The sequence below is a fragment of the Leucobacter sp. gxy201 genome (assembly GCF_051043335.1).
Lineage (GTDB): Bacteria > Actinomycetota > Actinomycetes > Actinomycetales > Microbacteriaceae > Leucobacter.
Genome location: NZ_JAMXWS010000001.1, coordinates 226,436 through 341,778 on the forward strand (window position 1 = coordinate 226,436; position 115,343 = coordinate 341,778).

General features: G+C 66.3%; 105 protein-coding genes, 1 tRNA gene and 1 pseudogene (2 of these 107 running past the window's edge). 72 read left to right on the forward strand and 35 right to left on the reverse strand.

Translation table 11 applies throughout. The features are described from left to right. The 3 genes in view from phoU to rlmB are tightly spaced (at most 36 nt apart) and all read left to right on the forward strand, a layout consistent with a single transcriptional unit that may run on beyond the window. Positions 1-343, forward strand: partial view of a phosphate signaling complex protein PhoU gene (gene phoU / locus NHL51_RS01005; protein WP_434141105.1) — the 3' portion only. It extends 299 nt beyond the left edge of the window; 343 of the gene's 642 nt are visible here — the last part of the coding sequence; its start codon lies off the left edge, out of view; it ends in the stop codon at positions 341-343. 36 nt (positions 344-379) lie between these two features. Then, on the forward strand, positions 380-1,807 hold the full coding sequence (cysS, locus tag NHL51_RS01010) for a cysteine--tRNA ligase (RefSeq protein ID WP_434141107.1): 1,428 nt from the start codon (positions 380-382) through the stop codon (positions 1,805-1,807). Next, positions 1,804-2,820: a 23S rRNA (guanosine(2251)-2'-O)-methyltransferase RlmB gene (gene rlmB, locus NHL51_RS01015; protein ID WP_434141108.1), complete on the forward strand. Its 1,017-nt coding sequence runs from the start codon at positions 1,804-1,806 to the stop codon at positions 2,818-2,820. The genes cysS and rlmB overlap by 4 nt, the downstream gene beginning before the upstream one ends. 24 nt (positions 2,821-2,844) lie before the next feature. Here the strand turns inward: rlmB and NHL51_RS01020 are convergent, their stop codons facing one another. Then, entirely contained in the window at positions 2,845-3,360 is a 516-nt protein-coding gene (locus NHL51_RS01020) for an Rv3235 family protein (protein ID WP_434141109.1), read from the reverse strand. 185 nt (positions 3,361-3,545) lie between these two features. On the opposite strand from NHL51_RS01020, the gene NHL51_RS01025 reads away from it, so the two are divergent. From NHL51_RS01025 to cls, 6 genes are all read left to right on the forward strand, one after another. Beyond that, the gene (locus NHL51_RS01025) at positions 3,546-4,070 is read left to right on the forward strand and encodes a PH domain-containing protein (protein ID WP_434141110.1); all 525 of its coding nucleotides are present in this window, start codon (positions 3,546-3,548) and stop codon (positions 4,068-4,070) included. Next, positions 4,067-5,755, forward strand: coding sequence for a PH domain-containing protein (locus NHL51_RS01030; protein ID WP_434141111.1), 1,689 nt, complete (start codon positions 4,067-4,069; stop codon positions 5,753-5,755). Before NHL51_RS01025 ends, NHL51_RS01030 begins: the two co-directional genes overlap by 4 nt. After that, positions 5,752-6,471 carry a Rossmann-like and DUF2520 domain-containing protein gene (locus tag NHL51_RS01035; protein ID WP_434141113.1) on the forward strand — a complete coding sequence of 240 codons (720 nt, stop codon included), beginning with the start codon at positions 5,752-5,754 and terminating at the stop codon, positions 6,469-6,471. The genes NHL51_RS01030 and NHL51_RS01035 overlap by 4 nt, the downstream gene beginning before the upstream one ends. 128 nt (positions 6,472-6,599) lie before the next feature. Beyond that, the gene (gene lysS, locus NHL51_RS01040; protein ID WP_434141114.1) at positions 6,600-8,171 is read left to right on the forward strand and encodes a lysine--tRNA ligase; all 1,572 of its coding nucleotides are present in this window, start codon (positions 6,600-6,602) and stop codon (positions 8,169-8,171) included. A 202-nt stretch (positions 8,172-8,373) separates the two neighbouring features. Continuing rightward, positions 8,374-8,547 (forward strand): hypothetical protein, encoded by a 174-nt coding sequence (locus tag NHL51_RS01045; protein WP_434141115.1) that lies wholly within the window; start codon positions 8,374-8,376, stop codon positions 8,545-8,547. Between the two features lie 114 nt (positions 8,548-8,661). Beyond that, the gene (gene cls, locus NHL51_RS01050) at positions 8,662-10,143 is read left to right on the forward strand and encodes a cardiolipin synthase (protein WP_434141117.1); all 1,482 of its coding nucleotides are present in this window, start codon (positions 8,662-8,664) and stop codon (positions 10,141-10,143) included. Between the two features lie 22 nt (positions 10,144-10,165). Here cls and NHL51_RS01055 read toward each other — a convergent pair whose 3' ends face one another. Next, positions 10,166-11,401, reverse strand: a complete 1,236-nt coding sequence (locus NHL51_RS01055; RefSeq protein ID WP_434141118.1) for a CapA family protein — start codon at positions 11,399-11,401, stop codon at positions 10,166-10,168. A 204-nt stretch (positions 11,402-11,605) separates the two neighbouring features. Between NHL51_RS01055 and pstS the strand changes: the two genes are divergently transcribed. The 6 genes from pstS to NHL51_RS01085 all read left to right on the forward strand — a co-directional run bounded on the left by pstS (position 11,606) and on the right by NHL51_RS01085 (position 18,216). Continuing rightward, on the forward strand, positions 11,606-12,697 hold the full coding sequence (gene pstS / locus NHL51_RS01060) for a phosphate ABC transporter substrate-binding protein PstS (protein WP_434141120.1): 1,092 nt from the start codon (positions 11,606-11,608) through the stop codon (positions 12,695-12,697). 142 nt (positions 12,698-12,839) lie between these two features. Beyond that, complete coding sequence (pstC, locus tag NHL51_RS01065) at positions 12,840-13,778, forward strand: phosphate ABC transporter permease subunit PstC (protein ID WP_434141122.1); 939 nt, start codon at positions 12,840-12,842, stop codon at positions 13,776-13,778. Next, positions 13,778-14,896 carry a phosphate ABC transporter permease PstA gene (gene pstA / locus NHL51_RS01070; RefSeq protein WP_434141124.1) on the forward strand — a complete coding sequence of 373 codons (1,119 nt, stop codon included), beginning with the start codon at positions 13,778-13,780 and terminating at the stop codon, positions 14,894-14,896. The genes pstC and pstA overlap by 1 nt, the downstream gene beginning before the upstream one ends. A gap of 63 nt (positions 14,897-14,959) precedes the next feature. Next, positions 14,960-15,739 carry a phosphate ABC transporter ATP-binding protein PstB gene (gene pstB / locus NHL51_RS01075; protein ID WP_434141126.1) on the forward strand — a complete coding sequence of 260 codons (780 nt, stop codon included), beginning with the start codon at positions 14,960-14,962 and terminating at the stop codon, positions 15,737-15,739. Between the two features lie 447 nt (positions 15,740-16,186). After that, positions 16,187-18,079, forward strand: a complete 1,893-nt coding sequence (locus tag NHL51_RS01080) for an amino acid transporter (RefSeq protein ID WP_434141670.1) — start codon at positions 16,187-16,189, stop codon at positions 18,077-18,079. Positions 18,080-18,144: 65 nt separating this feature from the next. Then, a tRNA-Lys gene (locus tag NHL51_RS01085) sits at positions 18,145-18,216 on the forward strand. 62 nt (positions 18,217-18,278) lie between these two features. Here the strand turns inward: NHL51_RS01085 and NHL51_RS01090 are convergent. Next, positions 18,279-18,524 (reverse strand): annotated as a pseudogene (locus tag NHL51_RS01090) (helix-turn-helix domain-containing protein); the annotation flags it as partial. Positions 18,525-18,622: 98 nt separating this feature from the next. Here NHL51_RS01090 and NHL51_RS01095 point away from each other — a divergent pair. The 7 genes from NHL51_RS01095 (at position 18,623) to NHL51_RS01125 (ending at position 27,694) form a co-directional block, all read left to right on the forward strand. Beyond that, complete coding sequence (locus NHL51_RS01095) at positions 18,623-18,880, forward strand: helix-turn-helix domain-containing protein (protein WP_434141671.1); 258 nt, start codon at positions 18,623-18,625, stop codon at positions 18,878-18,880. Positions 18,881-19,232: 352 nt separating this feature from the next. Then, positions 19,233-20,312: a hypothetical protein gene (locus NHL51_RS01100; protein WP_434141128.1), complete on the forward strand. Its 1,080-nt coding sequence runs from the start codon at positions 19,233-19,235 to the stop codon at positions 20,310-20,312. A gap of 364 nt (positions 20,313-20,676) precedes the next feature. Further along, entirely contained in the window at positions 20,677-21,687 is a 1,011-nt protein-coding gene (locus NHL51_RS01105; protein ID WP_434141129.1) for a ParB N-terminal domain-containing protein, read from the forward strand. Next, positions 21,680-22,462, forward strand: a complete 783-nt coding sequence (locus NHL51_RS01110) for a hypothetical protein (protein ID WP_434141130.1) — start codon at positions 21,680-21,682, stop codon at positions 22,460-22,462. Before NHL51_RS01105 ends, NHL51_RS01110 begins: the two co-directional genes overlap by 8 nt. Beyond that, on the forward strand, positions 22,455-23,255 hold the full coding sequence (locus NHL51_RS01115) for a hypothetical protein (RefSeq protein ID WP_434141132.1): 801 nt from the start codon (positions 22,455-22,457) through the stop codon (positions 23,253-23,255). The genes NHL51_RS01110 and NHL51_RS01115 overlap by 8 nt, the downstream gene beginning before the upstream one ends. Positions 23,256-23,417: 162 nt before the next feature. Then, positions 23,418-24,743 carry a hypothetical protein gene (locus NHL51_RS01120; RefSeq protein ID WP_434141133.1) on the forward strand — a complete coding sequence of 442 codons (1,326 nt, stop codon included), beginning with the start codon at positions 23,418-23,420 and terminating at the stop codon, positions 24,741-24,743. Between the two features lie 260 nt (positions 24,744-25,003). Further along, a complete protein-coding gene (locus NHL51_RS01125) occupies positions 25,004-27,694 on the forward strand; it encodes a hypothetical protein (RefSeq protein WP_434141135.1) in 2,691 nt (896 codons plus the stop codon). Positions 27,695-27,789: 95 nt separating this feature from the next. On the opposite strand, the gene NHL51_RS01130 is transcribed toward NHL51_RS01125, so the two are convergent. The 6 genes from NHL51_RS01130 to NHL51_RS01155 all read right to left on the reverse strand — a co-directional run bounded on the left by NHL51_RS01130 (position 27,790) and on the right by NHL51_RS01155 (position 31,879). Beyond that, complete coding sequence (locus NHL51_RS01130; protein WP_434141137.1) at positions 27,790-28,350, reverse strand: SOS response-associated peptidase family protein; 561 nt, start codon at positions 28,348-28,350, stop codon at positions 27,790-27,792. A 96-nt stretch (positions 28,351-28,446) separates the two neighbouring features. After that, entirely contained in the window at positions 28,447-29,709 is a 1,263-nt protein-coding gene (locus tag NHL51_RS01135) for a Y-family DNA polymerase (RefSeq protein ID WP_434141138.1), read from the reverse strand. A gap of 4 nt (positions 29,710-29,713) precedes the next feature. Then, positions 29,714-30,154, reverse strand: coding sequence for a LexA family protein (locus NHL51_RS01140; protein WP_434141140.1), 441 nt, complete (start codon positions 30,152-30,154; stop codon positions 29,714-29,716). Positions 30,155-30,371: 217 nt separating this feature from the next. Next, positions 30,372-30,557: a hypothetical protein gene (locus NHL51_RS01145; RefSeq protein WP_434141141.1), complete on the reverse strand. Its 186-nt coding sequence runs from the start codon at positions 30,555-30,557 to the stop codon at positions 30,372-30,374. 397 nt (positions 30,558-30,954) lie between these two features. Further along, positions 30,955-31,602, reverse strand: coding sequence for a DUF6349 family protein (locus NHL51_RS01150; RefSeq protein WP_434141142.1), 648 nt, complete (start codon positions 31,600-31,602; stop codon positions 30,955-30,957). Between the two features lie 16 nt (positions 31,603-31,618). After that, a complete protein-coding gene (locus NHL51_RS01155) occupies positions 31,619-31,879 on the reverse strand; it encodes a hypothetical protein (protein ID WP_434141143.1) in 261 nt (86 codons plus the stop codon). A 438-nt stretch (positions 31,880-32,317) separates the two neighbouring features. On the opposite strand from NHL51_RS01155, the gene NHL51_RS01160 reads away from it, so the two are divergent. The 14 genes from NHL51_RS01160 (at position 32,318) to NHL51_RS01225 (ending at position 50,567) form a co-directional block, all read left to right on the forward strand. Then, positions 32,318-32,902, forward strand: a complete 585-nt coding sequence (locus NHL51_RS01160; protein WP_434141145.1) for a hypothetical protein — start codon at positions 32,318-32,320, stop codon at positions 32,900-32,902. After that, the gene (locus NHL51_RS01165) at positions 32,892-33,407 is read left to right on the forward strand and encodes a hypothetical protein (protein WP_434141146.1); all 516 of its coding nucleotides are present in this window, start codon (positions 32,892-32,894) and stop codon (positions 33,405-33,407) included. Before NHL51_RS01160 ends, NHL51_RS01165 begins: the two co-directional genes overlap by 11 nt. Beyond that, positions 33,404-34,291, forward strand: coding sequence for a hypothetical protein (locus NHL51_RS01170; protein ID WP_434141148.1), 888 nt, complete (start codon positions 33,404-33,406; stop codon positions 34,289-34,291). The genes NHL51_RS01165 and NHL51_RS01170 overlap by 4 nt, the downstream gene beginning before the upstream one ends. Before the next feature lie 215 nt (positions 34,292-34,506). Continuing rightward, positions 34,507-34,923 (forward strand): M23 family metallopeptidase, encoded by a 417-nt coding sequence (locus NHL51_RS01175; protein WP_434141149.1) that lies wholly within the window; start codon positions 34,507-34,509, stop codon positions 34,921-34,923. A gap of 117 nt (positions 34,924-35,040) precedes the next feature. Then, on the forward strand, positions 35,041-35,307 hold the full coding sequence (locus tag NHL51_RS01180) for a hypothetical protein (protein WP_434141150.1): 267 nt from the start codon (positions 35,041-35,043) through the stop codon (positions 35,305-35,307). After that, the gene (locus tag NHL51_RS01185; protein ID WP_434141151.1) at positions 35,308-36,507 is read left to right on the forward strand and encodes a hypothetical protein; all 1,200 of its coding nucleotides are present in this window, start codon (positions 35,308-35,310) and stop codon (positions 36,505-36,507) included. After that, complete coding sequence (locus tag NHL51_RS01190) at positions 36,504-37,997, forward strand: SCO6880 family protein (protein ID WP_434141152.1); 1,494 nt, start codon at positions 36,504-36,506, stop codon at positions 37,995-37,997. Before NHL51_RS01185 ends, NHL51_RS01190 begins: the two co-directional genes overlap by 4 nt. 11 nt (positions 37,998-38,008) lie before the next feature. Beyond that, complete coding sequence (locus NHL51_RS01195) at positions 38,009-39,481, forward strand: hypothetical protein (RefSeq protein WP_434141153.1); 1,473 nt, start codon at positions 38,009-38,011, stop codon at positions 39,479-39,481. Continuing rightward, on the forward strand, positions 39,478-39,960 hold the full coding sequence (locus tag NHL51_RS01200) for a hypothetical protein (RefSeq protein WP_434141154.1): 483 nt from the start codon (positions 39,478-39,480) through the stop codon (positions 39,958-39,960). The genes NHL51_RS01195 and NHL51_RS01200 overlap by 4 nt, the downstream gene beginning before the upstream one ends. Before the next feature lie 13 nt (positions 39,961-39,973). Further along, entirely contained in the window at positions 39,974-41,770 is a 1,797-nt protein-coding gene (locus tag NHL51_RS01205) for a type IV secretory system conjugative DNA transfer family protein (RefSeq protein ID WP_434141156.1), read from the forward strand. A gap of 587 nt (positions 41,771-42,357) precedes the next feature. Beyond that, on the forward strand, positions 42,358-42,945 hold the full coding sequence (locus NHL51_RS01210) for a hypothetical protein (protein ID WP_434141158.1): 588 nt from the start codon (positions 42,358-42,360) through the stop codon (positions 42,943-42,945). Then, positions 42,873-47,804, forward strand: coding sequence for a helicase (locus NHL51_RS01215; protein WP_434141160.1), 4,932 nt, complete (start codon positions 42,873-42,875; stop codon positions 47,802-47,804). The genes NHL51_RS01210 and NHL51_RS01215 overlap by 73 nt, the downstream gene beginning before the upstream one ends. Before the next feature lie 96 nt (positions 47,805-47,900). Next, positions 47,901-48,344 (forward strand): hypothetical protein, encoded by a 444-nt coding sequence (locus tag NHL51_RS01220; protein WP_434141162.1) that lies wholly within the window; start codon positions 47,901-47,903, stop codon positions 48,342-48,344. Positions 48,345-49,190: 846 nt separating this feature from the next. Beyond that, positions 49,191-50,567, forward strand: a complete 1,377-nt coding sequence (locus NHL51_RS01225) for a Fic family protein (protein ID WP_434141164.1) — start codon at positions 49,191-49,193, stop codon at positions 50,565-50,567. Positions 50,568-50,571: 4 nt separating this feature from the next. On the opposite strand, the gene mobF is transcribed toward NHL51_RS01225, so the two are convergent. Then, on the reverse strand, positions 50,572-54,240 hold the full coding sequence (gene mobF / locus NHL51_RS01230) for a MobF family relaxase (protein WP_434141166.1): 3,669 nt from the start codon (positions 54,238-54,240) through the stop codon (positions 50,572-50,574). 152 nt (positions 54,241-54,392) lie between these two features. Between mobF and NHL51_RS01235 the strand changes: the two genes are divergently transcribed. Next, entirely contained in the window at positions 54,393-54,536 is a 144-nt protein-coding gene (locus tag NHL51_RS01235) for a hypothetical protein (protein ID WP_434141168.1), read from the forward strand. Between the two features lie 454 nt (positions 54,537-54,990). Here NHL51_RS01235 and NHL51_RS01240 read toward each other — a convergent pair whose 3' ends face one another. Together NHL51_RS01240 and NHL51_RS01245 are read right to left on the reverse strand one after the other, a co-directional pair. Continuing rightward, a complete protein-coding gene (locus tag NHL51_RS01240; protein ID WP_434141170.1) occupies positions 54,991-55,353 on the reverse strand; it encodes a hypothetical protein in 363 nt (120 codons plus the stop codon). A 33-nt stretch (positions 55,354-55,386) separates the two neighbouring features. Further along, the gene (locus tag NHL51_RS01245; RefSeq protein WP_434141172.1) at positions 55,387-56,025 is read right to left on the reverse strand and encodes a hypothetical protein; all 639 of its coding nucleotides are present in this window, start codon (positions 56,023-56,025) and stop codon (positions 55,387-55,389) included. A 308-nt stretch (positions 56,026-56,333) separates the two neighbouring features. On the opposite strand from NHL51_RS01245, the gene NHL51_RS01250 reads away from it, so the two are divergent. Beyond that, on the forward strand, positions 56,334-57,170 hold the full coding sequence (locus NHL51_RS01250; RefSeq protein WP_434141174.1) for an FHA domain-containing protein: 837 nt from the start codon (positions 56,334-56,336) through the stop codon (positions 57,168-57,170). 165 nt (positions 57,171-57,335) lie between these two features. Then, positions 57,336-57,830, forward strand: a complete 495-nt coding sequence (locus NHL51_RS01255) for a hypothetical protein (RefSeq protein ID WP_434141176.1) — start codon at positions 57,336-57,338, stop codon at positions 57,828-57,830. A gap of 60 nt (positions 57,831-57,890) precedes the next feature. On the opposite strand, the gene NHL51_RS01260 is transcribed toward NHL51_RS01255, so the two are convergent. From NHL51_RS01260 to NHL51_RS01285, 6 genes are all read right to left on the reverse strand, one after another. After that, entirely contained in the window at positions 57,891-58,577 is a 687-nt protein-coding gene (locus tag NHL51_RS01260) for a hypothetical protein (protein ID WP_434141178.1), read from the reverse strand. Between the two features lie 35 nt (positions 58,578-58,612). Continuing rightward, on the reverse strand, positions 58,613-58,972 hold the full coding sequence (locus tag NHL51_RS01265; protein WP_434141179.1) for a hypothetical protein: 360 nt from the start codon (positions 58,970-58,972) through the stop codon (positions 58,613-58,615). 170 nt (positions 58,973-59,142) lie between these two features. Next, complete coding sequence (locus tag NHL51_RS01270; protein ID WP_434141181.1) at positions 59,143-59,664, reverse strand: thermonuclease family protein; 522 nt, start codon at positions 59,662-59,664, stop codon at positions 59,143-59,145. 3 nt (positions 59,665-59,667) lie between these two features. After that, positions 59,668-59,925: a hypothetical protein gene (locus tag NHL51_RS01275; RefSeq protein WP_434141182.1), complete on the reverse strand. Its 258-nt coding sequence runs from the start codon at positions 59,923-59,925 to the stop codon at positions 59,668-59,670. Between the two features lie 9 nt (positions 59,926-59,934). Then, a complete protein-coding gene (gene nrdH / locus NHL51_RS01280; RefSeq protein ID WP_434141184.1) occupies positions 59,935-60,162 on the reverse strand; it encodes a glutaredoxin-like protein NrdH in 228 nt (75 codons plus the stop codon). Between the two features lie 293 nt (positions 60,163-60,455). Continuing rightward, entirely contained in the window at positions 60,456-61,298 is an 843-nt protein-coding gene (locus NHL51_RS01285; RefSeq protein ID WP_434141185.1) for a tyrosine-type recombinase/integrase, read from the reverse strand. A 646-nt stretch (positions 61,299-61,944) separates the two neighbouring features. On the opposite strand from NHL51_RS01285, the gene NHL51_RS01290 reads away from it, so the two are divergent. Then, positions 61,945-62,805 (forward strand): alpha/beta fold hydrolase, encoded by an 861-nt coding sequence (locus NHL51_RS01290; protein WP_434141187.1) that lies wholly within the window; start codon positions 61,945-61,947, stop codon positions 62,803-62,805. A gap of 420 nt (positions 62,806-63,225) precedes the next feature. Continuing rightward, entirely contained in the window at positions 63,226-63,855 is a 630-nt protein-coding gene (locus NHL51_RS01295) for a hypothetical protein (protein WP_434141189.1), read from the forward strand. A gap of 326 nt (positions 63,856-64,181) precedes the next feature. Here NHL51_RS01295 and NHL51_RS01300 read toward each other — a convergent pair whose 3' ends face one another. The 4 genes from NHL51_RS01300 to NHL51_RS01315 all read right to left on the reverse strand — a co-directional run bounded on the left by NHL51_RS01300 (position 64,182) and on the right by NHL51_RS01315 (position 69,060). Continuing rightward, entirely contained in the window at positions 64,182-65,135 is a 954-nt protein-coding gene (locus tag NHL51_RS01300) for an NUDIX hydrolase (RefSeq protein WP_434141190.1), read from the reverse strand. Further along, positions 65,132-67,273: an RNA degradosome polyphosphate kinase gene (locus NHL51_RS01305; protein ID WP_434141192.1), complete on the reverse strand. Its 2,142-nt coding sequence runs from the start codon at positions 67,271-67,273 to the stop codon at positions 65,132-65,134. The genes NHL51_RS01300 and NHL51_RS01305 overlap by 4 nt, the downstream gene beginning before the upstream one ends. Positions 67,274-67,360: 87 nt before the next feature. Next, positions 67,361-68,350, reverse strand: coding sequence for a mycothiol synthase (mshD, locus tag NHL51_RS01310; RefSeq protein WP_434141193.1), 990 nt, complete (start codon positions 68,348-68,350; stop codon positions 67,361-67,363). Positions 68,351-68,352: 2 nt separating this feature from the next. Then, a complete protein-coding gene (locus tag NHL51_RS01315) occupies positions 68,353-69,060 on the reverse strand; it encodes a winged helix-turn-helix domain-containing protein (RefSeq protein ID WP_434141672.1) in 708 nt (235 codons plus the stop codon). 185 nt (positions 69,061-69,245) lie between these two features. Between NHL51_RS01315 and NHL51_RS01320 the strand changes: the two genes are divergently transcribed. Both NHL51_RS01320 and NHL51_RS01325 read left to right on the forward strand, forming a co-directional pair. Next, entirely contained in the window at positions 69,246-70,583 is a 1,338-nt protein-coding gene (locus NHL51_RS01320) for a PhoH family protein (RefSeq protein WP_434141195.1), read from the forward strand. A gap of 344 nt (positions 70,584-70,927) precedes the next feature. Continuing rightward, positions 70,928-73,678 carry a fibronectin type III domain-containing protein gene (locus NHL51_RS01325; RefSeq protein WP_434141197.1) on the forward strand — a complete coding sequence of 917 codons (2,751 nt, stop codon included), beginning with the start codon at positions 70,928-70,930 and terminating at the stop codon, positions 73,676-73,678. Between the two features lie 159 nt (positions 73,679-73,837). Here NHL51_RS01325 and NHL51_RS01330 read toward each other — a convergent pair whose 3' ends face one another. From NHL51_RS01330 to NHL51_RS01360, 7 genes are all read right to left on the reverse strand, one after another. Further along, positions 73,838-74,686 (reverse strand): SGNH/GDSL hydrolase family protein, encoded by an 849-nt coding sequence (locus NHL51_RS01330; protein WP_434141199.1) that lies wholly within the window; start codon positions 74,684-74,686, stop codon positions 73,838-73,840. Between the two features lie 109 nt (positions 74,687-74,795). Next, positions 74,796-76,337: a VaFE repeat-containing surface-anchored protein gene (locus NHL51_RS01335; RefSeq protein ID WP_434141201.1), complete on the reverse strand. Its 1,542-nt coding sequence runs from the start codon at positions 76,335-76,337 to the stop codon at positions 74,796-74,798. Positions 76,338-76,475: 138 nt separating this feature from the next. Further along, positions 76,476-78,362 (reverse strand): sigma-70 family RNA polymerase sigma factor, encoded by a 1,887-nt coding sequence (locus tag NHL51_RS01340; protein ID WP_434141203.1) that lies wholly within the window; start codon positions 78,360-78,362, stop codon positions 76,476-76,478. Positions 78,363-78,809: 447 nt separating this feature from the next. After that, entirely contained in the window at positions 78,810-80,219 is a 1,410-nt protein-coding gene (locus NHL51_RS01345; protein ID WP_434141205.1) for a class II fumarate hydratase, read from the reverse strand. Between the two features lie 68 nt (positions 80,220-80,287). Further along, positions 80,288-80,962, reverse strand: coding sequence for a carbonic anhydrase (locus tag NHL51_RS01350; RefSeq protein ID WP_434141207.1), 675 nt, complete (start codon positions 80,960-80,962; stop codon positions 80,288-80,290). Between the two features lie 19 nt (positions 80,963-80,981). Further along, positions 80,982-81,647 (reverse strand): DUF4245 family protein, encoded by a 666-nt coding sequence (locus NHL51_RS01355; RefSeq protein WP_434141209.1) that lies wholly within the window; start codon positions 81,645-81,647, stop codon positions 80,982-80,984. A 1-nt stretch (position 81,648) separates the two neighbouring features. Then, positions 81,649-81,906, reverse strand: coding sequence for an exodeoxyribonuclease VII small subunit (locus NHL51_RS01360; RefSeq protein ID WP_434141211.1), 258 nt, complete (start codon positions 81,904-81,906; stop codon positions 81,649-81,651). Positions 81,907-81,962: 56 nt separating this feature from the next. Between NHL51_RS01360 and NHL51_RS01365 the strand changes: the two genes are divergently transcribed. Together NHL51_RS01365 and NHL51_RS01370 are read left to right on the forward strand one after the other, a co-directional pair. After that, positions 81,963-83,147, forward strand: coding sequence for a hypothetical protein (locus NHL51_RS01365; protein WP_434141212.1), 1,185 nt, complete (start codon positions 81,963-81,965; stop codon positions 83,145-83,147). A gap of 366 nt (positions 83,148-83,513) precedes the next feature. Then, positions 83,514-84,950, forward strand: coding sequence for an HNH endonuclease signature motif containing protein (locus tag NHL51_RS01370; RefSeq protein ID WP_434141214.1), 1,437 nt, complete (start codon positions 83,514-83,516; stop codon positions 84,948-84,950). Here the strand turns inward: NHL51_RS01370 and xseA are convergent. Beyond that, on the reverse strand, positions 84,947-86,179 hold the full coding sequence (xseA, locus tag NHL51_RS01375) for an exodeoxyribonuclease VII large subunit (RefSeq protein ID WP_434141216.1): 1,233 nt from the start codon (positions 86,177-86,179) through the stop codon (positions 84,947-84,949). The two genes, NHL51_RS01370 and xseA, sit on opposite strands and share 4 nt — an antisense overlap. 142 nt (positions 86,180-86,321) lie before the next feature. On the opposite strand from xseA, the gene NHL51_RS01380 reads away from it, so the two are divergent. Together NHL51_RS01380 and NHL51_RS01385 are read left to right on the forward strand one after the other, a co-directional pair. Beyond that, positions 86,322-87,245, forward strand: a complete 924-nt coding sequence (locus NHL51_RS01380; protein WP_434141218.1) for an HAD-IIB family hydrolase — start codon at positions 86,322-86,324, stop codon at positions 87,243-87,245. A 59-nt stretch (positions 87,246-87,304) separates the two neighbouring features. Next, positions 87,305-88,339, forward strand: a complete 1,035-nt coding sequence (locus tag NHL51_RS01385; protein ID WP_434141673.1) for a 4-hydroxy-3-methylbut-2-enyl diphosphate reductase — start codon at positions 87,305-87,307, stop codon at positions 88,337-88,339. A 30-nt stretch (positions 88,340-88,369) separates the two neighbouring features. Here NHL51_RS01385 and NHL51_RS01390 read toward each other — a convergent pair whose 3' ends face one another. Beyond that, positions 88,370-89,140, reverse strand: a complete 771-nt coding sequence (locus NHL51_RS01390) for a DUF6264 family protein (RefSeq protein WP_434141220.1) — start codon at positions 89,138-89,140, stop codon at positions 88,370-88,372. Continuing rightward, positions 89,140-90,168 (reverse strand): class II fructose-bisphosphate aldolase, encoded by a 1,029-nt coding sequence (fbaA, locus tag NHL51_RS01395; RefSeq protein WP_434141222.1) that lies wholly within the window; start codon positions 90,166-90,168, stop codon positions 89,140-89,142. Before fbaA ends, NHL51_RS01390 begins: the two co-directional genes overlap by 1 nt. An 83-nt stretch (positions 90,169-90,251) precedes the next feature. On the opposite strand from fbaA, the gene glpX reads away from it, so the two are divergent. Further along, entirely contained in the window at positions 90,252-91,238 is a 987-nt protein-coding gene (gene glpX, locus NHL51_RS01400; protein ID WP_434141224.1) for a class II fructose-bisphosphatase, read from the forward strand. 8 nt (positions 91,239-91,246) lie between these two features. Here glpX and NHL51_RS01405 read toward each other — a convergent pair whose 3' ends face one another. Beyond that, positions 91,247-92,659: a DNA recombination protein RmuC gene (locus tag NHL51_RS01405; RefSeq protein WP_434141226.1), complete on the reverse strand. Its 1,413-nt coding sequence runs from the start codon at positions 92,657-92,659 to the stop codon at positions 91,247-91,249. A gap of 84 nt (positions 92,660-92,743) precedes the next feature. Further along, the gene (locus NHL51_RS01410) at positions 92,744-93,328 is read right to left on the reverse strand and encodes a 3'-5' exonuclease (protein WP_434141228.1); all 585 of its coding nucleotides are present in this window, start codon (positions 93,326-93,328) and stop codon (positions 92,744-92,746) included. A gap of 79 nt (positions 93,329-93,407) precedes the next feature. Between NHL51_RS01410 and ychF the strand changes: the two genes are divergently transcribed. From ychF to NHL51_RS01480, 14 genes are all read left to right on the forward strand, one after another. Then, positions 93,408-94,499 carry a redox-regulated ATPase YchF gene (gene ychF / locus NHL51_RS01415; RefSeq protein ID WP_434141230.1) on the forward strand — a complete coding sequence of 364 codons (1,092 nt, stop codon included), beginning with the start codon at positions 93,408-93,410 and terminating at the stop codon, positions 94,497-94,499. A gap of 193 nt (positions 94,500-94,692) precedes the next feature. Further along, on the forward strand, positions 94,693-96,411 hold the full coding sequence (locus NHL51_RS01420) for an AIPR family protein (RefSeq protein WP_434141232.1): 1,719 nt from the start codon (positions 94,693-94,695) through the stop codon (positions 96,409-96,411). A 303-nt stretch (positions 96,412-96,714) separates the two neighbouring features. Next, positions 96,715-97,065, forward strand: coding sequence for a type II toxin-antitoxin system RelE/ParE family toxin (locus tag NHL51_RS01425; RefSeq protein WP_434141234.1), 351 nt, complete (start codon positions 96,715-96,717; stop codon positions 97,063-97,065). A 5-nt stretch (positions 97,066-97,070) separates the two neighbouring features. Beyond that, positions 97,071-97,376, forward strand: a complete 306-nt coding sequence (locus NHL51_RS01430) for a helix-turn-helix domain-containing protein (protein WP_434141674.1) — start codon at positions 97,071-97,073, stop codon at positions 97,374-97,376. Positions 97,377-97,445: 69 nt separating this feature from the next. Then, positions 97,446-98,084 (forward strand): class I SAM-dependent DNA methyltransferase, encoded by a 639-nt coding sequence (locus NHL51_RS01435; RefSeq protein WP_434141236.1) that lies wholly within the window; start codon positions 97,446-97,448, stop codon positions 98,082-98,084. Further along, entirely contained in the window at positions 98,081-99,751 is a 1,671-nt protein-coding gene (locus NHL51_RS01440) for an ABC-F family ATP-binding cassette domain-containing protein (RefSeq protein WP_434141238.1), read from the forward strand. Before NHL51_RS01435 ends, NHL51_RS01440 begins: the two co-directional genes overlap by 4 nt. A 60-nt stretch (positions 99,752-99,811) precedes the next feature. Beyond that, entirely contained in the window at positions 99,812-100,909 is a 1,098-nt protein-coding gene (locus NHL51_RS01445; RefSeq protein WP_434141240.1) for a tellurite resistance/C4-dicarboxylate transporter family protein, read from the forward strand. A gap of 55 nt (positions 100,910-100,964) precedes the next feature. Continuing rightward, the gene (locus NHL51_RS01450; RefSeq protein ID WP_434141242.1) at positions 100,965-101,777 is read left to right on the forward strand and encodes an alpha/beta fold hydrolase; all 813 of its coding nucleotides are present in this window, start codon (positions 100,965-100,967) and stop codon (positions 101,775-101,777) included. A 292-nt stretch (positions 101,778-102,069) separates the two neighbouring features. Beyond that, the gene (gene rpsL, locus NHL51_RS01455; RefSeq protein WP_434141244.1) at positions 102,070-102,441 is read left to right on the forward strand and encodes a 30S ribosomal protein S12; all 372 of its coding nucleotides are present in this window, start codon (positions 102,070-102,072) and stop codon (positions 102,439-102,441) included. Then, positions 102,441-102,911 (forward strand): 30S ribosomal protein S7, encoded by a 471-nt coding sequence (gene rpsG, locus NHL51_RS01460; RefSeq protein WP_434141245.1) that lies wholly within the window; start codon positions 102,441-102,443, stop codon positions 102,909-102,911. The genes rpsL and rpsG overlap by 1 nt, the downstream gene beginning before the upstream one ends. Positions 102,912-103,044: 133 nt before the next feature. Continuing rightward, positions 103,045-105,165, forward strand: a complete 2,121-nt coding sequence (gene fusA / locus NHL51_RS01465) for an elongation factor G (RefSeq protein WP_434141247.1) — start codon at positions 103,045-103,047, stop codon at positions 105,163-105,165. A gap of 164 nt (positions 105,166-105,329) precedes the next feature. After that, on the forward strand, positions 105,330-106,523 hold the full coding sequence (gene tuf, locus NHL51_RS01470) for an elongation factor Tu (protein ID WP_434141249.1): 1,194 nt from the start codon (positions 105,330-105,332) through the stop codon (positions 106,521-106,523). Between the two features lie 215 nt (positions 106,524-106,738). Then, on the forward strand, positions 106,739-108,538 hold the full coding sequence (locus NHL51_RS01475; RefSeq protein WP_434141251.1) for a polysaccharide biosynthesis protein: 1,800 nt from the start codon (positions 106,739-106,741) through the stop codon (positions 108,536-108,538). Further along, the gene (locus NHL51_RS01480; protein WP_434141675.1) at positions 108,538-109,644 is read left to right on the forward strand and encodes a UDP-phosphate alpha-N-acetyl-D-fucosaminephosphotransferase; all 1,107 of its coding nucleotides are present in this window, start codon (positions 108,538-108,540) and stop codon (positions 109,642-109,644) included. Before NHL51_RS01475 ends, NHL51_RS01480 begins: the two co-directional genes overlap by 1 nt. 13 nt (positions 109,645-109,657) lie before the next feature. Here NHL51_RS01480 and NHL51_RS01485 read toward each other — a convergent pair whose 3' ends face one another. Beyond that, positions 109,658-109,906: a hypothetical protein gene (locus tag NHL51_RS01485; RefSeq protein WP_434141253.1), complete on the reverse strand. Its 249-nt coding sequence runs from the start codon at positions 109,904-109,906 to the stop codon at positions 109,658-109,660. 51 nt (positions 109,907-109,957) lie between these two features. Here NHL51_RS01485 and NHL51_RS01490 point away from each other — a divergent pair, with 51 nt between their 5' ends. The 10 genes from NHL51_RS01490 to rplP form a co-directional block, all read left to right on the forward strand. Continuing rightward, positions 109,958-110,404: a MarR family winged helix-turn-helix transcriptional regulator gene (locus NHL51_RS01490; protein WP_434141254.1), complete on the forward strand. Its 447-nt coding sequence runs from the start codon at positions 109,958-109,960 to the stop codon at positions 110,402-110,404. 625 nt (positions 110,405-111,029) lie between these two features. Further along, positions 111,030-111,338: a 30S ribosomal protein S10 gene (gene rpsJ / locus NHL51_RS01495; protein ID WP_025133701.1), complete on the forward strand. Its 309-nt coding sequence runs from the start codon at positions 111,030-111,032 to the stop codon at positions 111,336-111,338. Between the two features lie 14 nt (positions 111,339-111,352). Then, positions 111,353-112,006 carry a 50S ribosomal protein L3 gene (rplC, locus tag NHL51_RS01500; RefSeq protein WP_434141256.1) on the forward strand — a complete coding sequence of 218 codons (654 nt, stop codon included), beginning with the start codon at positions 111,353-111,355 and terminating at the stop codon, positions 112,004-112,006. A 3-nt stretch (positions 112,007-112,009) separates the two neighbouring features. Continuing rightward, complete coding sequence (rplD, locus tag NHL51_RS01505; protein ID WP_434141258.1) at positions 112,010-112,663, forward strand: 50S ribosomal protein L4; 654 nt, start codon at positions 112,010-112,012, stop codon at positions 112,661-112,663. Then, positions 112,660-112,959, forward strand: coding sequence for a 50S ribosomal protein L23 (gene rplW / locus NHL51_RS01510; RefSeq protein ID WP_434141260.1), 300 nt, complete (start codon positions 112,660-112,662; stop codon positions 112,957-112,959). The genes rplD and rplW overlap by 4 nt, the downstream gene beginning before the upstream one ends. Before the next feature lie 20 nt (positions 112,960-112,979). Further along, complete coding sequence (gene rplB, locus NHL51_RS01515) at positions 112,980-113,816, forward strand: 50S ribosomal protein L2 (protein ID WP_434141262.1); 837 nt, start codon at positions 112,980-112,982, stop codon at positions 113,814-113,816. A 24-nt stretch (positions 113,817-113,840) separates the two neighbouring features. Further along, entirely contained in the window at positions 113,841-114,122 is a 282-nt protein-coding gene (gene rpsS, locus NHL51_RS01520; RefSeq protein WP_434141264.1) for a 30S ribosomal protein S19, read from the forward strand. A gap of 26 nt (positions 114,123-114,148) precedes the next feature. Continuing rightward, the gene (rplV, locus tag NHL51_RS01525; protein ID WP_223044592.1) at positions 114,149-114,529 is read left to right on the forward strand and encodes a 50S ribosomal protein L22; all 381 of its coding nucleotides are present in this window, start codon (positions 114,149-114,151) and stop codon (positions 114,527-114,529) included. 4 nt (positions 114,530-114,533) lie between these two features. Then, positions 114,534-115,292, forward strand: a complete 759-nt coding sequence (gene rpsC, locus NHL51_RS01530; RefSeq protein WP_434141266.1) for a 30S ribosomal protein S3 — start codon at positions 114,534-114,536, stop codon at positions 115,290-115,292. A gap of 2 nt (positions 115,293-115,294) precedes the next feature. Beyond that, positions 115,295-115,343, forward strand: the 5' end (the start) of a protein-coding gene (gene rplP, locus NHL51_RS01535; RefSeq protein WP_434141268.1) for a 50S ribosomal protein L16. 371 nt of this gene lie beyond the right edge of the window; 49 of the gene's 420 nt are visible here — the first part of the coding sequence; the start codon lies at positions 115,295-115,297; its stop codon lies off the right edge, out of view.

Below are 115,343 nucleotides of genomic sequence, written 5' to 3' on the forward strand. Positions count from 1 at the left end.
CGCCCAGCTGGCGCGCTACCGGTACCCCGAGAGCGCCATCCCGAAGGGGTTGAAGAAGACCTTCGTGCGCATGGGCGCGCTCGACGTCGAGATGGCGCAGAAGATCGTCGAGCTGCTGCGCACACAGGAGGAGCACGTGATCGACGAGGTGCGCGACCTCGACGACAGCCTCGACGAGCTGCATGCGAAGGTGTTCGAGAAGGTGCTGAGCGACAAGGTGATCGACAACCCGACCGGTGCCGTCGATGCGACGCTCGCGAGCCGCTACCACGAGCGCTTCGGCGATCACGCGGTCAGCGTCGCGAAGCAGATGAAGTACTTCCTCCGCGGTTCGATCGACTGACCGCCCACCCGACCGCTGCAACGGTAGGGTTGTAGCGTGAAACAACGCATCTACGATTCGCGACTGCGAGAGGTCGTCGACCTGCAGCCGCGCGAGGCGGGTCGCATCGGCATGTACGTGTGCGGCCCGACCGTGCAGTCGGCCCCGCACATCGGCCATCTGCGCAGCGCCCTCGTCTACGACCAGATGCGCCGCTGGTTCGCGGCCCAGGGGCTCGACGTCTCGCTGATCCGCAACGTCACCGATATCGACGACAAGATCCTCGATAACGCCCGCATCGCGCAGGGCGAGGGATCGACCGAGGAGTGGTGGGCCCTCGCCTACCGCGTCGAGCAGCTGTTCGCCGGGGCGTACACCGCCATCGGCGTGCTGCCGCCTACGTACGAGCCGCGAGCCACGGCGAACATCGCCGAGATGATCGCGCTCATCGAACGGCTCATCGAGCGCGGCCACGCCTACCAGGCGGCCGACGGGTCGGCGAGCGTGTACTTCGACACGGCCTCCTGGCCCGACTACGGCGCACTCACGCACCAGAGCCGCGACCAGATGGAGGACGCGGCGGATTCGGAGCCGGTCGGCAAGCGCGACCCGCGCGACTTCGCGCTGTGGAAGGCGCACCGCGATCACGAGCCGTTCTCTGCATCGTGGCCGTCGCCGTGGGGCCGGGGGCGCCCGGGCTGGCACATCGAGTGCTCGGCCATGGCCACCCGCTACCTCGGCGAGGAGTTCGACATCCACGGCGGCGGGCTCGACCTGCGCTTCCCGCACCACGAGAACGAGCTCGCCCAGTCGAGCGCGGCGGGTCACGTCTTCGCCCGGCACTGGATCCACAACGGCCTCGTGAACACCGGCGGCCAGAAGATGTCGAAGTCGCTCGGCAACTCGCTGTTCGCAGCCGATCTGCTCGCCGCCGCCCGCCCCATCGTGCTCCGCTACTTCCTGGGTTCGGCCCACTACCGCTCGGTGCTCGAGTTCTCGGAGAACTCGCTCGCCGAAGCCGCGAGCGCTTTCGAACGCCTCGAGGGCTTCCTCGCGCGGGCGGCGGAGCACACCGCAGCGGCGGACGACGCATCCCGAAAGCTTCCGGAAGCGTTCGTCGCAGCGATGCTCGACGATTTCGGCATCCCGCAGGCCCTCGCCGTGCTGCACGACACCGTGCGCGCCGGCAACACCGCCCTCGATGCCGGCGACGCGGCTGCCGTAACCGATTGCGCGGGCCGGGTCATCGCGATGCTCGATGTGCTCGGACTCAACCCGAACGACGGCGCCTGGCAGCAGGGCGCCGCGACCGACGCCGCCGGCAGCACGGCGCTCGACTCGCTGGTGCAGGCGCTCATCGCGGATCGCCGCGACGCCCGCGCGAACAAGGACTTCGCCACGAGCGACGCGATCCGCGACCGCCTGCACGCCGCGGGCATCGCACTCGAAGACACCCCGAACGGAACCCGCTGGAGCCTGACATGACCAATAAGAAGAGCCGCACCGGAGCCGTGCGCAAGAAGGGTCTCGGCAAGGCCGTCGGGTCGGGCGGCCAGGGCCGCCAGGCGCTCGAGGGCCGCGGGCCGACTCCGAAGGCTGAGGACCGCGAGTACCACGCGGCCTACAAAGCGAAGAAGGCGCGCGAGCGCCACGAGGCGGCGCGCACCCGCCACGGCCTCGATCCGCGCGGGCGCGGCGACGGCTCGCGCTCCTCGCGCCCCGCGAAGAAGAGCGACGACAGCGAGCTCGTCACCGGCCGCAACGCGGTGCTCGAGGCGCTGCGCACCAAGATCCCGGCGACGGCGCTGTACGTCGCCGCGCGCATCGAGGTCGACGACCGCGTACGCGAGATCCTGCGTCTCGCGACGAATCGCGGCGTCGCCGTGCTCGAGGTCATGCGCCCCGAAATGGATCGCATGACGGAGCGTGACACCGTGCATCAGGGCGTCGTGCTGAAGGTGCCTCCGATGGAGTACGCGCACCCGATGGAGATGCTCGACGGCATTATCGACAGCGACCGTACGCCGCTGATCGTCGCGCTCGACGGCGTCACCGATCCGCGCAATCTCGGCGCGATCATCCGTTCGGTCGCGGCGTTCGGCGGTCAGGGAGTCGTGATTCCGCAGCGCCGCTCCGCCGGCCTCAACTCGGCGGCGTGGAAGACCTCCGCGGGCGCCGCGGCGCGTATTCCAGTCGCCATGGCGTCGAACCTGACGCAGACGATCAAGGAATTCAAGAAGCAGGGCGTCTTCGTCGTCGGCCTCGACGGCGGCGGCGATGTCGAGCTGCCCGGCCTCGAGCTCGCGGATCGGCCGCTCGTGCTCGTGATCGGCAGCGAGGGCAAGGGCCTCTCGCGGCTCGTCACCGAGACCTGCGACGCGATCGTCTCGATCCCGATCTCCGCTGCGACCGAGTCGCTGAACGCGGGCATCGCGGCGAGCGTCGCGCTGTACGAGGTGTCGAAGCTGCGGGCGGAGGGCTCGGCCGCCGCCGAGTGACCCCGGCGCGCGGCTGCGGCGCCGTCACAGCACGGTCAACTGCGTCGCCTGCCAGCGCTCCGCCGTCCATTCGAACCGGAACGCCACGGCGATCGACCGCGGCACCGCCCGGAGCACCACGACGCCGTCGACGACCCGGTCGGCGGTGCGGCTGAGGTGCGCGGGCCCGGGCGTCGGCACGATGCGGCGCGTATCGCCGTGAAGGCTGCGCTGCTCGGTGCGCGCTCGGCGCTGCAGACGCAGTTCGGCGATGACCTCGGGCGAGATGAGGCGCCCGAGCCCCGCGATCGCGCGAGAGCCCTCGACTGCCTCGAACGCGAACAGGGCGAGCCTCTGCACTGCGGCCTCGGCCGGCGGCGGCATCTCGGCGTCCGTGCCGGGTGGCGGGACCGGGCGGCTCGCCGCTTCCACGGCGTGCAGGTGCCGCGGGCGCCCGGAGCGCGCTGCGCTGCGTGCTCGCGGCGGAGCCTGCGGCTCCGGCAGCGGCGGTACCGGTACGAGGACGGGTGCGAGTCCCGGGTTGCGGGCCGTGAGCGGCATGGCGATATCCAATCGTCTTCCGGTCGAATCCCCAAGCGCCTAGTATGGCATTGCGCCCGGACCGGTCGACGTTCGCGATGCCTGGCCGATCAGCCTACGAATAGCGGCCTATGCGCTGTCAATGGATGCAAAGCTCAGAGCTTTCTTGGCGCCTCCTGAAAATGCGAACCTCATATGATTGAACGGTGGATGAGCAGCGACAGACGCAGACCGATCGGCCGGCCGTGCCGCATGCCGAGGGGCCCTGGCAGCGGGTGTCCCCGAAGTACGCCTGGGCTGACCTCGCGGGCAATCTGCTGTGGGTGCTCATCGTCGTCGCCGGGCTCGTCGTCCTGCTGACCGTGCCGGCACCGGGCGCGGTGCCCCTCATCGTGCTCATCGCGGTGGCAGCGGTCGCCGCGATCAGCCTGGTCAGCGCGCTCCTCGCCTTCCGGCGGGTGCGGGCCATCGGCTACATCCTCAGAGAGGACGACCTCCTCTTCCGCCGAGGCATCATGTTCGAGCGCGTCGTGGCGGTGCCCTACGGCCGACTGCAGCTCGTCGACGTGACGCGAGGCCCCGTGCTGCGCGCGCTCGGCCTCGCGACGCTCAAGTTCGTCACGGCCTCTGCGGCCACGGGCGTGCAGCTGCCCGGTCTCGCACTGGAGGACGCGGAGGAGCTGCGCGATCGCCTCGTGCACCTCGCCGAATCGCGCAGGTCGGGCCTGTGACGCCCGAAGACCTGCCGCACGACGGGGGAGCGCAGACCGGCGCGCTGCTCCCCGGCACCGCCGATGCCGACGGCTGGCGCCGCCTGCACCCGCTGTCTCCGCTCTTGCGCGGCGGCATCGTGCTCGTCGTTGTCATCGGTATCGTGGTCGCGAATTTCCGCGACCGCTTCGTCGAGCTCTTCGTCACCGACCGGGTGCTCGGCGACCGGGCCGGGTCGGGCGAACGCGGCGGCGATATCCTCGCACTGATCGAATTCCTCGTCGACCGGGGTCTGCTCCTCGCAGTGATCGGCGGCCTCGTCGCGCTGCTCGCCGTCATCGTGCTGCTCGCCTGGCTCTCGTGGCGCTTCGCGACCTACCGCGTGACCGACGACGCGGTCGAGGCGCGCAGCGGCGTGGTCTTCCGCAACCACCGTCGCGCTCCGCTCGAACGCATCCAGAGCGTCAACCTGCAGCGCTCGCTGCCCGCCCGCGTGCTCGGGCTCACCAAGATCGAGGTGGTCACGGCCGGTCAGGGAGGCAAGGTCGCGCTTGCCTACCTCGGGCACCGCGACGCGAAGACCGTGCGCGAGCAGATCATCAGGCGCGCCGCGATCATGCGCGGCGACGTCTCTCCGGCGATCCGCAGCGCTGGGGGAGGCGCCGCCGCGCCGCAGCCCGCGGGCGTCCCGCAAGACCCTGCGACCGCGGGTGCCTCCGCGGTGCAGCGGCTCGACGAGCGCGTGACCGACTTCATCGACGAAGACGTCGACCCCGCCGCGCTCGCCGAGCGCACCCTCGTGCGCGTGCCGGTCGGCCGCCTCACCGCCAGCATCGCGCTCGCGTGGGAGGGCGTCATCGCGGTGCTCGGCATCCTGCTCGTCGTGGTCTTCGCCGCGAGCGGAGCGATCGGGCTGCTGCTCGACGGCCCCGACTTCGTCGCGGCGATGAGCGCGGCCGTGCTCTTCAGCGCCGTGCCGCTCGTGCTCGTGCTCGTCGGCGTGATGATCTCGCAGTTCAACAAGGGCTTCCGCTTCACCCTGTCGCGCGACGGCGAAGCCGTGCGCATCGGGGCGGGCCTCACCGCCACGGCGACCGAGACCATCCCCTTCGGCCGCATTCACGCGGTCGAGGCGCGGCAGCCGCTCCTGTGGCGGCCGCTCGGCTGGTGGCGCGTGCGCATCACCGTCGCGGGCCACTCCGCCGCCGAGGCCGGGCAGAACCAGTCGCAGAACGTGGTGCTGCCCGTGGGGCGCGAAGACGACGTGCTGCGCGTCATCGAGACCCTGCTGCCGGGAGCCGCGGGCGGCATCTCCGCGGGGCTCGCGGGCGACGGCGCCGACTACCTCGGGGCCGGCCGCCGCTCCGCCTGGGTGCTGCTCTGGGGCAGACGACGTGCAGGGATCGCGCTCGTCGACCGCGGTGCACCGCATTCGACGCTCCGCGTGCGGCGGGGCGCCCTGACGCGATCCCTGTCGATCATGCCCGTCGTGCGCGCCCAATCGGTGCAGCTGCGCCGTCCGCTCGTGCACCGCATGCTCGGGCTCGCCTCGGTGCAGGCGCACACCGTGCTCGGGCCGGTGCGCATGGAGATGCGGGGCCTCGACCTCGCCGCCGGCCGCGCGACCTTCGACGCGCTCGCCGCCGAGGTGCTCGCCGTGCAGGGCGCCGATGTCGCTCGAGCCCGGCAGCGGCGGGGCGCATGATCGGGGCGGAGGCATCGCGCCTCGGCATCGGCATCATCGGAGCCGGCCGCGTCGGCCCCGTGCTCGGCCGCGCGCTCGCGGGAGCCGGCCACGCCATCACCGGCATCAGCGCGATCAGCGAAGCCAGTCGCGAACGAGCCGATGCCATGCTGCCCGACGTTCCCGTGCTCGAGGTGCCCGACATCGTGCGGCGCTCGGAGCTCGTGCTCTTCGCGGTGCCCGGCGACCAGCTGCCCGAGCTCATCGCCGGTCTCACCGCGACCGGTGCCTGGCAGCCGGGCCAGCTCGTCATCCATACCTCGCCCGCCCACGGCTACGGCGTGTTCGCCCCCGCGCTCGCCGCGGGCGTGATCCCGCTCGCGCTGCACCCCGCGCTCGTGTTCACCGGCACGAGCCTCGACCTGACGCGGCTCGCCGAGGCCACCGTCGCCGTCACCGCCCCCGCCCCGGTGCTGCCCATCGGCCAGGCGCTCGCCGTCGAGATGGGCGCCGAACCCGTCGTCGTCGCAGAAGCCGACCGCCCGGCGTACGCCGAAGCCGTCGAAGCCGCCGCCGAGTTCTCGGCCGCGGTCGTGCGGAGCGCCGTCGCGGGCCTCGTCCCGCTCGGCATCGACGACCCGGCCCGGCTGATCGGCGGCATCGTGCGCGCCGCGGTCGACGAGCAGCTGCGCCGGGCCGAGACTCCGGGGGATCCGCCCAGCGCGTCGGTGCTCTGAGCGTTTCGTGGAGCCGCATGCACCACCCGGGCTTGCGCAGTGGTGCGTACGACTCCACGGCGCATCTCGCGATGCACGGCCGGGTAGACTTGCCCGGTACGTCGAAACACACGGAGGAACCCGCCGCGATGAGTGAGCAGCCTGCAGCCGCACCCGCCGAGAACACTGCCGACCACGAAGCAGAGCGCCTCGAACAGGCGGAGATCTTCGAGCAGAAGCAGGTGCGGCTCGACAAGCGCGCCCGGCTGAACGAGCTCGCCGCCGGTGACCTCGCGGCGGGCGCCTACCCGGTCGCCGTGCCCGTCACCGCCACCATCGGCGAGGTCCGCGCGCAGTGGGGCCACCTCGAAGAGACCCCCGACTCCGCCTCGGGCGAGACCGTCGGCGTCGCCGGCCGCATCGTCTTCCAGCGCAACACGGGCAAGCTCTGCTTCGCCTCGCTGCAGGCGGGCGACGGCACCCGTATCCAGGCCATGGTGAGCCTCGCCGGCGTCGGCGAGGAGTCGCTCGCCGCGTACAAGGAGCTCACCGACCTCGGCGACCACCTCTTCGTGAGCGGCGAGGTCATCTCGAGCCGCCGCGGCGAGCTCTCCATCATGGTGAGCGAGTGGTCGATCGCGGCCAAGGCCCTGATGCCCCTGCCGAACATGTATGCCGAGCTGAACGAGGAGACGCGCGTGCGCCAGCGCTATCTCGACCTCATCCAGCGCGAGCAGGCCCGCATCAACGTGGTCACCCGCGCCCGCACCATGGCGAGCCTGCGGCAGACGTTCGCCGAGCGCGGCTTCATCGAGGTCGAGACCCCGATGCTGCAGACCATGCACGGCGGCGCTTCGGCCCGTCCCTTCGAGACGCACTCGAACGCCTTCGACACCGAGCTCTTCCTGCGCATCGCACCCGAGCTCTACCTCAAGCGCGCCGCCGTCGGCGGGCTCGAGCGCGTCTTCGAGATCAACCGCAACTTCCGCAACGAGGGCGCCGACTCGACCCACAGCCCCGAATTCGCGATGCTCGAGTCGTACCAGGCCTACACCGACTACCACGGCATCGCCGACCTGACGCAGGACCTCATCCAGCATGCCGCGATCGCCGTCAACGCCGGCACCGAGCGCGCCGGCACCGCCGTCGTGCAGTGGGCCGACGGCACGCTCTTCGACCTCGGCGGCGACTGGGACCGCATCTCGATGTACGGCACCCTCTCGGAGGCGGCGGGCCGCGAGATCGCCCCGGAGACCGGCGTCGCCGAGCTCCAGGCCATCGCCGACGCCGAAGGCGTCGAGGTGCACCTGCCGAACCACGGCAAGCTCGTCGAGGAATTGTGGGAGCACTTCGTGAAGGGCGGCCTCACCCGCCCGACCTTCGTCATGGACTTCCCGGTCGAGACGAGCCCGCTCACCCGTCACCACCGCAGCATTCCCGGCGTGGTCGAGAAATGGGATCTCTACGTGCGCGGCTTCGAGCTCGCCACGGGGTACTCCGAGCTCATCGACCCCGTCGTGCAGCGCGAGCGCTTCGTGCAGCAGGCCGCCGAAGGCGCCCGCGGCGACGACGAGGCGATGCCGATCGACGAGGAGTTCCTGCGCGCCCTCGAGCACGGCATGCCCCCGACCGGCGGTATGGGCATGGGCATGGACCGGCTCCTCATGGCGCTGACGGGACTGGGCATCCGCGAGACGATCCTCTTCCCGCTCGTCAAGTAGAAGGTGCGCGGCGGGGTGCCGAGCCCGCCCGGGACTAGGGCAAGGGATCCCGGCGCTGTCGTGCCTTCGGCACGCCACGCCAACCTTGATGCGTCCCGGTCGGGCCCGGCACCCCGCTACTCGGCTCTGCCTCCGGGCGGGACGGGGCCCGTCCCGCGGAGGCCCAGGATCCCTGCGGGAACGGGCGATAGAATCGGGCATTATGGATAACTGGTGGCTCAACGCGGTCTGGTCGCTCACGCCGACCGTGCTGATCGGTCTCTTCTTCTTCTTCGTGCTGCGCTGGATTCTGCGCGCCGACCGCACCGAACGCCGCGTATCGCAGCAGATCGAGAACGAGGAGCGGGCGAAGGCGGGCCTGCCCCCGCGCGAGTAGATCTCGCCGCGAGCGCTGCAGGCCTCGCAGAGGCCACGGGCGATTCTCGCGGGGTCGTGCTCCCGATACAGTAGAGCGAACCGCTGTGCGGTCCGATACTGCAATGGAGGTGCGATGACCATCGAATGGACCGGTTTCAGCTGGGCCTATGCCTGGACCATCACGGTCCTCGTCGTCGACAACCTGATCCGCATCACCGCCCTCTTCGTCGTACCGCGCAACCGCCGCCCGACCTCGGGCATGGCCTGGCTGATGCTCATCATCCTGGTGCCCGTGCCCGGCATGCTGCTCTTCCTCATCATCGGCTCGAAGCGTCTGCCGAAGGAGCGCGAGCGCAAGCAGGAGGGCATCAACCAGATCGTCGCCGACCTCGCCTCGCGCGAGGAGGAGAGCCTCGTCGCCGACGTCGAAGAACTCTCGTCCGGCGTCGAGAACGCGGTGCGCCTCGGCCGCTCGCTCGGCGCGCAGCCCCTGCTGATGGGCAACACCGCCCGCATCTGCATCGAGTACGAGGAGTCGTTCGCGCAGATGGCGGCCGCCATCGACCGCGCCGAGCAGTACGTGCACGTCGAGTTCTACATCCTCGTGCACGACTCGACCACCGACATCGTCTTCCGCGCCATGCGGGCCGCCGTCGCGCGCGGCGTCAAGGTGCGCGTGCTGCTCGATCACATCTCGGCCGTGCGCAACCCCGGGGCGAAACGCACGCGCAAGAGCCTCACCGATCTCGGCGCCGAATGGGACTACATGCTGCCCGTGCGCCCCTGGCGCGGCGAATACCAGCGCCCCGACCTGCGCAATCACCGCAAGCTGCTCGTCGTCGACGGCCGCGTCGGTTTCATGGGCTCGCAGAACCTCATCGACTCCAACTACAACAAGCGGTCGAACATCCGCCGCGGCCTCCACTGGCGCGACCTCATGGTGCGCGTCGAGGGGCCGATCGTGCTCGGACTCGAAGCCGTCTTCCAGGGCGACTGGTTCCTCGAGACCGGCGAATATCTCGACCACCTCGCCGAGGGCGACTTCGCCGCGTCGAAACCCGGCGTGCTGGATTGCCAGATCGTGCCGAGCGGCCCCGGATACGCGGGCGAGAACAACCTCCAGGTATTCGTCGCGCTGCTCTACGCGGCCCGGCACCGCATCAGCATCACCAGCCCCTACTTCGTGCCCGACGGGTCGATCATGAACGCGCTGCGCGCCGCGACGGCCCGCGGCGTCGCGGTCGAGCTCTTCGTCTCCGAGATCGGCGACCAGGCCGTCGTCTACCATGCCCAGCGCTCGTACTACGAGGAGCTGCTGCGCGCCGGGGTGCGCATCTGGATGTTCCGGCCGCCCTACATCCTGCACTCCAAGCACTTCACCATCGACGACTCCGTCGCCGTCGTCGGCTCGTCGAACATGGACCAGCGCTCGTTCGGCCTCAACATGGAGATCTCGATGGTCGTGCACGGCGAGAGCTTCGTGAACGACCTCGACGGGGTGAACGACTACTACCGTGCGAACTCGCGCGAGCTCACCATGGAGGAGTGGCAGCAGCAGCCGCTGCGCTGGCAGCTGCTCGACGGGCTCGCGAGGCTCACTTCGGCGCTGCAGTAGCGGCAGGGATCGCAGCGCGGGGCTACTCCTGCGTGATCAGCCACTCGTGGGCGCCGGCGGTCGCAGCCGCCATCGAGTCGACGGTGGCTCGGGTGCGCTCGCGCACGTCGGCGTCGAAGCCCTCCGACTGGCACACGCCCTGCGGCATGTCCGAGGCGACCGAGCACCACTTGTAGCCGCCGTTCTGCATGTTCGTCGCCGCTGTCCACGCGACGTCGTTCGTCGTCCAGCTGCCGTCTGGCTGCTTCGCGAACTGCACGCGGCTGAGCAGGAACTCGTTGTTCACGCGGTTCTCGGGCGGGGCGCTCTCGCTGATGAAGTTGCCGGTGCTGTAGAGGATCCACTTGCCGTTGTAGTTCTCGAGCGGCTGGATGGCGTGCGGGTGGTGGCCGTACACGAAGTCGAACTGACCGCTGTCGACGAGCTGATGCGCCAGTTCGACCTGGCCGCCCGTCGGCTGGCTCCAGTACTCCTCGCCGATGTGCTGCACGCCGATGACGAGCTCGGCCCCCATCTCGCGCGCCTTCTGCGCCTTCGCGATCGCGCGCTCCGGGTCGGTGCGCGGCTCCTCCTCGCGGTAGTCGACCTGCCACCAGAACTCGTTGAAGTTGCCGTTCACCGAGAAGGTGTTCGTGATGATCGCGATCTTCACGCCGTTCGCCTCCACGATCAGCGGCACATCGCGCTCGCCCTCGGCCCGGTACGTGCCGGTGTGCGCGAGACCCGCGGCATCGAGCGTGTCGAGCGTGCGCACGAGGCCCTCCGTGCCCATGTCGACGCTGTGGTTCGAAGCGGTCGTGCACACATCGAAGCCGACGGCCTTCGCCGCATCCGCGACCTCGGGCGGCGTATTGAAGTTCGGGTAGCCCTGGTACGGGCCGCCGGGGGCCGAGAGCGGCGTCTCCATCTGGCAGACGGCGAGATCGCTGCGATCGAGGTAGGGCTTCGCTCCCTCGAAGAGCGGCACGAAGTCGAAGTTCTTGCCCGCCTCGTTGGTCGGGATCGCGAACGGGGTCCAGAGGCCCTCGTGGAAGAGCAGATCGCCCGCGACCGCCACCGATACGCAGTGCTCGGTCGGGCAGGCGGGGCCCACGCCCGGCTGCGGTTCCGGGGTCGGTTCGGGCGTCGGCGTCTCAGTCGCCACCGGCTTCTCGGGGGCCGGGGCGGGCTCCTCGGGCGCGCAGCCCGCGAAGCCCAGAACGAGCAGTAGAGCCGCTCCGGTCGCCGTTGCCGTGTGGAGTACGCGCCGCTTCGTCATACGGATCATCCTATAAGCGCCCCGGGCGCCAGCCGCGGAGGAGGAGGGGCGATCCCTGCAGGGCGGCGAGAGACCGTTGGTCTTCGTTCACCTTCCGTTCACCACCGCGCAGACCGCCGGTTACCCGGGGTCCGTAGCGTAGCTGCATGTCGGGCCTCGCATGCTCGGCCCCCGGATCACATCGAGAAATGGATACGACCAGAAGTGAAGTTCTCCCCCGTGCTCAAGACCGCCGCTATCGGCGGTATCGCCATCCTCGCCCTCACCTCCTGCGCCGCGAATGAAGCAGCGACCGAGGGTGCCGCCGCCTCGAGCGGCCTCTCGGGCGAGCTCTCCGGCTCGGGCGCCTCTTCGCAGGGTGCAGCCCAGGAGGCATGGATCGCCGGTTTCCAGACCGCCAACGCCGATGTCACCATCAACTACGACCCCACCGGTTCGGGTGCGGGTCGCGAGACCTTCCAGCAGGGCGCCGCCGCATTCGCCGGCTCGGACCGCGCATTCAAGACCGACGAGATCGCGGCCGGCCCCTTCGACGGCTGCGCCACCGGCGACGTCGTCGAGATTCCTGCATACATCTCGCCGATCGCCATCGTCTTCAACGTCGACGGCGTCGACAGCCTGAACATGGATGCCGCGACCGTCGCCGGCATCTTCTCGGGCAAGATCACCACCTGGAACGACCCCGCGATCGCCGCGCTCAACCCCGACGCGACCCTCCCGGACACCGCGATCTCGGCCGTGCACCGCTCCGACAAGTCGGGCACCACCGGCAACTTCACCGAGTACCTCGAGGCCGCAGCTCCCGAGGCGTGGACCTCGGGTGCGATCGAGGAGTGGCCGACCGAGCTCGGCGGCGAGGGCGCGCAGGGCACCTCGGGCGTCGTCGAGGCCGTCAGCAACGGCGTCGGCACCATCGGCTACGCCGACGCCTCGAAGGCCGGCGACCTCGGCACCGTCAAGATCAAGGTCGGCGAGGAGTTCGTCGAGTACACTCCCGAGGCCGCATCGGCGATCGTCGACGCGTCGACCCTCGAGGCCGACCGCACCGAGCACGACCTCGCGATCGAGCTCGACCGCACCTCGACCGAGGCCGGCGTCTACCCGATCGTGCTCGTCAGCTACCTCGTCGGCTGCGAGGAGTACACCGATGCCGCGAGCGCCGAGCTCGTCAAAGAGTACTTCGGCTACATCGTGAGCGCCGAGGGCCAGGACGTCGCCGCAGAGGCAGCGGGCAGCGCCCCGATCTCGGACGATCTGCGCGCACAGGCGCAGGTCGCGATCGACGCGATCAAGTAACCGCACCGGAGCGGGGTATCGTCGCAGAACAGGGTCAGCCCCTGATTCGGCGCGGTGCCCCGCTCCTGCCGGTCGCCCGGCCCGCCGCCGTGCGCCCCGCACCACTCCGTTCGACGCCCCTAGTCTGTAAGGAACGCACCTCGTGACTTCACCCGCGACCACGCCGAAGCCCGTGCTGAGCATCGGCGATCGTGTGTTCTCCCGCTCGGCGACCTTCGCCGGCAGCATGATCCTCGTCACCCTCGCCGCCGTCGCGATCTTCCTCATCGTCCGCAGCATGCCGGCGTTCACCGCGACCGGCGAGAACGCGTCACTGCTCACCACGAACTTCTGGGCCTACGTCGGCCCCCTCGTCTTCGGCACGGTCTGGGCCGCGGCCCTCGCCCTGCTCTTCGCGCTGCCGCTGTCGATCGGCATCGCCCTCTTCATCTCGCACTACGCGCCCCGCAAGCTCGCCAGCATGCTCGGCTACGTCGTCGACCTGCTCGCGGCCGTGCCCAGCGTGGTCTACGGCCTCTGGGGCATCGGCGTGCTCGCCCCGGCCGCGCAGCCGGTGTACGCCTGGCTCAACGCGAACCTCGGGTGGATCCCGCTCTTCAGCGGCGTCGTCTCGGGCACCGGCCGCACCATCCTCACCGCCGCCCTCGTGCTCGCCGTGATGATCCTCCCGATCATGACCGCGATCTGCCGCGAGATCTTCCTGCAGGCCCCGCCGCTGCACGAGGAGGCCGCGCTCGCCCTCGGCGCGACGCGGTGGGAAATGATCCGGATGGCCGTGCTCCCGTTCGGGCGCCCGGGCATCATCTCGGCCGCGATGCTCGGCCTCGGCCGCGCGCTCGGCGAGACCATGGCCGTCGCCATGGTGCTCTCGGCGACGGGCATCGTCAGCTTCAAGCTGCTCGCCGCCGAGAACCCCTCGACCATCGCCGCGAACATCGCGCTCTCGTTCCCCGAGGCCTACGGCGAGAACATCAACGTGCTCATCGCAACCGGTCTCATCCTGTTCATCGTGACCTTCCTCGTGAACGCGCTCGCCCGCTGGATCATCAGCCGTCGCGCCGAGTTCTCAGGGGCGAACTGATGCTGCAGCAGACGCAACGCACAGAAAAGGGAAGTCGCCCAGTGGCCCTCACCATCCGCCCGGTCAGCGCCGGCTCCACGCTCGCAGGCAACCGGCTCTCGCGCCGTATTCCGTGGGTCGTGCTCGCGGCGAGCTTCGCCGCCTCGATCGCGCTCTTCGCCCTGCTCGCACTAGCGTCGGGCGGCGAGTTCTCGCTCGTCGGCGCCGTGCTCATCGGCGCCATCGGCTACCTCGTCGTCATCACGGTGCTCTCCTTCTCGGTCGAGGGCAGCCGTCAGGCGCTCGACCGCTTCGTCACCGGTCTCGTGGCGGGCGCCTTCCTGCTCGCCATGGTGCCGCTCATCTCGGTCGCCATCACGGTGATCGGCAACGGCGCTGCCCGCTTCGACGCCGAATTCTTCAACTCGTCGATGCGCAACGTCACCGGCGAGGGCGGCGGCGCGCTCCACGCCATGGTCGGTACGCTGCTCATCACCCTCGCCGCCACCATCATCTCGGTGCCGCTCGGTCTCATGACCTCGATCTATCTGGTCGAGTACGGCCGCGGGCGCCTCGCGAAGACCATCACATTCCTCGTCGACGTCATGACCGGCATCCCGTCGATCGTCGCGGGCCTCTTCGCCTACGCCGTCTTCGCCGTGTTCCTCGGGCCCGGCGTGCGCATGGGCATCGTCGGCGCGGTGTCGCTCTCGGTGCTGATGATCCCTGTCGTCGTGCGCTCGAGCGAAGAGATGCTGCGGCTCGTGCCGAACGAACTGCGCGAGGCGTCGTACGCGCTCGGCGTGCCGAAGTGGCGCACCATCATGAAGATCGTGCTGCCCACCTCGATCGCCGGCATCACGACCGGCATCATGCTCGCCATCGCCCGCGTCATCGGCGAGACCGCGCCGCTGCTCATCACCGCCGGGTTCACCGCGTCGATGAACTACAACCTGTTCGCCGACCGCATGCAGTCGCTGCCCGTGTACGTGTACACGCAGTTCGCGAACCAAGGCAACCCCGCCTTCGCGTTCCTCGAGCGCGCCTGGGCCGCGGCCCTGCTCCTCATTCTCATCGTGATGGCTCTCAACCTGGTCGCGCGCATCGTGGCCCGGGTGTTCGCCCCGAAGACCCGGTAGTCGCGGCAGGCCCCGCCCGCCGTCTCCGCACGATCTCCCAGACTCCACAGAAAGAATCACTGCATGTCGAAGCGCATCGAGGTTTCCGACCTCAACGTCTACTACTCGAAGTTCCTCGCCGTCGAAGGCGTCTCGATCGACATCGAGCCGCGCAGCGTCACCGCCTTCATTGGCCCCTCGGGCTGCGGCAAGTCGACCTTCCTGCGCACGCTGAACCGGATGCACGAGGCCATCCCCGGCGCCTACGTCGAAGGCGAAGTGCTGCTCGACGGCGAAGACCTCTACGGCACCGGCGTCGACCCGGTGCTCGTGCGCCGCCAGGTCGGCATGGTGTTCCAGCGGCCGAACCCCTTCCCGACGATGTCGATCCGCGAGAACGTGCTCGCCGGTGTGCGCCTCAACAACCGCCGCATCTCGAAGGGCGACGCCGACGACCTCGTCGAGCGCTCGCTGCAGGGTGCGAACCTCTGGAACGAGGTCAAGGACCGCCTCGACAAGCCCGGCGCAGGCCTCTCCGGCGGCCAGCAGCAGCGACTCTGCATCGCCCGCGCGATCGCCGTGTCGCCCGAGGTGCTGCTGATGGACGAGCCGTGCTCGGCCCTCGACCCGATCTCGACTCTCGCGATCGAGGATCTCATCGACGAGCTGAAGCAGCAGTACACGATCGTCATCGTGACCCACAACATGCAGCAGGCCTCGCGCGTCTCCGACCGCACCGCTTTCTTCAACATCGCCGGCACCGGCAAGCCCGGCAAGCTCATCGAGTACGACGACACCAAGAAGATCTTCTCGGCCCCGGCCGTGCAGGCGACCGAGGACTATGTCTCCGGTCGCTTCGGATAGGCGACGGAGACCCGCGACCGAGACGGTCGCGGCGCCCTCGCACGGCAGCCAGAAATGTCTGCCGTCGCCGAGCGAGCGCGCTGGTCGCTTCGGATAGGCGACGGAGACCCGCCTTAGCCCCGCGTCACCGCGCGTTCGGCGTTGTCGATCCCTGTCCCTGCTGCTTCGTGGGGGCAGGGATCGATGCCGTCCGCGGCAGACAGCTCGGGTTCACAAGCAACTCCCAGGCCCGCCGCTCGCGCCCGGGCGTAGTGTGGCGCCGTGAACAGCAGTGCTGATTCGGGCTCATCGCTCGAAGCCGTCGCGGCAGAACCGGTAGCGGGGCGGGGTCGCCTGCGCCCCGGGCTCGCGCGATGGCTGCTCGCCGAGACCACCGAGGCCCCGGGGCGCCACCCCGGCCCCCACGGGCGGCCCGAATCGCAGAGCCGCCAGCACTGGCTGCGCGTCATGTGCCTCACCGGCCTCGACTACTTCTCGACTCTCGGCTACCAGCCCGCCATTGCGGCGCTCGCCGCGGGCGCCATCGCCCCGCTCGCGACCGTCGTGCTCGTGCTCGTCACCCTCGCCGCGGCGCTTCCCGTGTACCGCCGGGTCGCCGAGGAGAGCCCGCACGGCACCGGCTCCATCTCGATGCTCGCCGAGCATCTGCCGCGCTGGAGCGGCAAGCTCGCCATCCTCGTGCTGCTCGGCTTCGCCGCGACCGACTTCATGATCACGATGACGCTGTCGGCCGCCGACGCGACGGCGCACCTCGTCGAGAACCCTTTCGCCCCGGCCGCGCTGCACGGGCAGGAGGTCGTCATCACGATCGCGCTGCTCGCCGGCCTCGGCATCGTGTTCCTGCGGGGCTTCCGCGAGGCCATCCGGATCGCGACCGTGCTCGTCGCCGGCTTCCTCGCCGTGAACCTCGTCGTCGTGGCGGTCGCCCTGGCGCAGCTCGCTCTGCACCCCGTCGTGCTCGGCGAGTGGTGGAGGGTGCTCACCACGCAGCACGGAAACCCGATCTTCGCCGTCGCTATCGCCCTGATCGTGTTCCCGAAGCTCGCGCTCGGCCTCTCGGGCTTCGAGACCGGCGTCGCGGTCATGCCGCAGATACGCGGCGAGGCCGACGACACCGAGCAGCATCCGGCCGGGCGCATCCGCGGTGCGAAGCGGCTGCTCACCACGTCGGCGCTCATCATGAGCGGCTTCCTCATCGCCTCCTCCATCACCACGATCGCGCTCATCCCTGCGCAGGAGTTCGAGCCCGACGGCGCCGCGAACGGGCGCGCGCTCGCCTATCTCGCCCACGAGTACCTCGGCAATGGATTCGGCACCGTCTACGATCTGCTCACGATCGCGATCCTCTGGTTCGCGGGCGCCTCGGCCATGGCCGGTCTGCTCAACCTCGTACCTCGGTACCTGCCGCACTACGGCATGGCGCCGTCATGGGCGCGGGCGACCCGGCCGCTCGCGCTCGTCTTCACCGCGATCGCGTTCTTCATCACCGTCGTGTTCGGCGCGAGCGTCGACGCACAGGGCAGCGCATATGCGACCGGCGTGCTCGTGCTCATCACCTCGGCGGCGATCGCCGTCACGCTCTCCGCGCGCAGCCGCCGCCAGCGGCCCGCCACGATCGGGTTCGGCATCGTCAGCGCCGTCTTCCTCTACACGACCGTCGCGAACATCATCGAACGGCCCGACGGCATCAAGATCGCGGCCTGGTTCATCGCCGGCATCGTCGCCGTGAGCTTCGTGTCGCGCATCGCCCGAGCGACCGAGCTGCGGGCGACCGCGGTGCACCTCGACGAAGCCGCGGTCGAGTACGTCGATGCGTGCGCCGCGGCGAGTGCGGGGACGGGTGCCGGGGCGGGTGCGAGTGCCGGTGCCGAGCCCGGCGGCACGGTGCGGCTCATCGCCCACGAGCCGAGCGACCTCACCGCCGAGAAGTATGCGCGCAAGCTGCGCCATGCGCGCGTCGCCCACGGCCTGCGTGCGCTGGGGGAGCGGGGCGCCGTGAACGGGCCCGATACCTCCGTGCTCTTCATCGAGGTCGAGATCTCGGACAGCTCGGACTTCGAGGACGATCTGCAGGTGCACGGCACCACGCGCCACGGGTATCGCGTGCTCACCGTGCGCGGCAGCACGGTGCCGAACGCGCTCGCCGCAGTGGCGCTGCATCTGCGCCGGGAGTACGGTTGCACGCCGCACGTGTACTTCCGGTGGACCGAGGGCAGCCCCGTGAAGCACCTGCTGCGGTTCCTGCTCTTCGGCGAGGGGGAGATCGCGCCGACCACGCGCGAGGTGCTGCGCGAGGCCGAGCCCGACCCGGCGCTGCGGCCCTGGGTGCACGTCGCGTAGCGACTCGGACGGTGCGGCGGGCTTGGCGCTCCGGGAGGCCGGCATGCTCTAAGCTGGAGGGCGTTGCCCCTATAGCTCAGCGGTAGAGCTACGGACTTTTAATCCGCAGGTCGTAGGTTCGATCCCTACTGGGGGCACTGTCATTCTCTGCCTCAACCCCCGCCTCGGCGGGGGTTGTTGCGTTATCGGGAGTGGAGTCGGTATCTACTTCGCCGAGCAAGAAACCCACTGAGGTGCCCAGTAATTTGGCCGCTGCACGCATCTCGTTAAGAGTCCACTCCGTATGGCCTTTGAGTCTCCGGGAGACTCCTGACGCCGAAACGCCAATCTCCTCGGCGAGGCGCGACTTGGAGACGCCGCGGCGCAGTAGAAGTGCCAAAAGGCGGCCATTCAATACGTCGTCCACTTGCGGGCCGAGTCCTTGTTCTGGCATGAGCATTGTCATGTTCCAATTCTCACAAATGATTGCAACCTCCGCAAGAATTTTCAATCGATATTTGCAATCATCGCAAATATGATTCTAGAATTGCACTGAGCGAAAGAATGAGAGGTGATCGCAAGGTGCCGAACTCGGACGAAGATGCAGCCAGAGAGCTGACGGCTCTGCGAAAGGATCGTGGGGTCACGGCAAGAGACGTTGCTGCGGCGATTGGAGTGACGGAGTCCTGGTTGAGCAGGAGGCTTGCCGGGGTGATCGATATGAGGGTGAGCGAGTATCACTTGATCAAGAACGCGATCCTATCTATTGCGATCGCTCAAAACGACCGAACCCCTGGGGTTGCAGCCCCAGGGGTTCAGTGACATCCCGAAAGGAACATCTAAACGTGTCTCACTACTATGACACGGTCTCGCGCGCAGTGGCAAAGCCTGGAAGCGAACCCACAGCCCACGAGACCATCAATTCTCCCACACCCGACTCCTTCGACTTCCTGGCCGCTTTGGTGCGTCAGATGCGTTCGGCTGAGGCCGAGGGTGACCGCTCGAGGTTCGCATCCCTAGTAGCTACGGCACAGCAAGAGCTGCATCACTTGATGCTCGGCCGCCCGGAGCGGGATACGCACTGTGCGTTCATTACGCGTCAGAACGGGCGTCTTCAGCCGATCGACGCGAGGCTCGCAGATGAGCTCTCCGAAGTTCTCCGGGAGCGTGCTTCATGAGTGAACCGATGATCGTCCGCCCCAGGCTCAGCTTCGAGGAGCAGTTCGGGCAGCACCGAAACTGGTGGGTGAGGGACCAGCGTCTCGCGGGCAATCCGTTGTCGATCCTGCTCTTCCTGCTCTCGCATGATCCCGCGAAGATGCCAACGCAGACTGACTCGCAGAGAATGCTCGGTCTGGGGAAGGATGCCTGGCAGTCGGCGAAGAGAACGCTGATCGAGTGCGGCTTCATCGTCGAAGTGCGCGACCGTTTTCCGCACAATCACGTCGACCGTGACGGCCGGCACCGCGGCGGACAGCGCCGGTTTCGGCTGTTCCTCCAGGACCCTGAACCGGACTTCTCGGTACGGCTGGAAGACGCGGTAATTGAGCTGGATGAGCCGTACGAGGACTACCTGGCAGCGGTCGAAGATCCCGTATGCGGAAAATCCGCAGTGGTTTCTAAAACCCCAGATCAGCCGGACTGCGGAAAATCCGCAGTGGACGAGATTCCGTGTGCGGATAATCCGCACACGGCGGAAAATCCGCAGTCCTTTAAGGAAGAGAAAAGGATGGGATTGGATGGGATTAATAAATCCAATCCTTCCCATCCCTCCAGCACCGAGCGTGCGCGCGAAGATGCGCCGGCCACAGTCGGCATCGACGTTGCGGAACTCGACGCGGGACTCGCAGAGATTCACCCCTCGCTTTCGGTAGCGGCGCTTGCTCGCGAGCTTCGGGGACGAGTGCCAATCGAGAGCCTCGACCTGGTGCGGGCTTGCCGTGAGATCCTCGGCGCGAACCGGCAAGCCGGCGGAGTGAAGTACCCGCCGGCGTACTGCGCGAAGTCGATCGTGCAGGCGCCGGAACGCTGGCAGGCCGCCCTCGAGCCATACCTGGCGCCTCGCCCACGACAGGGCGGTGAGGAGACTCGGTCAACGGCCGACGACTGCCAGGTCGGGAACCACTGGTGGGGCCCCGAATCGTGGGGCGAGATCGCCAGATCGCATTGCGTCAACTGCGGGGTGCCGCGCCGCACAGTCGACGCCGTGTACAGCGAGCTCGAGACCGAACTGTCGTTTGGAGGTGGACGCTGATGGGCCGCGTAGTGAAGCGAGAAATCGTCGGCATCCGCTGCGAGCTTGCGACGCCGAAAGGGCGCTGGAAGCCGAGCTGCTGGGCCGTCGAAACCGTATGGCCTGTGCCTGCTGATGCGGGGTGGGAAGACCAGGTCCGAGAGCTTGCGCGTTTGGTGGAGAGCGGCTGGGCGCTGGTGCTGTTGCCGATGCTGCGGAGCTACTGCCCTGATCATGCTGAGCGTGCTTCGTTGTGCAGCTGCCGGACAAACCCGCAGCGGCAGCACCTGTGCGCCGTGCACAGCGAAGCGAAAGACCTCATCTGGACGCGAGACAGAGTGCCTGCAGAGGTAAGCCGCGAACTTGACCGAAATGGAGTGAAAGCATGACCGAGGGATTGATCCGTGGCGATGTTCGCCAGGATTGGAAGCCAGTGCCCGTCGTTGATGTGGTTGTTCGTGAGCGTCAGCGCAAACTCAACGACGCGCACGTGAAGGCGGTTCGGGAGTCGTTCGATTCGCTCGGTGGCCAGCTGCAACTGCAGCCCATCGTGGTCGACGCAGACCTGGTACTCATCGATGGCCGGCATCGCCTCGAAGCGGCACGTCAGGCCGGGTGGGAGCATATCTCCGCCCTCATCCTCCAAGACGTCACGCCGGAGGACCGGGCGTTGCTCGAAGCCGAAGCGAACCGCGTCCGCCTCCAGCTGACACCTCTCGAAATTGAAGAAGCGTGGACCAAGATATACGAGCCGGCATTCAAATCGCGGGCCAAGGCGAAACAAGCCCAGACTCAGGTGCGAGGGCACGAGATCCCGGTTATTGGAAATTCCAATAACCGGGAAAATGCGGAAGTTCTTTCCCTTCCGCAGTCGGCGAAGCAGGTGACGGGGATCTCGCTGGACACGATCAACAAGATCACCGACATCCGACAGGTGGCTCAGTCCGAGTCCGCTCCGGAGGAGCTCCGGGAAGCTGCCGAGAAGGGGCTGAAGAAGCTGCAGCGGCCTGGCGCGTCGGTGGATGCGGTGCACAAGTCGCTGCTGCAACTGCAGGAGCGCGCATCGCGGTCGCAGCAGGATCCTGCCGAGACGCAGCGGCTGCTGCTGGAGAAGCGGCTCGACAAGACTTTGTCGGAGACCACGTTGCTGCAGGAGCGGCTGGGCGGGGAACTCGGGCAGGACCTGATGTCGGCCGCGCGAGGTAACCAAGTCGCGGGCGAGCAGCTGCGCGCGATTCGTATCGCGCTCACACACGGCCTTTCCCGTGTAGTCGCCATCGAATGTCGACTCGGGGGCGACCCGTCCCAGAACCTGGCGCGGCTCGGCGGAGAGGTCACCCGCATGCTGTCCGAAGAAACCATCCGAGACCTGGAACTGGAGGCCGAAAATGGCTAGCGTGGAACGCTTTGACCTGTGGCGTCAACGAGCAACCCTCACTGAGCTCGCCGATCAGGGCGGACAGTTTCTCAACACTGCTGAGGGTCTTGCGTTCATTGAGCAGTTGACTGAGTTCTTTGCTCCCGGCCTGAAGGGTGCGGCACGCGGTTGGGGATATGACCTCGAACGCGACGAGGTCGTGAACATGATCGTCGAGCAGTTGCTCGCAACTCGGCAAGACGGTGAGGCTGGGCCGGCACGGTACGCGGCGACCGCGGAGAATCCGTGGGCATACCTGTGGGCGTGCGCTGTCCGTTGGGGGCAGGAGCAGTGGGGGACCCGCGGCGTGCCGATCGAGGCTGCCGAAATGATCCCGATGCCGATCGAGGACGACGAGTCGCCGCACACACCGATCCAGGAAGTAGTTGACTTGACGTTCGCGCTGGTCGCGCAGGTGACGCCTGAGAAGCATCATGTAGCGATTCGGGAACTGCTTATGTGGACTGCGGTCAACCCTCCTCAGCGGCTCTCGTATGAGACGGACGAGCGCCGTGCGGCGCACAGGATGTGCCCGACTCTGACGCTCGAGCAAGTCATCGCGGTCATGAAGATTGCGCGCGGTTCGCGGCCTCGAGCTGCGTCCACGAGCTTGATGGGCCAGTTCCTGCTCGATCCTGATTTCCGGGTATCAAGCTCTGCATCGCATGCACGCGCACTCACGCACTTCAAGAACGAGTTCCGAGCCGGTGAAACCGGGTCGCGGATGCTGTCGGATTGGATAACTCATGGCTAAGAAACCCACACGCACTTGGGCCATGGTCGCCTCGCTCGGGATCCCTCTGGCGATCGTGGGCGTCTCGGCAATGGCGATCTCGTACGCGACTCTCATTGATGTTGCCCGCGTGAACGGACTGCCGCTTCCTGAACTGTTCCCAGTACTTGTGGACGTGGGGACGGTGGCAACGATGATCGCTGCTGCTCAGTTCAGGATGCGCGGTGTGAGCGGACGCTGGCTTGCTTACACTACGTTCATTCTGCTCTCAGGGGTTTCAATCGTGGCAAACGCTACGCATGCGTGGCGTGCGGCAGACATGACCGTGACCAGCCCGTGGGCTGCAGCGATTCTCGCGTCGACGCCGCCCGCGGCGCTGCTGGCGATCACGCATCTCGTGATGATGCTGATCCCTGACGAGAAGGAACGCGCGAAACTGCAGGCGCTGCGAGACCGAGCTGAGTTCGCGCCCCGCCGCCAAGCTCCGGCACCCGAGCCGCCGAATAAGGTCTCGACCCCAAGCGCTGCTGCGTACAGTGCCGAACCAGTCCGGGAGGAGCCGACGGCGCCGGCTCCCTTGCGTCTGGTGAACCCGGACCTTATTGAGGCCGGTGACGACGAAGTGCGTGAGCTTGTACTCGACTACGTCGTTCGTGAGGGGAAGCGGCCTACAGGCAAGGTCGTAGGGGACTGGCTTGGCGGGAAAACTCCGAAAACAGGGCAGAGGTTCCTGAAACGAATGGAAGACGAGGGGCTGCTCGAGCAGGGTGATACGTCAGAACCAGCCGGGGTTTCGGCGGTGGCGAATGTGTGAGTCCGAACAGTGCGGAATGCACGGCTCTTAATAAGCCAGTTGTACCTGCCACTCGCCGTCGCAGTAGGCATCCCTATCCCTTAGTTCGAGTTCTCGAACGTCAGTGGTCTCCTCTACCCTCAATGTCGGGGGTGACGAAGGGGACCGAAACGAAAGGCAATCATGGAAAACGTGACTGATGATGACGGCGCTGCAGGCGCCACCCGGACCCCGACGAGAAAGCCCAAGCGGAAGGTGCTGCTGATCGGCGGCGCGATATTGGTCGCAGCGCTAGCAGCGACGGGCACCACGGTTGGCGCGCTGGTCCATCAGGAGCAGCAGCGCGCCGAGTACGCGGCCGTCGTTGACGAGGTGAACGAGCAGCGGACAGTGGCTGCAGAACTTCAGCTGGGTGCCGACCTCGCATCTGTGTTGAGCGTTAAAGAGCTCGCAGAAGCGAAGGGGGTGGCCGATCGCCTCAAGCAGCTCGGCGAAACGGCCGATCCGATATTCACCGCGGAGCAAGCGAAGGCACTGAAGACTGCAGGGGAGTCGATTGCTGAAAAGCTGCCAAAAGATGCAGTGTCAGAAGAGGACCAGGCGCTCGCAGATCAGGCGACTAAGACTCTGAAATCTGCCGGGGTGAAAGTGTCGCAGTGGACGGGCATTGACGCGGTCGCGCTCGGTGAAGTGGTGACGTGGGAAGCTGCGGACGTCGAACCTATGAAGGTCGGGGAGTACTCGTCTGAGCGACTCGAAGCAGCAAAGCAGGAACTCAAAGTGGCCAAGCAGGCGACCGCGGCCGCGCAAGCCGAGCTGCTGCGCGATGACCGCCGCGGGATTGTCGCGGATGCGGTGGCCGGTGCATTGGAATCGGTGCGGGACGCGAGCGCGAATGCTCCGAAGCAGGTCGCCGCAGTGACCGCGGTGACTCAGTCGGTGCCCGATACGCATGCTGCTGTGACGAGCGCGGCGAAAGCTGCGGCCGACACGGCAAAGATCACGGAGATCTCGCCTGATGCGCTGATCCTCACCGCCAGCACGAACACGAAGAAGCCCGTAGAGATTTCAGATGCGGCGCTCGTGACGATGTTGTCGGTCAAGCTCAAGTCGTACGCCGATGCGGTGGCGGCAGCGACGGCTGCTGAAACCGAGGCGGTGGCGCAGGCTGCCGCAGCGGAGGCAGCGGCGGCGGCTGCCGCGGCAGGTGCCGGCGGCTACGTCGATCCAGGCACGGGTGGCTGGGTCGACACGGGCTGGGCTGGCGGCGGCGGTGGCTGGGTCGACACAGGCTGGGCCGGCGGTGGCGGTGGGGGAGGATACGTGCCTCCTGCCGGTGGCGGAGGCACCGCGCCGCCGGCGGGCGGTGGCGGTGGCTACGATCCCGGCTACGTCCCCGGCGGCGGTGGATGCCTCCCGCCCCCTCCGGGTTGGTACCCGACTGGGGGCTCCGGAAACGGTTGCCCCACCTACGCACCTCCCGGATCTGGCGGAGAGGACGAGTGGTGAGATAAGCCCTGGCTTCACGAAAACTTTGTGAAGCCGGGGCTTCTCCCTTCCTGTGCCTATTGCGAACTGCGCGTGAGGTTGCTTCTTGCCGGTGGATGGCGAACCTATCGCATCTACGACAAGAAAGGCCTTTCATGTCATTGAAAGAAACGCAGCGTCTGAATCGGCGCGAAAGAAGAAAGCGCGGTATCAGACGCGCAAGCGGGGCACTGCTCGTAGCGGGCCTCCTGCTCGGCACTGGCAGCGCATTCGGCACCTCCATGCTTACCGCTGCACCCGCATCGGCAGTCAGTTTGGGGGCGGGTGTCTGGTTCGGTGGTGATACCGGAGCCGGTAACTTCCTGCACGCTGACGGCTACATCGTCTACTGCGCGGAGCTCGGCAAGGCGACCGTCATGGGGAACAACCCGGCGCTCGGAGCAACATCCGCGCTCCCGGCATACTCGGTCGGCTCGTACATGGTGAACGGTCAGACCTTCACCGGTATTTCTGCTCCTGAACTCTCGGGCGACATGCTGAAGTACTACAACTACGTGCTCAGCCATTATGGCGCGACGGCTGACAACCATCAGGCCGCCGCGGTGCAGATCGCGCTCTGGCAGCTGCGCTCCGGTGGCGCATCCGCCGGCTACCAGCAGGCCCTCGCCTACATGCAGGCCGGCGTCGGCCCCGACGTCGTCGCCTTCGCGGACGCGATGATCGGCGAGGCCGTAAACGCGGGTGCCGCGATCGGGGCGCCGAGCGATCCTCGCATCACTCATACCGGCCCCTACGCGGGCTACGTGACGGCGGACCCGGGGACGACTGAGCTGACGATCGAGAACGCGATCTTCACTCAGACCGGTACGAATCGGATCGAGTTCCCCGGTGGCACGACGGGCGTGCTCGACATCCCTTTTGTCGGTCAAGCTCCCTATGACGACGCGGGGTGGGACCGGTACTACACGATCACGGTCACCGGCAAGTATCAGTACAACGTCGAAAGCTCCGAGGTCTACTACGGCACCCCGGGTGGTCTCGGACAGGGCCTCGTCGCAGGTGGCGGCGTTACTCCAGTGTCTGGCGACTACAACGCCGTCTATATCGACCCGGACACCATCTGGTCGCCCTCCCTCACCACGGAGACACCGTCGAAGTTCGTCCAGGAAGGCGAGAGCTTCTCGGACACTGTGACCTTCGATGTTGCTGACGGCTCCAACCCGTGGCGCATCGGTGTCCGTGACGGTGCGACGATCTTCGCTCCGATCACGGCGAAAGGGACGCTGTACGGCCCGTTCCTGAGCGATCCGGCAGATAACCCATCAGCGGAACCGCCGAAGAACGCACCGATCGCTGCGACTGCCGAGATCACGACGGACACAGTGACGGGGCCTGGCACGTACGCGCCCACGGTTGAGGGCGTGTCGAAGGAAGCAGGCTATTACTCGTGGGTCTGGACCATCGAATACGAAGAGCAGCTTTCGTCGATCACGAATCCTCCTGGCGGGCACCCGTCGCTTCCGGAGAACTACTACTTCACGGACGGGTTCGGCAAGGTCTCCGAGGGGCAGATCACCCCGTCGGACATCAGCTTCACGACTCAGCTGTCCACGGACTCGGTCACGATCGGTGGCACCTTCACCGATGATGTCTCCGTATACCTGAACAAGGGCGGATGGCTGCAGACCGACGGCGGACGTACCCCGTTCACGCTCCGCGGTACCGTGTACACGCTCGATGAGAAGCCGGAGCAGCAGGCCACGGCTCCGGCCGACGCCGAAGTGCTCACCACCACGATGATGAACATCGACAGTCCCGACGAGACGTTCACGTCGGAGGCAGTGCAGATTCCGTACACGAGCGACGACAAGTACGTCACCGTGCAGTGGTGCCTCCTCGACGAGGACCAAGCCGAGAACGCCGCGGGCAAGGCGAAGGAATACTGCGACGACTTCGGTGTACCGTCCGAGACCGCCGAGATTACTCGCCCCGAGGTCTCGACTCAGGCTCAGCCGGACGGCGCCTACAAGGGCGACATCCATGACACCGCGCTCGTAGAAGGCTCGATCGTCGACAACGCGAAGAACGAGATCGACTTCACCTACTATCTCCAGCCGAAGGCCGGCGAGCCGAAGTACGACTCGAACTGGGAGAAGGTGCTCGACGAAGCCGGCGAGCCCGTCCTCTGGACCGAGGAAGAACTCACGGACCCCGCTGCTGTCTGCCTCGCGCAGCCGGTAGCGACCACGGATCGTGTGGAGGTCACCCAGACCGGGAATGTCGATTCGCCTGCCGTGCTCGCGAACAGCGTCGGCACCGGTTACTGGGTCGAGCGCTATTACGTCACTCCGCCCGAGGGCGAGGAAGTGCTCGTCCACGAGGGCAAGTGCGGTATCGAAAACGAGAAGACCGTCGTCGACTACCCCAAGGTGAAAACTGAAGCGCAGTCGAGCGTTGTCGTCGGTGACGACATTTGGGACACCGCCATCGTGGAGGGCCCCATCTCGGAGCGCGTCGAGTACGAGGTCACGTTCAAGGCGTACGAGCGCGAGGGCGACAAGCTCGTGTGCTCGCCCGAAACTGAGATCAAGGACTTCGAGGACGCTACTGGAGTGAAGGTCGACAAGCCTGGCCGGTACGAGTCGAAGAAGGTCACCACGACGGAGAAGCACGTCGGCCTCGGCGGCTACGTCGAGACCCTGTGGCTGATCGAGGACGGCGAGAAGACCGCCGTTCATGTCGGCAAGTGCGGTGAGCCGTCGGAGAATTTCGAGGTGAAGGAGAAGCCCTTCATCCCGGTGCCGCCGGTCATTGAGAAGCTCGCCACCACGGGTGGACCGAGTCTCGCAATGTTCGGCCTGGCCGGCGCAGCCCTGCTCGCGGGCGGTGCGACAGCTACGGTGTACGCAATGCGTCGCCGGAAGCTCGCGGGTGCCGACGAGGTGAACATCGACGAGGCTTCGTCGCTCTAGCCTCAGCGCTACAGATGTGAGGCCCTTCTCGGAGTTTTCGACTCCGGGAAGGGCCTTCCTGCGGTTAGCCCGTGGCTGCTGATGGGAGCGGTGACCTACTTCGCCGTGAGATCTCTCGAGATCTCTTCACTTGCATGCTGAACTTGGGCGACCAACTCGGCGTCGCCGGGCCGCTCGGTATCGAGCCATTCGTCGTGCATGTCGCGTGGGAGCACGAGGGGCATGCGTCCCCAATATTCTGCGGCTTCACTGCCTGGAGGAGCGTCGCGGGTGACCATTGAATATGTGACCAGCTCGCTGCCGTCGTCGCGAGTGATCGTCGATGTGAGCGCCGCGATCCCGAATACCTCGTCGTCCGGGAGGTGGAAGCGCCCCTTCTTCTCGACGTACCAGGTTGCCGGCAGGAGTGCGCGATGCTGGAACGGTCTCTTCCAGGATCGCAGTAAACGGTCGTCGCGGCTGTTGAATGCGCTGAACTTTGCGGGTCCACTGCTGTCGAGCCAGAGCCACCACCAGGCAAGCAGTATCTCGCGACCGCCGCCGCCGGCGCGGATGATCGGATTGAGATTGAGAGCATTTCGCCCGGTGATTTTCGCCGACCCCTTCCGTTGTTCCATCCACTCCGAGAGGAGCGTCTGCGAAGTCTGCTCGCTCATCGGTTCAAGCTCCGCCGGGTATGCGCCTGCGAGGCCGCCGCCGAGTCCATATGATGCGCACATGGCGAACAGGCTACGCTGCACGATGCGGACTGGCTAGGCCGTTGCCTCGCAAATCTCATCCCAGTGAGTTGTCGCACGTTTCGACAGCATCTCTCGGCGCATGTTCCATACCGGCGCGCCTCGCATTCCGCCAAGTCCGACACCGATCGCTCGCGGCCCAAGCTTCTGTGTGATGCCATCCAGCGTTTCTCCAATCCGGCGGCCCTCGAACTCTGGTTCGAACAGCGACAACGGAGACGCGCTGGTTTTTGGGCGTAGTCCTGTGAGTACTACGCCGGCGCGCGTATAGCGGGTGCCGTGGAGGATGCGCGGTGCAAGCATCTGCGCGGCCTTCGAGAGCATGATCGGCTCGTCCGTCTCTGTCGGCAAGCCAACCGAAACATGGGCGCTATGGCGCCCCTCGGTGACATAGTGGCCGGTCATTGCCCAGGCTGAGACAACGCCGGCTACTTGCCCCTGCGTCCGCAGCCTTGACGAAACCTTTTGCGCATAGATGGAGAGGACCTGCCGCATCTCGGCCGCGGTCTCGACCGGGCGAGAGAAGCTGCGCGAGAAGATCAACTGGTCTTTGTATGGGCGAGGTGCCTCGAGGGGGAGGCAGGGGAGGCCGCGAAGTTCCATCACTGTGCGCTCGAGCACGACGGAAAACCGTTTGCGGATCTGTTTCGGGTCAGCGTCCCGAAGGTCTTTCGCCGTGTGGATGCTCATGCCGGCGAGCTTCTTCCCGGTGCGTCCGGCGACGCCCCATAGGTCCGTCACGTCAGTACCGGCCATGATGCGATCGAGCCGATCGGGGGAGTAGGAACCGAGGTGGCAGACGCCGCCGAGCGAGAGGTCGGCCTTCGCTCCGCGCGAGGCGAGCTTCGCCAAGGTCTTCGTGCGCCCGATGCCGACCCGTACCGGGATGCCCGTAGATTGCAGCACTTCGGCGCGGATCTGATGGCCGATTCGGGTGAGTTCGTCCACGGTGCCGTGCATGCCGATGAAGCTTTCGTCGATCGAGTACACCTCCTGCCATGCCGCATAGCGGCCTATGATCTCCATGACCCGAGTCGAGAGAGACCCGTACAGTTCGTAGTTGCTCGAGCGGGCGACGACGCCCGCGGCTTGCGCGTACCCCTTGAGCTGAAACCACGGGACGCCCATGGGAATGTCGAGTGCTTTCGCTTCGCGCGACATGGCGACCACGCATCCATCGTTGTTCGACAGCACCACGACGGGGCGCCCGTCGAGGCGTGGATCGAAGACTCGCTCGCAGGATGCGTAGAAAGATTCGCAGTCGACGAGGGCGATCATGCGTTCAGGAACGGAGGACACGGTGCAGGCTCCGAGTGACCACGCCCCACACACGGAGTTCTGAAAGCTCCTCGAGCACGATGTCTGGGTGACGGGGGTTTTCTGCTGAGAGGACTACGCCGCCTGTCTCGGTGAAGCGCAGCCGTTTGACGGTCATTTCCCCGTCGACCACGGCAACGACGACGTGCCCGTCATCGGCACGGATGGAGCGATCGACGATGAGCTCGTCACCGTCGTATATGCCGGCTCGCACCATTGAGTGCCCGCGAGCGCGGATGAGGAAGGTCGAGACGCGATTGGGCATCAGATGCTCGTTCAGATCGATCTCGCTCGTCAGGTAGTCCTGCGATGGTGACGGGAACCCGCACGCGGCTTCGACCTCAGCGGCCTCGATCAGCGCCGGTGCCGCGTCGACCGGCAGTGAGTGAATCGCAGCGACGAACACTGCCCCTCCTCTATTCGAATCTTTGTTCGATAGAGGATACGCCTTCGCCTCCGACAATTACACTTCGGGCTCCCACGGCAGTCGGTCCGGGAGCGCCGGAAGAATACGCACGACGCCGCATGTGCTGTCTAGGCAGACGACGGTGCCTCGGGTTTGGATGGCGGGGCCGCCACAAGCGGTACAGGTCCACATACTCTCCGAGTATCGGCCAGTTGGGTCAGATTGGCCACTGTGCTGCGCCGAGCACGACGGCGCCCTCTGGGATCTGCACCGCGGCGCGTGCCTCGTCCCACGTCTCGCCTTCGCCCGTGAGCGTGGCCTGCTCGAGCGCGGATATGTCGCGCTTGTGGACCTCTTCGGGCGCGGTGGTGGCGGCGAGGGCGACACGTACGTAGGCAATCATGCCGTCAGGCTACTCCGGGATAGGGAACGTCTTCTATTCCGTGGCGTTCAAGGGCTCTGGGGAGGAGACTTGAGCAAGCGTAAGGCCATCACGCCTCCTGGGTTAGAAAAATCGCTCCAACCCGGATAGGTTGAGCGATACAAGCGGACTTGTTCGTGATGAGAGGTGGAACGGCATGGCAAACGGAGACCGACTTTTGGGCGAACGATACGGTACCTGCGAGAACGTGGAGTGCCTCAAATCCTCATATCGCGTGCCAGTTCCAGACCGACACACTGACAAGACGACTGTTTGGCAATACGTTGAATGCGGCCATTTCCAAGAGACAATTGCCCTATTCGAGACGAACCAAGCAGAAGCCACTCATTTCATGTGACGTATCGCCCTACCCACTGGGTCACTGGAGAGCGGTGTAGGAGAGGTCGTATCCGCCCCAGGGTGAGCGCCCGGGGACGTGGCGGGTACCGAAGTCGGTTCGTTCCGTGATGATCGGGTGGCCGGTGATTTGGGCGTCGAGTGGATAGTGTTCGTTGATCCAGTCGACGAAGCGCTGTTTGCCGTTCTTTGCGTCTCGGTCTTGGACGAGTTTGAGCGGCACGACGGGGAGTGCGCGCCAGCCGGTGATCGCGTGGTCGTGCCAGGCTTCGACGGCTTCGGATTCGCTTCTGCTGATGTGGTTCCAGTTGCAGGGCTCGCAGATGATCTGCGTCATCATGCCGCCGGGGAGTTCCCCGGTGGCATGGGAGTGGCTGCGATTGGAAGCGTAGCGGCCGCTGCACCTTGCTTCTGCGGTGAAGAGTGCGCACTGATGGCCGCGGGCATTCGGCTTCGGTTCGAATTCGACGCCGCGACGGTGGCTATCGCGGTGCCACATGTGACTGTATGGTATGCAGCCGAAGCTTCCGTTCTCGAGGATCCATCGGTCGAATGCGGCGTCGAGTTCTGCGGGGGAGTAGTAGGTCTCGTGGTAGCGCAGCGGCGCCCCGTCCCACTGGGGCGCTGCTGCTACGTCTGCTTCACGGATCAGGTCGTCGATCGCGAACATCTGCTGGCTCATGGGTTCACTTTCCCTGGAGGCGGGCGAGGGTTGCGTGGGCGTAGGCGATCCAGGCGGCCGCGGTGCCCGTGTGGACGCTGCCGGTGCCGTATGCTGCTGCGAGATCTCGGAGGTTCGTGATGAGCTGCCCGACGGTGATGGTGCCGGAGTACCTGCCGGGGGCTTCGCGCATGCTGCCGGCGACCTGGTCGCTGTTGAATTGCTGCGTGTATTGCTCGGCGAGTGCCGTGAGTTCCTGGACTTGAGGCTGGGTGATGCCGCTCATGAGTTGGTGTCCTTTCTGCGGGGTGCGATCCAGAGGCGGTAGCCGGCGATGAGCCAGAGCGCGCCGATGAGGACGGCTGCTGCTCCGGGTTCGATCTGGTCTTGCATCGTGGTTCTCCAATCCCTCCCCTCACGTTTTCTTGCCGTGAAGGCACGTAGTGCCTGTCGTTGCGGGTGCCGTGGAGCACAATCCGCAGCGGGATGCCTGCACGGCGCAGCATTGCTGCGACGGGCGAGCATCCCGTGTCAAGCGCGCCCCAGCATGGGGTGTGCGGGCGGTTGTGTGGAGCGGTGGCCGCCGTAGACTGCCGCAGGCTTCACGGCAAGAAAAACGGGGCGTAGCCCGAAAATGGGCCCGGCACTTGTGCCGGGTTCGTCCCGGCGTGCATGAGCACGCTTTCCCGCGAAGCGGTCTGCGCGGGTCGCTGGTTCGTTGGGCATGAGGATGAATTCGGCATATCGGCAGATTGAGCGGTCGCTCCAGCGCCGTGAGGAGCAGCGCAGCCGTGAGGAACGACTGGAGCGGGAACAGAAGAAGACGGCTGACGCGCAGCGGCATGCCGAATATTTGAACGAGCAGTTAGAGGTGCTAGATGGAGCGTTTCGCGCCAGGCGGGCAACGCTCCGAGTGAGATCGACGAGGACCGACCACGTTCTCGAACTGCGCTGGGACACGGGCGTGGGAGTGCCGGCAGTACTTGGGTGGGTGGCCGCAACAGTCGTTGTGATCGTCGGGATAGTCGTGGTCCGAGATGCAGTCTTCTCGGCGATCTCCTTGTTCTCCCTCGCTGCACTTCTGGCTTTGGCAGTCCTCTGGGTTGTGGAAGCTCCGAAGATGTCGGAACTCCATATCAGTGCTGACGACGTTCTGGTTGAGGAACTTCTCGAGTCGATGCGCACAGGGGATAGCGCGGAGGTGTCGTTGCGGGTGCGGGCGCTTCTGCGACGCCAACCGGGGACGAAAGTGACGAAGGGAACGTCATTGCTTCGTCAGTGGCGGTCCGGGGTACGCCGTGGTGCGTGAACGCGGGGCACGGCCGGAGGAACCAGTGGCGCCGGCATCTGCTGTTCCATCGCCGCCGGCGTTGCCGATCAACTGGTGGCGGTTGGACATCGAGGAGCAGGCGGAGACGCTGGAAGTGCTCGTTGAGTGGGTGCCAGAATTGGTGCGCCGGTACGGGCTTTCGGACGCGTATGTTCCGCCGTGCTGGTACGAGCACGAGGCGCTCGTGCAGGAGCTCCTGGCGCTGTTCCAGTACCGGAACCAGCAGCAGTTCAATGAAGCGTTAGGCCCGCCGCCGTCGGCGCCGCTGGACTATCACTATCAGCAGCAGCTGGCATTGACGCGTCTCAGGTTTTGGGCAGCGATGACGGGTTGCAACTCTGCCGAGCACTTTCCCGCCCAGGTGCAGTCCTGGGCAGATCTCAGCAGCGTGCGTGCAGCCATGTGGGAAACCACAGTGTCCGACGCTATCGATACGTTGCGTCAGACACATTCGAACGGAACCGAAGAGGAAGGAAGCTCGTGATGACTTGGTGGAGGTCGCAGCCGGCAGGTCGCCGCGCAAAGTTCATGATCCTGATGGTCGTGCTGGCGCTGATTGTGCTCGCCGCTGTATTTGGACTGGGCCGAATGCTGTTCGCAAAGGGTGATTCCGGCATCGTCGCAGAAGGTACGGCTCCTGTGCAGCAGTCCGAGGAGGAAAGCTCGGACCCTGGCGCGGATGAGAACGGGACGAAGGCGTTCGGGATCGAATATGACGGGAACGGGATGGCGGTGATGCCGGTCACGACGGATCCGCGCGAGGCCGCTGCAGGGGCTGCGGCAGTGGCATTCTCTGTTGATTTCTCGAAGCTGTCGCGGCAAGAGTTCGTGGACGAGGCGATTGCGCGGATGACGCATCCTTCGCCTGACTACATCGGCGCGGAGGGTCAGATTCACACCGTCGTGGAGTCGGCTCCGTTCGAGGAAACGAAGCGTTATTACTGGGCTCCCGACACGGCGCTGCTAGCACTGACGGATCAGATGGCTACGCTTGACAATCCGGAGCGTTATCCGTGGTGGGAACTTGCGAGTGGTTCTTTCTATGACAACATGGCGCTGCTTCCTGACCATTTCTGGAAGGCGCATCCGGAAATCGTTCTTGGCGAGGACGAGATAGCCGAGATTGATCCCGATCTGCTTCCGCGGTTCAAGGAGGCGACGGACATGACGCCGGATACTCCCGGGGCGACGCTGACGCACTGGTGGGTGATGTCTGAGGTGGAGAATGCTCAGGTGGGCACCGCGGCCGCGTCTTCGAAGCGGCCTGCACATTTCGCGATCTGGTGCGATGCGCCTGAGGACGGTGGATTGTGCGGTGTCGCGTACACGCTTGATACGGACTTCCCCGCGATATGGCCGCGCCGGTAGCAGGGGCGGTTGCCACAGCGCTCGTTAACCGTCGCCAAGTGCTGAAGTTTGTGGGTGCGGCGGGTGTGGGTGCTGTGCTCGCAGCAGCTGGCGCCGGCGCCGGGCTCGCGTCGATACTCGCTGCGGTGACAGGTGAAGAAGATGGACTCGTGCTCGGCCCTCCGTCGGGAGATGATGGGCCCGTTGGTCCAAACGGGTGGGCTTGGCCTTCGCACATGAGAGGAATCTCCCAAGGGTTTCATGACGGCTTCAGTATCGACCTCGTCTCAGCGACGGGCGGCGCACTGTATTCGCCATACGACGGCGTGGTGATGAAAGCCGGAAGCGACGGAGGCGGCATTCCCGGCGTGTGTATGGCGAACCCGGGCTGGTGGCGGGGCGACAACTCGACGGTCATCATTCGGCACGAGTACCAGGGGCTCACCATGTTCAGTTCTCACAACCACGTCGCGCCGGGTTCGCCGGCCTCAGTGGGGGTTGCTGAAGGGATGGCGGTTCGGGCGGGGCAGACAGTCGCGCTGTCCGGGATGAGCGGGTGTACCAGCGGCCCCCATACGCACTTCACGCTCGCGTCGACGAACCGCAACTACAATCCGGATATCAACCCGTATCCGTACATCGGAAGTCCTTAGAACAGAGAATTCCGGGGGTAGCCGGCCAAAGCCGGCTACCCCCGGTTCTTTGTGTCCGGTGTGCGCGGTGTGTCGCTTCTGTCAGGTGACGCAACGTCCCTTACGGAAGGAAACAGCATGCCGGATATTCAGCCGGATTTCAGTGCGCCGGGTTCATCGGCGATCATCCAGATTGTCTCGTGGGCGCTCGGCCTCGGCCTGATCGTTACGTTCCTCGCTCTGATCGGGTGCGCGGTCGGACTCGCGTTTAAGGGGTTCGGTAATCAGGGCATTCAGCAGGCCGCATCCAAGGCAATCATGTGGCTGGCACTGGGCGTTGCCGCGTTGGGCAGCGCGTCGGGAATCTGGCAGTTCCTCGTCGGTTTCGACCTGGGGATCGCCTAGATGATTGCCTGGGCGGAGTCCCCGAAGGTCGATTTCGATTGCGGTTTCGCCGACATCCTTTGTGCGGCGACTGAATCGCAAGCGAACTGGATGGTGGACGTCATCAACTGGCTCGCCGAGGCCGTTCTGGAGGATGAAGGACTCCGTCCAGGCGATTCACTGTGGTCCGCTGTCACGAGTGAAGCCGGCCTCTGGCTGGGGATGAGCATCTTCGTCATGTTCATCACCTTTATCGTCGGCGTAGCCGCGGGTGCAGTGATGCAGAGACCGGAACTGATCAAGCGAAGTCTGATCAGTACGGCGCTGTCGCTGCCAGCGTTCTACTTCGCATTCTTCATCGTCGGTGAAGGGCTCCGCGTGATCGATGAGTTCACCGGAGGTCTGTTGACTCGCCTGGTGGGAGAGGACGGGTTCGCTGCTCTCATCGAGGCGCTGTTCGAGGGAGACGTGAAACTTGGGGTAGTCGGCGCGATGGTGTCACCGCCGATTGGGCGGATGATGGTGGTCATCGTTCTGATGGCGATAGGGATGGTCTTGATCGCGGTCGCGATGGCGTTTCGGGACTTTGCGCTGATGATCCTGATCACGTTCGCGCCACTCGCGTTTGTCCTGATGCCGGCGAAGGGCCTCGACGACGTGTGGTCGAAACGGTGGGTGAGCGCAGTAACGGCAATGGCTCTCGCGAAACCACTGATTTACGGTGTGCTGATTCTCACGATGGCCGGGTTTCGGGAAGTCGAAACGGTCTGGTCGTTCAAAGGGCTCACACTGGGGATCGGGTTCATCATGGCAGCCTTCATGCCCATCGCAGTGTATGGATTCTTCCAGTTCATGGATGGCGGCAGCGGGGGCGATCAGATCGGCCAGCGCGCAGGAAGCATGGCGACGCAGAAGGCTCAACAAACCACGAGTGTGCTCGGCCGCGCGGGGGCGAAGGCCGGCCACACGATCGGGCGCGGGGCGAGTAAGGCCCCCGGTGGACGGGCGGCAGGCGGCGGAGGCCAAAGAAACGGGAACGGTTCGACCCCTGCCGCGACTCAACCGAACGCGGAGAGTCAGGCGCCGAAGCCGGCTCGTCCCGGGGCCGGGCCGGCCTCGTCCGGGAGGATGCCTGAAAGTGGAGCGAAGCCGCCGAGCTCTGCTCCTCGGCCGCCCGCTGCTCCACGTTCCCCGCAGGTGCCCAAGGAACCGAAACGATGAGCGAGAACCGGGTGAAGTTTGCCCGTTTGCCATCTCAAGGCGTGGTCGGAGGAATTGACGGACCTGGGTTCACGGCATTGTCGATCGCCGTCGGTGTCGGCGCAATCGCGGTGATGGGCGAGGGATTCCTGGGTCTCCTATCAGTGGTCCCGTTCTCCGGACCGCTTGCGGCGCTCGGGATGGTGCGCAGGCATGGGCAGTCGCTCGTGACGCATGTGCTTCGTGAAGCAGGAGGAATGATGCGCAAAGCAGTAGGCGCGAACAAGTACCGGGCGCGACCGGAGAAGAAGAAAGTCACGCCCGTGTCGGCATTGGATCTTCCGGGTCGGGAAGGCCGGCTGCATCTGTTCGAGACGGATTCGGGTGCAGTCGTGGTGTGGGATGCGCGCGCGGCGACCGCGACCGTGTGTTGCGTTGTGGCAACACTCGGCATGGGGATGCCTCAGAAAGATACCCCGTCGACGTTGTCGGAGAACGACCGAGACGGGCTCATCTTCGAATGGTCGAAAGTGCTGGGATCGTTCACTCAGAAGGAACACATCAAACGCATCACCCTCCTGGAGCAGGTGCGTCCGGGGACGGTCGCTGCCGAACAGCGATACTTTGCGGAACATCGGCAGGGTCGTGACGGTGGAGCCTCAGAGTCCTATGCGCAGTCGCTCGACCACGCAGCGGAAGCGGTGGTGCGTCATACGTCGATGATCGCGATCACGTTCAACCTGTCAGGAGAAGCTCGCGCTCTGGTCAAGGGCGAGCGCAGCGAGAAGGCAGGCATGCTGAAGCTCGCGGAGCTCGAGATGTCAACGACTGAAGAGGCGCTCCACAACGCGGGGTTCACGCGGACAATGTGGATGAATGCGCGCGAGTGGGGTGCCTGGGGACGGTCCTTGATCGACCCCGCATCGCAATCAGGGGTGGACGCACGTCTGGGGACGGAATGGGAAGGTGTGGACCCGCAGTCGGCGGCACCGATGGTGATGAACGACAACCGGACCAGTGTGGAGACCGATTCCGGGTGGCATCGCACGTACTGGATTCAGGAGTGGCCCCGGTATGAGACGTTCCCCGGGTTCATGTCTCGTCTGGTGTTCGCGAAGCAGCAGTCGGGGAAGCCGGTACGGCAAACGTTCATGCTCGTGGGCACTCCGGTGCAGATCGGCGAGGCGATGAAGAAGATCGAGGAGCAGAAGCGTACGTGGATCACGAACCAGGGCATCCGAGAAAAATCGGGGAAGCCGCAGACCGCGGCCGACGTCGCTGACTGGCATGCGCTCGAGCAGCAGGAGGCGGACCTTACTGCAGGCCAGGGCGAGGTGCGTTTCTCCGCATTCCTGACCGTTACGGCGACAGATCCCGAAGTGCTGGAGCAGGAATCTGCCTCGATTCGGAACGCGTGCTCGGCGACCGGTTTGGAGCCAAGGTCGATGCCGTGGCAGCAGGCGGAAGCGCTCATGAATGTCGCATTTCCGTGCGGCCTCGGGATGAAGTAGGAGGACGAAGGATGGCGAAGAAACTCCTTACGCTGGAGCAGTCGGGGCTTTCTCGGCAGGAACGCAAACGGCTCAAGAGGATCTACGCGGACGCGTTGCGAGACGACGACCAGGTAGTCAAGGAGGAAGTTGAGAAGCTTCCGATCCTTGCTCCGATGCAGTTCCAGCCCGGGTTCTGGACGTTTCCGATTCGGCGCCCGTGGCATCGTGCAACGGGGTACCAGTTGGCGGCGGCAAACACCTTCGCGGCTGCGGATGTGCACGATGCTGCCGGGCCGGTCATCGGGATAGACAAGAACAGTGGGCGCGCATTCACGCTTGACCCGTGGGAGCTGTATTTGCGTGGGCTTGTTTCGTCCCCGAACATGCTGATTCAGGGGTCGCTGCGGCAGGGTAAATCGTTCTTCATCAAGCGGTTGGTGACACTGCTTGTGGAGTTTGGAAGGCTCGCGATCAACACGTCGGACTCGAAGGGGGAACACGGCGTCGTCGCTGAGGAGATCGGTGGCGCAACGTTCAAGATGGGCGTTTTCGGGAGCCAGATCAGGTTGAATGCGCTGGATGCTCCGGAGCAGCGTGCTGATGAGAGCGACCATGACTACCGTGCCCGTTCGAAAGCGGGACGTACAGCGGTACTGCAGAAGATTGCGGGTCTTCTCACGCCAGGCGAGCGTCCGATCACTGCGCGTGAGTCGACGATTCTGGATTGGGCCGTCGACGAGGTCGTGTCGGAGACGAACGACCGACCGACGATCCGGGCGGTCTGGGAGAAGATCGGGTCCCCGGCACTGTTGGAGTACGGCAACGGATACTTCGAGCGCGGCGATGCACGCGACTTGATCGATGGTCTGCGCCGTCTGGTGCATGGAGACCTCGGGGGCATGTTCGACACCGACTCATCGGTGCGACTCGATCCTGACTCCCCGTATACGGTGATCGACACTTTCGCGATCGCGCAACGCGGTGACCAAGCCTTGGGCGTTACGCAGGCGGTCACGAATGCGTGGGTGCAGAACACGATCTCCAACAAGAGCGCCGGACGCCGGTACTTCCTCATTCGTGAGGAAGGGTGGGCGGACATGCGCACGAAAGCGGCGCTCGAAGAGCACCGCGCGCAGCTGAAACTCTCCGGTGAGTACGGAGTCGCGATGGTTCTTATCGTGCACGAGGGCGGCGACTTTGACGCGGTCGGTGCAGAGGGGTCGCAGGAGCGGGAGCTCGCGAAGTCCCTGCTTCGCGGATACGCGAACCGGGTGAGTTTCTACCAGAACGAAGAGACCTTGAAGGATGCGGTGGCGAGACAGATGTTCACCCGGGCTGAGGCGGACGCGATCGGTTCGCTTCGCCGTGGCGAGTTCCTGGTGAAGATGAAATCTGGCTCCTATGTCGTCGACGGGAACCCGTTGTCGACGCAGTGGGAACGAGACCTGTTCGACACGGACAGGCAGATGCGGGAGCGCAAGAAGGAGGCGGTAGCCGCATGAGCGGTGTAAGCGAGCTATATCGGGACTTTAAGCATGGACTTGGGACGGCCCCTGGACCAGAGGATCCGTTATTCGAAGACGCTTGGGGGCTCTACCTCGACGTGACGAACCTTGTGGCCGCCAGGCTCACCGAACCTCAGCTGGGTGGAGGTTTGGGCGCCGCTGATCGTGTCGGGGTGTTCCTGGCCTGGGCCGAACCGTCACGGCGACTCTGCGAGGGAATGCCGCTGCGTGTGCCCTCTCCTGCATATCGCAGCCTGAAAGCCACTGGCAGGTACTTAGAACGCACGCTGCACCTGGGGGAGTTGGGAGAGTTCCTGAGGCTCGCAGCTCCGTTCGTCAACGACTTCAGCGGGTATGCGACTGATCAGCTGGGCCGGCAGGCGCGCCCGGTACGAGATGAATTCTCGTTCACCGCACGCGCGGGCGCACTCATGGCCGAGTCCGTAAACCGTATGGTCCCCGGAATCGACGACTAGTAAGGAACGTTTCATGCACCCCAAGTGGTCCTGGAGTACTTTGCCGTGGCAAGCTGCTATTGCGTTGGTCATCGTGCTCTGCATGTCGATGCTGCTGCTTCCGCAGCTGGCTGTACTCGCGATGACGGCCCCGGGCCGGTTCGGCGGGGAGGATCGTCTCTCTCTCGGAGCCGTGCTCGGACTGTGGGGGAAACTTGACCCGACAACAGTGACTGGGGCGAATGTTCCAGGGATTGTCCATTGGGCGCTTCTGTGCGCGGTGTTCGGGGCGGCTACAGCACTCGCGACCGTGTGGGTAGTGACCTGGCGGCGCCATAAGAAGGATCCGCAACGCAAAGTGGGGCTTGCGTCGCTCAAGGATGTAGCTCGCGAGCTCGCCACGAAACAGCTCGTGGAGAAACGTGGACCAAATCTGCGCCCCATGATCGAAGCTACTCACTTGCGGCCGTCCGATTGTGGCTATCGAGTCGGGTCCTTCTGGGGCATCGACCTGTGGATCAGGATCGAGGATCCGACTATCGTGATTGGTCCGTCTCGGTCAGGGAAGGGGTTCTTCCTGATACTGAACTGGATTCTCTCGGCACCAGGCGCGCTCATCAATACGTCCTCGAAGCTCGACAATGCTCAATGGACGATGCGCGAGCGTGAGCGGATGGGTTCGAAGACCTGGATCCTCGCCCCGGGAGTTCCTGGCGGTGACGGGTTCGAGAACGTGCTTCGTTGGGACCCCATTCCGGGCTGTACCGACGAGGAGGTGCTGCTGCGTCGAGTGAAGGGGTATGTCCCGGGCGATGCGTTCTCGGGCTCCACCTCGAATGGTGGACATTGGGACACGATCGGTCAGCAGCTCGCCGGTGCTCTCTTCCACGGGGCGGCATGCGCCGGTGTGGGCGTGGACCGAGTATGGGACTGGGTGACCTCGCCGTCCCGGGCGACTGAGGCCGTGGCGGCAATCAGGGAGCACCCTGACGGCATGCCTGAGTACGCTCGTCTCTTGGAGACAGCGATCAACACGCCCCCGGAACAACGGGCCTCAACTTGGGGAACGCTCCCCACGTCCCTCGCGTTTCTGGAGTCCCGGGCCGGCCGAAAGTGGCTACTTCCACAGGATGGAAACCAGTTCGACCCCGTGGCATTCGTGCTCGAAAAGCAAACGGCGTACTTCGTCGGCGACAAGCAGGCATCGGGAGGATACACACGCATCATCGATGGCCTGTTCGCGGAACTCGACTATGTGAGCAAGGGCATCGCGGATGCTTCTCCGGGAGGCCGCGTAGATCCACCCGTCAGCTACATACTCGATGAGCTGGGGAACTTCGAGTACCCCGGCCTGTACGAACTCATCACCGCAGGTGGCGGCCGCGGTCGCATCGTGGTGGCTGTGTTCCAGTCCAAGGAACAGCTCTCCCAATGGGGCTCCGAGAACGCGAGAACCATGTGGGACGCGGCCGTTGCCAAGATCGTGCTTCCCGGCGGAAGCGACGAAGAAGAACTCGCCCGACTCTCCAGACTGATCGGCGAACTCTGGGTGAAACGTGAATCGCATTCCTGGGGAGGCGGTCCCGCCTCGATCCAGGTGAGTGAGGAGAAACGGCTGGTGCTGGAGCCCCAGGAGATCCGCGAGATGGAAGGCGGGTACGGGCTCCTGTTCTACCGAAACCTGAAGCCCCTTGTTCCCAAGCTGCAGCCGTTCACCAAGAACCCCGCATACGACCGCTGCAAAGCAGACGCGCAGGTGGTGGCTACACAGTTGCGGGAGCAGTCGCCGTTCGCGGACCAGTTGCAGCAGTGGACTCGTCATCGTGCGTGAGCTGAGCCCGTGGGCGAGGAGATCAGAGGGCCGCAATCGCGCCCGAGAGTTCTACGCCACCTATATCGCATCTCCAGCCTGGTATCGCCGCCGGGTGCGGTGGGCTGAAGAGGAGCTCGAGCGCATCAGGCCGGCCCGGATTATGTGTCTGGGTGGATGTGGACGGGACTGGCGAGTGTCCCGCGATGACATGCATCATTCTTCCTACGCGCGTCTCGGCGATGAGGACCACGAAGATCTATGGCCGCTGTGTAGGACGTGCCATGACCTGCTGCATCATCTGCTCGATTCTTCGCGGTCATGGCGCCGACTCGACCGGTGGGTGGCCAATCAGCAGGCGATTCTGGTCGTGCAGGATCGGCACCGTAAAGGGCCGGAAGAGCATCGGTCGGCGGATCTTCGGCATTATCTGTAGCTTGCGCCTGTCGCGTGTGAGGTGCGCGTTCCCACTCATCTGGAGGTATCGCCTTCAGCTACGTCGGAAGTGGGGACCAGAATGGCTCGTAGGAGTACGAAACGATCGATTCCTGATACGCAGTTAGCGTTCGACCTATGGGGCGAATTCGAGACGACGAAGGCGGAACCACATGAGCGACCACGAAACCCTGACCCATCTCCAGAGCTCCTGGCCGGGGACGGAGGACTATTTGCAGCGGGTTGGTCAGGTGACGAACGATCTGATGGTGCTGCGCGAGCTTCGGGAACGGGAGAGCTACGAGGCGAGCCTGACCTGGTTGGACCGTCTCGGGTACGACCTGAGCGACGTGACGGCGGTCCCAACGGGGATGCAGGTGCTCCGGTTTCTGTACGGCCGGCGCATCGTGGTGAAAGCAGCCATGCAGCTGCCGGTGCTGCAGGAGCTTCAGCAGGAGCTCGACGCGGAGGAGACGGATCGGGACGTGCGGGAGGACCAGACGCTCGAACTTCCGTCGGCGGAGGACGCTCAACTCTGGGCGGTGCCCGAGCTGCAGCGCAAGCTGATCGCGTGGGCACTGGAAACGGCGCAGCGTCACGGGTTCGAGAAGCAGTTGACGGTGGCACAAGCGGTGATGCTGCTGAACGTCGTGTCGATGCTCGAAGCGGAGCCGGGCATGAGTCCCGAGTGGGCGGCGGAGTCGCTGCGGTCCGTACTCTCGAGCGGCTTGTTCGAGAAGGACGAGAACCCTCAGAGGTAGAGCGCGCCGAACTGCAGAAGTTCCCCGGCTGGGGTGCATCTCCGGAGCTGTTCGACCCGAAGTCGAACAAGTACGCGGCAGATCGTGAAGCGCTGCAGGAAATCTGGACCGATCGCGAGTGGGCGGCCGCGCGCCGGACCGTGCTGAACGCGCATTACACGCATCCGCGGTATGTCACGGCCATGTGGGCGATGCTCGACCGCCTCGGCGTGCCAGCCGATGCTCACGTGCTCGAGCCTGGGTGCGGCACCGGCAATTTCATCGGGCAGGCCCGGGCTGGCCAGCGGGTGACCGGTGTCGAGCTCGACCCGACTACTGCCGGTATTGCGCAGATGCTGCATCCGGCCGCGACGGTCAGGAACGAATCGTTCGCGGAGACGGTGCTCGATCACGACGGCTACGACGCGACGATCGGGAATGTCCCGTTCTCGCAGACCCGCCTGTACGATCCGGCCTACAACCCCGAGGGATTGAGCCTTCACAACCATTTCATCGTGAAGGCGCTCCGGCAGACGAAACCCGGGGGGATTGTCGCGGTGATGACTTCGCGGTGGACTCTCGACGCGAAGGCGGAGCGGGCACGCCGCGAAATCGCGAAGCACGGTGAGCTCCTGGGCGCGGTGCGCATGCCGAAGGGGGCGCATGGCGAGATTGCCGGCACTGACGCGCTGGTCGACGTGATTGTGCTGCGCCGACGCACAGGGCCGGCCCCTGAGGAGCCGCCGACATGGCTCGGCACGGTACCCGTCGACGGCGCAGCCGGCACCGCGTCCATGAACGCATACTTCGCTGACCACCCGGACATGGTGCTCGGCGAGACCGGCACACGGCTCGGCCAATACGGCCCGGAGCTCACGGTGACAGCAGCGGACCCGTCTGCGGAAGTGGTGGGCCCGGAGCTTGCGGCCGCGCTGGACCGGATCGCCGATGTAGCGATCGGGGAGGGCCGGACGTGGAATGCCGCGGGGCAGATCGTCACTGACCGGCCGGTCGCGCGCGTCGTGCAGGATCCTGACTCGATTGTGGGGCACATCAGCGTCGACGAGTCAGGCTCGCTCGTGCAGATGGGGATGGAAGGCCTGGAGCCGGTGCAGGTGCCGAAAAACGCGGTGCGGGAGCTGACGCACCTGGTGCGTTTGCGCGATGCTGCGGTGCAGCTGCTCGAAGCGGAGGCCGCGACGGGCGACGACACGACAGCGATCGGCGAACTGCGAACCGAACTCAACGACGTGTACGACCGGTACGTAGCCGCATTCGGGCCTCTCGGCCGCGTATCCGTGACAGTGAAAGAGCGTCCCGGGAAAGACGCGCTCATCACGCGCCGCTACCCGGCAGCGATCCGGGCGCTGCGCCAGGACCCGCACTATGCGACCGTTGTTGCGCTCGAACGCTACAACGAGGACACCGGTGAAGCGCGCAAAGCGACGATATTCCGGGAGCGCGTCGTCGGCGTTACATCCGTGGTCGATCGCGTGGAGAGTCCTGAGGATGCGATCCGTGTGTCGCTCGATCGTGTCGGCTTCGTCGATGTTCCACTCGTTGCGGAGCTCCTGGACGTCGACGAGGCGTCGGTTCCGGCACGACTCGGCGATCTCGTGTTCCTCAGCCCGGACGATGAACAGAGCTACATTCCGGCGGAAGAATTCTTGTCCGGCAACGTTCGGGCGAAGCGTCGCCAGGTGCGTGAGCTCGCGGCCGGCGACGCGACATTCCAGCGCCACTTGGACGCTCTCGAACAGGTGATTCCCGAGGAGGTCGGCCCGGCTGAGATCGACGTGAAGCTCGGCGCTTCATGGGTTCCCGTCGATGACGTGTCAGCTTTCCTCGAGCATGCTCTGAAGAAGGAAGTCAAAGCGATCGAACGTATCGACGGCGAGTACAAGTTCAGCATTGTCGGGAAGGTGGCGCCGTCAGCGGAGGCGCGCTGGTCGGTGCAGGGCGATCACGTGTCGTGGAGCGCACAGAAGGTCGTCTCTCGTGTGCTCAACGGCGACCGGCTGGAGATTCGCTATAAGCCCGATGCGGACGGCCCCTACCTGGTAGATCAGGCCGGCACGGAAGCACTGCAGGAGCGCGCGACCGAGTTGCACGACGCTTTCCAGGACTGGTTGTGGAGCGACGCGGAACGGGTGGAGCGCCTGCAAGAGCGATACAACGATCTCTACAACGGCATCGTGCTGCGCAGCTACGACGGGGTCGAGCTGAGCTTCCCCGGTAAGGCGGCGACGTTCACGCCTCGCCCACATCAGCATGCGGCAGTCGCTCGCATGCTGGCGGAGCCAGCGGCAGGACTGTTCCATGAAGTCGGCGCGGGGAAAACGGCCGAGATGGTGCTTGGCGTGATGGAACTGAAGCGGCTCGGGATGGCACAGAAGCCGGCGATCATCGTTCCCAACCAGATGTTGGAGCAGTTCACCCGCGAGTTCAAGCAGATCTACCCGCGCGCGAAAGTGCTGTCTGCAGGCAGCGGCGACATCGCGACGTCGGGGAGCCGTGACGGACGAGCGCTGTTCGCGGCCCGGGCGCGCACGGGCGATTGGGATGCCGTGATTCTGACCCATGCCGCGTTCGGGAAGATCGGCCTAGGCGAGTCCCGTGCGGCATATGCGACTCAGCGGCTCGAGGAACTGCAGCTGGTGCATCAGCAGAAGCTCGCTTCATCGCTGTCGGAGCGGTCCGTGAAGAAGCTCGAGACGGAGCTCGCCCGGCAGGAAGAGAAGCTGCAGGAGATGCTCGACCTCAAGCACGACGAGGGCGTCTACTGGGAGGACACGGGCATCGACTACCTCTGCATCGACGAAGCGCACCTGTTCAAGAACCTGGCAGTGCAGACGAAGGTCGCAGATCTCTCGAAGGATGGCGGCTCGCAGCGTGCGACTGACCTCGATATGAAGCTCTGGTACCACCGCGAGCACCGCGGCCAATCCCGAGTGGCGACGCTCGCGACTGCGACGCCGCTGCCGAACTCGATGATCGAGATGTATGTGATGATGCGCTATCTGCGACCGGACCTGCTCAAGGAAGCCGAGATCGCGACTGCGGATGACTGGGCGCGCCAGTTCACCGAGCAAGTCACGGCAGTGGAAGCCGTCGTGGAAGGCTCCGGGTTCCAAGTGAAGACCCGCACCGCGAAGTTCCGGAACGTGCCCGAACTCTTGCGGTTGTGGCATGTGCCGGGTGACGTGAAAACACAGGCCGACCTCGGGCTGCCGGTGCCGGAGCTCGTGGTGAACTCCGAGGGGGTCCGTGCGCCAGAGATGGTGGTCGTGCCGGCGACGGCCGCGCAGGAGGCCGGCATGGCCGACCTGATGGAGCGCGGTAAGGCAGTCCGAGACGGGAGCGTGCAGCCCGAGGACGACAACATGCTGAAGATCACGTCGAACGGGCGCGCGATCGCCCTCGACGCACGCCTGATGGGGCTGCCCGGGCCGGAAAGCCATGAGCTCACGAAGCTCGACGCTGTCGCAGCGAAAGTGTACGAAATCTGGGATGAAAACCGCGATCGCGAATACCTCGACGAATGGGGCGAAGTATCCGCTACGAAGGGCGCATTCCAGATCGTGTTTGCCGATCTGGGCACTCCGTCATCTGATGGTCGTTGGAACGCATACGACTATCTGCGAGAGGAACTCGTGCAGCGCGGCATGCCGGCCGCGCAGGTTCGATTCATCCACGAAGCGGGGAACGACCAAGCGAAGGCAGAGTTGTTCCAGCAGTGCCGTGACGGTCGAGTACAGGTGCTCGTGGGGTCGACGGAGAAGATGGGGGTCGGCACGAACGTGCAGGCGCGCGCGATCGCACTCCACCACGTCGACGCACCCTGGCGGCCAGCGGACGTGACGCAGCGCGAAGGACGCGAGATCCGGCAAGGAAACCAGAACGCCGAGGTGCATCTATTCCGGTACGCCACCGAAGGGTCGTTCGACTCGTACATGTGGGGCACCCTCGCACGCAAGGCGGCGTTCATTGAACAGGTGCTGTCCGGGCGTCTCGATGTCCGGGAGGTCGACAACTCGACAGAAATGGCTCTGCAGTTCGCGGAGATGCAGGCCGTCACCGCAGGCGACATGCGCATCCTCGAGGTCGCGAACCTGAGAAACGAGACACAGAAACTTTCGCGGCAGTTACGCGGCCATCAGCGGAAGATCGGGTCGATCGAAGCGCGCAGAATGGCGCTCGAACAAGGAGCCGGCGTTACCGAGCACGACATGAGGGTGCTGGAGAAGTTGGCGCCGAAGGTCGTTGAAACCCGTGGCGATCTCTTCGTCGGGAGTGTGAAGTCGACGTCGTGGGCGGACTCGCCCACCTTCCGAGAACGGAAGGAATTCGGCGAAGCATTCCGGTCGACGCTGTCGCGCGCCCGAGAGAACATCGGCTACTTCGGCACGCACAACGCCAGCTACCCGGCACCACTGAAGGTGACCGTCTCCGTGGCGGGGCTGGACTGGGATGCGAAGCTGCGCTGGAACGCGCTCGACAAGAACGATCCATGGCTCGAGTTCGTGCCCGGGCCCACGATCCAGGCGATGCAGTACAAGATGCTGTGGTCGCGAGCAATGAGCGGCGAACTCTCTGCGCTATCGCAAGGGTTTGAATCGCGAGCACGGTCGCTGCCGGACACGATCACGGAGCATTCGGGCCAGCTCGAATCCGCGAGGCGAGAGGTTGCAGAACTTCGCGAGTTGGAGCAGGAGCCGTGGCCGAGGCAGTCGGAGCTCAGTGAGAAGCAAGCCCGGTTGGCTGAAGTTCTCGGCGAACTTGAGCGTGAAGCATCAGCTGCCGCGCCAGAGCCGCCGGCACAAGCCGCTCATCGCGCCCAGCAGGCTCCTGTGACTCCGCCGCCAACGCCCAGCATGTGAGTAATGCGAGATGAACACCACGTGACTGCTATTCCGGAGGTAGGCTCGCGGAGCTTATGCTGAGAGCGGGCCGGAACGCTGAGAATGGAGCTTTGGGTGACGGTGTTTGATAAGGCTGACTGGCATGCGGGCGGCGAGTTTCCCGCGGAACTTCCAGCCTCAGCCGCTGCTACTCACATCGGCATGTTCCTGGCATGGTGCGCCCAATCGGGTCTTATGCGCGACAAGGTTTTGACCAGCCATCTGGCCGCGTTGCACTCGAGGACGCTCACACCCGGCACCTTCGTACTCACGGCCGCGGACGGCGTGCTCAGCACTGACCTACTCAGCGGAGAGGGCGTGGCATTCGCCAGCGCCTACTATGGTCTGCCGGGGGATGAGCTGGAAGAGGCCTCATATGAAGACGACTACGTTGATGTGTTCCTGGACGATGGTGAGACGATCTACCATGTCCCAGACACGTGGAGCTCGTTCGATAGGATTTCGCCGGTGATCGATCTCAGATATTCCCAGATGCGAGGTCGGCTGCTCTTCCCATGAGCTCTACTCCCTCGGCGGACCGGCAAGAGTTCCGTGTACATAGCAGCTCTCTGACCGAGCTGACGCCCAGCTGACGAATACCTTATCGCCCTCTGCGAGGCGGAGGCCGTGCTGTGTGGCAGCGAGCCAGCGCACGCTGCCATCGTGTTCGATGTGGATCAGCGCGCGCTGCTGGGCGTCCTCACCGTGAACCATCCCAGCGTGATCCGTTGCGATGACAATGCCTGAGGCGGAGTGGCAGCTCGATCGATCCCGAGCCGCGCGGAAGGCAGGCCAGAGAAATGTCGCGGGCAAGCCCAGTAGTACTGGAATCAGGAGAGCCGCCCACATCGCTGAAGGTTCCCCCGTCATTCCCAATGTGATTGCGCCCGTCGCGGTGAGGAGGACGATTGCGATGAGGAAAATGACGCGTGCCCGCCGCCCTGGGCGCGGGAAACACGGCTCACTCTGCTGCCGCAGCACCCCCGCCGGCGGGGCGCCGTTTGTTGTCATGAAGACAGCTAGAGTGCCCGGGGGTTGAAGGCCGAGGGTGATCGAAGCATCCATGCTTTCATGGTCGTTGACGGGCATGACCAACCGGTTAACGACTCCAGACCGGGTTCCTGGAACACTACGGAAGTAGACGACTACTGACATGAGAGCTTGCGCTCAAGTGGATTCGAGTCATGCATGGGGTCCTGGGTTTCTGGAGAGTGGCGTCGAAGCACCGTTGGTCGGTCCGGAGTCGAAAACCAGCGAGTGGATGCCTGATGAGGCTAGGTGGTATACCGAGTGCACGGTGGGGATCCCTGCTAACATTGCGTCAATTTCCCCGCGATGCAACTTTAGAGGTCTAAAGTTGCATGCATGAGTAGCTTTGTGGAGCGGTACTGGGAGCCGGCGTCGACGTTCGGTCTGTCTCGGCGCGACCAGGCCGGGGGAACGTACCGTGCGTTCGTCCCGGGCCTCCTGGGGAAGCAAGGTCCATCGGTCAGTGTCGCAGCCTTCTCCGCGATCGCTGACGCGCAAAGCGCGGTCTCCCGGGCTGACGGAATCGTCGGTGAATCCGGGCTGTACCTGAACCACCTCCTCTTGCGTTCTGAGAGCATTGCTTCGTCGCTCATCGAGGGGCACGTGATTTCGGCAAAGAAGCTTGCGGTGGCCGATGTGCTGGGGCGGGGCAAAGAGAACGCGGTCGCGGTGCTGCGGAACTTGCGTGCGATGGAGTACGCGATCGACGTTGTGGCTCAGAAGTGGAATCTGGAGCTCGAGGACTTGGTGGAGCTGCAGCGAACGATCGCCCCGGACCTTGCCCCCGGGTTTCGTGACCAGCAGAACTGGATCGGCGGCGGCTACTCGCCGCTGACGGCATCGTTCGTGCCTCCGCCCGAGGACCAGGTCATCCCGCTCTTGGAGGATCTGCTCGTGTACGTGAACGAGAGCGAGCACCCGCCGCTCCTGAAGGCGGCAATCGCGCACGCCCAGTTCGAAACGATCCACCCGTTCGTCGATGGGAACGGGCGCACTGGCCGCGCCCTCATCCACACGATCCTGAAACGAGATGGCATCACAGACCGGGCCGTACTGCCCATCAGCACGGTGTTCTCCACGGCGAAGGACCACTACATCGCCGGACTGACCGCGTTCCGGGAGAACCCCCCGCAACTGGATCTGTGGGTGCGTGAGTTCGGGGCGTCAGCGGTGCGAGCCGCCGCGAACGTCATCCAGTTGAAGGAACGAGCGGACGAGCTGGACGCGATCTTGGCGGAGCGTCATCACGCCTGGCGCTCCAAGCAGGGGATCTCAGCGGCTCCCCGCGCAGGATCCACGGTGGAGCGCGTCAGACGTGATCTGACGGCCCAGCCAGTTGTGACGATCGGAACGGTGACGACTCGATACGAGGTCACGCGGCCGGCCGCTGAGCGCGCCCTCCAGGAGCTCGCCGACGCCGGCGTTGTGAGCGTGAGCAAGAACCACCGCGGCGTCCCCGCAGCGTACGTGTCGGACGAGCACCTGAATCTCGTGACACTGACCGAACGCAGCAACAAGGCGGGGGGCTGGGACACCGCAAACGAGGCGACCGCGTCTCGGCTGGCCGTCCCGGAGACACCCCTGCGGTGGACATCGGACGTGCGCTCCACTCCGCACAGTGCCAAGAACCCCTGGGATGGTTCGTGGCCGCACGCGCAGGGTGGCCAGGGCCCGATGGGCCCTGGCCACCACGGTCCCAGCTACGGGATATAATCGTCTAGCTGAGACGCGGCCCCTGCTGCGGGGCGATCTGTTCGTACTGGGGCACCGTGTGCACGGTGGTGTACTCCACGGCCGGTTGGGTGCGGAGCGCGGCCGCGGCGATCTGTCGATCGCGTTCGCGGTTGCGTGCGTTCTCGTGACTCCGGCCGAGCGCCTCATCGGAATCGACACCATAGAGATCTCGGTAGCAGGCAACCACAACTCCCCGTTTACGCCACTCAGCTTCGTCGCCAGGGTGTACCGGACCGAGCTCTTCGACCCACGGTGCGCCTGCCGCAACGGCCCGATCGAGAACGAACTCGGCACGTAGCTGAATGGCTGTTTCGCGGTCCCGCAGCGCCCGCATCGTGTCAGAGTCGGTGAAGTTCGGGGAACGTTCGATGAGTCCGGCTAGCAATGGCTCATCGGCCGAGGATGTAGACGCAGTGCTCTCCAGGTGCGCGGCCAGGCGGTAGTGGAGAACGGCGAGCACATCTCGGGCGCTGCCAGTTTCGCGGTCGCCCAATAGATCTGAGACGGTCTCCGGGATGTCTTTTCCGGCCAATTCGACACGGCGTAGATTCGCCAGCACTGGTCCCAGGTAGGGCGATTCCGGTGCATCTGCTTCGACCAGTCCGAGCTGTTGCAGAGTCGGGAGATATTCACGCTCGAGTTGGTCAGCGGTGATGGTGTGATATTCGGCGACGAGTTGGCGGAGCGAGCCAATCCGCTCTGCTTCATCGTGGAGGGTGTCGTGCGCGGCGATGTCGCCGCCTCGGTTCAGTACGACGTGGTCGAGCGTTTCTCGCCAGGTGCGCGACATTCCTGTCGCCGCGCTGTCGCCGAGCTGGTCTCCTTCGTCGATCACGACATAGGCGCGGTTCGAGAGTTTGCCGCGCGTCATGGCGACATAGAATGTCTCGCGCGACGCGGACGAATCTATGATTGCGTGAGCGGTGTCGACTGTACGGCCCTGTGACCGGTGTGCGGTTGTCGCGTACGCCAACTGCACATGGTCACGACAGAAAGACGCTGGCAGCGTCACCTGTTCGTCGCCGGATGAAGCGACAATGTCGCCTGTCGCCGCGTCGACGTGGGTGACGATCCATTCGTCGTTGTTTTTGACCCAGCGGTCGTGGTCAGTTCGCAGCGCGCGAGCGTTCTGCCTAGTCACGATCCGGTCGCCTGGGGACGCGACGCCGGAGGCGATTGTCGCTTCTCGTGTCGCATCGACGTGTCCTTGCTCGATGCGCCAGTCGCGAGCAATGTCGTTGAGACGTTCGACGACATCATTCGTGGGAGCGATGAGGAGCGACGTGAGCGTGTCGCCATCGGCGCCCCGTGTCGCTTCGTCCTGTTTCCATGCATCGACGGCTTGCATGACGATGCTCTCATCGAGCCCCCACGAGATGCGGCCGTGCTCGAGGTACGGATCGAGGCCGGCGGTCTTTCCGAGGCGGAGGAGCTTGGACGCGTCCCCTTCCCAGCCAGCCTTGAACCGGTGCAGGTTGACGAGCTCTGCGACGTCTGCCCGGTCGTTCGCGAGGAGTCCGAAAGCACCGCCGGCGTCGATGGCGGCAAGCTGCGCCCAGTCACCCACAAGGAGCAACTTCGCTCCGGCCTGCTGGGCTTGGTCGCGGAGTCGATCGAGGGCGATGGTGCCGGCGATGGACGCTTCGTCGACGATCATCAAGTCGCCGGCCTTGAGCCGGTAATCGAAGCCGTCCTTCACATCAGTGCCTTGCGACGTTTCGTGGAGCCACTTGACGGTGTTCTCGGTTTGGATGCCGAGTGAATCCGCGAGCACTTCGGCAGCGCGGGCAGTCGGGGCGAGGCCACGGACACTGCCGCTACCGTGCTGCCGCTCCCAGATCTCGCGAAGCTTCTCGAGGCTGGTGGTCTTGCCTGCGCCGGCGGGGCCCACGAGTACGTCGACAGCGCGGCCGCTGAGCACGAGGTTTTCGACGGCCGCGGCCTGGTCCGAGGAGAGGATGCGCTGTTCTGCGCCAGTCGGGGCAAAGAGGAGCTCGTCAACGAGAGCGTGGTCGACGCGGGCGCCGGCAGTGGTGCGGCCGGCCTCGAGCAACCGTTCTTCCGCATCCCAGACTTCACGGGTCGTATAGAGGTCGCGCACCTGCGGATGGAACTGGCTTTCACCGTCGACGGTGCGAAACCGCCGCGGCGTATGCAACGGGTTCTTGGGGGTCAGCGGGACCGCCTGGGCGAGGACCTGGTCGACCACCTGCTGCACGGCGAGGTCACGGTCTTCAGGGGACCGGAACCTCCATCCTGCGATCGCGCGTAGCGCTGCGGTTTCGGCGTTTCGTTTCCCCCATGTAGACCGTGACTCGGAAAGGGTGTGGAGCACGAAGGCTGCAGCTTGCTGTGCTGCTTCATGGTCAACGTCATCGTGGCGGAATGACCATAACGGGAGGTCGTTCTTACGAGCCGCGCCGGCATCGCGGAGACGGTCGGCGAACAGAAACGAGTCGCCGATATGCTGCCGCGCACGATCGCGCCATGAATGCGTGAGCTCGCGCAGCGTGCGGTGCTTTTTCGCTTGCCGCGTGCAAAGGGTTGCGCGCTGCCGGATCTTGATGATCTCGCGGGCGGAGGGCTGCTTGCCGGCCGCTTTCACATACTCCTGGATCTGCCGATCCTTCTCTCGCTGGATCGCCCGAGACCTGGTGGAGTACTCGCGATTCAGAGCTGATGGAACACCAGCGATCTGCCACTTCACGGACCCCGCACTCACGCCTTGGTCGAGTGCAAATTGCTGCCGGGATGCAGGGGAATCGGCACGCTGGCTCGTAGTGAGCCATTCACGGTACTTCTGAGGGGCTTCGAGTACTTGGTCGACGGTCCATTCGAGGCCGAACCGGGCGCTGAGCTCGTCCATGAGTACGCCGTCGTAGAACTCGCTCGCGGTGGACGCTCCGGGGAAGAGGCTGCCGCGAGAGTCGATCGTGCGCCAGCGGCCGTCTTCGCCCTGGACGCGGTTCGAGACGAGCATATGGGTGTGCAGCTGGGGGTCGCCGTCGCGGGAGTCCCAATGGTCGAACAATGCGGCGGTAATGCCGCGGACATGGGTCTGCGCGATCCCGTCGACGCCGGTGCGCGTGCGGATGATGTCTCCCTCGAGCTTGTCGATCGTGGCTTGGATTGCGGCATGGTGGGCTTGCCGTATCTCGTCCTTGAGATCGGGGTCGGCGAGCGCCCACCAGGCGCTCACGCTTTTCGGAGGGCTGAAGACGAACTCGAACCCGGAAACGCTCTGCTTCTCCGGGGTATCCATGACTTCTTGCCGGATTCGGTCGCCGAGATGTTGGAACTCTGCAGAGGAGAGTGCCTGGTTCGCCGGATCGGCCGCTGCTTCAGCAATACGGGTGACGACTCGTTCCTCGATCGTGCGCGGGGTAGCGAACTTTCTTCCGATCGAAGCGCCGGTGATTGGGTGGACGCCTTCACCGAAGAGCGCACTGAGCTGCTCTTCCTCAACAGAGTCGTTCGAGGCCAGACCGAGGCCGGTGAGGCCGGTGCCGGCCCACATGCCGGGCGGGGTGCCGTTCGCCATGTAATAGGCGGCTTTGCCTTCCGCCCGGTCGAGCGTGTGCTCGGTCGCGACAGTACCCATGAGGTATCCCCACGCATTCCGGGTTGCGCCGATCAACGTCACCGTCAGCATTTCTGCTCCCATTCTTCACGGCCCAATTGAGGATCCACCGTTCTCGTGGCCTGCTTTGCCATTGTTCGCGGAGCATGTCCGCTTCGGTCCTTGCCTCGCACCGCGCATTCAGAGGGAGACACCCCTCTATTGCGACAGGAGAGAAGGCCGAAATGTTTGGACTGGACTTCAAGGATTGGATCGACATCGTCACCGCGATTATCGAATACGGACCGAAGGCGCGGGACCTGGTCACCTGGTGCCGACTCGCAGTTCATGAACGTCATGCGCGCAGGAGAGACGAAGACAAGGTCTAGCATTTGCGACTCCGGTCTGCACGGCGACGGCACGAATCACCACAGTAGATCCGTCGACGTGTCGCGCCCTCGGGGAGCACATTGCCGCACCATGCGCAGTGCGTTGAAGAGAGATCTGACGTTGCGCGGTGCGCACGTTTCCGGCAAGCGGATGAGCAGAAACGATGCTCGACGGTAGATGCCTGGAACTTTGTATTGCAGTCATCCGCGGCGCACGTCGATAGTAGGAGCTGCTCGAGGCGGTCATTCAGGGCGGCCCGCGCCTGCTCGACGAGCCGACGGCACTGACTACTGCAGTACCGGCGCTGCCTCGTCGGAGTGAAGAACGACTCGCTGCAGCCCGGACGTTCGCAAGTAACATGCCAGCCGATCTCTTGCTCTGCAGGCTTCGCAGGGTGAGCGATACCGCGACCACGGCGTAGACCCGCCTCGAACTGCCTCTGACTCCTGGACTTCATCGGAGATCGGCTTCACTGATGCTGACTTCAAGATCGAGGCCAGCGGCGTCGAAGCGGCTCTGAGCTCGAACGAAATCATGTTCTGCCAAGACGTAAGTGACGCCGTCGGACCCAAACTTCGCGAATGCGTTTTCGAGCCTGTGCAGGAGAGACCGGATTGCATCGATGCGTGCATCAGTGGTGATGAGGTCTGCCTCAATAGCGCCGGCCGACGCCCACGCTGTGAGAGCTTCTTCGCGCGTCCCGTACGGGCGGCTCACTAAGGGCCGGCCGGTGACTTCGTCAATGTCGTCGAACTGCACACGATGGCACTCGACGGGGTGAGCTTCGATCTGAATCAGAGTGGTAGGGAACGTCATGATGGTGTCTCCTTCGTTGCGTTGTCGAGCCGCTTAGTACATCCACTCCGATCCCCACGCGATGTGTGGGGCGGTCGGGACCTGGAAGCCGGAGTACGCGAAGAGTTCGTTCGCTTCCCGTGCGGGACCGAGCAACTTGTTCGTGGGCGTGGGCAGGTGAAGAGTGTTCATGCGTTCGCGGACCTGTTCGGACTGCTCCTCCGGCGCAGCGATGTAGAACGCTTCGATCGCGCCGACGACCGACCCATCTTGTGTTGTTGGGAGGATCGTGAGGGACATGAAGGGCTTCCACCCGGAAAAAAGGGCAACGGTCCACGCGAGGGCAAGCGCTGAAAGATCGGGGCTCTCACCCTGATCTGCTGCTTCGACTTCAAGCCGGAAGTCCTCATGGGATTGGGCCGCGAACCAGTCATGGCCAGACGGCCAGAGCTGCGCGACTTGAGGGAACGGGATCGAGAAGTCGTGATGCCAGTTCCCGTGAATGATGGGTCGCATCCATTCCGGAACACTCGGATTAGGGGCGTTGGGTGCGGTGTGCATCGCCGCCTGCCACGCCCGCCACTCGGCGTCGGACCAGCGTGCGAGGTAGGTGTCGTCGACACCGGCAACACGCTTAAGCCACGCCAGATCACGTTCAAGCGCGGGCGACCGGGAGATGGTTTTAGAGCTCATGAGACTTCCTTTCCGGAGTGAGCGGGACTATCCCGTTCACCCTTAGAAAGCCCACGGCGCGCACCCGCGGTCACGGAACGCGGGACGCGGTTCTCCTCGAATGCCAGTCGTGTAAGGAGAAGTTCCGGCGAAACGTAGTGAAGCCGGAAGAGCAGCGGTGAAGGTGCTGCGGAAGATCAGACAGACGAGAGTCTGTGCCGACGGAGGATCACCGTCGACAAAGTTGGCGGTGATGACGCGCCAGTGAAAACGGTGGAAGGCGAGATGTCCTCCCCTCCCTTCATGCGCGCGAACCAGGTTCGTAGGGCGTGAACGAATTTCTCCAACCCCTACCTGAAACGAGGCGATTGGGCTGCCCGTTCTGTCTCTTCGTCAACGAAGTGAGCACTGGGGCAGCGGAACCGCTCTGCCTGAACTGCGGGCTCTCGCTGAGCCGCCTGCTCGGCGGCGACGGCCCGGCGCCCGCGCCCGCCCGGCAATCCCCGGCGGATGAAGCGCCGGCTCCTGCTCGAACCAAGCGTGGATCGAAACGACGTCGACGGAAGAAAGACGTCGAACCGTGGCTAGTCGCGCCGGCACCAATCGAACAGCCCCTCCACACCACGGTCGCAGGCACCGCGCTGGCGGGCCCTCAAGAACTCCAAGTCGCGCCGACAGTGGTGTCGCCACCCGTGTCGCATGTCGCGCCGCCTCCTCCAGAGACGGAACTGGAACCGGAACCGGAACCGGACGAGTCGCTTGAGGCGACCATCGTCTATGTCGCGGCGTCGGCGACACAGTCGCCGTGGACACTGGAACTCGAAACTGGGGAACACATTGTTCTGCCCGGCGGCGACGTCGTAGTCGGACGACATCCCGAAGCGACAAACGGAGCGACACCCGTGAAATTGCCGGACCCGGCGCGAACCCTGTCGCGTACGCATGCGCGTCTGCGACATGATCGCAGACGCGACATCTGGACCATAGAGGATCTGGGGTCGAGCAACGGTGTCGCGACATACGACAGCGACACCAAGACGCTCTCCTATGCGACACCGGGGCAACCGGTTGACGCGACAGAGTACATCCTCATCGGCAAGCTGGAGGCGCGACTGTACCGGCCGGACGTGTCGCGACAGGGCCAGGTCGCGACGGGTGCGGCATGACGCAGGCAGTACGAGTTCGGATGTCGCGGTCGTCGCCGGTGCTCGTGTCGTTGGAGGCTGTCCGTCGCTCGCGATGTCCACCTCCCTGATCCCATATCCGTCCCCAAGTAACGACGACAAGTGCCAACGACGGTCGCCTACGTGCGACACAGAACAGGAACAACAATGAGTATCCCGACGACATTCACGATTCAGCACAAGTGCGGTCACGAGGAAGACCGCGACCTGTCCAATGTCCCCGCGGGGCAACGAGCCGGAAAAGCAGAATGGTGGAGCTCGAAGCCGTGCTTCGAATGCTTCAAACGAACGTCGGACCGAAAAGTCTCGAAGGAGCGACAGGCCGAACGCGACGCACTAAAGCAGGAGGCGGCGGAGGATCAGCAGCGATCGAATCTCCCAATTCTCCAGGGCAGCGAGAAGCAGGTGTCGTGGGGGATGGAGGAACGCTTCAAACTGCTCCGGGACGCGTATACCGATCTCGTGCAGGAAGGCGACATGAGTGAAGAGGAATTCGAGGAGCAAGTGCTTGAGGCGGCTCGCAAGATCGGCCCCGCAAAATGGTGGATCGACAACCGAGAGTCGACCTCGAGCATGATGATTGACCTGCTTGCTGACCCGGGACTACGTCCGGACGAATACGCGACCGAGAACACGTACTGACTGAACCAATAAAAGTGCGCCCTCTACCAAGCGGTAGAGGGCGCACTTATTGATGCCGGCTCACATGGCTAATCGTGGGCCCTGGGGGTGGCTCGGCGTCTGCGTTTGAGGGGTTCGCATCGCCTCATGCGTGTTGTGCTCCCGGGCCCGCTCGTTCGCCCACTCAGAGACGATGGTTGTGAGCTCGGTGACGCGTTCAGCTTCGATACGTCCCTCGGTAACGAGTTGCCATTCTGGCCTATTGTCTCGGTCGCCAGCGAGAGCGTAGATGTCGTAGGTCCAAGCGGAAGGGACGCGTTCGTCGTCGCTCCAGTCTGTACCGTCGTACTCCTCGGTGAGGGCGAGGCGGTGATCCGCGGCGCGGTTCTCGAGGACGTAGTGCCCGAGTCCGAAGGACTCAGGGTCGCCATCATTAGTGAAGTCGAGCGACGAGGCATGCTTCTGGGCGATGACGCGCAGGTCGGCGTCGAGCTGCATCATGGCAGTCTCTCGGACCTGGCGTTGCGTGCTTGTCTCGATCCCGAGGACTACGTCCTGGTGTTCATCAACGCGGAGGATGTAGCCGGCTTCGGTCTTGGTGAAGCGCACGGTGAAGACGCTCTGCCCTTCGTCGTCCTCGAAATCGACACGGCCATAGTCATCAGGAGCGGCAGGGCGGGGATCTTCGCGTCCGGTGATGCCGTCGCGTACCCAGACCTTGGGCTCGAGTCGCCAGCCGGCGTCGTACGGGGTGATGTTCTCAGGCATTCGTAAACCTTTCTTCGGCGAGAGTTGTGGGCGAGTCAGAGGCCGAGCTGTTCACGGATGAGTTCGATGCATCGGTTCCGTGCGTGCTGGTATGTGTCGGCGCCTGTTGCTTTGGTGTCGAAGTCGCGCACCGAGTGGGGGAGCACGTCAGAAATGTCGTGGGCCATCGGCGTCTGGAGCATGTGGAAGAGGCTGTACTCGTGCGGACCGCTTTCTCGAGTCTCGGCTTGCCGCCAGCCGCCGTTCTGCACGAGCGCAACTCTGGCCCCGGTGGCGAGGTTGATCCATTCGGCGTCTTGGCGGTCGGTTCGCAGAAGCTCGAAACGTGCGAGCGCGGGCTCCCAGACGGTTGAGAGGTGGGTGGTGCGGAGTTCGACCCAGTCTGTGCGGGGCATGTGTTCCTCGATTCTTCGTGGTGATGGTGGAGGGTGGTCAGTGGGAATGCAGGAGCCCTACAGCGACGATGGCGGCTGCAGAGAGGAAGAAGGCACCGACGAGAGTGAGGCCGATAAGGTCGCGACGAGTCATGGTGAGTGGGGGGCTTTCTGTGGTCGTGATGGTGAGGTCACTGGCATTGGGACCAGAGTCCGGCTTTGGCGCTGCGAGCTGTTGCTTCGGCTCTCATGTGGTCTGTGCGGCCGACGTAGTCTCGGTCGTAGAGGTATTCGCGGCCGGCGCCTTCCGTGAGGAGCTGCACGGCGATGTCGTGGCCGTCGACCATGACGTGCCGGAGGAGCCTGCCATAGCGGTCGGTATCGCCCTGCGTGGAATCGCTTGAGAGAATGACGGTTCGGCCGTCGATGTAGTGCTCGAGTAGAGCGCGAGCGTCAAGGGCATAGCAATCGTCGATGGAGCCATGGCGACCTAGTTCGGGGGTGTCGATGCCGATGATCCGCACGCGAAGTTCGTCACCTGCAGCGTCGATGTCGAACGTGTCTCCATCGATGACCCGGGACACGACTGCAGCACCGGTGCGCGCCAGGGGCTGCTGCTCGGGCTGACTTTCGGAGAAGTCCTGCATCGAGAGGAGGACGGCCCCGCAAACGAAGAGCGAGATCCCTGCTACGGCATATCTAAGTTTGGGCATTGTTTATTGCTCCTGCTCGGGTGGCATGTGCTGGAGGAGGGTCTGCAGCTGATTCAGGCCGAGGCTGAGATATGTGAGTGACCAGGTGGTTGGGTCCGGCTCTGCCTCGGGGACATTGCCGGCGAGCCCGTAGGCGGCATTGCCAAGGTTCGCTGCAGCGATGCGCAGATACTCGACCCATTGAGTGCGATCCTCGTTACTCATCTGAGCGAGAGCGGTGCGCAAGTCGTCCGTTGAGAGTGAGAAAAGGTGGGTGTTCATGGGGGCCTTTCAGACGGTGAGAGTGTTGATCTTGTCGGGACGAAATCCGCCCCAGTGGTCGGTGGGTGTGGTGACGACGGGCGCAGTGAAGTAGCCAAGAGCTTTGACGAGCTCGAGCGCGTCCTCGTTAGCTGAGAGGTCAACGACGTCGTACTCCAGGCCCGCTGATTCGAGAGCTCGGTAGGTAGCGGTGCACTGCACGCATCCGGGCTTCGTATAGACCGTGATTTGCGACATGATGTTTGTTCCTCTCCTGCTTCTAGATGCGCAAGGTTGCGCTGGTCGGGAAATCCCTCCCTCACGTTTTCTTGCCGTGAAGGCACGTAGTGCCTGTCGAAGCGGGCGACACGGAGCACAATCCGTAGCGGGAGACCCGCATGGCGAAGCGAAGCTGCGACAGGCGAGCATCCCGCGTCAAGCGCGCTCCAGCATGGGGCGTGCGGGCGGTTGTGTGGAGTAGAGGCCGTCGAAGAATGCCGAAGGCTTCACGGCAAGAAAACTGGGGCGTAGCCCCAGCTGTAACGCTTCCTTTAGCCGGTAGCCTGTAGCTGTCCGTGGGGAGCGTGGGGGACGCGACTTGCTCGCTCAAATGGGAATGTCCCGGGGTTCATCGAACTGAGGCCGGCAGGAATGTACGGCATGCCGGCGACAGCGGCCTCGAGCTCCTCCTCTGTGACCTTGATGTAGTTCTGAGTGGTGTTCAGGGAAGCGTGGCCCATGAGTTCCTGCACGATGTGTATCGGTACCCCGAGCCGGATCTGAAGACAGCAATAGAAATGTCGGAGACTATGGCCGGTGACTCGTGGATCTTCAACACCGATTCGACGGAGCACGGCCGTCATCCTGGCTGAAGCGCTTTTGGGGAGGACGTGACCGTCACCATCTGGGAATAGGTGGTTCTTGTACGGCGATGGGAACCACCAGCCATCGGACGGTAGCCGTTCGGCGATCTCAATAACCGCTTGATTGCAGTAGATGTATTGGACGAGCCCACCTTTGCGTACGACTTTAAGGACGGCAGTTCGTGAGTCGTAGTGGGTACCGTGGATACGGACGATCTCGGCGACACGAAGCCCTGTGTTGGCGGCTACTGCAATGAGGTCGAGGGTGGATTGCCAGAGCGTATCGAGCTTAAGCATCGCGTCGATATGTGCTTGTGCTATCGGTCTTGCGCGTCGACGGGGCACCCGGACTCTTGGCAGCCGTCTCGCAATGTCGACCGGAATTTCGCCTTCTTCTGTGGCCCATTGGCTCCATATCTGGAGATAGCTGCGTTCAACTTGTTTCGTGCCTGGAGAGAGTCGTTCCCCGGTGTAAGCGTGGGGTCGAGTGAGGAATTTTGTTAGGTCGTCGAACTCGAGCTCTTCAGGCATCCGATTCGAATGCTTGCTAAGTGCCCGTAGTGTCGCCTCTCGGCCTTCGATGGTGCGTACCCTCAGGCCGGAAGCCTCTTGATAGGTTCTGAACCGCTCAAGCACAAGATCCCAACGTGACAACGTAACTCCTCCTTAAAAACGAAAAGAAGGGGGGATCCCAAGAACTAGAGTTCTTGGGCTCCCCCCTTGCGCTAGACATTCTCAAGTAGCCAATTGTTGGAAGAAACTTTTTGGGAGTGCTTGTGCTTAGGTCTGCTTCGGCAGGGACTCAGCGACCGACGGCGCTCCTGCTCAAGATCCGGTTTCGTGCGGCGAAATCGACATAGGAGACGTTGCTGAGGTGCGACCTTTTAATCCGCAGGTCGTAGGTTCGATCCCTACTGGGGGCACGAAAGTTGGCGAAGCATCGCTTCGCCAATTCGTGCCGTCGCGCTACAGCGCGACCTCGGCCGTTCCCAGACTTGATCTATCCGCACCGGGTGCCGCCCCAACAGCATTCGACTCAGTGGCCCCGGCCGCCATCGCGGCCGCCGGGGACGCGGTAGCCGCCCGCCACCTCCTGGCTCCGAGGTGTTCGGTCCAGGCCGATTCGGTCTACATATTGACGAACGATGCGGAAGTGCGATCGGCTTAGAATTGGGCAATGCCATCAGTTTTCTCCGTCAGCCGCCCGTCAGGCAGATCGCTGACTGGTCTCGTCCATGGTCCGGCAGACGGGACACCGATTCTTTTCATCGCAGGGGCCGGAACCGGCAAGTCCATGATTTTCGGTGAGGATTCGCTTCAGACCCGAGGGATCCGACTGATCACGATGGATCGTCCAGGCATGGGCGGCTCAGACCCGGATCCCACCCGCACCCCCGCGTCCACAGCAGATGACTATCGCGCGTTCGCCGCCGCGGTGCTCGGCGTCGCCGACCCCAGCCTTCCTGTGGTTGCGAACTCGCAGGGCGCATTGTTCGGTCTGGCCGCAGCAGCCCAGGGGTGGGTACAGAAACTCGTGCTGGCCTCACCAGCAGACGAAGTGGCCAACCCGTCAGTGCGAGCGCTGCTTCCCGAGAGTGCGCGCGCTTTGCCCGATCTCGCGCAGAACAACCCAGAAGAAGCCCGGGACCTCCTGCACTCCCTCACGCCGCATGCCATGCGCGACATGGTCCTTGAGGGGTCCGACGCGCAAGACCGTGCCGTCTTTACCGCGCCTGCCTTCGACGCCCGTTATCAATCGTCACTCGCGGAGGGTTTCGCGAGAGACGGTAGCGGATACGTCGCTGACACGATCATGGCAATGACACGCTGGCCCATCGATCTGGCCACGATCACATCCCCTGTCGCCATACTCTTCGGAACCGGCGACCAGGTTCATTCCCCCGATCACGGTGCGCTCCTCGCCGCTCGCCTCTCAAACGTCCAACGAACCGTTATCAGCAACGCCGCTGGCGCACTCCTCTGGACCCATTCCGACCGGGTGTTCGACACAGCACTCCCGCAGCCAGACGCGTCTTGACGACACGCCCAATTCGCGAATCGACCATCGCGACTGTCTCCTGCCGGAGCCGCGGAGCCGCGGAATACTGTGAGCAGGCCCGCCCGGAGTAGCCCGGCCGCATGAAGGCCGAGGTACGTGTCGCGCTCAATGCTGCAGCAGACCCTTTCGAATCGACCACGGCGGTGCCTCGTGCACCTCGAACCTCGGGATGCGGGCGGCGCGGCTCTCGCGCGACGGGGGCGCCGCGCTCATCGCCCGAGGCGAGCAGCGAGTCGGGCTTCGACGCGAACAGGGAGCGAACCCGGTCAGAGCGATGACTCCGCCGTTCGCGGTCCGCGAATCGGGCGCGCAGCGCCCGGCTCGGGCGTAGACTCGCAGGGTCGATCGGCCGACCGCGGGAAGCGCGGGCGGCGATCCCTGACGATGAAAAGGAGACCCGTGGCCCGAGAGCATCAGCGCCCCGTGACGCAGCCGAGCAGCAGCTTCGACTGGATCATCGGGGACGACGGCCCCGCGGCGGCGCAGAAGCTCGCCCGCGAGACCTCGTGGGCGCTGCTCGACCGCGTGCGCGGCGTCGCCGACCCCGAGGTCGTCGAACGCGTCGTCGGCCTCGCATCGGGCGCGGGCATCGACGACATCGCCGAGCTCTGGGCCCGCGAGGGTATGCACTCGCTCGCGGGGGCGCTGTGGCGCCTCTACCTGCTGCGCCGGGTCGTCGCCGCAGACCCGGACGGCGCGGCGGACCTGTTCCGCAGAGGCGTCGGAGCGGCCGCCACGATCGACCCCATCGTCGCGGGCGCAGCCGAGCCCGTCACGCCGAACTCGATCGCCGAGCTCTGCGACACGATTCTGCGCGGGGTGTTCTCGGGCGACCTCGGGGGCGCGCTCGAGCGCGCCGCGAGCTATTGCCGGGTCATGTCGCTCGGCGCCGCCGATCTCGCCGACGCGCGGGATGCGCACGACGACGATCACGCCGCCCTGCTGACGAAACGCGCGCTGCGGTATTCGACCCTCGCGACCGAACTCAACGTAGGCGCCCGCCGCTGGCGCGACGGCACGCTGGCCTGACCGGTTTCGGCCGGCCGCGAACACGCCGCACCCGGCCGGCGAACCGGCTTTCGCGTGCAGAGCGCTGCGCTAAACTGGGCGCTGCCGGGCCGCAGTAACCCCGGGCTCCAATTTTTGCCGCTTCGAGCGGCCTTCCGCCGAGAGGCGTTCTGCGGCTCGGTCTTTTCGTTCTCGCGCGGCGCGGGGAGGCGCGGGCCAGGCGCGGGGCAGTCGCGCGAATGCCCGATCTGGTGCGTAATCCGGCATCCATTCTGCACCTTTTCCCGCATTCGGCGGGGCGGGGCCGGGCCGGGCACGGGCGAGCGAGGCGAGCGGAGCGAGCGGCCTCAGACCTTGAGCGGGTACGTCTCGACGCCGAGCACGCCCGCGCCCGGGTGGTGGCGCGAGAAGTGCAGCACCGAGAACCCGCCGGGTGGCAGTTCGGCGGCGCGGCGCAGGTAATCGCCCGGCAGGCTGCTCGTCGCGAGCGCCAGTTCGCGCACGGCGTCGGGCAGCACCGGGCGGTGCGTGCACACGATGGTGCTCTTGCCCTTGAGCACGACCTTGCCGAGGATGCGGCGCAGCTCGAAGGTCTCGCCCGCGTCCCAGGCATCCTGGCTCAGTCCCTCACGCGCTTTGACCTTCTTGCCGAGGTGCTTCGCGATCGGTGCGACCGTGCGCAGGCAGCGCTCGGCGGTCGACGAGAGCACGCGCGCGGGCTGGAACGCCGCGAGCGTCGCGACGAGCAGCTCGGCCTGATCTTCGCCCGCGTCAGAGAGCGGCCGCAGGCGATCCTCGGGGTACCGCTCGCTGCGGGGCTCGGCCTTCGCGTGCCGCAGCAGGATGACCGAGAACGTCTCGGCCGCATCGCGTTCGACGAGTTGTCGGAACACGTCGAGGATGTCGCGGTCGGCCGCGTAGCTCAGCCGCTTGCGTGCGCGGGAGAGGGGCACCCACTCGATCGCCTCGACCTCCCGGTTCGGCAGGAAGGTGGAGGCGTGCACGGTCGCCTCGTCGACCTCGGCGGCCCAGTACTGCACCGTCTTCTCGCCTCCGCCGGGCAGCTGGTAGTGCACCGTGCCGAGGTTCGCGCCGAGGGCGATGTCGAGCCCGGTCTCCTCGAGGGTCTCGCGCGCGGCAGCCTGCGGCATGCTCTCGCCGGGGTCGAGCTTGCCCTTCGGGAAGCTCACGTCGCGCTGCTTGGTGCGATGGATCAGCAGCACCATGACGGTGCTGCCGCCGTCGCCGGTCGGCACCCGCCGCCAGCACACCGTGCCCGCGGCGAGCACGTTGCGGCTCACCGCGACCGCCTCGCCCGCGCTTCGGTACGGTCGGTCATCACGAGATCCTGCAGGTCGGGCAGCGGATCGCCGTCGGCATCGAGCGTGCGACGGTCCCAGCTGCCGTCGGGCAGCATGCGCCAGGCCGAGACCTCGTCGCTGAACCCGAACTCGAAGAACCGGTCGATGCGCGAGAGATGCTCGCGGTCGACGATGCGCGCCAGCACTTCGATGCGGCGGTCGAGGTTGCGGTGCATGAGGTCGGCGCTGCCGATGTAGACCTCGCGGTCGCCGTCGTTCTCGAAGGCGTAGATGCGCGAGTGCTCGAGGTAGCGGCCGAGCACCGAGCGCACCTCGATGTTCTCGGAGAGGCCGGGCACTCCGGCGCGGATCGAGCAGATGCCCCGGATCCACACCTGCACCGGCACGCCGGCGCGGCTCGCCAGGTAGAGCGCGTCGATGATCTCCTCGTCGACCATCGAGTTGGCCTTCAGCTTGATGCCGCTCGGGCGGCCGGCGCGGGCGTGCTCGGCCTCGCGCGCGATGCGTTCGAGCAGGCCCTTGCGCAGCCCCTCCGGGGCGACGAGCAGCCGATCGTAGTTCGTCTCGATCGCGTAGCCCGAGAGCACGTTGAAGAGCTTGGTCACGTCGCGGCCGACCTCGGGCGAGGAGGTGAACAGGCCGAAGTCCTCGTAGATGCGGCTCGTCTTCGGGTTGTAGTTGCCGGTGCCGATGTGGCAGTAGTGCGCGAGGCGCCCCTGCTCCTCCCGGATGACGTGCACGAGCTTGCAGTGGGTCTTGAGCCCGACGAGCCCGTAGACGACGTGCACTCCCGCCTGCTCGAGCTTGCGCGCCCACGTGATGTTGGCCTCCTCGTCGAAGCGGGCCTTCACCTCGACGAGCGCGAGCACCTGCTTGCCGGCCTCGGCCGCCTTGATGAGCGAGGCGACGATGGGGCTGTCGCCCGAGGTGCGGTAGAGGGTCTGCTTGATGGCGAGCACGTCGGGGTCGGTCGCGGCCTGCTCGACGAACGCCTGCACGCTGGTCGCGAACGACTCGTACGGGTGGTGCACGAGCACCTCGCGGCGGGCGATGGCGCCGAGCGTGTCGGGCTTGTCGCTCGGCGACCCGGTGCGGAACTGCGGAGCCGTCACCGGGATGTGCGGCTGGAAGCGCAGATCGGAGCGGCGCAGGCCCGAGAGGGCGAAGAGGCCGCTGAGGTCGAGCGGCGCCGGCAGCGTGTAGACCTGCTGCTCGTCGATGTCGAACTCGCGCACGAGCAGTTCGAGCGTCGCCGCATCCATGTCGTCCGAGATCTCGAGGCGGATGGGCGGGCCGAAGCGGCGTCGCAGCAGCTCCTTCTCGAGCGCCTGGATGAGGTTCTCGGTCTCGTCCTCCTCGATCTCCATATCCTCGTTGCGGGTGACGCGGAAGACGTGGTGATCGATGACCTCCATGCCGGGGAAGAGGCCGTCGAGCTGGTTCGCGATGAGCGCCTCGAGCGGGATGAACCGCACATCGTCGAGCGATTCGCGGCGGTCGACCCGCACGTAGCGCGGAATCATCTGCGGCACCTTGAGGCGGGCGAACTCGATCTTGTCGGTGCGGGGGTTGCGCACGCGGATGGAGAGGTTGAGCGCGCGCCCCGAGATGTAGGGGAAGGGGTGGGCGGGGTCGACCGCGAGCGGCATGAGCACCGGGTAGATGTGGCGCTCGTAGTAGTCGGTGAGGTGCGCCCGGTCGGCGTCGTCGAGCTGGGCCCAGTCGACGATGATGCGCACCCCCTCCTCGGCGAGCGCGGGCTTGACCTGCTCGGCGAAGCAGCGCGCGTGGCGCAGCTGCAGCTCGTACGCCTTCGCATTGATATCGGCGAGCACGTCGACCGGGGCGCGGCCGACGTTCGTGGGCACGGCGAGACCGGTCACGATGCGGCGCTTCAGGCCCGCGACGCGCACCATGAAGAACTCGTCGAGGTTCGAGGCGAAGATGGCGAGGAAGTTCGCGCGTTCGAGCAGCGGGATCGTCGGATCCTCGGCCAGCTCGAGGACCCGCTGGTTGAACGCGAGCCAGCTCAGCTCCCGATCGATGTAGCGGTCGATCGGCAGATCGTTCTCCGCCGTGGTCTCGGCAGTGATGGGCTCGCGCGTCTCTTCGCTCATAGCACCTATTCTGGCAGCACGTGCACCGCGCGCGGAACACTGCGACGGCCGGGAGATCGCCCGGCGCGCGAGATGGGGGCGGATGCCCTACTGCGCCGGCGTCTGCAGCGCCCACTGCCGGCTGCGTGAAGCGATGGTGAACGCGGCGCGTTCGTACATGCCGACCGCGCGTTCGTTCTCGCCGTCGACGTACAGCTCGACGCTCGAGGGCCGGTGCTGCGCCATGCGCGCGAGCGTGACGTCGAGCAGTGCGCGACCGAGGCCGGTGCCGGAGTACGCGGGGTCGACCCCGATGGCGTACAGCTCGACGGCAGGAGCGGCGTCGGCGGTCTCGCCGGGCACGGTCTTCACCCAGGTGTAGCCCGCGAGTCGCGCCGGGGCCGCCGGGACCGCAGGGTCGGCGGGGGCCGCGAGCAGCAGCAGGTCGGCCGGGTCGAACCAGGGCTCGTCGCGCATGAGCGCGAAGTCGGCCTCGGTGATGCGCCCCTGCTCGGGGTGGGTCGCGAATGCCGCGGCGTTGACGCGCACCCATTCGCGGTCGTCGGCCGCGGGGTCGCCGCCCGCGCCGTAGCTGCGCAGCGCGAACCCGTCGGGCAGCGGCACCGCGGAGGGCCCCCGGTCGGCATCGGGGAGGCGCGACGGGTCGAGCGACATGAGATACAGGGATCGCGCGGGCGCGAACCCCGCCCGCGCCAGCAGCGCGTCGGCGGCCGGGTTCTCCCCGTGCGACCAGGCCAGCAGCGGAGCCGTATCCGCAGGGGAGTCCGCGACCGCACCGGCGGCGCGTGCGAGCAGCGCTTCGAGCGCCGCCGTGCCGATGCCGCGCCCGCGGCTGTGCGGCTCGACGACGAGGTCGAGTTCGCCCTCGCCGACGACACCGAACGCGACGGGCGCCGCGGTCGCATCCGCGGCGGGGGAGAAGAGCAGCAGCTCCCGCCCGCCCTGGGCGATCGCGATCAGGGCCTGATCCGACACCGGCGGCCGCCCGTCCGCGAGTTCGGCGGCAGCGGCGATGCGTCGCACCTGGGCGATGGCATCGCTTCCGGCACCGGTGTCGATCCGCAAGTCCTCGGTCATGCTCATTCCTCCGCTTCACCGCCCGGAGCGACCTCATCGACGGAATCGGCGTCGGTGCGCTCGCGGGCGAAGCCGTAGCCGACGCCCCGCACCGTGCTGATGAGGCCCTCGTGCTCGCCCAGTTTCGCCCGGAGCCGCCGCACATGCACGTCCACGGTGCGCGTGCCGCCGAAATAGTCCGTGCCCCACACGCCGCTGAGCAGCTGCTCCCGCGTGAACACGCGTCCCGGGTGCCCGACGAGGAAGTGCAGCAGCTCGAACTCCTTGTAGGTGAGATCGAGCGGGCGGCCGTGCACGCGGGCGATGAAGTTCGCCTCGTCGATGATGACGCCCTCGGCGGCGACCGTATCGACGGCGCCCCCGCCGGCCGAGAGCGCGGGGGAGCCGAGCAGCCGCAACCGCAGGTCGACCTCGGCCGGGCTCGCCGTCGGCAGCAGCAGTTCGGAGACGCCCCAGTCGGGGGTGAGCGCGGCGAGCGCCGACTCGGGCAGCACGATGACGCGCGGCAGGCGATCGCCCGCGAGCGAGAGGCAGGCCTCGCGCGCGCCGCGCGCATTGCGGGTGCCGTCGACGAGCACCGCATCGAAGCGCTCGGTTAGCGTCGGTGGAACGCGCAGCAGCAGCGGCGACGTCTGCAGCTCGTGCGCGAGAAGCCCCAGCGCGGGCAGCGCCTCGGCCGGGTCCTGGTCCGTGAGGCAGAGCAATCGCATGGTGCGCACCTCCTGCCGTGTCCGGTCCGGGAGCAATTCTACTGGCATGCGCGCATGCTCCCGACACTCGCCGTTCTCCGAGCGCCATCCGATGTTCATGAACCTTCACCCGGCGGTATGCGTGTCGGTTCTGCGGGCTCGCGCGCCGCGGCGTAGCGTGTGGGTTACCGGACGAAGGAGATAACGTGACCGAGTTGCTCAATCCTGAAACCCCCGCGGTGCCGAACATCGCAGCCCAGCGGCTGCGCACGTACGTGCTCGACACCTCCGTTCTGCTGAGCGACCCGGCGGCGTTGTTCCGCTTCGCCGAGCACTCCGTCATCATCCCGATCGTGGTCGTGATGGAGCTCGAGAAGAAGCGCCACGACGTCGAGATCGGCTTCTTCGCCCGGCGGGCGCTGCGCATCCTCGACAAGATCAGGGATCAGCACCACCGCCTCGACCATCCCGTGCCGCTCGGCGACGCCGGCGGCACGCTGCGCGTCGAGCTCAACCACTCGAACCTCGAGGTCATCCCGAACGGGATGCGCCTCGGCGACAACGACACCCGCATCCTCGCGGTCGCGCAGAACCTCGCGAACGAGGGGCACGACGTCACGGTCGTCTCGAAGGACATGCCGATGCGTCTCAAGGCCGCGGCCCTCGGCCTCGGCGCCGAGGAGTACCGCGCCGAGCTCGCGCAGGACGACGCCTACACCGGCACCGCCGCGGTCGACATCGACGAGCAGCAGATGCAGGATCTCTGGAACGACGACCGCCTCGACGACGTCGGCGCCATCGACGGCCTCCCGCTCGGCACCGGGCTCGTGCTCACCTCGCCGCGCGGTTCGGCGCTCGGTCGGGTCGACGGGCCGCGATCCCTGCACCTCGTGCGCGGCGACCGCGAGATCTTCGGCGTCACCGGCCGCAGCGCCGAGCAGCGCCTCGCCATCGACCTCCTGCTCGACTCCGAGGTCGGCATCGTGTCGCTCGGCGGCCGTGCCGGCACCGGCAAGTCGGCGCTCGCGCTCGCCGCAGGCCTCGAGGCGGTGCTCGAGCGGCGGCAGCACCGCAAGATCATGGTGTTCCGCCCGCTGTACGCCGTGGGCGGGCAGGAGCTCGGCTACCTGCCCGGCGACCGCGAGGAGAAGATGGGGCCGTGGGCGCAGGCGGTGTTCGACACGCTCGGCTCGATCGTCTCGGAGAACGTGCTCGACGAGGTCATGGCGCGCGGGCTCATCGAAGTGCTGCCGCTCACGCACATCCGCGGGCGCTCGCTGCACGACGCGTTCGTTATCGTCGACGAGGCGCAGTCGCTCGAGCGCGGCGTGCTGCTGACCATGCTGTCGCGCATCGGGCAGAACTCGCGCGTGGTGCTGACGCACGATGTCGCCCAGCGCGACAACCTGCGCGTCGGCCGCTACGACGGCATCGCGGTCGTCATCGAGAAGCTCAAGGGGCATCGCCTCTTCGGGCACGTGACGCTGACCCGCTCCGAGCGCAGCGAGATCGCGGCCCTCGTCACGGATCTGCTCGAGGAGTAGGCGCCGCGCACGGAGAGACACCATCGTCTTCGAGATCACGGGTGCTGCGCAGCGCCGCTTCGACTCGACGGATGCGTTCGGGAACGGGCATACCTCTCGAGCATGCCGCCGATCGTTGCGGCCGTGCGCGGAAGGGGCGATCCCTGGATGATTTCGCCCGGAATCGGCCCGGCATCGCCCTGCGGAGGAGGGGACTCGCGCGGTCACCGCGGGGACACCCGGAGGTCACGCGGCGGACACCGGGGCGGGGTCTGGCGGCCACCTCGGACTGCTGGAGTAGACGAGGCCCTGCGCGCTGAGCGGGGCGAGAACCGAACAGTCGAACTCCACTCGAAGGAAGAACATTGACTCACCCTCCCCTGGAACGCCGGCTCCGACGAAGCGCCCTCGCGCTCGTCGTGGCCGCGATGCTCGGCGGCACGCTCGTGCCGACCGCCGCGCTCGCCGCCCCCGATGCGGCCGATGCGCCCGCGGGCCCCGAAGTTCCGTCGGCACCGCTCGTCACCGCTGGGTCGACCTGGAACTACCTCGACGACAACACCGACCCCGCGAACGGCGCCGAGAATCTGCGCGCCTGGACGGCGCCGGAGTTCGACGACAGCGCCTGGAAGACCGCGCCCGGCGGCTTCGGGGTCAAGAAGAACCAGCTCGCACCGGTCGGCCCGTTCACCCCGACCACGAAGCTCGAGCACTACATCGACGGCGCCGCGGCTCCGACGATCCCGACCTACTTCTTCCGTACCGACTTCAGTCTCGACGCGGGCGTCGCCGAGCAGGTCGCCTCGCTCTCGAGCACCGTCTCGTACGACGACGCACTCGTCGTGTGGATCAACGGCGAGCAGGTCGCGAGCTACGAGGACGCGCGGATCACCGGCACGACCAATCTCGAGTACGCGGGTTCGAGCAACGGCGATCCGCTCACCAGCACCTTCTCGGCGCCCGGCGAGCTGCTGCGCGATGGCGAGAACACGATCGCGGTCGCGCTCTACCAGGACCGCGAGACCTCATCCGACGCGTACTTCGAGATGTCGTCGCTCACCCTCACCGCTGCCGCTGCCCCGGGCGAGGTCGTCGAGGCGGCACCGACCCGCGTCATCCTGACCCCGACCGAGACGCCCGAGACCTCGCAGTCGTTCTCGTGGCTCGCGGGCGATGCGTCGCACAACGCCGGCCAGGTCGAGATCGTGCCCGCCGCGGGCGGCGAGGCCGTCGTCACCGATGCGGTCTCGGTCGGCACCGTGAACGGCAACCCGAACCAGCACTTCTCGGCCACCGTCACGGGCCTCGCCCCCGCGACCGCGTACCAGTACCGCGTCGGCCTGCCGGGAAGCTGGAGCGAATGGTTCGAGTTCACCACCGCAGACCCGGGCGCCACCGACTTCCAGTTCGTGTACTACGGAGACGCGCAGATCGGTCTCGACACCACCTGGCCGAGCGTCGTGCAGCAGGCCGAGGCGCGGGCGACCGCTTCGATCGGCTCGGTGCATGCGGGCGACCTCATCAACACGGGCGGCAACGACACCGAGTGGAACAACTGGTTCGCGGGCATGGAGCGATCGGCGACGAGCACCAACGTCATGGCGGCCCCCGGCAACCACGAGTACACCGGCGACAAGCTGCTCGCGTCGTGGAAGGCGCACTTCGAATACCCGCTGAACCAGCCCGGCCTCGAGACCATCGGCGAGCTCGCCGCGCGCGCTCAGGGCGACAGCCCGGAGGCTCAGCAGTACGCCGCGTACTTCGCGCACTGGGCCGAGTTCGCGGCCGAGACGGTCTACTACGCCGACTACCAGGATGTGCGCTTCATCACGCTGAACGCGACCCGGGACACGACCTTCCTCACGCCCGCCGGCCTGCCCGGCTGCATGGGCGCCGAGTGCCCGAGCTCGCAGGTGAAGGAGCTGTGGACCGAGTACCAGGCGGCCTGGCTCGACTTCGTGCTGCAGAACAGCCCCTCGAAATGGAACGTCGTCACCTTCCACCAGCCGGTCTACTCGGGCTCGTCGGGCCGCGATGAGCCGCTGCTGCGCGACTTCTGGGTGCCGGTGTTCGAGAAGAACGATATCGACCTCGTGCTCATGGGGCACGACCACGTCTACGCGCGCGGCGCGAACAACGCCGACCAGACGGGCACCTCGGGCCTCACCACCGGGCCGGTCTACGCGGTCTCGAACTCGGGCGCGAAGCACTACGACCTCGCGAGCGAGGCGAACAACGTGTGGACGAACAACGGCGCGACGCAGGTGCTGCGCGGCGAGAACGTCACCACGTACCAGGTGATCGACGTGAGCGGCGACCAGCTGGTGTACCGCTCGTACCTCGCCGAGAAGCCCTCGGGCGCAGTCAGCTACGCGCTCGTGCCCGGTACCGAGACGGGCGGCGAGGGGACGCGCCCCGAATACCGGGAGCGCGCTGTGCCCGAGGTCGGCGAGCTGTTCGACGAGTTCACCGTCACGAAGTACGCGACGGGCGAGAAGTGGGTCACCGAGGCCGGCATGGAGGTGCCCGAGGCGCCCGCGATCGCGCTCGACGCGGCGACGGTCGAGCAGGGCGGGTCGCTGACGCTCTCGGGCACCGGGTTCGCTCCCGAGACCGAGATCGCGCTCGAGCTCCGCTCGGAGCCCGTGCCGCTCGGCACCGCGAAGGCTGCAGCAGACGGTGCCTTCGCGCAGCAGATCGAGATCCCGGCCGACACCGCCGTGGGCGAGCACCAGGTCGTCGCGATGCTGCCGAACGGCGCCGAGATCGCGGTGCCGCTGACCGTGACCGCCGCTGCGGGCACGGGCGAGGCCGGCGCGGGCGGTGCCGGCGTCGAAGGCTCCGGCAGCTCGGGCTCGGCCGCCTCGGGTGCGGCCGCGGGCGCTGCCGATGGCGGCGGCTCGGCGAACGGGGCGAACGATGTCGCCGGTGCTGCCGGTGCTGCCGGTGCTGCCGGTGACGCCGCTGGTGCCGGCTCCGGTGCGAAGGCTCCGGGGCTCGCCGCGACGGGTGCTGCAGGGATCGCGCCGTACGCTATCGGCGGCGCGGTGCTGCTCGGCGTCGGAGCGCTGCTCATGCTGATGCGCCGGGGTCGGAAGGCCATTGCGGGCGAGTAGGCGCTCGGGCATCGATATCTGACGTCGGCTTCGGCCGGCGCAGGTACGCGGGGGTCGGGATCGAATGGCGATCCCGACCCCCACGTCGTCGTAGAGGTGCTCCCTGCCCGGAGGCCGGGGTTGGCCCGGGACTCGGCCGGGCTCGGGAACTCGGCGGGATCAGACGGCTGAACGCGACCCGTCGTCCGTCGGCCCGGACGTCTGCGCCGGCTCGACCTCCGGAGGCTTCGCCGTCGCCCGGGGGCGCGGCCACCCCGCGGCGATGACGCGCTCGCGCACCAGCGGCCAGAACGCGTCGGCCCAGACCTCGTAACCGCGGTCGTTGGGGTGGAAGGCGTCGCCCGCGAACTCGGTGAGCACGCCCCGCACGCCGCGGCGACGGGTGGCCTCGTAAACGGGCGCGATCCCGAGGCCTCGGGCCTCGGCGACCGCATGCAGGATGCGGTTCGCCTCGCGCACCCGCCGGTCGGTCCACGGCAGATGGAAGCAGGGCACCTCGCCCACGATCGTGTGCGACGGCAGTGCGTCGAGGATGGTGCTGAGATTGCGGTGGTACGCCACCGGATCCCAATCGGCGATGTCGTTCGCGCCGATGGCGACCGTGACGAGGTCGGGGTGCTTCGTGAGCGGATTGACGGAGCGGGGGAGCTGATCCCTGGCGCACAGGGAGCTCGTCGCGCCCGAAACTGCGAGATTCGTGACGTGCACGCTCTCGCCGATCTCGGACTCGATGCGGTCGGTCAACTGGCCGAGGTAGCTGCGCCCCGGAGTGCTGGCGCCGATGCCCTGAGCGGTTGAGTCGCCGAGCGCGAGGTGGAAGAACCGCCCCGGCACCCGTCGTCGCTCGCGCCACCAGGCCGCTGTGACCGGCTGCATATCCGAGAGCTCCCACATGGGCGCTTCGACGCGCTTCAGCCAGGCCTCGCGGCCGAGGCGCCGGGCGACGCCGGCCTGGGCCGCCGCCGAGAGCGCGCGGAGGCCGGTGCGGGGTGAACTGCCGGGCATCATGCGCACCAGCGTAGCGAACCGGGCACGGGGTAGAGCTTCGAAAGAGGTATGACGAGGGCCGGGGCCGCATCACGCGGTACCCCGGCCCTCGATTCGTACGAGCCCGCGATCAGCGCTCGCGCGCCTGCGAGCGGCGCCGTGCGAGCAGCAGCGCGGCCCCGGCGGCGATGCCGATCGCGGCGACCGCGGCGATGCCGGTCGTCGATGCGCCGCCCGTGTGGGCGAGGGCACCGGACTTCGCGCCGGGCGCGGGTGCCGGTGCAGCCGGTTTCGGCTGCTCGGTCGGTGTCGTGGTCGCAGGCGCCGGCTGCACCGAGACGGTCTGCGCCTCGTCGGTGATGTCCTCGTGCACCGCGACCGGCGCGCCCGACGTATCGGCACCGAGATAGAGGCGCTCGAACGCGACGAGCGCTGAGCCGGCGTACCCCTCGGGCACGACGAACTCCACCTCGACGGTGCCGTTCGCCTCGGACGGAGTGAACGTCGTGGAGCCGGTGATGCCGGTGGGGGCGCCGTCGGCACGGTTCATGAGTTCGCCCGTCACGGTGTACCGGGCGCCCGGGGTGAGGTTCTCGTAGGTGATGGTGTCGATGACGGTGCCGCCGGCAGCGGGGAGCACGTGGTCGCCGTCTGCGGCGTCGAGCAGCGTGGTGCCGATCGCGGGAACCGGCGCGACGGGCACGGCCGCCCAGCTCGCAGTAGCGCTCGCCGCCGCGGTCTCGGGGATGGCCGTCACGATCGCGATGGTCTGGGCGTGGCTCTCGGCCGTGGCGTCGCTGCCGGGAGCACGCGGCACCGAGATGATCTTGTAGGTCGGGGTCGCGCCGATCACCGAAGCCGAGACGGTGACGTCGCCGGCGGCCTCGGTGCCCCGGGTGTCGACGTAGACCTGCTGGCCGTCGGCCACGGCGCTCGCGTCGATAGCGTTTCCGTCGATATCCACGAGCGCGAGCGCCGGGTCGGTGACGACCTGAGCGGTCTCGCCGCTCGTCTCCACGGTGAAGGGGCCGACGAGGTCGCCGGCGGTGAACGCGGCGGTCGGAGCGGTGACGGAAACGCTGACCGGAGTCGGTGCGGCCGGGGCCGAGGTGTCGGCGGCATCGGCGCTGTTCACGAGCCATCGGTAGGCGGCACGGCTGTCGGCGCTCGCGAACGGCCAGTTGATATCCGGACCGTAGTCGGCATCGGGGGGATACTCGGTGTAGCGCCAGACCGCATAGGTGATGGCCTCGATGGCGTCGTTCTGGGAGATGCCGGCCACGCCCGCGGCCGCGCCGAATGCCTCGAGCGGCACTGCCGGATAGCTGTTGGCGAGGATCCAGAACACCTTGCCCTGCACTGCCGGGTCGGTGAACCCGTTCTCGCCGAGGAAGTCGCCGGCGCCGACAACGGTTCCCCATGCGCCGGTGCGTGCGTCGATATCGTGCTCGATGCAGTAGGCCCAAGCGTCGGGTTCGCCGCTCGTGTCGCCGTCGTAGTAGATGGGGAACAGTTTCGTGCCGCCGTAACCGAGCGCTCCGCCGACGTACACCTGCCCGTCGGGCGCGGGTGCGGGCGCGGCGTGCGCGGCCGAGGGGGCGATGAAGCCGGGCATGAGCAGCATGGCGAAGCCGACGAGTACGGCGACGACCGCCGATCGCGCTATGCGCATGCGGCGTTGAACATTCTGGTGCATAGTGATTCTTTCGGTTCGTGGTGCGCGCTGCGCGACGTCGTCGCAGCGGGTGGATCGTTCCCCTTACTGAGTGAAGAGTCTGCAACCCGGCAAAGGTGACGCGCGTGCGTCGAATCAGGGGTCGACGAAGTCGAAGACGGTGCCGTCCGACACTCCTCCGGCTCCCCAGGGATCGAACGACCCTCCCGATGGGTCGTCGATGATCGGCGACCTCAGAGCCACGGGGCCGGCATTCGCACCGTTGTACGCGGTGAAGAAGAACATCTGCGTACCTGTCTGGAAGAAGCGCATCCGGCGCACGGCGGTGCCCGTCTGATCGAGCGGGACGAGCGCAGTCGAGCCGGACATCGCGTGGATGACGAAGACCGTGCTGTTCGGCGGCCCGGTGAGCCGAATGACGTAGCCGGTCGTGGATGCCTCCGGCAGGAGAATCGCATCGCCCTCGGGGATGCCTTCGATGAGCGGTGCCGAGAGCACGAATTCTCCGGATTGCGCGGGGGAAGCCACACCCTCGCGCACGACCCAGACCTCGTAGGCGAACGCCCCCTCGTCCTGCATGTCGAGCGAGCTGGCTGCGAACCTCCACCTGCCGTCATCCGCGACGGGCACGACGTACTCCGAGCCAGCGAGGCGGAGGCGGACCTCATCGCCGGGCGCGGCCGTGCCCGTGATGTCCGGTGCGATGAAGTACGGGGCGGCCGGCATCGGATCGAGCCCCGGGCTCGGGGCGGTACTGCCGCCGGACGCCGGGCCGGTGCCCGGGCCCGCCGACGGGACGGAAGGTTCGGGCGGTGCCGGCTTCGGGCCCACCTCGATCGTCGACGGATCGGCGAGATCGATGGTCTGCACTGCCGGGTCGTCGATGCCACGGCCGAGCTGCGGCGTCGTACTCTCCGGGCTCTCGGACGGCGGGGGGACGAGCTCGCCCGAAGCCGGCTCCGTGTCCGTCGACTCGGACCCGGCCGGGTCATCTCCGGTCTGCGTGCCGTCATCCGTCGACGCGGGCCCCGAGGTCGTGGTCGTGCCCCGGCCGTCGGCCTGCGGAGCGCCGGTAGACGCCGTGCCGAGCGGAACCCCTCCGAGCACGAGCGCAGCGGTCAGCATGCTGCCGACGGCGAATGCGCCGATGCCCGCTGCGGCGGTCGTGCCGAGGGCGACGCCTCCGAACAGCAGCGCCGCAGTGCCCGTGCCGGCCGCGGTGCCGCTCGCGGGGATGATGCCGGCGAGTGCGGCGAAACCGACCACGCCGAGGGTCGTGCTGCGGGTGCGGCGGTCGAGGGCGCGCAGCTCCTGGTGCAGCCCGGCGCAGCGCGCGCAGGCTTCGAGGTGGTGCTCGAGGCTGCGTCGGTCGGTCGCCGCCAACGTGCCCTTCTCGGCGACGAACGCAGGGATCAGTCCGGTGGGGTGCGCGGAGTCCGCCAGTAGCCCCGGGGGCAGTTGCTTCGTCAACCACTGCACGCGCAGCCCCGATTTCGCCCGCTTGGCGAGCGCCGAGACGGCGTTGCGGCTGATCCCGAACTCGGCGGCGATCTCGGCGCGGGGCACCTGCTCCACCTCCGAGAGCCAGAGCACCCGCTGCCACCGCTCGGGCAGGTCGTTGAAGGCGGCGAGCATCTCGCCGGCCTCGGCCTCGTCGCTCAACTGCGAGAGCGGGTCGCTATCGTCGACCCCGTCGATGTCGGGGTCGGTATCGACGAGCTTGCCGGCGCGCCCCCACTTGATCGCGAGATTGCGCATCGTCGTGAGGAGGTAGGGGCGGAACGCGCTCTCCGGCCCCTTCTGCTCGATGGCCACCTGGCGGTACACCGCGAGGAACGACTCCGAAGCGAGATCTTCGGCGCTGCCCGGAGCGTATGAACGGGCTACATGGAGAGCGAGGGCGATGTGGCGCTGCCAGAGCAGTGTGTAGGCATCGCGATCGCCCGCGCGCAGACGGGTGAGCAGTTGCGCGTCCGTCGCCCCATCATCCGAGCGACGACCTCCCCCGGTCGCAAGCAGCATGTGTATCCCCGTCGGTCGAGTGTTTCGCGCCGGGTCGAAAATCTTCCCAGCATCCCCCTGTTACTTGACAAGAGTCGCGACCCGAAGAAAAGTGACGCGGCATCGCGCAGTATCCTCCGATTCGACGCCCCTCGTGGAACGACCTGAGTTCATTCAATCAAAAATCTGTGCGTCGCGTCACCTTTTCCGCTGCGACCGCTCTCATGAGGTGAGAGGGTATCCGGCCGAACTTCTGAAGCTCCGACCGGCGCCCCTCTTCCACCTGCACCGCGCGAATCCGTAAGCATCCCCCATGAATCGGGTTCGCGCGGTGCTGCATCGGGATGCACGGCGCGTGCCGCGGCGATGTGCGACGAGCCGCGATCCCTGGCGATGCACGCCCCCGCAAATGCAGCGGGGGCGAAGAGTCGACGACTCCCCGCCCCCGATGGGACTGATCGGCCCGTGCTACTTGGCGACGCCCGGGTGCGTCATCGACAGCAGATCGAGCGCCTGGTCGAGGTCGGCCTCGGTGAGCTCGCCGCGCTCCACGTACCCGAGATCGATCGTCGCCTCGCGCACGGTGATGCCCTTCGCGACCGAATGCTTCGCGATCTTGGCGGCCGCCTCGTAGCCGATGAGGCGGTTGAGCGGGGTGACCGTCGAGGGGCTCATGCCGGCGAGGGTCGCCATGCGCTCGACGTTGGCCACGAGGCCGTCGATCGTCTTGTCGGCGAAGACGCGCGAGACGTTCGCGAGCAGGCGGATCGATTCGAGCAGCGCAGTGCCCATGACGGGGATCATCACGTTGAGCTCGAAGTTGCCGCGCGCGCCGCCCCAGGCGATGGTCGCGTCGTTGCCGATGATGCGCGCGCAGACCATGAGGGTCGCCTCGGGCACGACCGGGTTCACTTTGCCGGGCATGATCGACGAGCCCGGCTGCAGATCGGGGATGTGGAGCTCTGCGAAGCCGGTGTTCGGGCCCGAACCCATCCAGCGGATGTCTTCGGCGATCTTCGTGAGCGAGACTGCGATGGTGCGCACCGCGCCCGAAGCCTCGACGAGGCCGTCGCGGTTCGCCTGCGCCTCGAAATGGTTGCGCGCCTCGGTGATCGGCAGCCCGCTCGACGCGGCGATCTCGGCGATGACCTTCTCGGGGAAGCCGAGCGGCGTGTTGATGCCGGTGCCGACTGCGGTGCCGCCCTGGGGTACCTCGGCGACGCGGGGGAGGGCCGCATCGATGCGCTCGATGCCGTAGCGGATCTGCGCGGCGTAGCCGCCGAACTCCTGGCCGAGGGTCACGGGGGTCGCATCCATCAGGTGGGTGCGACCCGACTTCACGGCGTCCTTCCAGAGCTCGGCCTTCGTCTCGAGCGCCTCGGCGAGGTGGGCGAGAGCCGGCTTGAGCTGCTCGATGAGCGCGCCGGTCACCGCGATATGCACGGAGGTCGGGAAGACATCGTTCGACGACTGCGAGGCGTTCACGTGGTCGTTCGGGTGCACGGGACCGCCGAGGTGCTTCGTGGCGAGCGTCGCGAGCACCTCGTTCATATTCATGTTCGACGAGGTGCCCGAACCGGTCTGGTAGGTGTCGACCGGGAACATGTCGTGGTGGTCGCCGCCGATGATCTCGTCTGCTGCCGCGACGATCGCGTCGGCGATGCCCGCGTCGATGATGCCGAGGCCCTTGTTGGCGATGGCGGCCGCACGCTTGATGCGGGCGAGCGCGACGATCTGGGCGGGCTCGAGGCCAGTGCCCGAGATCGGGAAGTTGTCGACGGCGCGCTGGGTCTGCGCGGCGTAGAGGGCGTTCTTCGGAACGCGGACCTCGCCCATGGTGTCGTGTTCGATGCGGTACTCGGTGTCTGTCACTGTCATCCTTTGTTCGTGGGTGATGCGTTCGTAAGCGATGCGTTCGCGAGCGGTGCGCGTCTCGGCGCGGGACCTCAGGCGAATTCGGCGGGCTGGATGTCGACCTGCCCGACGGCGGTCACCGGTGCGACGTGGCCGTCGGCGAGCTGATACTGGCATCCGACGATGGCGAGTGTGCCCGCCGCGACCGCTTCGCTGAGCACCCGCGAGGAGCGGATCAGCTGATTGATCGTGGTGGCGAGGTGACGGCGTCCGACCGCGTTCGCGTCGATCTGGGCGGCATCGACGTACGGAGTGGTGCGGTGCTGGCTGAACCATTCCTGCTGCACTGCCGGCTGGATCAGCGCGAGCTCGTCGTGGATCGCCTCCGTCACGTGCGCGGGGTCGGCGGTCGTCTGGTCGATCGCGGCCGCTACGGCGCCGCACGAGTCGTGCGCGAGCACTACGATCACGGCCGAACCGAGCACGGCGACCGCGTACTCGAGCGTCGCGACCATGTTCATGTTCGCGACCTGGCCGATGTTGCGGGCGACGAACAGATCGCCGAGGCCGCAGTCGAAGAGCATCTCGGCGGCGACGCGCGAGTCCGCGCAGCCGAGGAAGGCAGCGTTGGGCGCCTGGCCGGTCGCGAGCTCATGACGTCGATCCGTGTCCTGGTTCTGGTGGCGCAGTTCGTCGCGCATGAAGCGCTCGTTACCGGCCTTGAGATCGTTCCAGGCTTCCTGCGGAGTGACCCGTGGTGTCGTCATTGCTGCTCCTTCTGCGGGGTTATGCGCCGAGCGATTCGGCGACCTGCGTCGCCAGCACGCGGATGGTCGCGGGCGAATCGGTGCCGAACACGAGGATCGTGCTGCCGTTCCACTCGCCTTCCAAGCCGAACAGCATGTTCGCGTTGTCCGCGCTGCGGTCGGTGTGGTCGTATACGGTCCAGTCGATGCCGCTGATCTGCTCGGTGCCGGTGGCGCTCTGCTGCTCGAGCTGTTCGGCGACCCAGGCCTCGTCGACGGGAGCGCTGTCGGCCCGGAAGCCCTGCACGACGGCGGCGTAGGACTCGATGCCCGACTGCTCGTCGACGGTCGTGTAATTGATGCGCCACGACACGAGGCCGTCGCGCTCGCGCAGCACGGCCTGCTTCGCCTTCCACGCCTCGGGCACGTCGGGGGCGGCGAGGGCGCGCCCGGCACCCGGCTCGGCATCGGCCGCGAGTGCCGCGACGTCGATCGAGTGCTCGTCGAATCCGCCGACGCCGCGCGGCACCATCAGGAAGATGACGGCGACGAGGCCGAGTGTGACGAGCAGCGAGAGCACGAGGTTGTTGACGGTCTTGCGTTCGCGGTACAGGCGGCTGTTCTCGGCCTTGCGCGCGGCGGTCTCGCCCGGCGTCTCGGGGCGGCCGAGTTCGGCGACGACGTTCGGGTGCTTCTGCTTCGCCAAATCAGACCTCGTTCTCGGAGCCGGACGCGGTGCCGGTCTCTGCACCGGTACCGTCCTGCCGTGCCGCTTCGAGGCGCCGGCGGGCGCCGATCAGCCAATCCTCGCAGCGGGCAGCGAGGGCCTCGCCGCGCTCCCACAGCTGCAGCGATTCTTCGAGCGAGGTGCCGCCCTGCTCGAGACGGCTCACCACCTGGATCAGCTCGTCGCGCGCCTGTTCATAGCTGAGCGCGGCGACATCGGCCGGCGTCTGGACACTCATACGGCCCATTCTACGCGCAGACCGCTGAACGCCCGGGCGGTCGGTATACTCGCGGGGTGCTGCGTCTGCTGTTCTTCATCGGGTTGGGATTCGTGCTCGGCGGCGGGGTCGCCGCTCTGATCGGGCCTCCGGGGGCGGGTTCGTGGGGGTTCGCCGTGGGGCTCCCGGTTGCGATCAGCAGCGGTGTGCTCGTGCTGGTGGGCCGGTCGCTGAGCGGTGTGCAGATGCCTTCGGCGCAGATGATCGACGCCGCGATCGAAGCGGGCAGAGGTGCGGCGGCGCGGGTCGATGTGCTGCGACAGACCGGCACCCAGATCAACGATCAGCCGCTGTGCGAGCTCGAGCTCACGGTGCAGCCGCATTCGGGCAGCGCGTTCCGTACGACGATGAAGCGCATCGTCGCGGTCACCGAGATCCCCGCCTTCCAGCCCGGGTCGGTGCATGAGGCGGTGCTGCTCGTCGACGGCGGGCCCGATGTGGCTCTGGTTCCGGGCAGTGCGAGGCCCATCGCCGATGCTCTGCACGCGTCACCGGTCGTGCCTGATGCCTCCGATGCCGGGCCGCTGCTCGTCCCGGAGCCGGGGCTGCCGACTGCCGGCGGTGGGCGCCGCCGGCCGCTCATCGGCATCGGTCGCACGGGCAGGCCCCTGCGCATCGCCGCGTTCGTCATCGCGGCTCTGGTCGCCGCGGCCGTCGTAGTGCTGCCGTATCGGGGGGCGGTCGTCGAGTCGGTCGCCGCGCTGCGCACGACCGGGCAGCTGCACGCCGACCTGCGCGAGGGGGCACCGCTCGAGCGAGCGATCGGCGAGCTCGAGCGCTCGATCGGTCACGGCAGCATCGTGAATGCGACGGTGTCCGACGACCTCATCACCGTCGAGGCGGCCGTCGTGCCCGGCGAGCAGGAGACCGACGACTGGAGCTACCGGCGCGGCGTCGTGAAGCACTCCGGGCCCGCACTCATTCAACCCGACGATGCCGATGAACAGTTCCTGCTCTCCGACGTCGATTGGCGGTCGATCGAACGGGCGCTCGATCAGGCTCGAGTGCTCGCCGAGCTGCCCGACGCCGACCGCACCATCGTCTCGGTGCGACGTACGACGGACCACGACGTGCACAGCGAGTCGTTCGCCCGGCAGATCGGCCCGGTCGAGATCGCGCTCTCGGTCGAGAACGACTACCACTCGGCCTGGTTCCGCATGAACGCCGATGGCAGCGACCTCGAGATGACGAGCCGCGACTGAGCACGGCCGCGCGCGTGCCCTCCGGGGCCGCGTCGGAGCTTTTCCGAGGCATGATCCGGGCTCTCGGGGCTTCTTTCTTCCTCCACAGGGTGGCGTTTTGGGCGGTTTTGCCCGAATCGGGCGAGTTATCCACAATTCCTGATCAGAAGCACTTTTCGGGGTGCGAATGTCGGCGGAAACTGGGACAATAGAAGCATGTTCACCACCTCAGGCCACGCGCCCCAGGACCCGGCTTCCGCGCCCGCGGAATCCGGTACTTCCGGAGTTCGTGCTGGGGCTGGTGGGGGTGTTCGGGGTCGTGCGGGTGTCGTGCCTGCCGGGGTGTTCGGGCCGGGCAGTCCGAATCTGGGTGCTCTGGATCGGGCGGTGTCGTGGGTCGAGGATATCGAGCAGCGCTCCCGCGCACTCGAGGCGGAACGTCTGCGGGCGCATGCGTATGTGCGGGCCGTCGCGGCCGCCGAACACGCGGGCCTCGTGGTGGGGGAGCCGGGCTCGAGTGAAGCCGCTTCGGGCGCCGGGAAGTCGTGGGATGGTCCGGTGGAGCGGTCGCTCGCATACCGGAGCGCGGTCGCCGATGTCGCGGCGTCGGCGCGGTTGTCGGAGCAGTCGGTGCAGCAGCGCATCGAGAAAGCGGTCGAGCTCACCACCCAGTACGCGAACGTCGTTCATGCGCTCGAGGCGGGGGAGGTCGCGCCGCAGCATGCGGGCGTGATCGCCGACAGCGGCCGCATCATCGGTATCCCCGGCAGTGCAGATACTTCGGAGATCAGAGATCGTCGTGCGGTGTATGAGCGGCTCGTGCTGGAGAAAGCCCGTCAGGTATCCCCGAATCAGCTGCGCCCCTATGCGCGCAGGGTTGCGGAGAAGTATGCGTGGGAATCGATCGACGGCCGTCATGCACGCGAACAGCAGCACCGCCGGGTGTGGCTCGAGACCGCGGGGGACGGTATGGCGGTGTTGTGCGCGTATCTGCCGGTGGATCGGGCGCAGGCGATCTACTCGCGCCTGACTCGGATGGCGCAGTCCACCGCCCAGGCCGAGGCGGCAGAGGCACGCGCAGTGAAAGAACAGGCCGCGAAGACCGGTACTGAACTGCCGGTGGTGCGGTCGCGGGGTGTGGGGGAGATTCGGGCGGATCTGCTCGCCGATTTCCTCGGTATCGACTTCACCACTGAAGACGGCGCCCAGACGGTCGCGGATGCGGCAGTGGCCGCGGAGTCGACGGCTGCGGGGAATGTGCAGGGCATCGTGCAGGTGATCGTCCACGAGGACGACCTCGACACCGACCTCGACACCGGCCTCGACACCGACATGGCACGCGACCCCGATCCTGAAGCATCCTCGGGCCCCGGTGCACGACCGCAGTCCGAGCTCGAGGGCTGCGGCCCCATCCCGGCCGACATGGCCCGCCGGGTCGCGGGGGCCGCGACCTCATGGGTGGAGGTCACTGTGAATCCCGGTACCGGCGACATCCGGAAGGTGGAGTCCCGGGTGCCGTCGGCGGATCAGAAGCGCAAGCTCCAGGTCCGGGACGCGCATTGCCGGTGGCCGGGCTGCCGCATGCCGGGGTTCCGGTGCGATATCGATCACACGGTCGCCGTCGCCGATGGCGGCGAGACCGCGATGACGAACCTCGGGTACTTGTGCCGTAATCATCATCTCGTGAAGCATCACGGCGGCTGGGAAGTGGTGCAGCTACCGGATGCGACGTTCGAGTGGACGTCCCCGACCGTCCGGAAGACCCGGACGGTGCCGGAGGGCCGGGTCAGGTTCGTCGAGACCGGCGAACCCCCACCGTTCTAACGCGAGGCCCGGGCGCCCAGACGCCCGCCGGCGAGCGCGATCGAGAGGGCGGTGCCCTCCGGGGCTTCTGCGGGGTCACGCACTACCTCGCCGGGGGTGCCCGCTGCATCGATGAGCTGCGCGATCGCATACCCGCGTTCGAGCGTCGCCCGCGGCGAGAGCGCGCCGAGACGGGAACGCGCCTCCGCGAGCCCGCGCGCACGGTCCTCGATCGCACGGTCGGCGAGTTCCGTGCCGCGCGCGATCCACCGCACGAGCTCCTCGGCGCGGTCGTCCACGATACGCTCGGGGAGGGCGAGTACCGGCCTGCCGCGCAGCGCCGTGAGCGAAGCGGTCTCATGGGCGAGCATCTGGCCGAGTCGGCTGCTCATCCGCGCCCGCGCCTGATCAATGCGCGCCAGCTCCTCGCCCACGTCGGGCACCACGCGTTTCGCCGCATCGGTGGGCGTCGAAGCACGCAGATCGGCGACCTCGTCGAGCAGCGGCCGATCGGCCTCGTGACCGATCGCGCTGACGATCGGCGTGCCCGCCGCCGCCGCCGCACGGATGACCCGCTCGTCGCTGAACGGCAGAAGATTCTGGAAGTCGCCGCCGCCGCGGGCGACGATGATGACGTCGACCCGGGGATCCCTGTCGAGCGCCTCGATGCCCGCCGCTACCTCTGCGGCCGCCCGGTCGCCCTGCACCGCGGCGTGATGCACCTCGAACTGCACTCCGGGCCAGCGCAGCGTGGCATTGCGGATGACGTCTTTCTCGGCGTCCGAATCGCGACCGGTGACGAGCCCGATGCGGCCCGGCAGGAACGGCAGCGGCCGCTTGCGTTCGACATCGAAGAGCCCTTCGCTCTGCAGCTGGCGTCGCAGCCGCTCGAGTCTCTCGAGCAGTTCGCCGAGACCCACGTGCGAAAGCTCGAGCACCTGAACCGTGAGCGAGCCGCCCTTGACCCAGAAGTTCGGTTTCACGAGCGCGACCGCGCGGTCGCCCTGCGAGAACTCGCCCGTGAGCCGCTGGGCTACCGAGCGCCACACGGTGAAGCTCACCGTCGCATCCTGCTGCAGATCGCGCAGCTTGCCGTACACGTGGCCGCCGCGTACCTGCCACTGCGTGATCTCGCCCTCGATCCATACGGTGCCGAGGCGCTCGACCCAGGCTGCGATCTTCTCGCTCATGAGCGCGACCGGCCAGGGCGCGTCGCGCGTCGCGGGGGCGTTCGATGCTGCGTCAGCCATGGGCACCAGCCTACCCGCGGGTCTGCGGCGACCGGCTCGCGCCGAACCGTAGAGTGGATGCCGTGGCCGTGCGCTGCATGCCACCCGACCGCGACTCAGACCGCGGCCCTGACCAGATCTCGACGTTGCAGGAGAGCAAGCGATGAGCGAACCCACGATCCGCGCCCTCGCGCTCGACATCGACGGCACGCTCATCGGCTCGGACAAGCGCGTCCCCGCATTCACGCGGAGCGAGATCGCCCGAGTCGCCGAGGAGTACGGCGCGCACGTATTCCTCGTCACGGCCCGGCCGCCGAGCTCGGCGCGGCTCATCGCGCAGGAGCTCGGCGCATCGGTCTCGTACGCGACCTTCAGCGGTGCGCTCGTCGAGGCTCGTGGTGCCGGTACGAGCACCGGCACGGACGGCGCCTACGGCGATAGCCTGGCGACACTGCGCGCGGTGGCGATCCCGGCGCCGACCGTCGCGCGCGCCGGCGAATGCGCGGCCGACCTCCCCGTGCACGTCGGCGTCTACGGGCGCGACACCTGGGCCGTGAGCGACATGGGGCACTGGGGCCTGCGCGAAGCCCGTGGCACCGGTGTGTGGCCGACCGACGTCGGCCGACCCGCGGTCGAGCGTGCGATCGGAGAGAACGAGACGTTCAAGATCATGTTCCGCGGCGAGGCGGAGCCGCTGAACGAGCTCGAGCGCCGGTTGGTGCCGCTCGCGGACGAGATGTTCGTGCACCGATCGGGCAACGTACTGGAGTGCACTTCGGTGCACGCGCGCAAGTTCTCCGCCGTCGAGGCGCTCTGCGCGCACTTCGGCATCGGTACCGATCAGGTGCTCGCGTTCGGAGACACGACCGCCGATCGCGAGATGCTCGAATCGGTGGGCGCTGGCGTGCTGATGGGCAACGCGCAGCCCGGTACGGCGACGGGGGTCGAAGTGACGCTCTCGAACGATGAGGACGGCGTCGGCATGATGCTGCGCCGCGACTTCCCGACCGCGCGCCCCTTCGACCCGTGGAGCCTCGGTTTCGGCGAGCGGTCATCGCAGCCCCAGCGGGTAGACTCCGGAGCATGAGTGAGACTGTGCCGCCCGTCGATCAGCGCACGATCGGCGCCCCCGTGGTGAGCCTCGCGATGCCCCGCATGCGCCGCGTGACCGGGCGTTTGAAGAACCTGCCCGTCGACGGCGAGAAGAAGGTGCTGCTCGCGGCACCCCGCGGCTACTGCGCCGGAGTCGATCGCGCCGTCGTCGCCGTCGAGCGGGCGATCGAGCTCCACGGCGCTCCCGTGTACGTCCGCAAGCAGATCGTGCACAACGTGCACGTCGTGCAGACGCTCGAGAAGATGGGGGCGATCTTCGTGGAGGAGATCGCGGAGGTGCCCGAGGGCGCGCACGTCGTCTTCTCGGCGCACGGCGTCTCGCCGGTGGTCGTGCAGGAGGCGGCCGACCGGCACCTGCACGCCATCGATGCGACCTGCCCGCTCGTGACCAAGGTGCACCGGGAGGCGGTGCGCTTCGCGAAGCAGGATCGCGAGATCCTGCTCATCGGCCACACCGGGCACGAAGAGGTCGAGGGCACCTACGGCGAGGCGCCCGAGCACATCACGATCGTGAATTCGCCCGACGACGTCGAGACGCTCGAGGTCCGAGACCCCGACCGTCTCGTGTGGCTGTCGCAGACGACGCTCTCGGTCGACGAGACCATGGAGACCGTGCGACGTCTGCGCGAACGCTTCCCGAACCTGCAAGACCCGCCGAGCGACGACATCTGCTACGCAACGCAGAACCGGCAGGTGGCCGTCAAGCAGATCGCACCGCAGGCCGACCTCGTACTCGTCGTCGGTTCAGCGAACTCGTCGAACTCCGTACGTCTCAAGGAGGTCGCGCTCGAATACGGCGCGCGCGAGGCGAAGCGCATCGACTTCGCCACCGAAGTGCAGCAGGACTGGCTCGACGGTGTGCGCACGATCGGCGTCACGAGCGGAGCCTCGGTGCCCGAGTCGCTCGTGCAGGAGCTGCTCGACGATCTTGCCGATGCGGGCTACCTCGATATCGAGGCCACCATCACCGCGGAGGAGGACCTGGTGTTCTCGCTGCCGAAGGAGCTGCGCCAGGACGCCGCGGGGAACACCGATGAGCGTGCGATCGGCGGCCGTGTGCGGCGCTGACGCGGCATCACCGCGCCAGCGCCCGAACGGCTACGGGGTCGACCCGGCCTGCGCGAACATGTAGTCGAGCACCTTCGACGGTGCATCGGGGGCCGACATGGCCTGCATGAGGTCGGGAGCCTGGCCCATCGCGATGAACAGGATCACGGTGAACGCGATGAACGCGACGACGAAAGCGACGAGCGGCACCCAGAACGCGACCCGCGCATGCCGCAATCGCTGGATCGAATACACGACGTTCAACGCGTAGATCGCGAAGATGACGATCGCCCCGATCGTGCCGAGCGTGCCGAGCGAGGCCGGCGCGGAGAACCCTTCGACTTCGAGCGCCGCGGCCATGAGATCGAACGAGGCCCGCAACCCGTTGGCCGAGGCTGCCAGGTTGAGCGCCCCGAATGCGCCCACGACGAGCAGGATGATCGTGATGACGCGGTCGGCGAGGTTCGGGCGCCGTGCCCCGAACGCGACGGCGGAGCCGGCCGGGGCGGGCGCCTCCGAGCGGTAGGGAGCGGGCTCTGCTGGGCGCGACCCGCCCGGAGCCGCAGGAGCCTCGGGGAGCGGGGGAGCACCCTGCGCACCCGACGGCGACGGTGCGGCCGCCGCCGCACCGGTGCGCGCCGGCGCCCCGAGGTTGTGCGGCACACCGGGGATCTGTCCTGATCCCTGGCGAGGAGCCGACCCCGCCGGCTGCGCCGCATCGGCGCCCGGAGAGTCGGGAGCGTCTGCCCCCTCGGGCTTCCATTCCCACCCCTCGGGCGCGTACTCGCCGAACTCGGGCTTCGTCGGGCGCTCGTCTGCCATTACGCGCTGACCGAGTTGCCCGCCGAGCCGAGCTGCTGCGCCGCGAGTGCGACGCGCGAGGCCATGGCAGTCTCGGCGACCTTGCCCCAGGCGCGGGGGTCGTACTGCTTCTTGTTGCCGACCTCGCCGTCGACCTTCAGAATGCCGTTGTAGCCCGTGAACATCGAATCGGCGATCGAGCGGGTGAAGGCGTACTGGGTGTCGGTGTCGATGTTCATCTTGATGACGCCGTTGCGCACCGCCTCGGCGATCTCTTCGGACGACGAGCCCGAGCCGCCGTGGAATACGAGGTCGAGCGGCTTCTCGCCGGTGCCGTACTTCGCCTGCAGGCCGGCCTGGATCTCGGCCAGGAGCTCGGGGCGCAGCTTGACGCCGCCGGGCTTGTAGATGCCGTGCACGTTGCCGAAGGTGAGCGCCGCGAGATAGCGGCCCTGCTCGCCGAGCCCGAGGGCCTCGACGGTGTCGACCGCGTCTTCGAGCGTCGTGTAGAGCTGATCGTTGATCTCGTGGCTCACGCCGTCTTCTTCGCCGCCGACGACGCCGATCTCGACTTCGAGGATGACCTCCATCGCCTTGAGGCGCGGCAGCAGCTCCTTCGCGATCTCGAGGTTCTCGGCGAGGGGCACTGCCGAGCCGTCCCACATGTGCGACTGGAAGTAGGGGAGCCCGCCCTGGGCGACCCGCTCCTCGCTGGCCGCGACGAGGGGCAGCAGGAAGTCGTCGAGCGCGTTCTTCGGGCAGTGGTCGGTGTGCAGAGCGACCGTGATGTCGTACGACTTCGCGACCTCTTCGGCGAACTTCGCGAACGCGATCGCGCCGCCCGCGCGGTTCTTCACGGTGTGGCCCGCGAAGTAATCGGCGCCGCCCGTCGTGACCTGGATGATGCCGTCGGAACCCGCCTCGGCGAAGCCTTGCAGCGTTGCGTTGAGGGTCTGCGTGCTCGATACGTTCACCGCCGGGAAGGCGAAACCGCCCTGCTTCGCGGCGTCGATCATCGCTGCATACTGTTCCGGAGTTGCGACGGGCATTGATGCTCCTTGTCCTCTGTGACGGGGGCGGAAGTCGAAAGTCGACCGCTCGAACCCCCAGTCTACGCGGTAGGGTGAAGGTCATGACTGAACCTGTATCGCTGGGCGAGTGGCAGCCCGACCGTAACTTGGCAATGGAGCTCGTACGTGCGACAGAGGCGGCGGCGATGCGCGCGACGCCGTGGATCGGACGCGGCGACAAGAATGCGGCGGACGGCGCTGCGGTCGATGCGATGCGCCGCTTCCTCTCGACCGTGAACATGCAGGGCACTGTCGTGATCGGCGAGGGCGAGAAGGACGACGCCCCGTGGCTCTACAACGGCGAGGTCGTCGGCAACGGCGAAGGGGCGGCGTGCGACGTCGCCGTCGACCCGATCGACGGCACCCGGCTGACGGCAGAGGGCCGCCCGGGCGCGCTGTCGGTCATCGCGGTCGCCGATCGCGGCTCGATGTACGACCCGTCGGCCGTGTTCTACATGGACAAGCTCGTCTGCGGGCCCGAGGGCGTCGGCGTCGTCGACATCCGCCGCCCCATCGGCGAGAACATCCGTGCACTGGCGCGCGCGAAGAAGGTCGATGTGACCGATATCCGCGTCGCGGTACTCGACCGTCCTCGTCACGAGCCGCTCATCGCCGAGATCCGGGAGGCCGGTGCCGGTACGCGTCTGCTCATGGACGGCGATGTCGCGGGCGGCGTGAACGCGGCCCGCTGGGATTCGCGCATCGACATGTGCGTGGGCGTGGGCGGCACTCCCGAGGGCATCATCACCGCCTGCGCGGTGAAAGCGCTCGGCGGCATGATTCAGGGCAAGCTGTGGCCGAAGGACGACGACGAGCGCCAGCGCGCCATCGACGCCGGCCATGACCTCGACCGGGTGCTCGAGTCGAACGACCTCGTCGCGAGCGACAACTGCTACTTCGTCGCCACCGGCATCACCTCGGCCGACTTCGTCGACGGCGTGCAGCGCCGCGGCCCCTTCGTGCGCGCGGAGAGCATCGTGATGCGGTCGCACTCGGGCACGATCCGCCACATCATCAGCGACATGGACCCGTCGCGCTGGGACGATTGAGCGACTGCTCAATCCTCGACGTCGGGCGTCTCCGGGTTTCCGGGGGCGCCCGACGTTTCCGCGTCACCGGTGCTCGCGGCCGCATCGAGCGCGTCGGCCGAATCGAATAGGCCCGACTCATCGACCGCGGGCAGCGGTACGAGACCGCCGGTCGTCTCGACCGAACGGAGGGTGCGCTCGACGGCGCGGGTGCGCACGCCGGCCTGATGCACCGTGTTCTGGGCGGTCTGCAGCTGCTTCTCGAGCTTCGCCCACACCTGGCCGTACTTCTGGAATTCGGCCTTCGCCGCTCCGAGCACCTGCCAGACCTCTGAGCTGCGCTTCTCGATCGCGAGGGTGCGAAACCCGAGCTGGAGGCTGTTCAGCAGCGACATGAGCACGGTCGGGCCCGCGACGGTGACGTGGTAATCGAGCTGGAGGCGACTCGCGAGCCCCGGCCGGCGCGCAACCTCGGCGAACAGCCCCTCCGTGGGCAGGTACATGATCGCGAAATCGGTCGAGTACGGCGGCGCGATGTACTTGTCGCGAATGAGCTTCGCCTGCGCGACGATCGCCCGCTCGATGTTCTTGCCCGCAGTCTCGACCTGTTCCTTCTCACCGCTCTCCTGCGCTGCGAGCAGCCGCTCATAGTCCTCCTGGGGAAACTTGGAGTCGATCGGCAGCCAGACCGGCGTCTCGCCGGCTTCGCGCCCCGGCAGTTTGACGGCGAACTCCACGCGCTCCGACGCGTGCGGGCGCACGGCGACGTTCTCGGCGAACTGCTCGGGGGCCAGCATGTCTTCGAGCTGGCGCGCGAGCTGCACCTCGCCCCAGCTGCCGCGGTTCTTCACGTTGGTGAGCACCCGCTTGAGGCCGCCCACGTCCGAGGCCAGCGTCTGCATCTCGCCGAGCCCCTTCTGCACCTGCTCGAGGCGGTCGCTGACCAGCTTGAACGATTCGCCGAGGCGGCGCTCGAGGGTGCCCTGCAGCTTCTCGTCGACGGTCGCGCGCATGCTCTCGAGCTTCGCCTCGTTGCCCTGACGCATCTTCTCGAGTTCGTTCTGCAGGGTCTGCAGCAGTTCGAGCTGCGAGCGCGATGACGATTGGGCGCTCCGGTGCATGCGGTCGCTGAGGTGCGCGAGCGCGCGCTCGAGCAGTTCGCGCTGCTCGCGCTCTCCCGCCTCGCGCGCGGCCCGGTCGCGGGCGAGCTCGCCGCTCTGCGCGGCGGCCACCGATTGCAGGCGCGAGTCGAGCTGCTGCTGGCCCGACGCGAGTGCCTGCGCGAGTTCGCCGCGCTGCGCCGCCAGTTCGAGGCGCAGCTCCCGACCGGCGGCCGGGGCGTCGGCGCTCGCCCCGCGCCCGGTGCGGAGCAGCAGGACGACGAGCACGGCGATGAGCAGGGCGAGGTTCGCGACGAGCAGTGCGACGGTGAGTGCGTTCATGATCTCTCGGGTTTCGTGGGGTCTGCGGCTGCTGGCGACCCTAGGCGCGACCGCCGACATCCGGGCGGCGCCTGGAGCGTCCGGTCAGAGCTTCAGCGGAATGGCCGTCAACTGGTGGATGCGCACGCCGGCGTGCTTCGCGAGCGCGGTGACATCGTCGGCTCCGTGACGCACGGCGGCATCGGTGATGATCGCGGCGCACGCCTCGGCATCGGCCAGCGCTTCGTGGTGCGAGAACTCGCCGTACCCGGCGGCGGCCGCCGCGAGCGGCAGGCGGTGCGACGGGATGTCGTAGGTCTTGCGCGACACCTGTACGCTGCAGAGGTAGCGGAACTTCGGTGTCGGCACGACTGATGCGGCGCATGCGGCCTTGATCACGCCCATGTCGAACGAGGCGTTGTGCGCCACCGCGACGTCCGTGCCGATGAACTCGCGCAGTTCTGCGAGCTGGTCGGCCCAGTCGCGCGCGTCGGCGACCATCTGCGGGGTGATGCCGTGGATCTTGATGTTGAAGGGAAGGAAGTCGGAGTGCTCGGCGGGCGGGCGGATGAGCCAGTCGGCGCGCTCGACGACGCGCCCCTCGCGAACCCTGACGAGACCCACCGCGCAGGCGGAGGAGGGGTGGCCGTTCGCGGTCTCGAAATCGATGGCGGTGAAGTCGACGGGCATGGAACAAGGGTGGCACATGCGGCTGACATGCGCGCCGCCGCGGAGGAACCGCCCGCGGCCTCGCGTAGACTAGACCCTCGTGGCTCTTACAATTGGCATCGTCGGACTCCCGAACGTCGGCAAGTCGACCCTCTTCAACGCGCTCACCCATAACGACGCTCTCGCGGCGAACTACCCGTTCGCGACGATCGAGCCGAACGTGGGCGTGGTCAACCTGCCCGACCCCAGGCTCGACAAGCTCGCCGAGATCTTCGGCAGCGAGCGCCTGCTGCCGGCGCCGGTGAGCTTCGTCGACATCGCCGGTATCGTGCGCGGCGCGAGCGAGGGCGAGGGGCTCGGCAACCAGTTCCTCGCCAACATCCGCGAGGCCGACGCGATCGCGCAGGTCGTGCGCGGCTTCGCCGACCCCGACGTGGTGCACGTCGACGGCCAGGTCGACCCCGCGAGCGACATGGAGACGATCAACACCGAGCTGATCATCGCCGACATGCAGACTCTCGACAAGGCGCTCGTGCGCTTCGAGAAGGAGCTGAAGAACCGCAAGATCGACGCCTCGGTCGTCGAAACCGCGAAGGCGGCGCGCGCGGCGCTCGACGAAGGCAAGGTGCTCTCGCAGGCAGGGATCGACCTCGAGCCCATCAAGGAGCTCGGCCTACTCACCGCGAAGCCGTTCCTCTACGTCTTCAACGTCGACGAGGGCGTGCTGCAGGATGCGGCGAAGCTCGAGGAGCTCGCGGCGCTCGTCGCGCCCGCGAAGGCCATCTTCCTCGATGCGAAGATCGAGAGCGAGCTCATCGAGCTCGACGCCGAGGACGCGGCCGAGCTGCTCGCGTCGATCGGCCAGGAGGAGAGCGGCCTCGACCAGCTCGCCCGCGTCGGCTTCGACACCCTCGGACTGCAGACCTACCTCACCGCCGGCCCCAAGGAGGCCCGCGCCTGGACGATCCCGAAGGGCGCCACGGCGCCCCAGGCCGCCGGCGCGATCCACACCGACTTCGAGAAGGGCTTCATCAAGGGTGAGATCATCTCGTTCGACGACCTCGTCGAGGCGGGCTCGGTCGCCGAGGCCCGCGCCAAGGGCAAAGCCCGCATGGAGGGCAAGGACTACGTCATGCAGGACGGCGATGTCTGCGAGTGGCGTCACGGAAATGTATCTGCTACGAAAAAGTGAGTAGGTTTGCGTAAGCGCTCATGAAGGTATGCGGCGCGCCACCACGATGATTCGGCAAGTAGCGTGCTCAACAAAGATCACTTCTTGTTGTTGAGCAAATCTTGGCTGGGGCCGGTAAGGGTTGCATTCCTGCTCCAAACGGTCTCATAGAGTTGAGATAGAAAATTGATGTTTCTGGTTGAAAGGAACGTGAATGGGTGCCAACGATGTCGTCTTGCTTGAAGACATGGTCGAAAGATCTCGGCTTGAGACTGCAGGGTTTAATGCTGCGGAGCAAGAGGCCTACTTCGTTTCTTCTAACTACTTGAACAAGTACCGACCCAGTCATGATGACGTGCTTTCCGGTATCGTCGATGGCACGCGTGATGGTGGTATTGACGCGATCCACATTTTCGCTAACGGTTATTACCTCAGAGACGGTGTGAATGCAGCCGCCCTTGGGCGGAACCCTCAGCTTGATTTGGTGTTAATTCAAGTAAAGAACACAAAAGGGTTTGGCGAGAGTGCCGTTGAAAAACTGATTATCCATCTTCCCAAACTGTTGGATTTCTCGCGTGACGATAGCGCGCTCGCAAAGGAATTTAATCCTCGGCTAGTTGAGATTACTCGACGGTTTCTCAACACATATCGAGCGATGGACCTCCCAAGGCTCAGGATTTCTGTTGCGTTCGCCGCACTAAAAGCTGAACACATACACCCCAACGTTGAGTTGAAAGCCACTCAGCTAGAGGGAACTCTTAAAGATTGCTTCGGGAACTGCGAGCCCGTGGTTGAACTGCTAGATGCGGCGAGTATCGCAGATCTCGTGCGCGACAAACCCCCTGTAACGGCAGAACTTACTTTGGCTGAGAACCCGATTTCTACTGATATGACCGGTGGTTATGTTGGATTAGTCAAGCTGTATGACTATCAGAAGTTCATTACCGATGAAACAGGTCAATTGGACGCGGCGCTCTTTGATGCGAACGTGCGCGACTATGACAGCGGGTCGGAAGTGAACAAGAGCATTGAAGGAACCCTCGGTACGCAGGACAACGAAGTTGACTTCTGGTGGCTTAACAATGGCGTCACGATTGTAGCTGACCGAGTGCAGCCTGCCGGAAAACTTTTGCATCTGGACTCGCCTCAGATCGTGAATGGGCTTCAGACGTCCCATGAGATCTACAAGAAAGGGTCGTCGAGCGAGTATGCGGATGACCGTGGCGTATTGGTAAAGGTGATCCAGGCTGGAGACGATCTAGTCAAGGACCGGATTATTCGCGCCACGAATAGTCAAACCATTCTTGGGTTGAGTTCGCTGCGCGCGACTGATCGCGTGCAGCGAGAGATCGAAGAGTTCTTGAGCATCCATGGCCTTTCCTACGAGCGGCGTAAAAACTTCTATCGAAATCGGCAGATCCCCCTCAGGAAGCTCGTGTCTATCGATCAAATGGGGCAGGCTGTGCTAGCGACACTGGTTCAATCTCCGCACATTTCTAGAGGTGAAGTATCGCGGATCTTTCAAGACGATATCTATCGCGTGGTCTTTAGCGGGACGCAACCGATGAATATGTATTATTCCGCCATCGCGATTGTGCGTACTTGCGAGGAGTTTTTACGAGCACGTCGGGACACTGGACAAGTCGAGGATTTTGTCTTTCATCTTTCGATGGCCGCTGCAATGGCGGTGACGCGGAAGAGGGAGCCCTCCGCGAAGGATCTGGCCTCGATTGGGGAAATGCCTTCTGAAGAAATGCTGACGAGGCTCATGAGAGTTGTGCAGCAAGCGTTCACCGAGGCTGCACGCGAGACTCGGGAGGTGCTATTCGAAAGGCTCGCTAAGGATGCGCGGGCCACGAAGACGCTCAAGGCCCATATGAGACGCTATCTTGCTTCTTCGCCGAGGCGGCGTAGAGAACCCATCTCGAGCTGATCGGATCTGTCATTACCTGGATTGCCGCTCTCCGATACCTTGAGGCGACGTCTGCGAGTGGCGGTTCAACGTCTGATAGGAAATCGGTGGAGCTCCGTATCGGACGAACGTCTGTGAGCGGCGAACAGTAATGCTTGCCTGGGAAGCCGAAGGCGGACGATCGCGCTCGAATCGTCGAGATGCTGGACGGAAATCCCTTCTCGCGAAAAGTGGTTGCATATTCGCTTTCGCACACGCCTCGAGCTGTGACTGGCTGATCCACGACCCATTGCAGGTAGACCCTGTGGGGTCTAAGCTGATGTCATGTGGAGCGTGGACATCGAGTTGATCGCAGGGTGGCTCGCTTCCTTGGACGAGGACTCGTACGTACAGGTGGTCGCTGCGATTGAGCTGCTTGAGGAGCGCGGTCCTCAGCTCGGACGGCTCCTTGTCGATACGGTGTCTTCGTCGAGACACCGCAATATGAAGGAACTCAGGCCAGGTTCGTCTGGCCGGTCCGAACTGCGCCTCCTGTTCGCCTTCGACCCGGAGCGCTCAGCGATCATGCTGATCGCTGGCGACAAGGCCGGCAATTGGACACGTTGGTATGGAAAGAATATCCCGCTGGCCGACGACACGTTCGACGACCACTTGCGCAGACTGAGAGGAAAGTGATCGAGATGGCTGTGTCGCTGAAGGATTTCGTCGCCGAGCGTCCCGTGGACCGGGAGCGCGTCGAGGCACACAAGGAGCGGCTGCTCGCAGAAGTGCGCGCGTACCGGCTGCGCGAGTTGCGCGAGGAAGCCGGCCTCACGCAGGCCCAGCTCGCCGAGCGCATCGGCGTTGGTCAGCGCCAGGTCTCCAAGATCGAGCACGGCGATCTCGACAGTGCGAAGATCGGCACGATCCGCAGTTACCTCAAGGCGGTCGGGGGCAGTCTGGCTATCGAATACGTTCTGGGCGACCAGCGTGTTCAGGTGGTCTGAGAGCAGACGTTCTCAGCCGCGGCGACGTCTGCGAATGGCACCTCAACGTCTGAGCGCAGGGACCTCATGATGCGCGACGCCCGCGAGGCGTACGGCGCCCGGGCGGCCGAGTACATCGACCTCCTCGGCGATGTCGGCGCGATGTCGCCGATCGATCGTCGCACGATCGAGGAGTGGGCTGCGAGTATCGACGGCCGCATCCTCGACGCGGGCTGCGGCCCCGGTCACTGGACCGCGCACCTGCGATCCCGCGGCGCTGACATCGAGGGCATCGACCAGGTTCCGGGGTTCATCGACAGTGCCCGCTCTCGCTTCCCCGGAACCGAATACCGCCTCGGCGGGCTGGAGGCGATCCCGGCGGAGGCGGGGGAGCTGGCCGGCATCCTCGCCTGGTATTCGGTCATCCATGTCGACCCAGTGAATCTGCCCGACGTGCTCGCGGAGTTCGCGCGATCCCTGGCTCCGGGCGGTCGCCTGCTGCTGGGCTTCTTCGAGGGGTCGCGCGTCGAGTCGTTCCCGCACGCCGTGACGACCGCATACTTCTGGCCGACCGAGGAGATGGCCCGTCTGCTCGAAGCGGCGGGGTTCCGGGTGCTCGAGGTGCAGACGCGAACGGACCCGGGCTGCCGCCCGCATGCCGCCATCTCCGCGATCCGCACTCCCGTAGGAGACGTGCGTCCTGGCGGCTCGCCTACAGTTGAGGGGTGACTGCAACGCTCGTGGCCTCAGGCCTCGCGGGAGGGTACGCCCACCGCACGCTCTTCGACGGCCTCGACCTGACCGTCGCCCCCGGCGACGTGATCGGCGTCGTGGGGGTGAACGGTGCCGGCAAATCGACGTTGCTGAGCATCCTCGCCGGCGCGATCGCCCCGCAGGAGGGCGCGGTTTCACTCGCCCCGGCCGACGCGTTCGTCGGCTGGCTGCCGCAGGAGCACACCCCGATCGAGGGTGAGACGATCGGCCGGTACGTCGCTCGCAGAACCGGCGTCTCGGAGGCGGCGGCGCGGCTCGACGCCGCCTCCGAAGCGTTCGCGAGCGCCTCGGAGCACGGCGACCCGGGCGGCAGCACGGCCGACGAGTACTCCGCCGCGCTCGACCGGTGGCTCGCGACCGGTGGCGCGGACCTCGACGAGCGGCTGCCCGCGGTGCTGGCTGATCTCGGCGTCGCCGTCGACGAGGTGGCGACCGATGCGCTCATGACGTCGCTCTCGGGCGGTCAGAAGGCGCGTGTGGCGCTCGCCGCACTGCTCTGCTCCCGGTTCGACATCGTGCTGCTCGACGAGCCGACGAACGACCTCGACCTCGACGGGCTGGAGCGTCTCGAGACGTTCGTGCGCGGGCTGCGCGGCGGCGTCGTGCTCGTGAGCCATGACCGCGAATTCCTCGCCCGCTCGGTCACCCGCGTGCTCGAGCTCGACTTCGCGCAGCGCACGAACCGCGTCTACGGCGGCGGGTACGAGGCGTACCTCGAGGAGCGCGCCACGCTGCGGCAGCAGGCCCGCGAGGAGTACGACGAGTTCGCGGCGAAGAAGGCCGATCTCGTCGGCCGTGCCCGTACGCAGCGGGAATGGTCGAGCAAGGGCGTGCGCAATGCGATGCGCAAGGCGCCCGATAACGACAAGATCAAGCGCAAGGCATCGGCCGAGTCGAGCGAGAAGCAGGCGCAGAAGGTGCGCCAGATGGAGAGCCGCATCGCCCGGCTCGAGGAGGTCGAGGAGCCGCGCAAGGAGTGGCGTCTCGAATTCTCGATCGGGTCGGCCCCGCGCTCGAGCTCGGTCGTCGCGACGCTGAACGAGGCCGTGGCGCGGCAGGGAGACTTCGTGCTCGGGCCGGTCTCGCTGCAGGTCGATGCCGGGGAGCGGATCGGGATCACGGGGCCGAACGGCGCCGGGAAATCGACGCTGCTGCGGCTGCTGCTCGGAGACCGCGCGCCGGACGAGGGTGCGGCGAGTCTCGGCAGCTCGGTCGCGATCGGTCGGATCGATCAGACCCGCACGCTGCTCACGGGCCCCGCACCCCTCGCCGAGGCGTTCGAGCAGCTCGTACCCGAGTACACGTCGGCCGAGGTACGCACGCTGCTCGCGAAGTTCGGGCTCAGGGCCGACCACGTGCTGCGGCCGCTCGACGGGCTCTCGCCAGGGGAGCGCACGCGTGCGGGGCTCGCTCTGCTGCAGGCCCGCGGCGTCAACGTGCTCGTGCTCGACGAGCCCACGAACCACCTCGATCTCGAGGCGATCGAGCAGCTCGAACAGGCGCTCGAGACCTACGACGGCGCGCTGCTGCTCGTGACGCACGACCGCCGTATGCTCGAGAACGTGCGCCTCGGCAGCCGCTGGGAGGTCGACGCGGGGCGGGTGACCCAGCTCGTGGTGTAACCCGGCGCGAACGGGCCGCGGACCGGGGGGCCGCGGACTGGGCGCGGTACGCTGGCTCCTATGACCGCACGCGATCGCACGCTCTCGGCAGCGGTGGCGCATCTCTCGCCCGGGTATTTCGCCCTCGTGATGGCGACCGGCATCGTCTCGATCGCGCTGCGCGATGCGGGGGCCGGGCTGCCGGCGCCAGCAGCGGCGCTCGCCGCCGGGCTCTCGGCCGCGCTCCTGGGCATCGCGATCGTCGCGTACCTCGTGCTCTGGGTGCTGTTCGCGTGGCGCGCGATCGCCTTCCCGCACCAGCTGCGCGCCGATCTGCGCAGCCCCGAGCAGGCCTTCGGATTCTTCACCGTGGTCGCGGGCACCGATGTGCTCGCGGTGCGGATCGCGCAGGCGGGCGCCGTGCCTCTGGCGATCGGGTTCGTGATCGTGGCCGTCGCGCTGTGGTGCGTATTCGGCTATCTGCTGCCGTGGCAGGTGCTGGTGGCGCGCGATCGCGAGGAGCGCATCCTGTCGCGCACGAACGGCAGCTGGTTCGTGTGGGCGGTCGCGAGCCAGTCGCTCGCGGTCGCGGCTGCCGAGATCCAGCCCCACGCGGGCCCGGCGGCCGTGCCCTGGCTCGGTATGCTGGCGGTGATGTCGTGGTCGGTGGGCGTGGCGCTCTACGCGGGTGTCGCGATGCTGGTGCTCCTGCGCATCGTGCATTACGGCATCGCTCCCGAAGAGTTCACGCCGCCCTACTGGGTCGCGATGGGGGCGCTCGCGATCGCGGTCGTCGCCGGGTCGGGAATCGTCGGCATGGCGTCGACGCCGATGGTCGACGCGGCGCGCGGCCTCATCGCGGCGCTCGTGGTGGTGTTCTGGTGCTTCTGCGCCTGGCTGACGCCGCTGCTCGTGGGGGCCGGTTTCTGGCGGCATGCCGTGCACCGCATACCGCTCGACTACGAGCCGGGGCTGTGGTCGATGGTCTTCCCGGTCGGCATGATCGCGGTCGCGTCGATGTCGATGGGCCGCGCCGACGATCTCGCGGTCGTGCATGAGATCGGCCGCGCGATCGCGATCGCTTCGGTGCTCGTGTGGGCCGTCGTGTTCGCGGGGCTCGTGCGCCGCATCGCCCGGGTGCTTGCGGCATCGTCGCGTGCGCGGCGCATCGCGGCATAGGCGGGGCCGCTCCCGACAGGGATCGCTTCTTCCCCGTATGCCCTAGGTTTGAGGGGTGACCGTCTCGATCTCCTGCCCCGTCCACTCGACCGTCATCGGCGATGACGGCGCCCCGGTGCGCGCCGTCTTCCTCCACGGCCTCTTCGGGCGCGGCAAGAACTTCACGACGATCGCGCAGGCGCTCGCCCCCGAGGTGCAGAGCCTCATGGTCGATCTGCCGAACCACGGCCAGTCGGGGTGGACCGAGCGCTTCGACTACGCGGACATGGCCGACCTGGTCGCCGAGCACCTGCGCGCCGAGTTCGCCGCGCGCGGTCCCGTCGCCGTCATCGGGCATTCGATGGGCGGCAAAGTCGCGATGGTGCTGGCGCTGCGCCACCCCGATCTCGTGCGGCGCCTCGTCGTGATCGACATCTCGCCCGACACGGGCGGCGAGGTGCGCGGCGAGTTCCCGCACCTGCTCTCGGCGCTCGCATCGCTCGACCTCCGGGCCGTGCACAAGCGGGGCGAGGCGAGCGCGGCGCTGCGCGAGCAGATCCCGAACAGCACGGTGCGCGGCTTCCTCATGCAGAACCTGAAGCGCGAGGGCGACGGCTTCGTCTGGGAGCCGAACCTCGCGCTGCTGCGCGCCGAGCTCGACACCGTCATGGGCTTCCCCTCGGATCCGGGGGAGCCGTACGAGGGCCCCGTGCTCTGGATGGGCGGCGAGAAATCCGACTACGTCACCGACGACGACGCCCCCGCGATGCGCGCGCTCTTCCCGCGCACGCAGCGCATCACGGTGAAGGGCGCCGGGCACTGGGTGCACGCCGAGCAGCCCGACACGGTCGTGGCTGCGCTGCGCCGGTTCCTGCTGCCCCGGGGCTGAGCGGAGACCGTGCTCGGCGATCCCTGGAGAAACCTTGCAGAAGCAGGGATCACCCCGTAAAGTGGCTTCTTGGTGTGTTCCACTGATTGAGCCGTGCCCAAACGGCGCAGCCAGGGGAGCGCGTCAGGGTCCCTCGCTCGAAGAGCTGACACCCCCACGGCATAGCTGCACTCGGTAGCCCCGATCGCCTCGGCGAAGAGGGCCGCAGCAGCTCCGCGGTCGTGCAAACGCCCGCACATGCTTGTCAATCAACGGCAATCCTGTCACCGTGCAGGAACAACTAGGAGAATCAGTGCCTACTATTCAGCAGCTGGTTCGCAAGGGCCGGACGCCGAAGGTCACCAAGACCAAGGCGCCCGCTCTGAAGGCGAACCCTCAGCAGCGCGGTGTGTGCACCCGTGTGTACACCACCACCCCGAAGAAGCCGAACTCGGCGATGCGTAAGGTCGCTCGTGTGAAGCTCTCGAACGGTACCGAGGTCACGGCCTACATCCCCGGTGAGGGCCACAACCTGCAGGAGCACTCGATGGTGCTCGTGCGCGGTGGTCGTGTGAAGGACCTCCCCGGTGTCCGCTACAAGATCGTGCGCGGCGCGCTCGACACGCAGGCGGTCAAGGACCGCCAGCAGGCTCGCAGCCGCTACGGTGCAAAGAAGGTGAAGTAATGCCTCGTAAGGGTCCTGCTCCCAAGCGTCCCGTCGTCGCCGATCCGGTATACGGCGCGCCGATCGTCAGCCAGCTCGTCAACAAGATCCTGGTCGACGGCAAGAAGGGTCTCGCGGAGCGCATCGTCTACAACGCGCTCGAGACCGTCGCCGAGAAGTCCGGCCAGGACGCGGTCACGGTGCTCAAGAAGGCGCTCGACAACGTGCGCCCCACGCTCGAGGTCCGTTCGCGTCGCGTCGGCGGCAGCACCTACCAGGTGCCCGTCGAGGTGAAGCCGCACCGTGCGAACACGCTCGCACTGCGCTGGCTCACCAGCTACGCGAAGGCCCGTCGCGAGAACTCGATGACCGACCGTCTCACCAACGAGATCCTCGACGCTTCGAACGGCCTCGGCGCCGCAGTGAAGCGCCGTGAGGACACTCACAAGATGGCCGAGTCGAACCGCGCGTTCGCTCACTACCGCTGGTAGAAGCCGAATCGTCGCCCCGGGTCCTTCCGCCCGTGCTGCATCCCGCAGGACGGCGGAGGGTCCGGGACGGCCTCGGGGCGAGCGATCCTCGCCCCACTCCCACAACTTTCATCCCCACACCTGGAGGAGACCCGTGGCACAAGACGTGCTCACCGACCTGAGCAAGGTCCGCAACATCGGCATCATGGCCCACATCGATGCCGGCAAGACCACCACGACCGAGCGCATCCTGTTCTACACGGGTGTCAACCACAAGCTGGGCGAGACCCACGACGGCGGCGCGACGACCGACTGGATGGAGCAGGAGAAGGAGCGCGGCATCACGATCACGTCTGCCGCCGTGACCTGCTTCTGGAACAAGAACCAGATCAACATCATCGACACCCCGGGCCACGTCGACTTCACCGTCGAGGTGGAGCGCTCGCTCCGCGTGCTCGACGGCGCTGTCGCAGTGTTCGACGGCAAGGAGGGCGTGGAGCCCCAGTCGGAGACCGTGTGGCGCCAGGCCGACAAGTACGGCGTGCCCCGCATCTGCTTCGTCAACAAGATGGACAAGATGGGCGCCGACTTCTACTTCACGGTCGACACCATCATCAACCGCCTCGGCGCGAAGCCGCTCGTGATGCAGCTGCCCATCGGCTCGGAGTCCGACTTCACCGGCGTCGTCGACCTGCTCACCATGCAGGCGTTCGTCTGGGAGGGCGACTCGAAGGGCGACGTCACCCTCGGCGCGAACTACGAGACCCGCGAGATCCCCGCCGACCTCCAGGCCAAGGCCGAGGAGTACCGCGCGCAGCTCGTCGAGACCGTCGCCGAGACCGATGACGCGCTGCTCGAGAAGTTCTTCGGCGGCGAAGAGCTCACGATCGACGAGATCAAGGGCGGCATCCGCAAGCTCGTCGTGAACAACGAGATCTACCCCGTGTACTGCGGCTCTGCGTTCAAGAACCGCGGCATCCAGCCGATGCTCGACGCGGTCGTCGACTTCCTGCCGAACCCGCTCGACGTGGGCGCCATCGAGGCGCACGACCCGCGCGACGAGTCGGTCATCATCGAGCGCAAGCCCTCGGCCGACGAGCCCTTCTCGGCGCTCGCGTTCAAGGTCGCCGTGCACCCGTTCTTCGGTCGTCTCACCTACGTGCGCGTCTACTCGGGCCAGGTCGATTCGGGCACCCAGGTCGTCAACTCGACCAAGGGCAAGAAGGAGCGCATCGGCAAGATCTTCCAGATGCACGCGAACAAGGAGAACCCCGTCGACGAGCTCACGGCGGGCAATATCTACGCCGTGATCGGACTGAAGGACACCACCACCGGTGACACCCTCTGCGACGCGAACAACCAGGTCGTGCTCGAGTCGATGACCTTCCCGGAGCCCGTGATCGAGGTCGCGATCGAGCCCAAGACCAAGGGCGACCAGGAGAAGCTCGGCACCGCCATCCAGAAGCTCGCCGAAGAGGATCCCACGTTCCGCGTGAGCCTCAACGCCGAGACCGGCCAGACCGTCATCGCCGGCATGGGCGAGCTGCACCTCGACATCCTCGTGGATCGCATGAAGCGCGAGTTCAAGGTCGAGGCGAACGTCGGCAAGCCGCAGGTCGCGTACCGCGAGACGATTCGCAAGACCGTCGCGAAGTACGATTACACGCACAAGAAGCAGACCGGTGGTTCGGGCCAGTTCGCGAAGGTCCAGATCGCGCTCGCTCCGCTCGAGGCGGAAGAGGGCAGCGACAAGATCTACGAGTTCGAGGACAAGGTCACCGGCGGCCGCGTGCCGCGCGAGTACATCCCCTCGGTCGACGCGGGCATCAAGGACGCCATGCAGTACGGCATCCTCGCGGGCTTCCCGATGGTCAACGTCAAGGCGACCCTGCTCGACGGCCAGTACCACGACGTCGACTCCTCGGAGATGGCGTTCAAGATCGCCGGCTCGATGGCCTTCAAGGAGGCCGCGCGCATGGCTCAGCCCGTGCTGCTCGAGCCGATGATGGCCGTCGAGGTGCGTACGCCCGAGGAGTACATGGGCGACGTCATCGGCGACCTGAACTCGCGCCGCGGTCAGATCCAGTCGATGGAGGACGCGTCGGGCGTCAAGGTCGTTCGCGCCCTCGTCCCGCTCTCCGAGATGTTCGGGTACATCGGCGACCTCCGGTCGAAGACCAGTGGTCGTGCCGTGTTCTCGATGGTCTTCGACTCCTACGCCGAGGTCCCCAAGGCCGTGGCCGAGGAGATCGTTCAGAAGGCTAAGGGCGAGTAATTCCGCCCGGAGGTCGGTGCCGACGGTTCCGTCGGCACCGACCTTGAGGCTCGGCTCGCGATCACCGGCCCGAGCTAGTAACATAAGTACACAAACCCCGTGCCCGTCCGCCTTCGAAACCATCGGAGGACAGCGGGTGCAACGACGTCCTGAGGAGGACCATAGTGGCGAAGGCCAAGTTCGAGCGGACCAAGCCGCACGTAAACATCGGAACCATCGGTCACGTCGATCACGGTAAGACCACCCTTACCGCGGCGATCTCGAAGACCCTGGCCGACAAGTTCCCGTCTGAGACCAACGTCCAGCGCGACTACGACCAGATCGACTCGGCTCCGGAAGAGCGCCAGCGCGGCATTACCATCAACATCTCGCACGTCGAGTACGAGACCCCGAAGCGCCACTACGCGCACGTTGATGCCCCCGGTCACGCTGACTACATCAAGAACATGATCACGGGTGCCGCTCAGATGGACGGCGCGATCCTCGTGGTTGCGGCGACCGACGGCCTCATGGCTCAGTCGAAGGAGCACATCCTCCTCGCCAAGCAGGTCGGCGTTCCCTACCTGCTCGTCGCCCTCAACAAGTGCGACATGGTCGACGACGAGGAGATCCTCGAGCTCGTCGAGATGGAGGTCCGCGAGGAGCTCTCGAAGAACGGCTTCGACGGCGACAACGCTCCCGTCGTGCGCGTGTCCGGCTACGGCGCCCTCCAGGGCGAGGAGAAGTGGGCCAACGCGATCCTCGAGCTCATGGAGGCGGTCGACGAGTCGATCCCCGACCCCGTGCGCGACAAGGACAAGCCGTTCCTCATGCCCGTCGAGGACGTCTTCACCATCACCGGCCGCGGCACCGTCGTCACCGGCCGCGCCGAGCGCGGTACGCTGAAGATCAACTCCGAGGTCGAGATCGTGGGTCTGCGCCCGACGCAGAAGACCACCGTCACCGGTATCGAGATGTTCCACAAGCAGCTCGACGAGGCATGGGCCGGCGAGAACTGTGGCCTCCTCCTCCGCGGCACCAAGCGCGAAGAGGTCGAGCGCGGCCAGGTCGTCGTCGCTCCCGGCTCGATCACCCCGCACACCAAGTTCGAGGGCTCGGCCTACATCCTCAAGAAGGAAGAGGGCGGCCGCCACAACCCGTTCGAGACGAACTACCGTCCGCAGTTCTACTTCCGTACGACTGACGTGACCGGTGTCATCACCCTGCCCGAGGACAAGCCGATGGTGATGCCCGGCGACACCACCGACATGTCGGTCGAGCTGATCCAGCCGATCGCCATGGAAGAGGGCCTCGGCTTCGCGATCCGTGAGGGTGGCCGCACCGTCGGTGCCGGCACGGTCACCAAGATCGTCGAATAAGGTTCTTCGAGTACTGCTCGAGTGAACGGGAGCCCCTGAGGAGTCATCCTCAGGGGCTCCTCTCGTTTTTCGCCGAGTCTTCTGCGGGAGCGGCCCCGCCGTGACCGCTCCTGCGGCGAAACGGCACCGCGTGAGCAGGCCGGCCGGTGCGGGCGCGGTATCCTCGTAGATGTAGACGGGCGGCGATTCTTGCGCCCGGGATGAACGGAGGGCGAGTGCCGCAAACAATCGGGCAGCGCTTCACCAATTTTCTGAAGCAGTACGGCGTGCTCTTCCTCGGCGACGCCTGCGCTTGGGCGATCGGCATTCTCGCCGCCCTCGTGCTGCGGTACGACTTCGAACTGGTGCTGATCCACAAGGGCTGGACCGCGGTGCTGATCGCGTTCACCATCCTGATCCAACTCATCGCGGGGTGGGCGTTCTGGCTCTACCGCAACCGATATGAGACCGGCAGCTTCGACGAGGTCAAGGCGATCGTCATCGACGTCACCGCCGTAATGGTGGTCGCGTGGGTGTTCGCCTACCTCGTGGGCTACGGCAACGGCATCCCGCGCAGCACGATGATCATCGCCGCCCCGATCACCTTCAGCGTGATGGGCGTCGTGCGCTACATCTGGCGTCTGCGCACCGAGCGCCAGCTCAAGCCGGGCCTCGAAGCCGAACGCACCCTGCTCTACGGCGCCGGCTACCTCGGCGTGCAGACCGCCAAGCGGCTGCTCACCGACCCGAAGGCGGCCGTGCTGCCCGTCGGGTTCCTCGACGACTCCGCGACCAAGCAGCACCAGGAGGTGCGCGGTGTGCGCGTGCTCGGCCCGCTCAGCGAGCTCACATCGATCGCACGATCGACCGGGGCCACGCAGCTCATCGTCTGCATCGGCGACGCCGACGTCGCGATGCTGCGCCGCGTCGACGAGGCTGCGGATCGTGCGGGGCTCACGGTGCTCGTGCTGCCGCCGCTCGACCAGATCCTGCACAATTCCTCGGTGATCTCGGAGGTGCGCGAGCTCTCGATCGAAGACCTCATCGGGCGGCACCCGGTGCGCCTGGAGACCGAGTCGATCGCCGACTACCTGCAGGACAAGCGGGTGCTCGTCACCGGTGCGGGCGGTTCGATCGGCTCGGAGCTGTGCCGTCAGCTCGCCCGCTTCGCGCCGCGGGAACTGATGATGCTCGACCGCGACGAGACGTCGTTGCAGGAGACGCAGCTCTCCATCAGCGGTCACGGGCTGCTCGACACCCGCGACGTCGTGCTCGCGGACATCCGCGACGCGGATACTCTGCAGCGCATCTTCGCCGACCGCAAGCCCGAAGTCGTGTTCCACGCCGCGGCCCTGAAGCACCTGCCGATGCTCGAGCAGTACCCCGACGAGGCGTGGAAGACCAATGTGCTCGGTACGCTCAACGTGTTGAACGCCGCGGCATCGGTCGGCGTCGGCACCTTCGTGAACGTGTCGACGGACAAGGCAGCGAACCCGACGAGCGTGCTCGGGCATTCGAAGCGGGTCGCCGAGAAGCTGACCGCCTGGATGGCTCAGCAGACGCAGCAGCGCTACCTCTCCGTGCGCTTCGGCAATGTGATCGGCAGTCGCGGCTCGATGCTGCCGACGTTCCGCTCGCTCATCGAAGCGGGCGGTCCGCTGACCGTCACCCACCCCGATGTCACGCGCTACTTCATGACCATTCCGGAGGCGTCGCAGCTCGTCATCCAGGCCGGTGGCATCGGCCGACCGGGCGAGGTGCTCATCCTCGACATGGGGGAGCCCGTCCTCATCCTCGACGTCGCCAAGCGCATGATCGCGCAGTCGGGCAAAGACGTCGACATCGTCTTCACCGGTCTGCGCCACGGCGAGAAGCTGCACGAGGTGCTCATCGGCGACGGCGAGGGCGACGAACGGCCCTTCCATCCGAAGATCTCGCACGCGCACGTCGATACGATCTCGCCGACGGTGCTCGACCACGCAGGCTGGGTCGCACGGCTCGACCTGACCGCGGATGCCGAGGAGCGCGTGCAGTGATGCTGCTCGAGCACACCGGGGGCTCGAGCTGGTTGGAGGCGAGCCTGACCCCCGTGCTCCTCGGTCTCATCGCCGGCGCGCTGACGCTCGCGGCGAGCCTGTTCCTCCCCTTCGCGGTGCGGCCCCTGCTCGAGCAGTGGGGCATCATGGACGTGCCGAACGAGCGCTCCTCGCACACGCGGCCGATCCTGCGCGGCCTCGGCCTGGCGGTGCTCATCGCGATGGTCGTCGTCGGCATCGTCTCGGTGCTGCTGCTCTGGCTCGCCGACCGGCCCGGCTGGGCGACGCTGCTCGTGTGCGTCGTCGGCTTCGCGTGCAGCGGGCTGCTCGGCCTGCGCGAGGATCTGAGCGGGCTCAGCGTGCGCGCCCGGAGCATCGCGCTGCTCGCGATCGGTCTCGTCACACCGGCCCTGCTCTTCCTCGTCTCCGACCCCGCACCGACGATCGCCTGGATCGCCGGCGCCCCCGGCGCACCGTCATCGGCGATCGCGGTGACCGCGCTGATCGTGTACGCCGTGCTCTTCACCTCGAGCTACATCAACGTCGCGAACTTCATGGACGGGCTGAACGGCATCAGCGGTTTCCACGGCACGATCGCCGGCGTCGCCTTCGCCGTCGCCGGCGCCGCGACCGGTCGCGAATGGCTGACGCTCGCGGGGCTCGTGCTCGCCGCGGGTTTCCTCGGCTTCCTGCCCTGGAACCTTACGAAGCCCGGCGCCTTCCTCGGCGATGTCGGCAGCTATCTGCTGGGCGGCGCGGTCGCGATCACGAGCTTCGCCGCGCTCATGTCGGGGGTGCCGTTCCTCGCGACGATCGGGCCGATGGTCATCTACTTCGGCGACGTCGGAGTGACGCTCGTCAAGCGCGTGCGCGCCGGCAAGCGGTGGGATGAACCGCACAAGGAGCACACCTATCAGCGCATCCAGCAGCTCGGCTACAGCCACGTCGCAGCGTCCGCGATGGCGGCGGGCTGCACGTTCGTGACCTCTGCGCTCGGTCTGCTGGCGATCGCCACCGGCCTCATCGGCACGCTCGTGCTGCTCCTCGGCGGAGTCGCCGTGCTCGTCCTCTACCTCGCGCTCCCGAAGCTCCTTCCGGCGCGCTGAACGAGCGGCCCCGTCAGGGGCAGATCAGATGGGTGCGCTTGCCCGGTCCGCCGCGGTCGATGCGGTGGCCGGACATGAGCTCGCTGCACACGGGGCAGACCGGCTTCGCCGGAGGCCGGTACGGCGGCTCGTTCCGGTCTCCGAGCTGCGCCGGGCCCTCGATCTGATAGAGGAATCGCAGGATCGCCGGGAAGAATCCGGGGACGCCGTCGTACGGGGTCTTGTGCCAGAGATGGTACTTCTCACGTTTTTGTTTGCCCACGAACGAAATCGTAACACGAACATTAGGGCACAAACGAGTTAGAATCGAACCATGGAACTTCTGCCGGACGATGCGCTCGAACTCGACCGACAGGTGTGCTTCGCCCTCGCGGTCGCGAGTCGCAGCGTCATCGGCGCATATCGGCCGATTCTGGAGCCGCTCGGCCTCACGCACCCGCAGTATCTGACCATGCTCGCCCTCTGGGAGCACGCGCCGCTGCGCTTCGGCGAGATCGCGGAGATGCTGCGGCTCGACCCCGCGACCCTCTCGCCCATCATCAAGCGGCTCGAGCACTCCGGCCTCATCGAGCGCGAGCCCGTGGCCGGCGATGAGCGCACTTTCCAGCTCGTACTGACCGAGCAGGGGAGCGCGCTGCGCGAGCAGGCGTTGAGCGTGCCGCCGGCGGTGATCGCGCGCCTCGGGCTGCCGGTCGAACGCCTCATGGCGCTGCGCGACGAGCTCGTCGTCATCATCGAGGCCGTGGAGCGCGGGCAGTAGGCGGCGAGCGTCTTGTGGTCGATCGCTCTCTGTGTGCACGGATAACGATAGGTCGGGCGTACGTCTTGTCCGCGGGCGGAGCGATTCGGATTGTGAGCGCATCGGGGTTGGCGTGGTGTGCTGAAAGCACGACAGCGCCGGGGGACCCCGCCCAAGCGAACAAACGAATCGCGGAGCGACACGCCTGCGGCCAGCGCTAAGAACGAAGGCCATTTCTGGCCTTCGTGCACTGGTCGGGGAGCCCGTCTCTGGCTCCCGTCGGGCCCGAGCGACACGCCCGGGTTGCGCGATCCCCGGGCGCGTGTCAGAATAGACAGGTTCAGTACTCCGGGCTTCGGCGCGGATCACTGCTCGTCCGGTGCAGAATGGCCGCGATCCCTGTGGGAGAGCGCGACTTTCTGCCGCGAGTAGCGAACGCACCGCGCACCATGATCGACCAGGTTTCGTACCTGGCCGTTTTCGTGTGCGCGACCGCTTCTCCTCCGAGAAGCGTTTTGACAGGTGAACAGAGACCCAGTACGAAGCGCGCATGAGCGCCGAAGTGCCACGGGCGCTGATACGCAAGACGTCCAATGCTGCAGGCCAGAAGCCTGCAGTACGACGCAAGTAGAAAGTTGAGAGTCACATGGCGGGACAGAAGATCCGCATCCGACTGAAGTCGTATGATCACGAGGTCATCGACAACTCTGCACGTAAGATCGTCGACACGGTGACCCGCGCGGGTGCGACCGTGATCGGCCCCGTGCCGCTCCCCACCGAGAAGAACGTGATCGCAGTGATCCGTTCGCCTCACAAGTACAAGGACAGCCGCGAGCACTTCGAGAAGCGCACGCACAAGCGTCTGATCGACATCGTCGATCCCACTCCGAAGGCCGTCGATTCGCTCATGCGTCTCGATCTGCCTGCTGATGTCAACATCGAGATCAAGCTGTAAGGGGGATTCGAAACATGTCTGCAGTACGCAATGTCAAGGGTCTCTTGGGCACCAAGCTCGGTATGACTCAGGTCTGGGACGAGAACGGCAACGTCGTTCCCGTCACCGTCATCGAGGTGGCTCCGAACGTCGTCACCCAGATCCGCACCCCCGAGATCGACGGCTACAGCGCCGTCCAGATCGCTGCGGGTCAGATCGATCCCCGTAAGGTGAACCAGCCGACCGCTGGTCACTTCCAGAAGGCGGGCGTCACGCCCCGTCGTCACCTCACCGAGGTCCGCACGGCAGATGCTGCCGAGTACACCCTCGGCCAGGAGCTCACGCTCGACGCCACCTTCGAAGCCGGTCAGAAGATCGACGTCGTCGGTACCTCGAAGGGCAAGGGCTTCGCCGGCACCATGAAGCGTCACAACTTCTCGGGCGTCAGCGCTTCGCACGGCGCGCACCGCAACCACCGCAAGCCGGGTTCGGTCGGCGGCGCAGCTACGCCGGGTCGCGTCTTCCGCGGCCAGAAGATGGCCGGCCGCATGGGTGGCGATCGCGTCACCGTGCAGAACCTCACCGTGCAGGCGATCGACGCAGAGAAGGGTCTCATCCTGGTCAAGGGTGCGGTTCCCGGTGCTCGCGGTCGTCTCGTTTTCGTTCGCAACGCAGTGAAGGGGGCGTAGTTCATGGCTACCGCTACCAAGCTCGAGGTGCTCGACGCGCAGGGCAAGAAGGCCGGTTCGGTCGATCTGCCCGAGGCGATCTTCGGCACCGAGACCAACGTCCCGCTGATCCATCAGGTGGTCACCGCTCAGCTCGCAGCTGCGCGCCAGGGTACGCACAAGACCAAGAACCGCGGCGAGCGCTCCGGTTCGGGCGTCAAGCCGTTCAAGCAGAAGGGCACTGGCCGTGCACGCCAGGGCTCGGTCCGCATGCCGCAGCACCGCGGTGGCGGCATCGTCCACGGGCCCGTGCCCCGCGATTACTCGCAGCGCACCCCCAAGAAGATGATCGCTGCTGCTCTGACCGGTCTGCTCTCGGATCGCGCCCGCGCGAACCGTCTGCACGTCGTCGAGGGCTTCGGCATCGCCGATAAGCCCAGCACCAAGACCGCTCGCGAGTTCCTCGCATCGGTCGCTCCGGGCAAGCGCGTTCTCGTGGTCGTCGACCGCGAAGACGAGCTGACCGCTCTGAGCGTGCGCAACCTGCAGTTCGTTCACGTGCTGTATCAGGATCAGCTCAACGCCTACGACGTGGTCGTCAGCGACGATCTCGTCTTCACCAAGGCCGCCTTCGACGCGTTTGTCGACGGCCGCGCCGCCAAGGAGGACACGAAGTGAGCCTGAACAAGTCCGCACACGACGTCATCATCCGCCCCATCGTTTCCGAGAAGAGCTACGGCCTCATCGACGCCAACGGTCAGTACACCTTCGAGGTGGCTCCGACGGCGAACAAGTCCGAGATCAAGCTCGCGATCGAGTCGGTCTTCGACGTGAAGGTCGAGAAGGTCCGCACCCTGAACCGTAAGGGCAAGACCCGTCGCACGAAGTTTGGCATGGGCAAGCGCAAGGACACCAAGCGCGCCATCGTCACGCTGAAGTCGGGTTCCATCGACATCTTCACGGCTGCGCTGTAGAGGGCGAGAAGGAATACAACATGGCTATTCGCAAGTACAAGCCGACGACCCCGGGTCGTCGCGGTTCGAGCGTCGCTGATTTCGCCGAGATCACCCGCTCCACGCCCGAGAAGTCGCTGCTCCGCCCGCTCCCCAAGACGGGCGGCCGCAACAACCAGGGTCGCATCACCACCCGCCACATCGGCGGTGGCCACAAGCGCCAGTACCGCGTCATCGACTTCCGTCGCAATGACAAGGACGGCGTGAACGCCAAGGTCGCGCACATCGAGTACGACCCGAACCGCACGGCGCGCATCGCGCTGCTGCACTTCGAGGACGGCACGAAGCGCTACATCCTCGCCCCGAGCAAGCTGAAGCAGGGCGACGTCGTCGAGTCGGGCGCCGGTGCCGATATCAAGCCCGGCAACAACCTGCCTCTGAAGAACATCCCGACGGGTACGGTCGTTCACGCGATCGAGCTGAAGCCCGGCGGGGGCGCCAAGATGGCACGTTCGGCAGGCGCCTCGGTGCGTCTCGTCGCGAAGGACGGCCCCTACGCCCAGCTGCGTCTGCCCTCGGGCGAGATCCGCAACGTCGATGCGCGCTGCCGCGCGACCATCGGCGAGGTCGGCAACGCCGAGCAGTCGAACATCAACTGGGGCAAGGCCGGTCGCATGCGCTGGAAGGGCGTGCGCCCGACCGTCCGCGGTGTCGTCATGAACCCGGTCGACCACCCGCACGGCGGTGGCGAGGGCCGTACCTCGGGTGGTCGCCACCCGGTCAGCCCGTGGGGTCAGAAGGAAGGCCGTACGCGCCGTCCGAACAAGGAAAGCGACAAGCTCATCGTTCGTCGCCGCACCGTTGGCAAGAAGCGCTAGTCGGCAGGTAGGAGAGAGTAGAAGATGCCTCGTAGTCTCAAGAAGGGCCCCTTCGTCGACAACCACCTGCTTGGCAAGGTAGTTGCTCAGAACGAAGCCGGCACCAAGAACGTGATCAAGACCTGGTCGCGCCGCTCGATGATCATCCCCGCAATGCTGGGTCACACCATCGCAGTGCACGACGGTCGCAAGCACATTCCCGTATTCGTCACCGAAACCATGGTCGGTCACAAGCTGGGCGAGTTCGCGCCCACTCGTACCTTCCGCGGTCACGTGAAGGACGACAAGAAGGGCCGTCGCCGCTAACGCGGTGACGTGAAGGAGGAAGAGAAATGGTGGAGTCGATCGCCCGCGTGCGTCATATCCGCATCACCCCCCAGAAGGCCCGTCGCGTCGTTGACCTGGTTCGCGGTAAGAACGCCCAGGAGGCACTCGCCATCCTGAAGTTCGCACCTCAGGCAGCTGCAGAGCCCGTGTTCAAGCTGGTCGCCTCGGCGATCGCGAACGCTCGCGTGAAGGCTGACAACGAGAACCTGCGCCTCAACGAGGACGAGCTCGTCGTAGCCCGCGCCTTCGTCGACGAGGGCGCGACGCTCAAGCGTTTCCGCCCGCGTGCACAGGGTCGCGCATTCCGTATCAACAAGCGCACGAGCCACATCACGGTCGTTCTTCAGACCGCCGATGAGCTCGCCGCCGCGAAGAAGGGAGCCTAACGGTATGGGCCAGAAGATTCATCCCTACGGCTTCCGCCTCGGGATCACTACCGACCACGTGTCGCGCTGGTTCTCGGACTCGACCAAGAAGGGTCAGCGCTACGCTGATTACCTGGCCGAGGACATCAAGATCCGCCAGCACCTGACCACGCAGCTCGATCGCGCCGGCGTCTCGCGCGTCGAGATCGAGCGCACCCGCGACCGCGTCCGCGTGGACATCCACTCGGCGCGTCCCGGTATCGTCATCGGTCGCCGCGGCGCCGAGGCCGAGCGCATCCGCGCCGACCTCGAGAAGCTGACCGGCAAGCAGATCCAGCTGAACATTCTCGAGGTCAAGAACCCCGAGGCCGATGCTCAGCTCGTCGCTCAGGGCATCGCCGAGCAGCTCGCCGCTCGCGTGGCTTTCCGCCGCGCGATGCGCAAGGGCCTGCAGGGTGCTCAGCGCGCCGGCGCCAAGGGCGTCCGCATCCAGGTCTCCGGCCGCCTCGGCGGCGCCGAGATGAGCCGTTCGGAGTTCTACCGCGAGGGTCGCGTGCCGCTGCACACGCTGCGCGCGAACATCGACTACGGCTTCTACGAGGCGAAGACCACCTTCGGCCGCATCGGCGTGAAGGTCTGGATCTACAAGGGCGACCTCACTAACAAGGAACTCGCACGCGAGCAGGCGGCCCAGAAGCCGTCGCGCGACCGCGGCGACCGCCGTCGCGCCCCCCGTGGCGCACAGGCCGAGGCTGCACCCGCTGCAGCAGGAGCGGAGAAGTAAGCATGCTGATTCCCCGTCGAGTCAAGTACCGCAAGCCGCACCACCCGGGCC

What these genes read in the sequence shown, in the direction of transcription:
- rlmB (WP_434141108.1), top strand. Translation starts at nt 1,804, where the DNA reads ATGACCAATAAGAAGAGCCGCACCGGAGCCGTGCGCAAGAAGGGTCTC.
- NHL51_RS01020 (WP_434141109.1), bottom strand. Translation starts at nt 3,360, where the DNA reads ATGCCGCTCACGGCCCGCAACCCGGGACTCGCACCCGTCCTCGTACCG.
- NHL51_RS01035 (WP_434141113.1), top strand. Translation starts at nt 5,752, where the DNA reads ATGATCGGGGCGGAGGCATCGCGCCTCGGCATCGGCATCATCGGAGCC.
- lysS (WP_434141114.1), top strand. Translation starts at nt 6,600, where the DNA reads ATGAGTGAGCAGCCTGCAGCCGCACCCGCCGAGAACACTGCCGACCAC.
- NHL51_RS01045 (WP_434141115.1), top strand. Translation starts at nt 8,374, where the DNA reads ATGGATAACTGGTGGCTCAACGCGGTCTGGTCGCTCACGCCGACCGTG.
- cls (WP_434141117.1), top strand. Translation starts at nt 8,662, where the DNA reads ATGACCATCGAATGGACCGGTTTCAGCTGGGCCTATGCCTGGACCATC.
- NHL51_RS01055 (WP_434141118.1), bottom strand. Translation starts at nt 11,401, where the DNA reads ATGACGAAGCGGCGCGTACTCCACACGGCAACGGCGACCGGAGCGGCT.
- pstA (WP_434141124.1), top strand. Translation starts at nt 13,778, where the DNA reads ATGCTGCAGCAGACGCAACGCACAGAAAAGGGAAGTCGCCCAGTGGCC.
- pstB (WP_434141126.1), top strand. Translation starts at nt 14,960, where the DNA reads ATGTCGAAGCGCATCGAGGTTTCCGACCTCAACGTCTACTACTCGAAG.
- NHL51_RS01080 (WP_434141670.1), top strand. Translation starts at nt 16,187, where the DNA reads ATGTGCCTCACCGGCCTCGACTACTTCTCGACTCTCGGCTACCAGCCC.
- NHL51_RS01095 (WP_434141671.1), top strand. Translation starts at nt 18,623, where the DNA reads ATGAGAGGTGATCGCAAGGTGCCGAACTCGGACGAAGATGCAGCCAGA.
- NHL51_RS01100 (WP_434141128.1), top strand. Translation starts at nt 19,233, where the DNA reads ATGAGTGAACCGATGATCGTCCGCCCCAGGCTCAGCTTCGAGGAGCAG.
- NHL51_RS01105 (WP_434141129.1), top strand. Translation starts at nt 20,677, where the DNA reads ATGACCGAGGGATTGATCCGTGGCGATGTTCGCCAGGATTGGAAGCCA.
- NHL51_RS01110 (WP_434141130.1), top strand. Translation starts at nt 21,680, where the DNA reads ATGGCTAGCGTGGAACGCTTTGACCTGTGGCGTCAACGAGCAACCCTC.
- NHL51_RS01115 (WP_434141132.1), top strand. Translation starts at nt 22,455, where the DNA reads ATGGCTAAGAAACCCACACGCACTTGGGCCATGGTCGCCTCGCTCGGG.
- NHL51_RS01120 (WP_434141133.1), top strand. Translation starts at nt 23,418, where the DNA reads ATGGAAAACGTGACTGATGATGACGGCGCTGCAGGCGCCACCCGGACC.
- NHL51_RS01125 (WP_434141135.1), top strand. Translation starts at nt 25,004, where the DNA reads ATGCTTACCGCTGCACCCGCATCGGCAGTCAGTTTGGGGGCGGGTGTC.
- NHL51_RS01130 (WP_434141137.1), bottom strand. Translation starts at nt 28,350, where the DNA reads ATGAGCGAGCAGACTTCGCAGACGCTCCTCTCGGAGTGGATGGAACAA.
- NHL51_RS01135 (WP_434141138.1), bottom strand. Translation starts at nt 29,709, where the DNA reads ATGATCGCCCTCGTCGACTGCGAATCTTTCTACGCATCCTGCGAGCGA.
- NHL51_RS01145 (WP_434141141.1), bottom strand. Translation starts at nt 30,557, where the DNA reads ATGATTGCCTACGTACGTGTCGCCCTCGCCGCCACCACCGCGCCCGAA.
- NHL51_RS01150 (WP_434141142.1), bottom strand. Translation starts at nt 31,602, where the DNA reads ATGTTCGCGATCGACGACCTGATCCGTGAAGCAGACGTAGCAGCAGCG.
- NHL51_RS01155 (WP_434141143.1), bottom strand. Translation starts at nt 31,879, where the DNA reads ATGAGCGGCATCACCCAGCCTCAAGTCCAGGAACTCACGGCACTCGCC.
- NHL51_RS01160 (WP_434141145.1), top strand. Translation starts at nt 32,318, where the DNA reads ATGAGGATGAATTCGGCATATCGGCAGATTGAGCGGTCGCTCCAGCGC.
- NHL51_RS01175 (WP_434141149.1), top strand. Translation starts at nt 34,507, where the DNA reads ATGAGAGGAATCTCCCAAGGGTTTCATGACGGCTTCAGTATCGACCTC.
- NHL51_RS01180 (WP_434141150.1), top strand. Translation starts at nt 35,041, where the DNA reads ATGCCGGATATTCAGCCGGATTTCAGTGCGCCGGGTTCATCGGCGATC.
- NHL51_RS01185 (WP_434141151.1), top strand. Translation starts at nt 35,308, where the DNA reads ATGATTGCCTGGGCGGAGTCCCCGAAGGTCGATTTCGATTGCGGTTTC.
- NHL51_RS01190 (WP_434141152.1), top strand. Translation starts at nt 36,504, where the DNA reads ATGAGCGAGAACCGGGTGAAGTTTGCCCGTTTGCCATCTCAAGGCGTG.
- NHL51_RS01195 (WP_434141153.1), top strand. Translation starts at nt 38,009, where the DNA reads ATGGCGAAGAAACTCCTTACGCTGGAGCAGTCGGGGCTTTCTCGGCAG.
- NHL51_RS01200 (WP_434141154.1), top strand. Translation starts at nt 39,478, where the DNA reads ATGAGCGGTGTAAGCGAGCTATATCGGGACTTTAAGCATGGACTTGGG.
- NHL51_RS01205 (WP_434141156.1), top strand. Translation starts at nt 39,974, where the DNA reads ATGCACCCCAAGTGGTCCTGGAGTACTTTGCCGTGGCAAGCTGCTATT.
- NHL51_RS01210 (WP_434141158.1), top strand. Translation starts at nt 42,358, where the DNA reads ATGAGCGACCACGAAACCCTGACCCATCTCCAGAGCTCCTGGCCGGGG.
- NHL51_RS01225 (WP_434141164.1), top strand. Translation starts at nt 49,191, where the DNA reads ATGAGTAGCTTTGTGGAGCGGTACTGGGAGCCGGCGTCGACGTTCGGT.
- mobF (WP_434141166.1), bottom strand. Translation starts at nt 54,240, where the DNA reads ATGCTGACGGTGACGTTGATCGGCGCAACCCGGAATGCGTGGGGATAC.
- NHL51_RS01235 (WP_434141168.1), top strand. Translation starts at nt 54,393, where the DNA reads ATGTTTGGACTGGACTTCAAGGATTGGATCGACATCGTCACCGCGATT.
- NHL51_RS01240 (WP_434141170.1), bottom strand. Translation starts at nt 55,353, where the DNA reads ATGACGTTCCCTACCACTCTGATTCAGATCGAAGCTCACCCCGTCGAG.
- NHL51_RS01245 (WP_434141172.1), bottom strand. Translation starts at nt 56,025, where the DNA reads ATGAGCTCTAAAACCATCTCCCGGTCGCCCGCGCTTGAACGTGATCTG.
- NHL51_RS01255 (WP_434141176.1), top strand. Translation starts at nt 57,336, where the DNA reads ATGAGTATCCCGACGACATTCACGATTCAGCACAAGTGCGGTCACGAG.
- NHL51_RS01260 (WP_434141178.1), bottom strand. Translation starts at nt 58,577, where the DNA reads ATGCCTGAGAACATCACCCCGTACGACGCCGGCTGGCGACTCGAGCCC.
- NHL51_RS01265 (WP_434141179.1), bottom strand. Translation starts at nt 58,972, where the DNA reads ATGCCCCGCACAGACTGGGTCGAACTCCGCACCACCCACCTCTCAACC.
- NHL51_RS01270 (WP_434141181.1), bottom strand. Translation starts at nt 59,664, where the DNA reads ATGCCCAAACTTAGATATGCCGTAGCAGGGATCTCGCTCTTCGTTTGC.
- NHL51_RS01275 (WP_434141182.1), bottom strand. Translation starts at nt 59,925, where the DNA reads ATGAACACCCACCTTTTCTCACTCTCAACGGACGACTTGCGCACCGCT.
- nrdH (WP_434141184.1), bottom strand. Translation starts at nt 60,162, where the DNA reads ATGTCGCAAATCACGGTCTATACGAAGCCCGGATGCGTGCAGTGCACC.
- NHL51_RS01285 (WP_434141185.1), bottom strand. Translation starts at nt 61,298, where the DNA reads ATGCCTGAAGAGCTCGAGTTCGACGACCTAACAAAATTCCTCACTCGA.
- NHL51_RS01290 (WP_434141187.1), top strand. Translation starts at nt 61,945, where the DNA reads ATGCCATCAGTTTTCTCCGTCAGCCGCCCGTCAGGCAGATCGCTGACT.
- NHL51_RS01305 (WP_434141192.1), bottom strand. Translation starts at nt 67,273, where the DNA reads ATGAGCGAAGAGACGCGCGAGCCCATCACTGCCGAGACCACGGCGGAG.
- mshD (WP_434141193.1), bottom strand. Translation starts at nt 68,350, where the DNA reads ATGACCGAGGACTTGCGGATCGACACCGGTGCCGGAAGCGATGCCATC.
- NHL51_RS01315 (WP_434141672.1), bottom strand. Translation starts at nt 69,060, where the DNA reads ATGCGATTGCTCTGCCTCACGGACCAGGACCCGGCCGAGGCGCTGCCC.
- NHL51_RS01330 (WP_434141199.1), bottom strand. Translation starts at nt 74,686, where the DNA reads ATGATGCCCGGCAGTTCACCCCGCACCGGCCTCCGCGCGCTCTCGGCG.
- NHL51_RS01335 (WP_434141201.1), bottom strand. Translation starts at nt 76,337, where the DNA reads ATGCGCATAGCGCGATCGGCGGTCGTCGCCGTACTCGTCGGCTTCGCC.
- NHL51_RS01340 (WP_434141203.1), bottom strand. Translation starts at nt 78,362, where the DNA reads ATGCTGCTTGCGACCGGGGGAGGTCGTCGCTCGGATGATGGGGCGACG.
- NHL51_RS01345 (WP_434141205.1), bottom strand. Translation starts at nt 80,219, where the DNA reads ATGACAGTGACAGACACCGAGTACCGCATCGAACACGACACCATGGGC.
- NHL51_RS01350 (WP_434141207.1), bottom strand. Translation starts at nt 80,962, where the DNA reads ATGACGACACCACGGGTCACTCCGCAGGAAGCCTGGAACGATCTCAAG.
- NHL51_RS01360 (WP_434141211.1), bottom strand. Translation starts at nt 81,906, where the DNA reads ATGAGTGTCCAGACGCCGGCCGATGTCGCCGCGCTCAGCTATGAACAG.
- xseA (WP_434141216.1), bottom strand. Translation starts at nt 86,179, where the DNA reads ATGGCTGACGCAGCATCGAACGCCCCCGCGACGCGCGACGCGCCCTGG.
- NHL51_RS01380 (WP_434141218.1), top strand. Translation starts at nt 86,322, where the DNA reads ATGAGCGAACCCACGATCCGCGCCCTCGCGCTCGACATCGACGGCACG.
- NHL51_RS01385 (WP_434141673.1), top strand. Translation starts at nt 87,305, where the DNA reads ATGCCCCGCATGCGCCGCGTGACCGGGCGTTTGAAGAACCTGCCCGTC.
- NHL51_RS01390 (WP_434141220.1), bottom strand. Translation starts at nt 89,140, where the DNA reads ATGGCAGACGAGCGCCCGACGAAGCCCGAGTTCGGCGAGTACGCGCCC.
- fbaA (WP_434141222.1), bottom strand. Translation starts at nt 90,168, where the DNA reads ATGCCCGTCGCAACTCCGGAACAGTATGCAGCGATGATCGACGCCGCG.
- glpX (WP_434141224.1), top strand. Translation starts at nt 90,252, where the DNA reads ATGACTGAACCTGTATCGCTGGGCGAGTGGCAGCCCGACCGTAACTTG.
- NHL51_RS01405 (WP_434141226.1), bottom strand. Translation starts at nt 92,659, where the DNA reads ATGAACGCACTCACCGTCGCACTGCTCGTCGCGAACCTCGCCCTGCTC.
- NHL51_RS01410 (WP_434141228.1), bottom strand. Translation starts at nt 93,328, where the DNA reads ATGCCCGTCGACTTCACCGCCATCGATTTCGAGACCGCGAACGGCCAC.
- NHL51_RS01420 (WP_434141232.1), top strand. Translation starts at nt 94,693, where the DNA reads ATGGGTGCCAACGATGTCGTCTTGCTTGAAGACATGGTCGAAAGATCT.
- NHL51_RS01425 (WP_434141234.1), top strand. Translation starts at nt 96,715, where the DNA reads ATGTGGAGCGTGGACATCGAGTTGATCGCAGGGTGGCTCGCTTCCTTG.
- NHL51_RS01430 (WP_434141674.1), top strand. Translation starts at nt 97,071, where the DNA reads ATGGCTGTGTCGCTGAAGGATTTCGTCGCCGAGCGTCCCGTGGACCGG.
- NHL51_RS01435 (WP_434141236.1), top strand. Translation starts at nt 97,446, where the DNA reads ATGCGCGACGCCCGCGAGGCGTACGGCGCCCGGGCGGCCGAGTACATC.
- NHL51_RS01445 (WP_434141240.1), top strand. Translation starts at nt 99,812, where the DNA reads ATGACCGCACGCGATCGCACGCTCTCGGCAGCGGTGGCGCATCTCTCG.
- rpsG (WP_434141245.1), top strand. Translation starts at nt 102,441, where the DNA reads ATGCCTCGTAAGGGTCCTGCTCCCAAGCGTCCCGTCGTCGCCGATCCG.
- NHL51_RS01480 (WP_434141675.1), top strand. Translation starts at nt 108,538, where the DNA reads ATGCTGCTCGAGCACACCGGGGGCTCGAGCTGGTTGGAGGCGAGCCTG.
- NHL51_RS01490 (WP_434141254.1), top strand. Translation starts at nt 109,958, where the DNA reads ATGGAACTTCTGCCGGACGATGCGCTCGAACTCGACCGACAGGTGTGC.
- rpsJ (WP_025133701.1), top strand. Translation starts at nt 111,030, where the DNA reads ATGGCGGGACAGAAGATCCGCATCCGACTGAAGTCGTATGATCACGAG.
- rplC (WP_434141256.1), top strand. Translation starts at nt 111,353, where the DNA reads ATGTCTGCAGTACGCAATGTCAAGGGTCTCTTGGGCACCAAGCTCGGT.
- rplD (WP_434141258.1), top strand. Translation starts at nt 112,010, where the DNA reads ATGGCTACCGCTACCAAGCTCGAGGTGCTCGACGCGCAGGGCAAGAAG.
- rplB (WP_434141262.1), top strand. Translation starts at nt 112,980, where the DNA reads ATGGCTATTCGCAAGTACAAGCCGACGACCCCGGGTCGTCGCGGTTCG.
- rpsS (WP_434141264.1), top strand. Translation starts at nt 113,841, where the DNA reads ATGCCTCGTAGTCTCAAGAAGGGCCCCTTCGTCGACAACCACCTGCTT.
- rplV (WP_223044592.1), top strand. Translation starts at nt 114,149, where the DNA reads ATGGTGGAGTCGATCGCCCGCGTGCGTCATATCCGCATCACCCCCCAG.
- rpsC (WP_434141266.1), top strand. Translation starts at nt 114,534, where the DNA reads ATGGGCCAGAAGATTCATCCCTACGGCTTCCGCCTCGGGATCACTACC.